The 81,893-nt window shown below is 71.5% G+C and carries 85 protein-coding genes, 1 tRNA gene and 1 pseudogene (1 of these 87 running past the window's edge); 44 read left to right on the top strand and 43 right to left on the bottom strand.

Translation table 11 applies throughout. From position 1 onward, the window contains the following. Positions 1–11: 11 nt before the first annotated feature. The 5 genes from D3273_RS08995 to D3273_RS08985 all read right to left on the bottom strand — a co-directional run bounded on the left by D3273_RS08995 (position 12) and on the right by D3273_RS08985 (position 2,455). On the bottom strand, positions 12–485 hold the full coding sequence (locus D3273_RS08995; RefSeq protein WP_129225619.1) for a hypothetical protein: 474 nt from the start codon (positions 483–485) through the stop codon (positions 12–14). Then, positions 479–628 (bottom strand): hypothetical protein, encoded by a 150-nt coding sequence (locus D3273_RS28165; protein ID WP_165359428.1) that lies wholly within the window; start codon positions 626–628, stop codon positions 479–481. Before D3273_RS28165 ends, D3273_RS08995 begins: the two co-directional genes overlap by 7 nt. An 83-nt stretch (positions 629–711) precedes the next feature. Then, a complete protein-coding gene (locus tag D3273_RS29930) occupies positions 712–1,074 on the bottom strand; it encodes a DUF6984 family protein (protein ID WP_428977763.1) in 363 nt (120 codons plus the stop codon). Beyond that, positions 1,046–1,969, bottom strand: coding sequence for an anti-CBASS protein Acb1 family protein (locus D3273_RS08990; protein ID WP_129225618.1), 924 nt, complete (start codon positions 1,967–1,969; stop codon positions 1,046–1,048). The genes D3273_RS29930 and D3273_RS08990 overlap by 29 nt, the downstream gene beginning before the upstream one ends. A 216-nt stretch (positions 1,970–2,185) precedes the next feature. Next, on the bottom strand, positions 2,186–2,455 hold the full coding sequence (locus tag D3273_RS08985; RefSeq protein ID WP_129225616.1) for a hypothetical protein: 270 nt from the start codon (positions 2,453–2,455) through the stop codon (positions 2,186–2,188). Positions 2,456–2,798: 343 nt separating this feature from the next. On the opposite strand from D3273_RS08985, the gene D3273_RS08980 reads away from it, so the two are divergent. Next, positions 2,799–3,161, top strand: a complete 363-nt coding sequence (locus D3273_RS08980; RefSeq protein WP_207210747.1) for a DUF2934 domain-containing protein — start codon at positions 2,799–2,801, stop codon at positions 3,159–3,161. A 199-nt stretch (positions 3,162–3,360) separates the two neighbouring features. Here D3273_RS08980 and D3273_RS08975 read toward each other — a convergent pair whose 3' ends face one another. The 12 genes from D3273_RS08975 to D3273_RS08925 all read right to left on the bottom strand — a co-directional run bounded on the left by D3273_RS08975 (position 3,361) and on the right by D3273_RS08925 (position 13,525). Further along, entirely contained in the window at positions 3,361–4,353 is a 993-nt protein-coding gene (locus D3273_RS08975) for a PBSX family phage terminase large subunit (protein WP_342634263.1), read from the bottom strand. A 21-nt stretch (positions 4,354–4,374) separates the two neighbouring features. After that, positions 4,375–4,578, bottom strand: coding sequence for a hypothetical protein (locus D3273_RS28755; protein WP_207210745.1), 204 nt, complete (start codon positions 4,576–4,578; stop codon positions 4,375–4,377). A 138-nt stretch (positions 4,579–4,716) separates the two neighbouring features. Continuing rightward, entirely contained in the window at positions 4,717–5,103 is a 387-nt protein-coding gene (locus D3273_RS29925) for an anti-CBASS protein Acb1 family protein (protein WP_129225612.1), read from the bottom strand. A gap of 782 nt (positions 5,104–5,885) precedes the next feature. After that, the gene (locus D3273_RS28750) at positions 5,886–6,131 is read right to left on the bottom strand and encodes a hypothetical protein (RefSeq protein ID WP_129225610.1); all 246 of its coding nucleotides are present in this window, start codon (positions 6,129–6,131) and stop codon (positions 5,886–5,888) included. A 302-nt stretch (positions 6,132–6,433) separates the two neighbouring features. Continuing rightward, positions 6,434–7,177, bottom strand: a complete 744-nt coding sequence (locus D3273_RS08960) for a colicin E5-related ribonuclease (RefSeq protein ID WP_129225608.1) — start codon at positions 7,175–7,177, stop codon at positions 6,434–6,436. Between the two features lie 394 nt (positions 7,178–7,571). Beyond that, complete coding sequence (locus D3273_RS08955) at positions 7,572–8,180, bottom strand: sulfite oxidase-like oxidoreductase (protein ID WP_129225607.1); 609 nt, start codon at positions 8,178–8,180, stop codon at positions 7,572–7,574. Positions 8,181–8,198: 18 nt separating this feature from the next. Further along, positions 8,199–9,158 (bottom strand): bifunctional Delta(1)-pyrroline-2-carboxylate/Delta(1)-piperideine-2-carboxylate reductase, encoded by a 960-nt coding sequence (gene lhpI / locus D3273_RS08950; protein ID WP_129225605.1) that lies wholly within the window; start codon positions 9,156–9,158, stop codon positions 8,199–8,201. 7 nt (positions 9,159–9,165) lie between these two features. Further along, the gene (locus D3273_RS08945; protein WP_129225604.1) at positions 9,166–9,555 is read right to left on the bottom strand and encodes a lipopolysaccharide assembly protein LapA domain-containing protein; all 390 of its coding nucleotides are present in this window, start codon (positions 9,553–9,555) and stop codon (positions 9,166–9,168) included. An 87-nt stretch (positions 9,556–9,642) separates the two neighbouring features. Then, entirely contained in the window at positions 9,643–9,969 is a 327-nt protein-coding gene (locus tag D3273_RS08940) for an integration host factor subunit beta (protein WP_129225641.1), read from the bottom strand. 55 nt (positions 9,970–10,024) lie between these two features. Beyond that, entirely contained in the window at positions 10,025–11,008 is a 984-nt protein-coding gene (gene sppA, locus D3273_RS08935; RefSeq protein ID WP_129225602.1) for a signal peptide peptidase SppA, read from the bottom strand. Between the two features lie 115 nt (positions 11,009–11,123). Next, the gene (locus tag D3273_RS08930) at positions 11,124–12,407 is read right to left on the bottom strand and encodes an Hsp70 family protein (protein WP_129225600.1); all 1,284 of its coding nucleotides are present in this window, start codon (positions 12,405–12,407) and stop codon (positions 11,124–11,126) included. A gap of 140 nt (positions 12,408–12,547) precedes the next feature. Then, positions 12,548–13,525 carry a S1C family serine protease gene (locus D3273_RS08925; protein WP_245501074.1) on the bottom strand — a complete coding sequence of 326 codons (978 nt, stop codon included), beginning with the start codon at positions 13,523–13,525 and terminating at the stop codon, positions 12,548–12,550. Between the two features lie 387 nt (positions 13,526–13,912). Here D3273_RS08925 and D3273_RS08920 point away from each other — a divergent pair, with 387 nt between their 5' ends. Together D3273_RS08920 and D3273_RS08915 are read left to right on the top strand one after the other, a co-directional pair. Continuing rightward, positions 13,913–15,664 carry a DEAD/DEAH box helicase gene (locus D3273_RS08920; protein ID WP_129225596.1) on the top strand — a complete coding sequence of 584 codons (1,752 nt, stop codon included), beginning with the start codon at positions 13,913–13,915 and terminating at the stop codon, positions 15,662–15,664. 185 nt (positions 15,665–15,849) lie between these two features. Next, a complete protein-coding gene (locus tag D3273_RS08915) occupies positions 15,850–16,137 on the top strand; it encodes a con-10 family general stress protein (protein WP_245501073.1) in 288 nt (95 codons plus the stop codon). Here the strand turns inward: D3273_RS08915 and D3273_RS08910 are convergent. The 3 genes from D3273_RS08910 to D3273_RS08900 all read right to left on the bottom strand — a co-directional run bounded on the left by D3273_RS08910 (position 16,131) and on the right by D3273_RS08900 (position 19,362). Next, entirely contained in the window at positions 16,131–17,213 is a 1,083-nt protein-coding gene (locus D3273_RS08910) for an NAD(P)-dependent oxidoreductase (RefSeq protein ID WP_129225595.1), read from the bottom strand. The two genes, D3273_RS08915 and D3273_RS08910, sit on opposite strands and share 7 nt — an antisense overlap. Positions 17,214–17,277: 64 nt before the next feature. Then, entirely contained in the window at positions 17,278–19,020 is a 1,743-nt protein-coding gene (gene ggt, locus D3273_RS08905) for a gamma-glutamyltransferase (RefSeq protein WP_129225593.1), read from the bottom strand. Positions 19,021–19,095: 75 nt separating this feature from the next. Beyond that, positions 19,096–19,362: a hypothetical protein gene (locus D3273_RS08900; protein WP_129225591.1), complete on the bottom strand. Its 267-nt coding sequence runs from the start codon at positions 19,360–19,362 to the stop codon at positions 19,096–19,098. Between the two features lie 136 nt (positions 19,363–19,498). Here D3273_RS08900 and D3273_RS08895 point away from each other — a divergent pair, with 136 nt between their 5' ends. Beyond that, the gene (locus D3273_RS08895) at positions 19,499–20,080 is read left to right on the top strand and encodes a YqaA family protein (protein WP_129225589.1); all 582 of its coding nucleotides are present in this window, start codon (positions 19,499–19,501) and stop codon (positions 20,078–20,080) included. Between the two features lie 57 nt (positions 20,081–20,137). Here D3273_RS08895 and D3273_RS08890 read toward each other — a convergent pair whose 3' ends face one another. The 3 genes from D3273_RS08890 to D3273_RS08880 form a co-directional block, all read right to left on the bottom strand. Further along, positions 20,138–21,214 carry a hypothetical protein gene (locus D3273_RS08890; protein ID WP_129225588.1) on the bottom strand — a complete coding sequence of 359 codons (1,077 nt, stop codon included), beginning with the start codon at positions 21,212–21,214 and terminating at the stop codon, positions 20,138–20,140. A gap of 182 nt (positions 21,215–21,396) precedes the next feature. Next, positions 21,397–23,130, bottom strand: a complete 1,734-nt coding sequence (gene rpsA, locus D3273_RS08885) for a 30S ribosomal protein S1 (protein ID WP_129225586.1) — start codon at positions 23,128–23,130, stop codon at positions 21,397–21,399. A gap of 1,238 nt (positions 23,131–24,368) precedes the next feature. Then, positions 24,369–24,806 carry a DoxX family protein gene (locus D3273_RS08880; RefSeq protein ID WP_129225584.1) on the bottom strand — a complete coding sequence of 146 codons (438 nt, stop codon included), beginning with the start codon at positions 24,804–24,806 and terminating at the stop codon, positions 24,369–24,371. 86 nt (positions 24,807–24,892) lie between these two features. Here D3273_RS08880 and D3273_RS08875 point away from each other — a divergent pair, with 86 nt between their 5' ends. The 9 genes from D3273_RS08875 to D3273_RS08835 all read left to right on the top strand — a co-directional run bounded on the left by D3273_RS08875 (position 24,893) and on the right by D3273_RS08835 (position 33,409). Continuing rightward, positions 24,893–25,720: an urease accessory protein UreD gene (locus D3273_RS08875; protein WP_129225582.1), complete on the top strand. Its 828-nt coding sequence runs from the start codon at positions 24,893–24,895 to the stop codon at positions 25,718–25,720. A gap of 13 nt (positions 25,721–25,733) precedes the next feature. Continuing rightward, complete coding sequence (locus tag D3273_RS08870; protein ID WP_129225580.1) at positions 25,734–26,354, top strand: urease subunit gamma; 621 nt, start codon at positions 25,734–25,736, stop codon at positions 26,352–26,354. Positions 26,355–26,678: 324 nt separating this feature from the next. Beyond that, positions 26,679–27,287, top strand: a complete 609-nt coding sequence (locus D3273_RS08865; protein WP_129225578.1) for an SspB family protein — start codon at positions 26,679–26,681, stop codon at positions 27,285–27,287. 8 nt (positions 27,288–27,295) lie between these two features. After that, positions 27,296–27,520 (top strand): DUF4169 family protein, encoded by a 225-nt coding sequence (locus tag D3273_RS08860; RefSeq protein WP_129225576.1) that lies wholly within the window; start codon positions 27,296–27,298, stop codon positions 27,518–27,520. Then, positions 27,504–27,746 (top strand): ribbon-helix-helix domain-containing protein, encoded by a 243-nt coding sequence (locus D3273_RS08855; protein ID WP_129225574.1) that lies wholly within the window; start codon positions 27,504–27,506, stop codon positions 27,744–27,746. Before D3273_RS08860 ends, D3273_RS08855 begins: the two co-directional genes overlap by 17 nt. A gap of 109 nt (positions 27,747–27,855) precedes the next feature. Beyond that, entirely contained in the window at positions 27,856–28,857 is a 1,002-nt protein-coding gene (locus D3273_RS08850; protein ID WP_129225572.1) for a BMP family lipoprotein, read from the top strand. A 4-nt stretch (positions 28,858–28,861) separates the two neighbouring features. After that, entirely contained in the window at positions 28,862–30,283 is a 1,422-nt protein-coding gene (locus tag D3273_RS08845) for a protein adenylyltransferase SelO family protein (protein ID WP_129225570.1), read from the top strand. After that, positions 30,273–31,901, top strand: a complete 1,629-nt coding sequence (locus D3273_RS08840) for an ABC transporter ATP-binding protein (RefSeq protein ID WP_129225568.1) — start codon at positions 30,273–30,275, stop codon at positions 31,899–31,901. The genes D3273_RS08845 and D3273_RS08840 overlap by 11 nt, the downstream gene beginning before the upstream one ends. Positions 31,902–32,002: 101 nt before the next feature. After that, positions 32,003–33,409, top strand: coding sequence for an SEL1-like repeat protein (locus tag D3273_RS08835; protein ID WP_129225566.1), 1,407 nt, complete (start codon positions 32,003–32,005; stop codon positions 33,407–33,409). 48 nt (positions 33,410–33,457) lie between these two features. Here D3273_RS08835 and D3273_RS08830 read toward each other — a convergent pair whose 3' ends face one another. Then, positions 33,458–33,784, bottom strand: a complete 327-nt coding sequence (locus tag D3273_RS08830) for a hypothetical protein (protein ID WP_129225564.1) — start codon at positions 33,782–33,784, stop codon at positions 33,458–33,460. A gap of 219 nt (positions 33,785–34,003) precedes the next feature. Here D3273_RS08830 and D3273_RS08825 point away from each other — a divergent pair, with 219 nt between their 5' ends. The 8 genes and pseudogenes from D3273_RS08825 (at position 34,004) to nudC (ending at position 41,808) form a co-directional block, all read left to right on the top strand. Further along, positions 34,004–34,432: a VOC family protein gene (locus tag D3273_RS08825; RefSeq protein WP_129225562.1), complete on the top strand. Its 429-nt coding sequence runs from the start codon at positions 34,004–34,006 to the stop codon at positions 34,430–34,432. A gap of 73 nt (positions 34,433–34,505) precedes the next feature. Next, positions 34,506–35,618, top strand: a complete 1,113-nt coding sequence (locus tag D3273_RS08820) for an ABC transporter permease (RefSeq protein ID WP_245501072.1) — start codon at positions 34,506–34,508, stop codon at positions 35,616–35,618. Then, positions 35,618–36,595, top strand: coding sequence for an ABC transporter permease (locus tag D3273_RS08815; RefSeq protein WP_129225558.1), 978 nt, complete (start codon positions 35,618–35,620; stop codon positions 36,593–36,595). The genes D3273_RS08820 and D3273_RS08815 overlap by 1 nt, the downstream gene beginning before the upstream one ends. Before the next feature lie 136 nt (positions 36,596–36,731). Next, a pseudogene (cdd, locus tag D3273_RS08810) lies at positions 36,732–37,124 on the top strand (cytidine deaminase); the annotation flags it as partial. A 131-nt stretch (positions 37,125–37,255) separates the two neighbouring features. Continuing rightward, positions 37,256–38,071: a purine-nucleoside phosphorylase gene (locus D3273_RS08805; protein WP_207210744.1), complete on the top strand. Its 816-nt coding sequence runs from the start codon at positions 37,256–37,258 to the stop codon at positions 38,069–38,071. After that, positions 38,064–39,428: a thymidine phosphorylase gene (gene deoA, locus D3273_RS08800; protein ID WP_129225554.1), complete on the top strand. Its 1,365-nt coding sequence runs from the start codon at positions 38,064–38,066 to the stop codon at positions 39,426–39,428. Before D3273_RS08805 ends, deoA begins: the two co-directional genes overlap by 8 nt. Then, a complete protein-coding gene (locus D3273_RS08795) occupies positions 39,428–40,390 on the top strand; it encodes a 2-hydroxyacid dehydrogenase (protein WP_129225552.1) in 963 nt (320 codons plus the stop codon). The genes deoA and D3273_RS08795 overlap by 1 nt, the downstream gene beginning before the upstream one ends. Next, on the top strand, positions 40,387–41,808 hold the full coding sequence (gene nudC, locus D3273_RS08790) for an NAD(+) diphosphatase (protein ID WP_129225550.1): 1,422 nt from the start codon (positions 40,387–40,389) through the stop codon (positions 41,806–41,808). Before D3273_RS08795 ends, nudC begins: the two co-directional genes overlap by 4 nt. Positions 41,809–41,891: 83 nt before the next feature. Here nudC and ruvA read toward each other — a convergent pair whose 3' ends face one another. The 7 genes from ruvA to D3273_RS08755 form a co-directional block, all read right to left on the bottom strand. Further along, entirely contained in the window at positions 41,892–42,500 is a 609-nt protein-coding gene (ruvA, locus tag D3273_RS08785) for a Holliday junction branch migration protein RuvA (RefSeq protein ID WP_129225548.1), read from the bottom strand. Continuing rightward, positions 42,497–43,033 carry a crossover junction endodeoxyribonuclease RuvC gene (gene ruvC / locus D3273_RS08780; RefSeq protein WP_129225547.1) on the bottom strand — a complete coding sequence of 179 codons (537 nt, stop codon included), beginning with the start codon at positions 43,031–43,033 and terminating at the stop codon, positions 42,497–42,499. The genes ruvA and ruvC overlap by 4 nt, the downstream gene beginning before the upstream one ends. Positions 43,034–43,036: 3 nt before the next feature. Beyond that, complete coding sequence (locus D3273_RS08775; protein ID WP_129225545.1) at positions 43,037–43,783, bottom strand: YebC/PmpR family DNA-binding transcriptional regulator; 747 nt, start codon at positions 43,781–43,783, stop codon at positions 43,037–43,039. 137 nt (positions 43,784–43,920) lie between these two features. Beyond that, positions 43,921–44,769, bottom strand: a complete 849-nt coding sequence (locus D3273_RS08770) for a class I SAM-dependent methyltransferase (protein WP_245501071.1) — start codon at positions 44,767–44,769, stop codon at positions 43,921–43,923. Positions 44,770–44,916: 147 nt separating this feature from the next. Then, the gene (gene dnaJ, locus D3273_RS08765) at positions 44,917–46,056 is read right to left on the bottom strand and encodes a molecular chaperone DnaJ (protein WP_129225543.1); all 1,140 of its coding nucleotides are present in this window, start codon (positions 46,054–46,056) and stop codon (positions 44,917–44,919) included. A 281-nt stretch (positions 46,057–46,337) separates the two neighbouring features. After that, on the bottom strand, positions 46,338–48,254 hold the full coding sequence (gene dnaK, locus D3273_RS08760; protein ID WP_129225541.1) for a molecular chaperone DnaK: 1,917 nt from the start codon (positions 48,252–48,254) through the stop codon (positions 46,338–46,340). A 302-nt stretch (positions 48,255–48,556) separates the two neighbouring features. Beyond that, positions 48,557–49,501 carry a helix-turn-helix domain-containing protein gene (locus tag D3273_RS08755; RefSeq protein ID WP_165359427.1) on the bottom strand — a complete coding sequence of 315 codons (945 nt, stop codon included), beginning with the start codon at positions 49,499–49,501 and terminating at the stop codon, positions 48,557–48,559. A gap of 872 nt (positions 49,502–50,373) precedes the next feature. Here D3273_RS08755 and D3273_RS08750 point away from each other — a divergent pair. The 3 genes from D3273_RS08750 to D3273_RS08740 all read left to right on the top strand — a co-directional run bounded on the left by D3273_RS08750 (position 50,374) and on the right by D3273_RS08740 (position 52,352). Continuing rightward, positions 50,374–51,246 (top strand): S-methyl-5'-thioadenosine phosphorylase, encoded by an 873-nt coding sequence (locus tag D3273_RS08750; RefSeq protein ID WP_129225537.1) that lies wholly within the window; start codon positions 50,374–50,376, stop codon positions 51,244–51,246. A 129-nt stretch (positions 51,247–51,375) separates the two neighbouring features. Continuing rightward, complete coding sequence (locus D3273_RS08745) at positions 51,376–51,909, top strand: adenine phosphoribosyltransferase (protein ID WP_129225535.1); 534 nt, start codon at positions 51,376–51,378, stop codon at positions 51,907–51,909. Between the two features lie 2 nt (positions 51,910–51,911). Beyond that, entirely contained in the window at positions 51,912–52,352 is a 441-nt protein-coding gene (locus D3273_RS08740) for a GNAT family N-acetyltransferase (protein WP_129225533.1), read from the top strand. Positions 52,353–52,407: 55 nt separating this feature from the next. On the opposite strand, the gene D3273_RS08735 is transcribed toward D3273_RS08740, so the two are convergent. The 3 genes from D3273_RS08735 to D3273_RS08725 form a co-directional block, all read right to left on the bottom strand. Beyond that, positions 52,408–52,887 carry a MaoC family dehydratase gene (locus D3273_RS08735; protein WP_129225531.1) on the bottom strand — a complete coding sequence of 160 codons (480 nt, stop codon included), beginning with the start codon at positions 52,885–52,887 and terminating at the stop codon, positions 52,408–52,410. Continuing rightward, positions 52,884–53,348 carry a hotdog family protein gene (locus D3273_RS08730; protein WP_129225529.1) on the bottom strand — a complete coding sequence of 155 codons (465 nt, stop codon included), beginning with the start codon at positions 53,346–53,348 and terminating at the stop codon, positions 52,884–52,886. The genes D3273_RS08735 and D3273_RS08730 overlap by 4 nt, the downstream gene beginning before the upstream one ends. 61 nt (positions 53,349–53,409) lie before the next feature. After that, a complete protein-coding gene (locus tag D3273_RS08725) occupies positions 53,410–55,278 on the bottom strand; it encodes an AI-2E family transporter (protein ID WP_129225527.1) in 1,869 nt (622 codons plus the stop codon). 171 nt (positions 55,279–55,449) lie between these two features. Here D3273_RS08725 and D3273_RS08720 point away from each other — a divergent pair, with 171 nt between their 5' ends. After that, positions 55,450–55,767, top strand: coding sequence for a ribbon-helix-helix domain-containing protein (locus D3273_RS08720; RefSeq protein ID WP_129225525.1), 318 nt, complete (start codon positions 55,450–55,452; stop codon positions 55,765–55,767). Positions 55,768–55,794: 27 nt separating this feature from the next. Here D3273_RS08720 and D3273_RS08715 read toward each other — a convergent pair whose 3' ends face one another. Continuing rightward, positions 55,795–56,652: a hypothetical protein gene (locus D3273_RS08715; RefSeq protein ID WP_129225523.1), complete on the bottom strand. Its 858-nt coding sequence runs from the start codon at positions 56,650–56,652 to the stop codon at positions 55,795–55,797. Positions 56,653–56,685: 33 nt separating this feature from the next. On the opposite strand from D3273_RS08715, the gene D3273_RS08710 reads away from it, so the two are divergent. The 4 genes from D3273_RS08710 (at position 56,686) to D3273_RS08695 (ending at position 59,668) form a co-directional block, all read left to right on the top strand. Beyond that, a tRNA-Arg gene (locus tag D3273_RS08710) sits at positions 56,686–56,762 on the top strand. A gap of 283 nt (positions 56,763–57,045) precedes the next feature. After that, positions 57,046–57,573, top strand: coding sequence for an HAD domain-containing protein (locus tag D3273_RS08705; RefSeq protein ID WP_129225522.1), 528 nt, complete (start codon positions 57,046–57,048; stop codon positions 57,571–57,573). A 235-nt stretch (positions 57,574–57,808) separates the two neighbouring features. After that, complete coding sequence (locus tag D3273_RS08700; protein WP_129225520.1) at positions 57,809–58,546, top strand: hypothetical protein; 738 nt, start codon at positions 57,809–57,811, stop codon at positions 58,544–58,546. Between the two features lie 357 nt (positions 58,547–58,903). Next, entirely contained in the window at positions 58,904–59,668 is a 765-nt protein-coding gene (locus tag D3273_RS08695) for an alpha/beta fold hydrolase (RefSeq protein WP_129225518.1), read from the top strand. A gap of 131 nt (positions 59,669–59,799) precedes the next feature. Here D3273_RS08695 and D3273_RS08690 read toward each other — a convergent pair whose 3' ends face one another. Both D3273_RS08690 and D3273_RS08685 read right to left on the bottom strand, forming a co-directional pair. Further along, positions 59,800–60,957 carry a DNA topoisomerase IB gene (locus D3273_RS08690; protein ID WP_129225516.1) on the bottom strand — a complete coding sequence of 386 codons (1,158 nt, stop codon included), beginning with the start codon at positions 60,955–60,957 and terminating at the stop codon, positions 59,800–59,802. A gap of 86 nt (positions 60,958–61,043) precedes the next feature. Further along, on the bottom strand, positions 61,044–61,817 hold the full coding sequence (locus D3273_RS08685) for a methyltransferase domain-containing protein (protein ID WP_129225514.1): 774 nt from the start codon (positions 61,815–61,817) through the stop codon (positions 61,044–61,046). Between the two features lie 77 nt (positions 61,818–61,894). Here D3273_RS08685 and D3273_RS08680 point away from each other — a divergent pair, with 77 nt between their 5' ends. After that, positions 61,895–62,212 carry a porin gene (locus tag D3273_RS08680; RefSeq protein ID WP_129225512.1) on the top strand — a complete coding sequence of 106 codons (318 nt, stop codon included), beginning with the start codon at positions 61,895–61,897 and terminating at the stop codon, positions 62,210–62,212. 148 nt (positions 62,213–62,360) lie between these two features. Here the strand turns inward: D3273_RS08680 and D3273_RS08675 are convergent, their stop codons facing one another. After that, positions 62,361–63,905 carry a fumarate hydratase gene (locus D3273_RS08675; RefSeq protein WP_129225510.1) on the bottom strand — a complete coding sequence of 515 codons (1,545 nt, stop codon included), beginning with the start codon at positions 63,903–63,905 and terminating at the stop codon, positions 62,361–62,363. Positions 63,906–64,107: 202 nt separating this feature from the next. Here D3273_RS08675 and D3273_RS08670 point away from each other — a divergent pair, with 202 nt between their 5' ends. Next, positions 64,108–65,253: a CaiB/BaiF CoA transferase family protein gene (locus D3273_RS08670; protein WP_129225508.1), complete on the top strand. Its 1,146-nt coding sequence runs from the start codon at positions 64,108–64,110 to the stop codon at positions 65,251–65,253. Between the two features lie 474 nt (positions 65,254–65,727). Here D3273_RS08670 and D3273_RS08665 read toward each other — a convergent pair whose 3' ends face one another. Beyond that, entirely contained in the window at positions 65,728–66,570 is an 843-nt protein-coding gene (locus D3273_RS08665; protein ID WP_129225506.1) for an SDR family oxidoreductase, read from the bottom strand. Between the two features lie 100 nt (positions 66,571–66,670). Between D3273_RS08665 and D3273_RS08660 the strand changes: the two genes are divergently transcribed. The 3 genes from D3273_RS08660 (at position 66,671) to D3273_RS08655 (ending at position 68,611) form a co-directional block, all read left to right on the top strand. Beyond that, on the top strand, positions 66,671–67,036 hold the full coding sequence (locus tag D3273_RS08660; protein WP_129225505.1) for a winged helix-turn-helix transcriptional regulator: 366 nt from the start codon (positions 66,671–66,673) through the stop codon (positions 67,034–67,036). 272 nt (positions 67,037–67,308) lie between these two features. Continuing rightward, entirely contained in the window at positions 67,309–67,467 is a 159-nt protein-coding gene (locus D3273_RS28745) for a hypothetical protein (protein ID WP_207210743.1), read from the top strand. Between the two features lie 199 nt (positions 67,468–67,666). Further along, on the top strand, positions 67,667–68,611 hold the full coding sequence (locus tag D3273_RS08655) for a LysR family transcriptional regulator (protein ID WP_207210742.1): 945 nt from the start codon (positions 67,667–67,669) through the stop codon (positions 68,609–68,611). 190 nt (positions 68,612–68,801) lie between these two features. On the opposite strand, the gene D3273_RS08650 is transcribed toward D3273_RS08655, so the two are convergent. Next, a complete protein-coding gene (locus D3273_RS08650; RefSeq protein WP_129225501.1) occupies positions 68,802–69,167 on the bottom strand; it encodes a hypothetical protein in 366 nt (121 codons plus the stop codon). Positions 69,168–69,563: 396 nt separating this feature from the next. On the opposite strand from D3273_RS08650, the gene D3273_RS08645 reads away from it, so the two are divergent. Next, positions 69,564–71,027 (top strand): aldehyde dehydrogenase family protein, encoded by a 1,464-nt coding sequence (locus tag D3273_RS08645; protein ID WP_129225500.1) that lies wholly within the window; start codon positions 69,564–69,566, stop codon positions 71,025–71,027. Between the two features lie 42 nt (positions 71,028–71,069). On the opposite strand, the gene D3273_RS08640 is transcribed toward D3273_RS08645, so the two are convergent. Both D3273_RS08640 and D3273_RS08635 read right to left on the bottom strand, forming a co-directional pair. Further along, positions 71,070–71,447 carry an HI0074 family nucleotidyltransferase substrate-binding subunit gene (locus D3273_RS08640; protein WP_207210741.1) on the bottom strand — a complete coding sequence of 126 codons (378 nt, stop codon included), beginning with the start codon at positions 71,445–71,447 and terminating at the stop codon, positions 71,070–71,072. A gap of 13 nt (positions 71,448–71,460) precedes the next feature. Further along, the gene (locus D3273_RS08635; protein ID WP_129225496.1) at positions 71,461–71,757 is read right to left on the bottom strand and encodes a nucleotidyltransferase domain-containing protein; all 297 of its coding nucleotides are present in this window, start codon (positions 71,755–71,757) and stop codon (positions 71,461–71,463) included. 205 nt (positions 71,758–71,962) lie between these two features. Between D3273_RS08635 and D3273_RS08630 the strand changes: the two genes are divergently transcribed. The 9 genes from D3273_RS08630 (at position 71,963) to D3273_RS08590 (ending at position 81,683) form a co-directional block, all read left to right on the top strand. After that, positions 71,963–73,168: an iron-containing alcohol dehydrogenase gene (locus D3273_RS08630; RefSeq protein ID WP_129225494.1), complete on the top strand. Its 1,206-nt coding sequence runs from the start codon at positions 71,963–71,965 to the stop codon at positions 73,166–73,168. 52 nt (positions 73,169–73,220) lie between these two features. After that, positions 73,221–74,135 carry a glutathione S-transferase family protein gene (locus tag D3273_RS08625; RefSeq protein WP_165359426.1) on the top strand — a complete coding sequence of 305 codons (915 nt, stop codon included), beginning with the start codon at positions 73,221–73,223 and terminating at the stop codon, positions 74,133–74,135. A 9-nt stretch (positions 74,136–74,144) separates the two neighbouring features. After that, a complete protein-coding gene (locus tag D3273_RS08620; protein ID WP_129225490.1) occupies positions 74,145–74,747 on the top strand; it encodes a glutathione S-transferase family protein in 603 nt (200 codons plus the stop codon). A gap of 53 nt (positions 74,748–74,800) precedes the next feature. Continuing rightward, positions 74,801–75,220: an ester cyclase gene (locus tag D3273_RS08615; protein ID WP_129225488.1), complete on the top strand. Its 420-nt coding sequence runs from the start codon at positions 74,801–74,803 to the stop codon at positions 75,218–75,220. A 20-nt stretch (positions 75,221–75,240) separates the two neighbouring features. Then, positions 75,241–75,990, top strand: coding sequence for a glucose 1-dehydrogenase (locus tag D3273_RS08610; protein WP_129225486.1), 750 nt, complete (start codon positions 75,241–75,243; stop codon positions 75,988–75,990). A gap of 97 nt (positions 75,991–76,087) precedes the next feature. Beyond that, on the top strand, positions 76,088–77,488 hold the full coding sequence (locus tag D3273_RS08605) for an MmgE/PrpD family protein (protein ID WP_129225484.1): 1,401 nt from the start codon (positions 76,088–76,090) through the stop codon (positions 77,486–77,488). Between the two features lie 139 nt (positions 77,489–77,627). Next, positions 77,628–78,794 carry an acyl-CoA dehydrogenase family protein gene (locus D3273_RS08600; RefSeq protein ID WP_129225482.1) on the top strand — a complete coding sequence of 389 codons (1,167 nt, stop codon included), beginning with the start codon at positions 77,628–77,630 and terminating at the stop codon, positions 78,792–78,794. Next, complete coding sequence (locus tag D3273_RS08595; RefSeq protein WP_129225480.1) at positions 78,794–79,636, top strand: HTD2 family dehydratase; 843 nt, start codon at positions 78,794–78,796, stop codon at positions 79,634–79,636. Before D3273_RS08600 ends, D3273_RS08595 begins: the two co-directional genes overlap by 1 nt. Before the next feature lie 979 nt (positions 79,637–80,615). Further along, positions 80,616–81,683, top strand: coding sequence for a M42 family metallopeptidase (locus D3273_RS08590; RefSeq protein ID WP_129225478.1), 1,068 nt, complete (start codon positions 80,616–80,618; stop codon positions 81,681–81,683). 145 nt (positions 81,684–81,828) lie between these two features. Here the strand turns inward: D3273_RS08590 and D3273_RS08585 are convergent, their stop codons facing one another. Then, positions 81,829–81,893 carry the 3' portion of a hypothetical protein gene (locus tag D3273_RS08585; RefSeq protein WP_129225476.1) on the bottom strand. It continues 352 nt past the right edge of the window, so 65 of the gene's 417 nt are visible here — the last part of the coding sequence; its start codon lies beyond the right edge, outside the window; its stop codon occupies positions 81,829–81,831.

Below are 81,893 nucleotides of genomic sequence, written 5' to 3'. Positions count from 1 at the left end.
TGCCATCCGCCTCACGCTGCGAGGCCAGCCAATCGCCGTGCCGGCCTGAACGGCAGCACGACCTCGTGAGCAATTACTGTGAAAGGGACGACCGTGCCACCTGCACTCAGGTATTCGAAGTCGCGCTGTGCTGCCTGGATTCCATCAGGTCGTCGTCGGATATACGGCGACGTGCCTTCTTCACCGATCAGCTTACCATTCGGCCTGAGAAAAGTGCATACCCGCTCGACGTAGGCGTCCCTCACAGCTCCTTCGAGGCTCTCGACCTCCGCTTCGGTCGTCGCCGCGCCGGGCGCCCTCAGGACCCTGAACGCATCGTTGTCGGGATCGATCTGCTTGAGCGTCTCCCAGGCGGCGGCGAAGCGCTGGCTCCGCATCATCTCGTCGGGCTGGAGGTTGGCGGGCTCGGCCAGCTCCTCCGAACGGCGGTTCACCTCCTCGGGAGGCTCCTCCGCGGCCTCCGCCGTCCCGATCGGTGTCAGCACGCCGAGCACCTCTCGCCGTCGCCGAGCAGCAGCAGCAGCAGCAGCAGGTTATTGATCGAATTCATCGCCGCCCCATAGGCGAAGCGGGCGGAGGGCTGCGCGGTCGTGTCGGCCGATTTCGGGTGTTCGGAACTTTTCGGCACCGTTGCGATGTCAACCGTCGCCTCGTAAAGGAGGATGAGGTCGCCAAAAGCTCGAAGTGATCTACTTTTCGGAAGGATCGACCCTATGGGTCATCCCTTCCCAATCTTTGACCTTCTGGGTAGGTTAATAGAGGTGAGAAATCGATTTTCCAGAAATCAAGTTCGAAAAGATTTCCATCACTATCCAAATTCAATGTGATGCTCACAGGAATACCATCGACATCTATGTATGTCAGTCGAGCTAACTCCGATCCGAAAACCCGCCCCGTCGAGGAACCAGTTTGGAATCGGACCCCTCCCATCCCCCCATCGTCCGCATCCACCACCTTCAGTTTGTCCAAATTCGGAGCGATGGACGATCCAAGTGCCGTTTTAATGAGAGCCTTCTCTTCGGGCCGGAGGTATCTTGCTCTGTCGTCATTTCGAGGTGGTGATGCGTCCGACATTGATGTCCCCGTTTGGAAGCTTGAAGGCGTTGTATTCGAGCTTTTGTCCATCGACGATGACGCTACCCTGAATAAGCCCATCTTGCAGCGTACCTAAATTCGATATTAAATGATTTCGTATCGCTTCTTCAACCCGCACGCGATCGAGTCCGAGATCGTCGGTATGCCTGTACGCGTGGAAGGTTTGATTTGGGTTTGCTCCAAAGCGTATAGCGCTCCGCGGCGGGGGCACTGCCGTCCCTGGCATCGGTGGCTTTGCAGCAGGCGCGACCGGTCCCCCCGATGCACCGGCGGCCGGTGGTGTCACGCCGGGCTTCCCACTGCCCGGCATCATAGGGATGCGGAGGATGCCATTCGGGTCGGGACCGAAGCGAAAAAACCTCTGCGGGTCTTCGCGTGCCTTGAGTTTCTCCTCCAGTTCTTCTTTCTCTTCCTCCGGAGTAGGATCGGGATCTTCATTGATGTGGTGCGCAACGGGGACGAACGAACCTGCTGATGAAGAGCCGCCTTCGGCCGTCCATCGTCCGTCGGGCGCGCGCGGCTGGGCGGGATTAAACCCGGGGCGGACCGGGAAGGCATCGGCTGTGACCTGATCGCCGGCCGTCCCGTCTTCCGCGAACACCGTCGCGGCATTCGGGTAGGTCCTGTCCGCGATCAGCTGCGCCTCGACAAGCTTCGCCGTCACCTCCGCGGGCCACAGCTTCAGCCCCGCGTAGACCTGCGTCGCCTGCGCCCGGCTGAGCGCCAGCGCCGCCTTCGCCGGCTCGTCGAGCTGCCACAGCGGCCGGAACGCGAAGGACAGCGCACCCTCGTCGATCCCCTCCGACCGGCAGATCAGCGGGTCGAGCCGCTCCAGTTGCGGTCGCAGGTCGAGCTCCTGCCGCGCCGCGATCATGTGTTGGACAGGCTGTCGCGAACGCCCGCACCGAACGAGAACGACATGCGCGGACCTCACTGATGGGAGAGACGTGCGACGGCGGCCCGCCGCTCAGGAGCGGCAGGGGCGGTCGGCCCGGGGATGTTCAGGGCTGGGGAGCCCTGGGCTTCCCCTCATCCGTCATGGCTTCGGGATGACACCTTCCCGGCGAGCGGGAGAAGGTTGTTGCCCCGGTCAGGCCTTGTCGGCCGGCCCCACGAAGCGCACCGTGATGCCGGCCACGCCCTCGTCGGCCTCGGCGGCGTGTTTCAGGTCGCCGTAGCCGCGGTCGATCAGGGCGTTGATGGCCGACACGCGCGCCGCTTCGCTCGTCGCCTCGTGGGCCAGGCGGGCGAGTTCGCGGATGGCATCGGGGACGTGGGCGCGGATGGCGGCGCGGACTGCCGCCGTGGCGGCGTCGGGCGAGGCGTCCGGCTCGCGCCGGCGGGTCGGCTTCCTCGCCATCGCGCCGTCCCTCCGGGCCAAAAAAAGGCCCGGGAAGCGAAGCGCCCCGGGCCGAACCGCAGATCTGCAGTGAAGCGATATAGACCAGATCAGGCGCCCAAAGTCAAGAACGAATCAAGAACAAAACCAGGGGTGGGCGGCGACGTCAGCCTCGCGCCAGCCCCGGGCGGCACTGATGAGGGGCGGCGGGCCGGAGCGAACCCTCGAAGACCATCGTCGAAGCGGTGGCGCCCGATGTCCGCGAGCCATCCCGGAGGCCCCCCGCGTCACCCGCAAGGGCGGCAGGCTCCCGGGATCCCCCCCATCACGGCCCGCGCGACGGGCCCATCCCGGAGTCCGATCCATGACCGCCACCGTTTCGAACCACGCCGACATCGCGCTGCGCGCTTACTTCATCTGGGACGGCGAGGGCCGCCCGCACGGTCGCCACCAGGACCATTGGTTCGCCGCCGAGGCGCTCGAAGCCCGCGCTCCGGAGGCCGTCGTGGCCGCGCCGGCGCCGGCGGCCGTTGTCGCCAAGGCTCCCGCGAAGGCTCCCGCGGCCCGGAAAGCCGCGGCTCCGAAGAAGGCCGCGGCCCCGAAGGCACCCGCCCCGGCCAAGGTGGCGGCCCCGAAGGCGCCCGCCGAAACCGTGGTGGCCGCCGCCGCCCTCGCGGCCCCGCGCGCCGCGCGGAGCACCGCCAAGGGCGCGCGCCGCGCCCATTGAGCAAGGCGCGCTCGCCGGGCGCGCCCTCCTCACCATCGCCCGCTTCAACGCCGCCGCGGATCGTCCGCGGCGGCGTTTGCCGTTCGCGCGCCCCGTCATGCGCCGTCCGTTCGATGGCTTCGCCATGCGGAAGGCATCCGCGCTCGATCGACGCGCGAGGCCACGATCCGTGCCCCGACCCCTTCGTCCGGATCGCGCGTCACACGAGGTCGAGCAGCCGGTACCCCGACCGCCGCACGCCCTCCAGCGCGTAGCGCAGCGCATCGATGACGTGGTTGTTGCGGTCCTCCAGCACCGGCAGGATGTCGCCCGTGAGCGGGTCGGTGCGGTAGGAATAGAGCGTCAGCTCGTCGATGGCGTGCCGGCAGTCCGGGTGGACCACGATGTCGTGCCCCTGCAGGAAGGCCACGCCCTCCTCGACCGAGCCCTTGCCCTTCTTGGCCGGGCGGATGCGGAACCCCTCGCGGCGCAGGTGGTCGATGAGTTCGGGCCGGGAACTGTCGGCCGTGACGGGCCAGGCGCCCGCCCCGTGCGTGCCCTCGACGCCGCGCAGCAGCGCGCCCGTCTCGCCGATGGGGCAGCCGACCCGGTAGGCTTCGCGATCGATGTAGATGGTGCCGTCGAACAGGAAGCAGCGCACCAGCACGGTCGGGTCGGCGGCGAAGCCCCAGTCGGCGCCGTAATAGGGCCGCGCCCGCTCCGGCACGGCGAGGCTGTCGATGCGCCAACGGCGGAACACGCGCGTCTCGGCGTGCAACTGGTAGGCGCCCTCCCATACGTGGGCGTATTTCTCGGGGTCGCGGGCGCGGTCCCACAGGCGCTCGGCGTCGAGCACGGCCGGGAACCACGGGTTGTCGGCGTAGCTCACCTCGGCCACGACCGCGTCGGGGTGGGGCGGGCCGCGGCGGAACAGGGCGTCGACGGGGTCGTTGGGGTGGCGCGGGTTCCAGGTGAACCAGAGTTCGGAGCCCGCCTTGCGGATGGTCGGCACCAGGATGTCGAGCGAGCGCTGCGACACCGAGGCCGCCTCCTCGACCCAGGCGATGTCGACCCCCTCCATCGACTTGATCGACTCCGGGTTCGAGCGCAGCCCCGCGAACAGGAACAGCGAGCCGTTGCGGCCGCGGATGGCTTCGGCGGTCGAGCGGTAGCGCCGCTCGAGGCCCAGGGCGGCGATGCGGTCGTCGAGCAGGCGCTTCGAGCTGTCGCGGATCTAGCGCTGGATCTCGCGGGCCGCGAGGATGCGCAGCGGGCGCTCGGCCGCCATCAGCACGAGGGCGGTGGCGACGGAATGGGATTTGCCGGAGCCGCGACCGCCGTAGAAGGCCTTGTAGCGCGAGGGGGTGAAGAGCGGGCGGAAGGCGCGCGGGAGGGCGATGTCGACGGAGGGGAGCGGCGGACGGGTGCGGGGCGCCATGCTGGATGCGATGCCCCGCGGTTTCGCTGGTGATACCAGCGGTTAAATGTTTTGACCGCTGGAAAGCGCGAATGCGCGCCGCCGCTCATGCGGCGTGACCCGGCGAAAATGTGTCGGCATTTTCGACGGCTGGATGACTCATTCCTGTAGGCGAAGCGGGCGGAGAGCTGCTCGGTGGTCTCGGCCGAACTCAGGTGCTCGGAGAGGTTCGGCACCGTGACCACGTCGACCTTCGCCTCGTGCAGCAGGCTCGTCGCCCCGGCCAGCACAGCGCCGCGGCGTGGACGGCGTCGTACAGGGACTGCAGGACGGAGTCCGACCACAGCGCGCCCGCCGCGCCCGGTCGGGCAGCGGGTTGCCGAGGAAGCGCACCACGCGCGACGGGTGCAGTTCCAGCGGGGCGAGGCCGGGCGAGGACAGCGTGTAGCTCTTCGGCTCGCCACACCACGGGCTCAGCGGGTTCAGATCGAGTTCGCTCACGCCGAGCTGCCAACGGCTGGCCGCGTGGAGGTCGGCAAGGCCCATTTTACCTCACCGCAATGATGTCAACCATATCCTTCGTGGGAGGCCTTCTTCGTCCAGATCTGTATAGTTTTCGATCAGAATTCGCACATCATCCTTTGCTAATTTTGCGATAATGAACTCATCGATGCTCGGTAGGCGCTGCACCTCGTCACCAAAGAGGGCGCTCCAGATGATGCCTTCGCATCTCTCCCGATTTCAGTCTAAGCGATATTTCTTCGTTTGCTTCGACCCTTTTCTGAGTATCGGACAACCAGTTTGAAAGCCTGCCCACATCGTTTGTCTCAAGATTCTGAAGAGCGGCGTAGTGTCGAAGAGCAACGCGGCCGATCGATTGTCCGTCTATCACGATTATATCTCCGAGACAATGGCAGTAATCTACTTCAAATCTTGCTACTTTCAAAATATCAGCGATGGAAATGCAATCACTTCATAACCGAAGATTGATCTTAATTCTCATTGCCCTATTTTCAGATTGATATATTTGCACTTCAGCTTCACAGATTGCCAATGATCTCGCCATCATAGATGATATCGCCTGTATCGGTGTCGAACGGGCATGTGTCGCTCGCCGACAGGCCATGAGCGTATTTGGCGGCGTGGAGGGCATCTGACGCGTCGTTCTCCTCCAGTTTGAGTCGTTTACAGGCATGCCGGAAGTTCTTCGTCGTAGCGGTGATCTTCTCCGTGGCACCAGCTTCAGCACTTGCGGTACCAGCAGCCTTGCCACAGCGGCCGGAACGCGAAAATCAGCGCCCTCGGGTCGATCCCCTCCGACCGGCAGATCAGCCGGTCGAGACGCTCCAGCTGCGGACGCAGGTCGAGGTCGGGTCCCATGCCGATGCATCGGCATGGGTGCCCCTTTCTGCCGCGCCGCGATCATGCCGGGCACTGTCCCGGACGTCGCTCTCGCCCGCCGCCACCTGCAGGAAGGTGCGCGCCATCTCGGGCAGGCCCGCGAAGTCGACCGACTGCCGCGTCACGGGAATGTCCGCCGCCCCCGCCGCCACCTGCAGGAACGTCCGCACCATCTCGGGCAGGCCGCCGAAGTCGACGCTCTGTCATGTTTATTTTCGCAATCACATCATTGCTGAACACGCCCCATGCCTAAGAGTCGATTTCAGACCGCAATCTTCGCGCCATAAATACATCTCCAGCGCTCGTAACCGTTGATACTACAAGCACGATACTGCCGGGCAGGAACTGCCACGTCTCGATGTCGGGGTCGTAATCCGGTGTGGGGAGCACCTCATAAAAATCACCGCCAACGTTTATGCCCGTGGTGGGTCGTGAGACATCTGTCCCCTCATCGAGGAGCGGGATGTAGATCATTTTAGTAGTGCCCAAAATCGTCTCCTCCGACTTGGATGACCTGCCCGGTTGTGTCGTCGATGATCACCGAACGCCCGGTTTCCGGGTGAACATACCTCGTGGCGCCATTGAGCGGATTGATTCGGTTCGGAGCCGAAAATCGTTGACCGTGCTTGATTGCTTCCTCGACCTGCTCCGGTGTCCACTCTCTATTGTTGAACTGATTAAGCCATTTCTGGGCGGATTGAGGACCGGCGAAGCCGCGTGTGACTCTCGCCAGATCCTGCAAGGTCAGCTTGGGAGATTGAACAGGTGGCAGTGGGGATGGTGATGTTTGACGAGGCGGAGCAGGAGAGATTTGCGGCGTGAGTTCCGGTTCTGATAACGGCGCAGGTCCATCGCTCCCTTCCGGCCACCATCGGCGGAGAAATCCTCCCGCGGCAGCGAGCGCTCCCAGGATTCTTGCCAGCGCGCGGACCGGGCCTTTGGACGAGGCGAGATCCACCGGCGTGCCATCGGGCGCGTGCGGACCCTGGCCGGCAGCGCCGGACGGATCGGCCGGCGTGTTCGGGACCGGCAACGGGCCGGCGAGCTGCTGACCTTGGGCAGGCGAGGCGGTGCGCAGTGCCGAACCGACCAGAGCGCCGGTCCCGCTCTCCGCCCCTGTCGTCCACCGGCCACGCCAGTCGCGCGGCTCATCCCCTTCCGGCAGGAACCCGCCACTCGCGCGAGGGACCCCGCCGACCTCGCGGGCGTCATTGACCACCTCAGCTTGCTCCGCAAAGCCTCGCGAAGGGAGGAAGGGACGCGCGATGGCGGCCCGCAGCTCGGGGGAGCGGCAGGGGCGGTCAGGCGCGGAAAGTCGAGAGATGCGAAGGGAGCGGGGCGCTTCCCCCCATCCGGCGCTTTGCGCCACCCTTCGACAAGCTCAGGGCAGGCCCTTCTCCCGCAAGCGGGAGAAGGGTAGAGCCGCCGTCAGGGCCGAGCGGTCAAAAGAAAGGCCCGAAAGCGAAGCGCCCCCGGGCCGAACCGCAACTCTGCAGTGAACCTATCTCAACCAGATCAGGCGCCCAAAGTCAAGAACGAAAGCAGAACATCGATGATGCCAGGGCTCCGCCCTGAAACCCGCCAAAGGGCCGGAAGCCCTTTGGAATCCCGGTTCAGTCGCCGCGGAAACGCTGCTCGCGCCACGGGTCGCCGCGCATGTGGTAGCCGCTCTCTTCCCAGAAGCCGGGCTCGTCCGCCTCGGTGAAACGCAGCGCGCGCAGCCACTTGGCGCTCTTCCAGAAGTAGAGGTGGGGCACCAGCAGCCGCGCCGGGCCGCCATGGTCGGGGGTGATCGGCTGCCCGGCGTAGCGCGTGGCGATCATCGCCCTGCCGCCGAGGAGGTCCGCCGCCGGCACGTTGGTGGAATAATCGTCGAAGGAGACCGCCAGCGCGTAGGGCGTCGGCGGCTCGCCATGCGTCGCGTCGGCCAGGAGGTCGTCCACCGTCACGCCCTCCCACAACGTATCGAACTTCGACCAGGTCGTGACGCAATGGATGTCGCCGCGCCACTTGGTCTTGGGCAATGCGTCGAACTGGTCCCAGCTCCAGCTCTTCACCGGCCGGGCGCGGTCGTAGAGCACGAAGCGCCAGCGCAGCAGATCGATGCGCGGCGTGGGCCCGATCTGCAGGATCGGGAAGTCCTTCACCTCGTGCTGGCCCGGCGGCAGGCGCGCCCGAGCCTCGGCGGGCGGGGGCCGTCCCGTGAAACCGCGCGTCGCCATGACCGTCCCTCCGATGCCTCAGGCCGCCGACAGCGCGTCCCACACCGCGACGGCCGCGGCGAGGTCCGCCACCGCGGTGCCGACCGCCTTGAACAGCGTGATCTCGCCCGCGCCCCCGCGCCCGGGATGCGCGCCCCGGCACAGGGCCGCGAGGTCGGCCAGCACGTCCGCCTCCCGCAGCACGCCGCCGCGGATCGCCGCCGCCACGTCGCCGCCCTCCGTCAGCGCCGCCGGCGTGTCGATGAAGACGCGGGCGCGGAGCAGCGCCGCGTCGTCGGCCTCGCGCATCGCCATCGTGAAGGCCCCGACGAGGTCGACGTGCTGGCCGGGGGCGAGCCAGTCGCCGCGGATCAGCGGCGCGGTCGACAGCGTGGCGCAGCAGACGGTGTCGGCGGCCCGCACGGCGGCTTCGAGACCGGTCACCGCCTCGGCCGGCAGTCCCTCGGCGCGGAGGGCGGCGGCGAGGCGCTCGGCCCCGGCCGGGCGGTGGTTCCACACCGCGATGTGGGACGGCGGCCGCACGGCCGCGTGGGCGCGCGCCAGGAAGGGTGCCAGCGCGCCGGCGCCGACCATCAGCAGCCGCGACGCGTCCGGCCGCGCCAGCAGGTCGGCGGCGAGGGCCGACACCGCGGCGGTGCGGCGGTGCGTCAGCCGCGTGCCGTCGATGACGGCCAGCGGCGCCCCGGTCTCGCCCGATTGCAGCACGTAGGCCCCCATCACGGCGGGCAGGCCGAGGGCGCCGTTGCCGGGGAACACGTCGACGATCTTGGTACCCACGTAGGCGCCGGGGCCGGGCGCGCCGGCGCTCCAGGCCGGCATCAGCAGATGGACGGCGCCCGCGCCGCCCTCCGGGCCGACGTGGTGGTGGTGGCGGGTCGGCGCCACGAAGGACCCGGACGCCAGGGCGCGGCGCAGCGCCTCGACGAGGCTCCGCTCGTCGAGCGCGCGGTCGATCTCGTCGGCGGTGACGAGCCTCACGGCGGGGTCAGTGGGCGTCGTGCAGTTCGAGCGCCGGCAGCGGGCCGGAAGACGCGCCGGCGAGGCGGGCGGCTTCGCGGTTCTGGCGGGACTGGATGTCGAGCTCTGTGCGCAGGCGGGCGTTCTCGACGCGGGCGTCGCGGGCTTCCGCGGTGGCGCGGCGCGCGGCCGAGCGATAGCGGCCCTGACCGAGCCAGCTCGCCACGCCGCCGATCACCACCCCGCAGGTGAGCAGGAAGAAGACCAGCAGGAACAGCGGCGCCGCCAGGACGAAGACCGGGTCGCCGGACGAGAAGGGATCGAAGGAGATGGACACGACCTGACGGTTGGCGACCGCGAAGGCGATCGCCAGGATCGCGACCGGCACCAGCACCAGGGCCTTCAGAAAGGTCTTCACATCCGTCTCCTTCGGGGCGGGCCCCCGTCGCTGCGGAGGGGTTTCGCACGATCCGCCGCCGGGGTCACGCCCCGCGGGCGGGCGCGCTCACGCGCGCAGGCGCTTCAGCGGCTCCTCGGCCTCGGCATCGGCTTCGCCGGGGTTCAGCCGCTCGCGCATCTCCTTGCCGGTCTTGAAGAAGGGCACGGCCTTCTCGACGACCTCGACGTGGTCGCCGGTGCGGGGGTTGCGGCCGAGGCGGGCGTCGCGGCGCTTCACCGAGAAGGCCCCGAAGCCGCGCAGCTCCACCCGGTCGCCGCGCACCAGGGCATCGGTGATGCCGTTGAGCACGGCGTTGACCACCTTCTCGATGTCGCGCTGGTACAGGTGCGGGTTCTTTTCGGCGATCCGCTGGACGAGTTCCGACTTGATCACCTGCGCCCCCACACAAGCGCCGTGCGGGATGTCGGCCGGCGTGCCCGGGAACCCTTCACTGGCCTGAGGCACCCTGCCAAACCGCCGTGAGACCGTCAAGGCGAGGCCGGTCGGCGGCTTCGCCGAGCGCCGCGGCCACGCGGCCCACCGTCGGGAAGCCGAGGGCGTCGGCGGCGGAAGCGGCCGAGGTCAGCAGCCCGAGCACGCCGCCGCGGCGCTTGGGCTCGTAGTCGCGCACCGGCAGGCCATGGGCGACGTGGCGGTCCGTTTCGAGCCAACGCACCGCGTCCTCCTCCGACCCGAGCTCGTCGACGAGCTTCAGCGGCACGCCCTGGCGCCCGGTGAAGACGCGGCCGTCGTCGACGGCGGCGAGTTCGGCGTCCGTCATGGAGCGGCGCGACTTCACCAGTCCCTTGAACCAGTCGAAGCTGTCGGACACCAGCGCCGCCAGGGCGGCGCGGGCCGCGTCGCTGGTGGGCTCGAGGCCGTTCGGCGCGGCCTTGAGGGGCGCGGACTTCACCTCCTCGACCCTGACGCCGATCTTGTCGAGCAGGCCCGACACGTTGGGAAACTGGAACAGCACCCCGATGGAGCCGACGAGCGAGTTGCCGTAAGCCACGATGTGGTCGGCGCCCAGCGCCGCGATATAGGCGCCCGAGGCCGCCAACGTGTCCACCGTGGCGACGACGGGCTTCTTCGCCGCGACCTTGCGGATGGCGTCGTAGACGCGCTCGGAGCCCACGGTCGTGCCGCCGGGGCTCTCGATCTGCAGCACCAGGGCCTTGGCGGCGTCGGTCGTCTCGACGTCGTGCAGCAGGCGCAGCGTGGTGTCGTCGCCGGTGATCAGGCCGCCGATCTTCACCCGGGCGACGTGGGGGACGACGCGCGTGGCGAGCACGGCGCCGCCGTCGCGCGCGAACAGGGCCACGACGGCCAGCACCGCCACGGCGGCGGCGAGGACGCGCCAGAAGGTGAGCTTGCGGCGGATGCGCCGGCGGTCGACGAGGTAGTCGGCAGCGGAGCCGGGGGTCATCGACATGGCAGGATCAGCTCCGCGCGGGATGGATGCCGAGGCTTAGCGGGGCCCCGGGGGCCGCGCAAGCGAGCGGGCCGCCCCTCGGCGGGACGGCGTGGGCCCGCCCACGGGCGTCTGCTCAGGCCGCCCGCCCCAGCGCCCGGTCGGCCGCGTAGAGCGCCAGCCCCGACGCCACCGACTGCAGCGGGTGGGCGGCGTGGAGCCGCCCTTCCCCGAAGCGATCCACGAAGAGCCGCCGCACAGCCGGCACCTGCGAGGTGCCGCCGGTGGTGAACACGGCGTCGATGTCGCCGTGCGCCAGGCCGGCGCGCCGCAGCGTGTCGTCGGCGGCTTCCCCCATGCGGGCGAGGTCGGGGGCGATCAGCCGCTCGAACTCGGCGCGCGTCACGTCCGCGCTCAAGCGGATGCCGGAGCTGTCGAAATCGAGCCGGGTCGCTTCGGCCTCGGACAGGCGGATCTTCACGGCGCTGATCGCCTGGTAGAGCTCGAAGCCGAGGTCGAGGTCGACGAAGTCGATCAGCCGCTCGATGGCGTCCGGGTCGTCGCTGGCGGCCCGGAGCTTGCGCAGCTCCGCCATGGTGGCCGGCGCCTTCAACCAGGACAGCTGGTGCCACTGGCTGAAGGCCGCGTGGATGTAGGCCGGGATGGGCAGCAGCTTGTCGAAGGAGCGGTAATGCGAGCCCTTGCCGAGCTGCGGCGCCACGTAGCGGTCGATCAGGCGGTAATCGAACGTGTCGCCGGCGAGGCCGACGCCGCCGTGGGCCAGCGCTTCGGCGCCCTGCCGCCCGTCGCCGCGGCGGAAGCGGATCACCGAGAAGTCGGAGGTGCCGCCGCCGAAGTCGGCCACCAGCACGGTCTGGTCGCGGTCGAGGTTGCGGGCGTACCAATAGGCGGCGCCGAGCGGCTCGTAGGCGAGGTCGACCGCGCCGAAGCCCGCCTGCGCGAAGGCGGCGCCGAGCCGGCCCACCGCCAGTCCCTCGTCGGGATTGTCGCCGGCGAAGACCACCGGGCGCCCCGCCACCACGCCGGCCGTGCCGGCCAGCAGCGCGTCGCGCTCGGGGGCGAGGTGGCCGAGGAACGTCGCCACCAGGTCCTCGATGGTGAAGCGCTTGCCGTAGAGCCGCGTTTCCGTGAAGGCGCGGCTGCCGAGGTAGGTCTTGATGGACTGCACGAAGCGGCCGTTGCCGGAGCCCGACAGGGCGTGCTCCAGCGCCTGGGGTCCTCCCGCGGTGTGGACCACGGCGCGCGGCGCGCGGCCCTCGCTCCAGAAGGCCAGCGCGGTGCGGAAAACGCCGACGTCGCCCGATGCGGACGGCCAGGACAGGCTCCGCACGGTGCCGTCCTCCTCCACCACCGCGACCGCGCTGTTGGTCGTGCCGAAATCGATGCCGACGGCCCGCATGGCTTCAGGTCTCACAAACGGAACCGGCCCCCGGGGCGGGACGCGCCGACGGGGGCCGGGATGGATCGGGGGGCTTCCCCTACAGGATCCGGACGGCCGGGGCCAGCGGGTCGGGCGACCCCGGCGGCCGGCCAAGCCGTTCAGTGCAGGCGCGGCTGCTTCAGGAACTGGCGTCGGTCGGCCGCGGTGATGCGCAGGTCGAAAACGTCGCCCTCGCGTTCCAGCGTCAGCGGCACCTCGACGCCGGGACCGCCGAGCGCCCACATGGAGCGGTAGAAATCGGCGAGGTTGGCGATGTCCATGCCGCCCGCGACCTTGACGATGTCGCCCTTGCGCAGCCCGGCGCGGTCCGCCGGCCCCTTGTCGGCCACGCCGACGATGACGACGCTCTTGTCGATCTCGTGGGCATAGACGCCGAGCCACGGCCGCGCGGCGTTGCCGGACCGGCCGGCCAGGAGGTCGTCGTAGATCGGCACCAGGAGCTCGCTCGGCACCACCATGTTGAGCGCCTTCACGCGGCCGCCGTTGACCTGGTGCTGGAGCTGCAGCGAGCCGATGCCGAGCAGGTCGCCCGACGCCCCGATCAGCGCAGCGCCGCCCCAGTTCGGGTGGCCCGGCGCCGTGAAGATCGCTTCCTCGATGAGGTATTCCCAGTAGCCGGCGAATTCCTGGCGCGCCACGATCTCGGCAGCCACCGAATGGCGGCGCCCGCCCGCCCCCGCCAGGATCACGCTTTCGCCGACGCCCGCGTGGCGGCTGTCGCCGAGCTTCAAGGCCGGCAGGCCGAGCGGCTCCAGCGCCTGGACGAGCCCGAAGCCGGTCGACCCGTCGTAGCCGAGCACATGGCCCGGCACCACGCGCCCGCGGTGCGTTTCGAGCAGCACCTCCTCGGCCTCGGTGATGAGGTAGCCGATGGTCACCACCACGCCGTCCTCGCGGATCACCACGCCGTTGCCGCCGCGCTCGACGCCCAGCGTTTCCGCCGTGTAGGCGTCGCTCGCCACGCGCGCGCTCAGGCTCACCACGGATGACAGGGCGCGGTCGAGGTCGAAGCCGTAGTCGGCGGCCTTGGGCTGCGCGCGGGGGGAAACTTCCCAGTCGTCGTACTCGTCGCTCACCGCATCTGTCTCCCGGGCTGGCCTTTCGAAGCCGGCACGTGTCGGCCGCAGCATGACACGCGTCAGATTTCAGCACGCGCCCCGCCCTTCGCAAGTGTCGCGCCGGGCGAACGCGGAGCCGCGGAGCCGCAGCCCCGCCGTTCCGGGCTAGGATCTGGCGCCCCGCGGCAGCCATGACATGGGGGCGCGGGAGGTATCGGCGGCTTTATTCCGGCGCGGGAGGGCTCGCCGATTGCTTCGGCGTGCCCTAAGGACCATGTCTTCGACAAGGCGCAGCGCCCGGGATGGGCCGAAGCGTCGCAGGGCCGCCCCCGCCGCGGCCCGTTTTCCCCGGCGCCCCGGCCGCATCGCCGGCGCTCTTCCCTCGATCAAGGCACGAAACAAAGCTTGGCTTTTCCCCCGACCGCCCCCTCCCTCGCGCGCGCGCTGGCCGAACGCGACTACCAGGATCCCACCCCCGTCCAGTCCGCCGTGCTCGAAGCCGAAGGCGGGCGCGACCTGCTCGTGTCGGCCCAGACCGGCTCCGGCAAGACCGTGGCCTTCGGCCTCGCCATCGCGCCGACCCTGATGGGCGACGCCGACGCCATGCCGCCGGCCGCCGCCCCCCTGGCGCTGATCGTGGCGCCGACGCGCGAGCTGGCGCTGCAGGTGGAGCGCGAGCTCGCCTGGCTTTACAAGCCGACGGGCGCCCGCATCGTGTCCTGCGTGGGCGGAATGGACGCGCGCCGCGAAGCCCGCGCGCTGTCGTTCGGCGTGCATATCGTGGTGGGCACGCCCGGCCGCCTGCGCGACCATCTCGAGCGCCGCAACCTCGACCCGTCGGCGCTCCGCGCCGTGGTGCTCGACGAGGCGGACGAGATGCTGGACCTCGGCTTCCGCGACGACCTCGAGTTCATCCTGCAGACCACCCCGGAGGAGCGCCGCACGCTGCTGTTCTCCGCCACCCTGCCCAAGGGGATCGTGACGCTGGCGCAGCGCTACCAGAACGACGCGCTGCGCATCGCCGTGGCGGGCGGGTCGCGCGGCCACACCGACATCGAATACCGGGCGGTGCGGATCGTGCCGCGCGAGGTCGAGCACGCCGTGGTCAACCTGCTCCGCTTCTACGAGCCGCCGAGCGCGCTCGTCTTCGCCAACACGCGCGAAACGGTGCGCCACCTGCAGTCGGCGCTGCTGGAGCGCGGCTTCTCGACGGTGTCGCTGTCGGGCGAGCTCAGCCAGAACGAACGCAACCACGCCCTGCAAGCGTTGCGCGACGGCCGCGCCCGGGTCTGCGTCGCCACCGACGTCGCGGCGCGCGGCATCGACCTGCCGGGCCTCGCGCTCGTGATCCATGCCGACCTGCCCAACGACGCCGAAACCCTGCAGCACCGTTCGGGCCGCACGGGCCGCGCCGGCCGCAAGGGCGTCAGCGTCCTGCTCGTGCCGCCGGCCCGCCGCCGCCGCGCGGAAGGGTTGCTCGCGGTCGCGAAGGCCGAGGCCGTGTGGGCCGCGCCGCCGTCCGCCGACGAGATCCGCAAGCTCGACCAGGAGCGCATGGCGGGAGACCCTCTCCTCGCCGAGGAGCCCAGCGAGGACGACCTCGCCATGGCGAAGACGCTTCTGGAGCAGCGCTCGGCCGAGGAGGTCGCCGCCGCGCTGGTGCGCGTGTACCGCTCGCGCCTGCCCGCACCGGAAGACGTGACGGACCCCGGCTCGCAGCCCCAGCGCAAGCCGCGCGCCGACTACGAGGCCGCCCCGCGCGACCGCGACTGGGCGCGGGGCAACGACGGCGGCCAGGGCGGCGGCCATTCCGGCGGCCAGGGCTCGTCGGGCGGCGGTTCCTGGTTCCGGATGAACATCGGGCGGCGCAACAACGCCGACCCGCGCTGGCTGTTGCCGATGCTGTGCCGCCGCGGCGGCGTCGGCAAGGGCGACATCGGCGCCATCCGCATCTTCGACCGCGAAACCAAGTTCGAGGTGCGCGACACCGCGGCGCGCCAGTTCGAGGATGCCATCCGCAAGGGCGAGAACGCCGAGCCGCGCATCGAGCCGGCTTCCGAAGCGCCGCCGCGGCGTCCGCGCTACGAGGACGGGCCGGGGCGGGGCGACGCGCCGGCCGCGGGCCGGCCCCGCCGTCCGCGCCAAGCCGAGGCCTAAGGGAAGAGGGCGGATCCAGGACCGTGCAGTGCAGCATCGGCAATGGCTCCGCCCAAGCTTTCGCCCCGCCCAATACTGTGGAACGTGGCGCGCTGGAATGAAGCAGGGCCCCGGCTTCGCAGGAACTCGCGTCTTCGCGCGGCGTTCAACGACTCAAGACATCATCCAACGTCAGCGAGTCGGCCATGCCCGAGGAACAACAATCGGTGACGCGCTCGACCCGCGGGTTCGCGTCGATGGACCTGGAAAAGCGGCGGGCCATCGCGCGAAAGGGTGGCGAGAGCGTGCCCAACGAGAAGCGTAGCTTCTCCCAGAACCACGAACTCGCCTCGCAGGCCGGCCGCAAAGGCGGCCAAAGCGTCGATCCCGAGAAGCGCAGCTTTTCGCAGAACCACGGACTCGCCGCCCAGGCGGGCCGCAAAGGCGGCCACGCGTCCCACGGCGGCACGCGCACCCTGAAGGCCGATCATTGATCCTGCGCGGCGCCCGGTCCGGGCGCCGCGCAGCCGTGGGGACAGGTCGGGCAGCGTAGGCCGGCCACCCGCTCGAGCGTGGCGGACGAGCCGTCGAGGACGGCGTCGCGGCCTTGCCAATGGTCGCAGGTGCCCGGGTCGCCGGGCCCCACCCAGGCCACCGTGCGCCCGTCGTCGGCGAGGGCGCGCGCGGTGGCCTTCCGCGTTTCAACGTCGTGGGGCGCAGGGATGCGGCGCGCTTCCCGGCGCCCGAGGCTGAGCACGCCCGGCGCCACGCCCGGCTCGTGCAGGATGACGTCGGCGGATTGCAGCGCCCGCACGGCGCCGAGCGTCACCTGGGCAGCCGGGCCCGGCCCGGCGCCCACCAGGATCACCCGGCCGCCGCCGGCCGCCTCGGTCGCGGTCGCGGCCTCCATGCAGAGCAGGCGGTCCTCCTCGCGCGGGGCGCGGTCGCCGCCCTCCAGCGCCATGTCGGCGAAGAGCTCCCAAAAGCGGCGGCGGGCCGCGAAGCCGAGCTTCAGGGCCTGCAGCGGCTCGCGCCAAACCTTCGCGGCCACCGCCCAAGCCCCGATCTCCGCCGGCAGCAGCGCCTCGATGCGGGCGCGCAAGGCCTGCCCGAAGACCGGGGCGGCGCCGTCGGTCGAGATGCCGATGACCAGCGGCGAGCGCGCCACGATGGTGCCGAACTGGAACTCGCAGAGCGGCGGCACGTCGATGACGTTGACCGGCACCCCCGCGGCCTGCGCGGCGGCGCGGAAGGGCTCGCCCTCGTCGCCCTCGAAGGCCCCGATGGCGATGGCGGCCCCGTCGAGGTCCTCGGGGGTCCAGTCGCGGCGGTGCAGCGCGATGCGGTCCGGCATGGCGGCGGCCAGCGCGTCCATCTCGGGACAGGGTTCGGCCGCCACGACGATCACCTGCGCGCCCGCGGCGGCGACGAGCTCCGCCTTCCACACGGCCGGCGGCGTGCCGCCCGCCACGAGGACGCGGCGGCCGCCGAGCTTGAGGAAGACGGGCAGCGTGGCCAGGGGCTCGATGTTGCCGGGCGGCTTGGGGGCGCGGCGGCGCGGTTCGGACATGGGTCAGGGTCGCTGTCGTTGAAGCGGGTTTCCGACGGGCTCGGCCGTCGGGCACCTGCTTTTGTCAGAATCCGGCCGCCGACCCCACGGGGTCGCGGTCGTCGTCGGCGCCGTAGAGCCGATAGGGCTTCGGCGGCTTGGCCAGGAACGGGAGCGCGAGGTCGTCCTTGGCGCCGGACGCGCCGAAGACGTCCGTGGTGATGCCGGCGGCCTGTCCCCAGGGAGCCTTGTCCTTGAACGCGTAGCCCTGGCCTTCGAGCATGCGCCGCGTGTCGGGCGACAGCGCGAAGGGCTCGACCTCGACCACGTCCGGCATCCACTGCATGTGGAAGCGCGGCGCGTCGATGGCTTCCGCCACCGTCATGCCGTGGTCGACCACGTTGACGATGGCTTCCAGCGTGATGGTGATGATGCGCGAGCCGCCGGGACTGCCGATCACCATGGCGAGCCTGCCGTCCCTGGTGACGATCGTCGGGCTCATGGACGAGATCGGCGTCTTGCCCGGCGCAACCGCATTGGCGTCGCTGCCGACGAGGCCGAACTGGTTCGAGGCGCCGGATTTCGCCGCGAAGTCGTCCATCTCGTTGTTCATCAGCACGCCGGTGCCGCCGGCGACGCGGCGCAGCCCGAACCACGAGTTCAGCGTGTAGGTGACCGACACGGCGTTGCCGGCGGCGTCGGCGATCGAATATTGGGTGGTCTGCCGCCCTTCGGCCCCGGCCTGCGGGGGCCCGTCGAGGGAGGTCGAGGGCGTCGCCTTCGCGGGGTCGATGCCGGCGCGGAGCTTCGCCGCATAGGCCTTGTCGAGCAGGCGCGTGACGTCGTTCGTCACGAAGGCCGGGTCGCCGAGGCCCTGGCGGTCGTGGTAGGCGCGCCTCATGGCCTCCACCATGGCGTGGACCTCCGCGGCCGAGTGGTACCCCATCGCGCCGAGGTCGTAGCCTTCGAGGATCTGCAGGATCTCGCAGATCGCGACGCCGCCGGCGCTGGGCGGGGGGGCGGATTGGACGTCGTAGCCGCGGTAGGAGCAGCGCACGGGCTCGAGTTCCCGCACCTTGTAGCCCGCCATGTCCTCCCTGGTGATGATGCCGCCGCCGGCCCGGCTCGCGTCCGCGATGGCCTGCCCGACGGCGCCCCGGTAGAAAGCGTCCGCGCCGCCGGCCGAGACGGCTTCGAGGGTCGCGGCGAGGTTCTTCTGCACCAGCCGTTCGCCCACCGCGTAGGGCTTGCCGTCGTGGGTGAAGACGGCCGCGGTGGCGGGGTCGCCGGCGAAGTCGGGCGCCGCGAGCTGCAGCAGGCTCGTGTCGGCCGGCGCCAGCACGAAGCCGTCGCGGGCGAGGGCGATGGCGGGGGCGAGGAGGTCGGGGCGGGATCTCGTCCCGTAATGCTCGCGCGCCCATTCGAGGCCCGCCACGGTGCCGGGCACGCCGACGGCGAGCCAGGTGTCGGTGGAGCGGCCCTTCACGACGTTGCCCGCCGCGTCCTGGAACATGGTGGGCGTGGCGGCGCCGGGCGCCTTCTCGCGCATGTCGACGAAGGCCGTGCGGCCGTCGGCGAAGCGGATGTTCATGAAGCCGCCGCCGCCGAGATTGCCGGCGGCCGGGAACACGACCGCCAGCGCGTAGCCCACCGCCACCGCGGCGTCGACGACGTTGCCGCCGCCCTTCAGCACGTCGGCGCCGACCTCGGAAGCGAGGTGCTGCGCCGTCACCACCATGCCGCCGTCGGCCCCCACGGGCGCGGGTGCGGCCGCCTGGGCCGATGTCGAGGCGAGCAGCGCCAGGGCGGAAGCGAGGGATCGGCGCATGGACGGTGTCTCGAAGCCGCGGGGGGACGGCGCCAGCCTAGCCGACGCGGTCCCGCCGTCCAAGGCGCGCCGCCGTCAGCAGCTGCTCGGGTAGTCCCGGCATTTAATGCGCTGCTCGTTTTCGAGCTCGATCGCCCCGTCGCTGCCCGCCGGGTAGCAGCCGAAGCTGCCATCCGGCCCGCGGACGTAGTTGCCGAAGCCGTATTCGTTGACGTGGTAGCAGGGGTCTTCCCCCTGCGCCCGGGCTCGCCCGAGTTGGTCATAGGGCGGGGCACTCGCCGCCGAGGCGCAGGCAGAGCCCGCGGCGATACCGACGGCGGCGAGCAGGATGCGGATCTTCATGGGATGAACCTTCGACGCTTGTGGACGCACGCCCGTCCCAGGACATGGGGGCCCCGCCCCGCGGCGCCCAGGCGGCACGGTGTCGCCGCACCGGCACCGGATGGACTTCGCCGGTCCCCTCCTCTAAGCGGACAGGATGTTCAAGAGCCTGTACCGCTGGACCCTCGCTTTGTCGGCGAGCCGCCACGCCCCGCTGGCGCTGGGCGCCGTGGCCTTCGCGGAAAGCTCCTTCTTCCCCATCCCGCCGGATCTTCTGCTCGTGCCGATGTCGCTGGCGCAGCCGAGGCGCGCCTGGACCTACGCGTCCATCTGCACCGTGGCGTCCGTTCTGGGCGGCATGCTCGGCTACGCCATCGGGGCGCTGCTCTACGACACCGTGGGGCAGTGGCTGATCGCCACCTATCATTATGCCGACAAGATGGACGCGCTGCGGGCCGCCTACGCGCAGTGGGGCTGGCTGCTGATCCTCATCAAGGGCTTGACGCCGATCCCCTACAAGCTCGTCACCATCGTGAGCGGGCTGCTGGGCTACAACTTCGCGCTGTTCGTTCTGCTGTCCGTGATCACCCGGGGAGCGCGGTTCTTCATCCTGGCCGGGCTGCTGAACCGATTCGGAGACCCGATCCGCGGCGCCCTGGAGCGCCACTTCGCCGCGATCCTGGTCGGCTTCCTGCTCCTGGTCGCGGTCGGCTTCTACGTCGCCACCCACGTGATCTGACACGCGTCCGACCGGGCGGCGCGAGCCTGCATCGCCGTCGCGGAGCCGTCGCGGGCGTCAGGGTTCCGCGGGGTCGCGCGGCTTGAAGCCGATGGTGCCGGCCCGCGCGTCGTAGAGCACCTCGTAGCTGAGATAGGGGAGCGTGCCGGCGGAGATCGCGGGCCCCTGCCCGCGCGGCGGATGCAGCGTGACCCGCGTGGCCGGTCCCTGCCCCGATGTGAAGGGGATCGCCACCGGCCCCCCGGTCCCGCCGATCTCGAAGCTGGCGCTGCGGCCCGCGCCCCACGGCTTCGGCCCCCGGGCGGCGGGGCTGGCCACTGACAGGCCGGGCGCCCCCGTGTCGAGCAGGGTGCGGCCGCAATAACGCTCATCCTTGCCGCGCCCGACCAGGCAGCCCGGCAGGGCCGCGTCGGCCCAACCGGGCGGTTCGTCGCCGGCCGTGCCGGGCTGGGGATCGAGCTTCAGCAGGGTGAAGCCGGCGCGGTCCCGGTCGTCGGGATCGATGATGAGGTGGCCCGGCTCGGCGCTGCCCGGGCGCGGCAGCACGAGGATCCAGCTCCGGTCCCCCGCCAGCGAGAGCGGGTTCGGCGCGCCGTCGACCCCGCCGGGGGCCCGCCGCAGCGACAGGCCGAGGATGGCGGGGAAGCCCTGGCCAGGGTAGCCGTCCCCGGCGATCAGATAGTCGGCGGCGCTGACCTTGGAAGCGGGGCAGTCCGGCTTCTCCTCGACGCAATCGACCCGGTCGATGCGCTGGAACAGCACGGGAGCATCGGTGCGGACGGGCCCGACGCCGAGCGTGGCGCGGGCCAGGATGCCGTCGAAGCGCGCGCCTCCGCCGAACGGATAGCGGCGATGGATGTCCGTCGCCTCGTATTGGCCGGGGGACAGGGCGGAGGCGAGAACGCGCAGGCCGAAGGAGCCCGTGTCGAGCGCGGCCTCGATCGGCGGCCCGTTACCCACCGTCACCGGCACGGAATAGCGCGGGTCGCCGTCGGGCAGCACCGTTTGGTGCACCGGCACGTCGGCCCGCTCGGCCGCCCGGCCCGCGCCGGCTCCGGCCAGCAGCGCCGCGGCACCGAGCCCGACCGCACGCAGGATGCCCGCGGCCGTGATGTCGTCGATCGTCCGTCTCATCGCTGCATCCTGCCCGAACAGGCCGGCAGTTTCGAGGCGGTTCCCCCCCGGGGTCCGGGAAAACGGCTCCGCCCTTCGAGGCGAAGCCTGCCACCATCGTCGCCGAGCCCGCCCCAGACGCGGAAAGGCCCGCGCGGTGTCCCGCGCGGGCCTTTCCCCATCGGATCGGAGGGAGAAGAAGCTTACTTCTTCTCGCCCTCGGTGCGGGCGCGGAGCGCCGCGCCCAGGATGTCGCCCAGCGACGCGCCGGAATCGGCGGAGCCGAAGGTCGCGATGGCTTCTTTCTCCTCGGCCATCTCCAGCGCCTTGATGGACACCGACACCTTGCGGGCCTTGCGGTCGAACAGGGTGATGCGGGCGTCCACCTTCTCGCCGACGGCGAAGCGCTCGGCGCGCTGGTCGGTGCGGTCGCGGGCGAGGTCGGACCGCTTGATGAAGGCGGTCAGGTCGGTGCCGACGATCGTGACGTCGATGCCGCCTTCCTTCACGTCCGTGACTTCGCAGGTGACGATCGCGTTCTTGCGGAGGTCGCCGGCGCCGCCTTCCTCACCGACCTTGGACACGAAGGGGTCCCCGGCCAGCTGCTTGATGCCGAGCGAGATGCGCTCCTTCTCGACGTCCACGTCGAGGACCTGCGCCTTGACGACGTCGCCCTTCTTGTAGTCGTCGATGACCTGCTCGCCCGGGCGGTTCCAGTCGAGGTCGCTGAGGTGGACCATGCCGTCCACGTCGCCGTCGAGGCCGATGAACAGGCCGAACTCGGTCTTGTTCTTGACCTCGCCCTCGACCTCGGTGCCGACGGGGAAGCGCTCCGCGAAGGACTCCCAGGGGTTCGACAGCGTCTGCTTGAGGCCCAGCGAGATGCGGCGCTTGACGGCGTCGACCTCGAGCACCTGCACCTCGACTTCCTGGCTCGTCGCCACGATCTTGCCGGGGTGGACGTTCTTCTTGGTCCAGGACATCTCGGACACGTGGATCAGGCCCTCGATCCCCGGCTCCAGCTCCACGAAGGCGCCGTAGTCGGTGATGTTGGTCACGCGGCCGTTGAGCTTCATCTCGATCGGGTACTTGGCCTCGATGCCCTGCCACGGATCGTCGAGCAGCTGCTTCATGCCGAGCGAGATGCGGTGCGTCTCGTGGTTGATCTTGATGATCTTGACGCGCACCGTCTGGCCGATGGTCAGGACCTCGGTCGGGTGGTTGACGCGGCGCCACGCGATGTCGGTGACGTGCAGCAGGCCGTCGATGCCGCCGAGGTCCACGAACGCGCCGTAGTCCGTGATGTTCTTCACGGTGCCGTCGATGACCTGGCCCTCTTCGAGGTTGGCCACGATCTCGTGGCGCTGCTCGGCGCGGGACTCTTCCAGCACGGTGCGGCGCGACACGACGATGTTGCCGCGGCGGCGGTCCATCTTCAGGATCTGGAACGGCTGCGGCACGCCCATCAGCGGGGCCACGTCGCGCACCGGGCGGATGTCCACCTGGGAGCGCGGCAGGAACGCCATGGCGCCGTCGAGGTCGACCGTGAAGCCGCCCTTCACCTGGTTGAAGATGATGCCTTCCACCTTCTCCTGGCGCTCGAAGGCCTTCTCCAGCTTGACCCAGCTTTCCTCGCGGCGGGCCTTGTCGCGCGAGATCACGGCCTCGCCGAGCGCGTTCTCGATGCGCTCCAGGTAGACCTCGACCTCGTCGCCGACGCCGGGCAGCTCGTCGCGCCCGTTGTTGGTGAACTCCTTCATGGCGACGCGGCCCTCGGTCTTCAGACCGAGGTCGATCACCGCCACGTCCTTCTCGATGGCGACGATGATCCCCTTGACCACCGTGCCTTCGAAGGCCTCGTTCTTGCCGTAGCTCTCGTCGAGCAGAGCGGCGAAATCATCGCGCGAAGGCGAACCGTAGGAAGCGACTGCGGACATTCATTCTCCTGGAGCCCGGGGAAACCCGGGCGGCGCCGGCGGTTGGCGTTATGGGGCGCTGTCTCGGCATCGGCGGTCCGCCCGAGGGGACCGACCGCCGCGAAGGGCGGGCCGGCGCATTGGGCCGATGCGGGACAGCGGTACTCTAGATATGGGTGTTCGGCCCCTCCGCTCCAAGCATGGAGCGGAGGGGCTGATACAACCGGAGCGGGGAATAGCAGGTCGGCCGGAAGGCGGCAAGGAGGATCGACGGCCCGGAAGGTGTTGTTTATTCGTTCCCGACGTCGGGCGCCCGATCTGGTGCCGATCGCCGGGCTGCGGGGTTGCGGCCCGGCCCGGGGCGCTTCGCCTTCGGGCCTTCTCATGCGCGACGCCTGACGCGCCTCCCTTCTCCCGCCCGCAGGAGAAGAGCCTGCCCTGGGCTTGGGACAGGGTGTTCGTGCGAAGCGGGGCCGGATGAGGGAAGCGCCACGCTTCCCGCCCCCGAACGACCCTGAGCCGGCCGCCCCGGCCGCTCCCCCGAGCGGCGGGCCGATGTCGCCCGGATCGAGGCGGCCGAGTGCCGTCCGGGCCTGCGCGGGGCGCTGCAGCGCGCCATGGTGCAGGGCCGGCCCTACGACGGGGCGCCTCCCGACCGTCCGATCTGCGGGTCGGAGGAGATCGACCCGAACGCCGCGGCCGTATTCGCGGCAGTTCGCGAGCGCATCGCGGACGCGACTTCCGCGACGGAAAAGCTCGAGCTCGCGGCATGTGCAGGTCCTGCTGCGACCACTGGCCTCCGACATCTCTTGGTTCGGAAGGATGCCCACGAGCTTTCCATCTACACCGTGAAACATACAGGGCCATACGATGCGGCGCCTTGCCTAGAATGCAGCAGAAATGAAATCATTCCATACGAATTGCTAAAATGTATTTTGACGACAAAAATTACAATTCTGATCGATACTCGTCGAGCAGACCAAAAAATACGTACTTTACACCGAAGGATGATGCACGTCCCTCGTGCAGAAGGTGTGATTATTGCTTACTCATCGCAGATCATGAAGGACCTTGCGTCAAAAATAATCGCCTTAGTTTCCATATATTCGCGAGATATCACACCATACGCTCGGCAGATCATGAATACGATGAGAGGGCAGGACCGAATCCTGCCCCAGACACCGACTCCTGCCCCAGACACGGAAATCATCGATGCTGGCTCGCAGGTCACGAAAGGGAAGCCGCAGCGGATCATCCTGTCAGCGTCGAGACGTCTTCACGCGGCCACTGCCGAACGGCCAATCCACCACGCCCCCCGCCCACAGCGCCCACCACACGAACACGGGCTGAAAGGCCAGCCGCGGCCCGTGGTACCACCAGGACGACGGGATGGGCGGCAGGTTCACGTTGTCGACCGCGTGCTTGATGTTGGCGGGGAACACACAGACCGCATAGGCGGCGAAGGCCCAGCCGGCCGCCCGGCGCAGGCGCGGCGTCAGCAGCGCGACCGAGCCGGCGAGTTCGCACGCGCCCGTCGCCAGCACCATGTGGCGCGGGTCCGGCACCCAATCCGGCATGATCGGCAGGAAGGCGTCGGGCGACCGCACGTGGACCACGCCGATCCCGGCATAGACGGCCGCCAGCGCGATGCGGGCCGCGGCGCGGGCCTTGGGGTGGGACGGGGCGTCGGGGGACATGGCGGGGTCTCGCGGGCGGATGTCGGTCAACGGGGGGCGGCGCGCAGGGTTGCGCGGCGCCGCGCGAAGGTCGACACCGCGGCCCCATGACCGATGCTTCCCCCTCGAACCGCGCCCGCGGCACCCTCGCGGCCGGCTTTCGCCGCGTCGGCACCCGCACCGAGGTGGTCGGCCCGCACGAGGCCGGCGGCTACCGGCTGCGCCTGCCCCGCACGCACGGCGGCCCCTGCGAGGCCGTGATCGTCAACACCGGAGGCGGAATGGCGGGCGGCGACCGCGCCGACTTCTCCTTCGCGGCCGAGGCCGGCGCCGCCGTCACGCTCACCACCACGGCGGCCGAGAAGGTGTACCGCGGCGCGGAGGCCGGAGGGGCCGAGGCCGAGACCCGCGTCGGCGTCGCCCTCGCGGTCGGCCCCGGCGCCGCGCTCGACTGGCTGCCGCAGGAAACGATCCTCTTCGACGGGGCGCGCCTCCGCCGGCGCCTCGACGTCGAGGTGGAGGAGGACGCCGACCTCCTGATGGCCGAGATGCTGGTCTTCGGCCGGCTCGGCATGGGCGAGCGCATGGGCTCGGGCCGGGTGCGCGACCGCTGGCGGGTGCGGCGCGGCGGGCGGCTCGCCCTGGCCGAGGACCTCGACATCGGCGGCGACGTCGCGGGCCTGCTCGACCGGCCGGCGCTGGGCGGCGGCGCCCGCGCCTGCGCCACCGTGGTGTGGGCGTCGCGCCGCGCCGGGGACGGGCTCGACGCCGCCCGCGCGGCGCTGGACGTCGCCGATGTGGCGGGCGGCGCCAGCGCGTGGAACGGCCTGCTGGTCGCCCGCGCCCTGTCGCCCTCGCCACGGGCGCTGCGCACCGCTATCGTCGACCTGTTGTCCGGACTGCGGGGGCGCGCCCTGCCCCGCCTCTGGGCCTGACGGGACGAGCCGCATGAACCTCACGCCGCGGGAGAAGGACAAGCTGCTGGTCGCCCTCGCCGCCCAGGTGGCCCGGCGGCGGCTGGAGCGCGGCGTGAAGCTGAACCACCCCGAAGCGGTGGCGCTCATCACCGACGCCGTGGTCGAGGGCGCGCGCGACGGGCGCAGCGTCGCCGCGCTGATGCGGGCCGGCACCGAGGTCCTGCGCGCCGATCAGGTGATGGAGGGCGTGGCCTCGATGATCCACGACATCCAGGTCGAGGCCACCTTCCCGGACGGCACCAAGCTCGTGACGGTGCACCACCCCATCCGCGGCGCCGACGACGCGCTGATCCCCGGCGAAGCCCTGCCGGCCGCGGGCGACATCACGATGAACGAGGGGCGGGACACGCTGACGCTGGAGGTGGTGAACGCGGGCGACCGGCCGATCCAGGTGGGCTCGCACTACCATTTCTTCGAAACCAACCCGGGCCTGAAGTTCGACCGGCCCCGCACGCGCGGCTTCCGGCTCGACATCCCGGCCGGCACCGCGGTGCGGTTCGAGCCGGGGCAGAGCCGCGAAGTGCGGCTCGTGGCGCTCGCCGGCGCCCGCGAAGTGTACGGGTTCCGCGGCGAGGTGATGGGGCGTCTCTGAGGCTCCCCCCACTCCACCCGCGCGGGGGGACCTCCCGCCCCCGATGAGCGGCCGCGGGCGCCGGGCCGCGCCCAGTCTGGACTTCGGCCGGCCGCCCCCTTATCATCCCGCCATGGCGTCCGGGCCGCGCGATGCGCGCCGGCGAAGGATCGGTGGCGGAGGCGCCCCCGGTCGTGCCGTCGTTTCGACACCGGCCGCCATGCCCGTCGCCTGACCATGTCGCATCTGCGGCCCGTCCGGCACGACGCTCACGCTTTCGGGCGGTTCGGGCGCGCCGGCATCGGCGGCGGCCGCCCCGTCCCGCATGCCCACCGGTGGAACACGATGGCCGACCTGATCCGTTACGACCTGCTCGTCCAGGACGCTCTGCGGGGGGTCGTGCGCCAGGTCCTGACCGACGTGGCCCGCAACGGGCTGCAGGGCGAGCACCACTTCTTCATCACCTTCAAGACCGTGACGCCCGGCCTGCGCCTGTCGAGCCGGATGCGCGAACGCTATCCGGACGAGATGACGGTGATCCTCCAGCACCAGTTCTGGGGCCTGACCGTGACGGAGGCCGGCTTCGAGGTGGGCCTGTCGTTCAACAACATGCCGGAACGGCTGTTCGTGCCCTTCGTCGCCATCACGATGTTCCAGGACCCGTCCGTCACCTTCGGGCTGAAGTTCGACACCAAGGACGCGGGATCGCCGGCCGACGCGCCGCAGAAGCCGGCCCTGGCCGAGGCCCCCAAGGGCCCCCGGGCCCTGGCCACCGTCGACGCGCACCTGCCGCCCCGCTTCGGGGATGCGCAGCCCAGGCCGGACGACAAGAGCAAGGACAAGCCGAAGCCCGTGCTGGCCAAGGTGCCGGACGAGGACGAGGACGCCGGCGGCGAAGCCGCCTCGGGGGGGCCGAAGGTCGTCTCCATCGACGCGTTCCGCAAGAAGCCCTGACGCGGCCCGTGGGCGACCTCGTCAACCTCCGCCGGTTCCGCAAGGGGCGCGACCGCGCCGGGCGGGCGGAGGACGCGGCCCGCAACCGCGCCGCCTTCGGCCGCACGCGCGAGGAGCGCGACGCGTCGGCCGACGAGGCGGCGCGGGCGGCGGCGCGGCTCGACGGCCACCGCCGCGACGCGCCGCCCGACGACACCGGGTGCGGAGCGCCCCAGGGTGGCCCCGCCCGCTGACGGCGGAACGGTCGTCGGCAAGCGGTCGCTGACCGTCGCCGGCCACCGCACCAGCATCTCGCTCGAGGACGCCTTCTGGTCGGGCCTGCGCGACATCGCGGCGGCGCGGGCCTCGACGGTCGCCGGCCTCGTGGCCGAGATCGACCGGGGGCGGGGCGCCGCCAACCTGTCGTCGGCGATCCGGGTCTTCGTGCTCGACCATTTCCGAAGCCGCGCCCCGCTTTGAGAGGATAGGCGCCCGGCGCCCTCGGGGGACGTCTTCCCGCCCGGCACGCGCCGTGCCATGCTCCGCCCCCGAGGGTGCCCGAGGGGCGCCGCGGGCGGGGATCGGCACGATGGCTCAGGGCGGGATTGCGGCATTGTTGGCGGGCGCGGGCCTCCTGATCGCGGGCGCGGCGCAGGCCGCCGACACCAAGCCGGCCCTGATCTACGACATGGGCGGCAAGTTCGACAAAAGCTTCAACGAGGGCGCGTTGCACGGCGCCGAAGCCTTCAAGCAGGCGACCGGCGTCGCCTTCCGCGACTTCGAGATCCAGAACGACGCCCAGCGCGAACAGGCGATGCGCAAGTTCGCCAAGGACGGGTTCAACCCCGTCGTGGCGATCGGCTTCAGCCAGGCCAGCGCGCTGGAGAAGGTCGCGGCCGAGTTCCCCGACACGCGCTTCACCATCGTCGACGCCGTGGTGGACAAGCCCAATGTCCAGTCGGTGCTGTTCAAGGAGGGCGAAGGCTCGTTCCTGGTCGGCCTGCTCGGCGCCATGGCGTCTAAGACCGGCAAGGTCGGTTTCGTGGGCGGCATGGACATACCGCTGATCCACAAGTTCTCCTGCGGCTACGCGCAGGGCGCGAAATATGCCAACCCGAAGGTCGAGGTGCTGCAGAACATGACCGGCACCACGGCCGATGCGTGGCACGACCCCGTGAAGGGCGGCGAACTCGCCAAATCGCAGATCGACCGCGGCGCCGACGTGATCTACCACGCGGCCGGCGCCACCGGGAACGGCGTGCTCCAGGCGGCGGCCGACGCCGGCAAGCTCGGCATCGGCGTCGATTCGAACCAGGACGGCCTGTTCCCCGGCCACGTCCTCACCTCCATGCTGAAGCGCGTCGACGTGGCCGTGAAGGACAGCTTCACCGCTTCCAAGGACGGCACCTGGAAGCCGGGCATCACGGTGCTGGGCTTGAAGCAGGACGGCGTCGGCTATGCCGAGGACCAGTACAACAAGGCGCTGCTGACGCCCGCGATGATCAAGGCCGCCCAGGCGGCGGCGGCCGACATCGAATCGGGCAAGCTCGTGGTCCACGACTACATGGCGGACAACAAGTGCCCGGATTGATCGGGTGAGCCTGTCCCCCGATTTCCGGCCCTCGACGCGGCATCTCGCGCTGGGGGACGCCTTCTTCGACCCGGTGGCGCCCGCCGACTTCCCGCGGACCGACATCCGCTATCGCAACGACCGCTGGGCGGCGCGCGTCGGCCTGGCGTCGCTCGACGACGCCGAATGGGCGCGCCACTTCGGCCGCTTCGCCCCCCTGCCCGGCACCCTGCCGGGGCCGATCGCGCTGCGCTACCACGGCCACCAGTTCGGCCACTACAACCCGGACCTCGGCGACGGCCGCGGGTTCCTGTTCGCCCAGATGCACGACCTCGCCGACGGGCGGCTGCTCGACCTCGGCACCAAGGGCAGCGGCACGACGCCCTGGTCGCGCGCTGGGGACGGGCGGTTGACGCTGAACGGCGGCATCCGCGAGGTGCTGGCCACCGCGCTGCTGGAAGCCATGGGGGTGAACACCTCGAAGAGCTTCAGCCTGATCGAGACCGGCGAGGACCTGGAGCGCGGCGACGAACCGTCGCCGACGCGCTCCGCCGTGCTGGTGCGGCTGTCGCATTCCCACATCCGCATCGGCTCGTTCCAGCGCCTGCGCTACCTGGAGGAAGCGGCCAACATCCAACGGCTGCTCGACCACGCGGTCGACGCCTATCGGCCGGACGCGCGGCGGGACACGCCGGCCGCGACCGCGGTCGCGTTCCTGGAAGGGGTGTGCCGAGACGTGGCCCGCACCGGCGCGCAATGGATGGCGGCCGGCTTCGTCCACGGCGTGCTCAACACCGACAACATCAACGTGACGGGGGAGTCCTTCGACTACGGGCCGTGGCGCTTCCTGCCGACCTACGACCCGGCCTTCACGGCGGCCTATTTCGACCACGCCGGCCGCTACGCCTATGGGCGGCAGCCGACCGTGCTGCTGTGGAACCTGACGCGCCTGGCCGAATGCCTGCTCGAGGTGGCGCCCCAGGCGGAGCTGGAAGCCACGCTCGGCGGCTTCGCCCCGGCGTTCCGCGCCGCCTTCGTGGAGGAAACGCTGCGGCGGCTGGGCCTGCGGGCCTCGGCCGACCCCGAAGCGGACAAGCGGCTCGTCGAGATGTTCTGGACCTTCCTGGAGGCGTCCGGCGCGCCCTTCGAACAGGCCTTGTTCGATCACCGCGGCGGGCGCCTGTCGGCGGGCCGGGCGGCCCGAGGCCCCGGCGCGGCCTTCTACGCCGGCGAAGCCTACGGGGTGCTGCGGGCCGCGATGGACGCGGCCGAGCCCGACGGCGACGCGGGGCTGGACCACGCCTATTTCGCGAAGGGAGAACCCTGCACGCTGCTCCACCCGGAGGTCGAGGCGATCCTGGCCGCGGTGAACAGGGACGACGACTGGTCGCTGTTCCGTGCCAAGCTCGACGAGATCGAGGCGATGCGGGTGGCCTATGGGGCGTGAGCCGCGGACGCCCTTCTCCCACGAGCGGGAAACGGGGACGGCCCCCGCCCTCGACCTCGTCGGCATCTCGAAGAGCTTCGGCCCCGTGCGGGCCAACCGCGACGTCAACCTGTCCGTGGCCGCCGGCACCATCCACGGCATCGTGGGCGAGAACGGCGCCGGCAAGTCGACGCTGATGTCGATCGTCTACGGCTTCTACGAGGCCGACGCCGGCGAGATCCGCGTGAAAGGAACACCCGTCCGCATCGCGTCCTCGAAGGACTCGATCCGGCACGGCATCGGCATGGTCCACCAGCACTTCATGCTGGTCGACACGCTGAGCGTGCTCGACAACGTGATGCTCGGCGCCGAAGGCGGCGCGCTTCTGCGCAGCGGCGCCCGCGCGACCCGGGCCCGCATGGCCGAGCTCGCCCGCGACTACGGCCTCGCCGTCGACCCCGACGCGCTCGTGGGCCGGCTCGGCGTCGGGCTGCAGCAGCGCGTCGAGATCGTCAAGGCGCTGCTGCGCGGCGCCGCCGTGCTGATCCTCGACGAGCCCACCGCCGTGCTCACCCCCGCGGAAGCCGACGGGCTCTTCGTCCTGCTGCGCAAGCTCAAGGCGCAGGGCGTGACCGTGGTGCTGATCACCCACAAGCTGCGCGAGATCATGGCGGTGACGGACCGCGTGTCGGTGATGCGCCGCGGCACGGTCGTCGAAACGGTCGACACCGCCGCCACCACGCCGGCCGCGCTCGCCGACGCCATGGTGGGCCGCCGCGTGTCCCTCGCCGTGTCGCGCGCGCCCGCCGCCCCCGGGCCGCCGCGGCTCGAGGTCCGCAACCTGACCTGCTTCGGCGCCGGCGGCGTGAAGCTCGTCGACGACGTGTCCTTCACCCTGCGGGCGGGCGAGATCGCCGGCCTCGCCGGGATCGCCGGCAACGGCCAGTCCGAACTGCTCGAAGCGCTGGCCGGCATCCGGCCGCTCGGCTCCGGCGAAATCCTGATCGACGGCCGTGCCGTGCCGCCGGCCGGGCGCAACCCGGCGTCGCTCGGGCGGCTCGGCCTCGTCCATGTGCCGGAGGACCGGCACCGCATGGGGCTCGTCACCGCCTTCGAGGCGGCCGAAAGCGCGATCCTCGGCATCCATCGCGAGCCCCGCTTCGGCTTTGGCCCCTTTCTCCGCCGCCGCGCCGTGCTGGCCGACGCCGCGCGCAAGATGGCGGACTACGACGTGCGCCCCGCGGCGCCGCGGTTGAAGAGCGCCAATTTTTCCGGCGGCAACCAGCAGAAGATCGTGCTCGCCCGCGAACTGGAGCGCGGCCCGAAGGTGGTGCTCTGCGGCCAGCCGACCCGCGGCGTCGACATCGGCGCCATCGCGTTCATCCACCGCCGCCTCGTGGCGCTGCGCGACGCCGGGGTCGCGGTGCTGGTCGTGTCGGTGGAACTCGACGAGGTGCTGGCGCTCGGCGACCTGATCCTCGTCATGTGCGGCGGCCGCCTCACGGGCACGCGCCGCCCGCCGCGGGACGCCGCGGGCGACCCCGCCTTCGTGGGCGAGATCGGGCTGATGATGGCGGGGGTGGAGGACGAGCGCTTCGCCGCATCTCCGTCGGGAGGTCTGGCGAAACACACGATATGATTGTAGGGTAGATCGCATATCAACCACCACCATGCCGGTGTGATGTGCGACGGCACGACATGAGACCTTTCATCCTGCGGACGTCCACCGCGGCCCTGACCGTGGGCCTGTTCCTGATCGCCGTCTGCCAGGCGAGAGCCTTCGAGAACGACGAGTGCAGCGACATCGTCACCACGTCGCAACACCGGCGCATCGACCTCAGGCCGGGCGAAACGCCGGAAATCGCGCACGTGCGCGCCATCGACGAGGTCGGCAGGCTCGCCGTCGCGGAGGTCATCGGCATAGCGATCGATTCGTCGCAGTCCGTGTCGTCGGACCTCAACAACGAGGCCGACACGCGGCACACGCGCGAGGTCGGTTCACCCGGCAGCGCCGAGACAGGGCTCGACCGAAGCGGGGTGAAACTCCGGCTCCAGGACGTCGCACAGTATAATTATCGAGGCCTCGTGCGCGTCAAACTGCTCAGCGAGGCCGTCGACGGACCGGCGGGCCACCAGAGCCTCGAACTCGCCGCCGAAGTGATGGTTTGCCGGCCGAAGCGGAAGGATCTCATGGTCGCGGATCGCCGGCCGCCACAGGTCGTCGACCCCGACAAGGCGAGCTGGTTCAGCCCGGTCACCGGGGAGCCTCAACTCTGGTATTGGGCCGGCCCCGGTGAAACCTTCACGTTCTTCGACAAGGCCGGCTTCGATCCGGGCACCGGCGATCCTCTGAAACGGGTGGACCGGCAGTTCCAGGGTTACTGGAGAGCCCTGATGGCCAAGCGCCGCAAGGATGCCCTCGACACGGCGGAACGGCAGCAGCGGGAGGCGGCCTTGTCGCAGGAGCGGGCAGCGGCGGCCAAGCAGGCCAGCGACCTTCGTGCGACGCAGGACGCGCAGCACATCCAGAGCTGCGACGCCGGCACAGCCAATTCGAACGACCCGCGAAAGCCCGCTTCGGTGACCGGGGCCGCGTGGGACACGCTCCGGTCGCGGGCGGCGACCGCCATTCCCGATTGCGAAGCCGCCATTCGTCTCCAGCCCGGAGAGATGCGCTTCCGCTACCAGCTTGCACGGGCCTACAGCGTCGACGACCCGAAACGGGCGCTGCTCCTGTTCAAGAGGCTTTGCGACGAGCGCTATCCCGCGGCCTACGACAACTACGGCTGGGGACTGCTCGACCGCCGCGTCGGTCGGAACGACTTCGCCGGTGCGACGCGGGCCTTCGAGGCGGGCGTCGCTGCTGGTGATTCGGATGCGATGGTGAGCCTCGCCGGCTTCATGCGGCGTGGGAGCTACAACGAGGCCGGGTCCGAGGACGCGCTGGCCCTGTACCGTCGCGCCGCCAAACTGGGCAACAGCGACGCCGTCACGGCCATCGAGCAGATGGAAGCCGAACAGGTTCGGACGGAAGCCACGAAGGCCAGCCAGGTCGAACAGATGCGGCAACAAGCGATCAGGCAGGAAGAGGCTGGACGGATGGTGCTCGGCATCGTGGGCGGCGCCATGAACAGGTTCAAGCGTTAGAACCGAACAGGGCGGGCGGCGGGGCGGATCGAGCGGGCGCGGCCCGACCTATCGCTGCCGCGCGCAGCCCTGTTCCGCCATCGTCTTCTGGATGCGGTCCGAGCTCAACAGGAAACCCTTGCTGATCTCGTCCGCGTTCTGTTTCGCGAGGTCGCCGCAGTTCTGTGCGACCGCGTTCGGGGCCGCTTGGGCGGCGGCCGCCCCGCCGTCCCTGTCCGTCGTCGAGACCGAGGGGGCCAGGGTGGACGATCGGACCTGTTCTTCGAGCCGGGACACGCGGTTTTCGAGCTTCGACAGGAAGACGATCGCGGCCACGATGCCGGTGAGGATGGTGACGGCCGAGCCCGTCGTTTGAATGTGATCTGACGTGGACATCGCGACCGTCTCGCTTCGAGGTGCAGCGTTACACGTTTTAGGCGATGTGGCGTTTTTCATCAATCGAAGGTTGGCGAGCGGGCGAGGGCCCCGCCCGCGTCCCGGGGTCCACCGCCGGGGACCGGCGTGCGGTGGGGCCCGACGCGGTTGACCTGAGCCCCGCCGGGCGACAGGCTCCGGTCCCGGGGCTCTTCTGCCTCGTGCGAGAGGCGATCGAGTTTGGACCAGCGTGTGACGATCGTGACGCTCGGCGTGGCCTCGGTGCCGGCCGCGCGGCGCTTCTACGAGAAGCTCGGGTGGACGGCGTCGAGCGCCAGCCAGGGCGACGAGGTGGCGTTCTTCCAGATGAACGGCGCCGCGCTGTCGCTCTTCGCGCGGGGGGCGCTGGCCGCCGACGCCGGGATCGCCGATTCGCAGCCGGGCTTCTCGGGGATCACGCTGGCCCAGAACCTCGACAGCCCCAAGGCGGTGGACGCCGCCTTCGCGAAAGCCGTCTCGGCCGGCGCGACGGCGCTGAAGAAGCCCGAGACGGCCTTCTGGGGCGGCTATTCGGGGTATTTCTCCGACCCCGACGGCCACATCTGGGAACTGGCCCACAATCCCTTCTTCCCGCTCGACGCCGACGGGAACCTGGCGTTGCCGGAATGACCGGGCGGCGACCCGCGCGGGGGCTCCCCTGAGCGCCGCCCGCCCCCTGCCCGCCTGGGCCGACGTGGTGCTGGTGCCGGTGCTGGCCGTGGTGGCGGCCTTCGGGGCCGGCGGCCTCGTGGTGGCGGCCATCGGGGTCGACCCGTGGAACGCCCTGCGCGAACTCGTGGGGGGCAGCCTCGGCTCGGGCGAAGGGCTCGGCTTCACGCTCTACTACGCCACCGACTTCATCTTCACCGGCCTCGCCGTGGCGCTGGCTTTCCAGGGCGGCCTCTTCAACATCGGCGCCGAAGGGCAGGCCTACGTGGGCGGGCTCGGCGCCGCCCTCGTGTGCCTCCACGGCGGCTTCCTCCCGCCCTGGATCCTCATCCCCGCCGCCGTGCTCGGCGCCGCCGTCTTCGGCGCCGCCTGGGCGGCCGTGCCCGGCGCCCTGCAGGCGAAGCGCGGGAGCCACATCGTCATCACGACGATCATGTTCAACTTCCTGGCCTCGACCCTGATGGCCTACCTGCTGGTGAACGTGCTGCGCCCGACAGGCGACATGCAGGCGGAATCGGCCGCATTCCCGCCGTCCGCCACCGTGCCGTCGATGAAGGCCGTGCTGGCCGGGCTGGGCATCGCCGCCCCGACGACGCCCTTGAACCTGTCCTTCGTCCTGGCGCTCGCCTGCGCGCTCGCCGTCTGGGTCTTCGTGTGGCGGACGCGCACCGGCTACGAGATCCGCACCGTGGGCCAGAACCCTTGGGCCGCCGTCTACGGCGGCATCTCGCCGGCGCGGGTCACCGTGCTCACCATGGCGCTGTCCGGCGCGCTCGCGGGCGGCGTCGCCGTCAACGAGATCACCGGCGTGCAGAACCGCCTGCTGCTCGACTTCACCTCCGGCTACGGCTTCGTCGGCATCGCGGTGGCGCTGATGGGGCGCGGGCACCCGCTCGGCGTCGTGCTGGCCTCCTTCCTGTTCGGCATGCTGTACCAGGGCGGCGCCGAACTCGCCTTCGACGAGCCCAAGATCACCCGCGACATGATCGTGGTGGTGCAGGGCCTCGTGGTGTTCTTCGCCGGCGCGCTGGAAGGGCTGTTCCGCCGCGGGCTCGCCCGCCTGTTCGCGGCGCGGCTCGGGCCCGGCGACAAGGGGGAAACGAGCCTGCCGGCCCGGGTCGCCGAGCCCGGCGGGGAGGTGCCCTGATGGAGGACGCCATCGCGTCGGCGGCGCTGATCCTGTCGTCGAGCCTGCGGCTGTCCGTGCCGCTGATCTTCGCCTGCCTGGCCGGCCTGTGGTCGGAGCGCGCCGGCATCTTCGACATCGGCCTCGAAGGCAAGATGCTCGTGGCGGCCTTCGCGTCGGCCGCAGCCGCTTCCGCGTCCGGCAACGCGTGGGTGGGGCTCGGCGCCGGCATCCTCGCCTCGCTGGCCTTCGCGCTGGCGCACGGCTTCGCCTCCATCGAGGCGCGCGGCAACCAGATCGTGTCGGGCGCGGCGGTCAACCTGCTGGCGGCCGGCCTCACCGCGACGGTCGGCAACGCGTGGTACGGCCAGGGCGGTCGCACCCCGCAGCTCACCGCGGCGGCGTCCCGGTTCGAGGGCATGGCCTGGCCCGGCGCCGGGGCGGCCGGCGCCGTCCCCGTGGTCGGCCCGATATACCGCGACCTCGTATCGGGCCACGACGTGCTGACCTACCTCGCCCTGCTGGCCGTGCCGCTGACCGCCTTCGCGCTGTACCGCACGCGCTTCGGCCTGCGCCTGCGCGCCACGGGCGAGAACCCCGCGGCTGTCGACACCGCCGGCGTGTCGGTGCGCGGCATCCGCTACAGCGGGGTGATCATCGCGGGCCTGCTCTGCGGCTTCGCCGGCACCTACCTGTCCGTCGGGCAGGCGGCGGGGTTCCTGACCGGCATGACGGCCGGAAAGGGCTTCATCGCGCTGGCGGCGCTGGTCTTCGCGAAGTGGCGTCCCTGGCCGGCGCTCGCCACCTGCCTTCTGTTCGGCTTCCTCGACGCCGCCGCGATCCGCCTGCAGGGCACGGCCGTGGCCGGCCTCGGCGAGATCCCGGTCCAGGCCATCCAGGCCCTGCCCTACATCCTCACGGTGGTGCTGCTGGCCGGCTTCATCGGGCGCGCCGTGCCGCCCAAGGCGGGCGGGATCCCCTATACGAAGGAGCGGTGACACCCGCGCCACCGGGGCGGCGGCGCGGGCGCCCGTCACGGCCGGGAAACCCCACACCCGTCTTGACCGGAGGCCCCCCCGCGGGTTTGATCCCCCGCCGTCCTCGCCGCCCCGCCGGCGCCCTCAAGGAGCCGCCATGGCCGCCATCGATGACCTGTTCGCGGCGGCCGCGGCGGCGCAGGCCAACGCCTACGCGCCCTATTCGCGCTTCAAGGTCGGCGCCGCCGTCCTGACGCCGTCGGGGCGGATCTTTCCGGGGTGCAACGTCGAGAACGCCGCCTATCCGCAGGGCTCCTGCGCCGAAGCCGGCGCCATCGCCGCGATGGCGCTGGCCGGCGAGCGCGCCATCGCGGCCGTGATGGTGGTGGGCGACGGCGACGCGCTGGTCACGCCCTGCGGCGGCTGCCGCCAGCGCATCCGCGAGTTCGCGGGGCCCGGCACGCCGATCCATGTCGCGGGGCCGGAAGGCCCGCGCCGCTCCTTCACCCTCGACGAGCTCCTGCCCGCGAGCTTCGGGCCCGACCACCTCCACCATCGCCCGCTCGGGCCGGGGCGGTCCGACGATGCCCGCGACCAACAGCTGCCCTGTCAACCGTCCGATCGGGCGCTTCCGCCCGATCGGACGGTGGCCACCGAAGCAACCGCCGGAGCCGCCCGCCCGTGACCGACGTCGACACCAACATCGCCCTCCTGGCCGAGCGCGGCATCGCCGGCCCGATCGAGACCGCCATCGTGCTCGGCACCGGCCTCGGCCCGGTGGCCGACGCGCTGGAGGGCGCCATCTCGGTCCCCTACGCCGACCTCGCCGGCTTCCCGGCGGCGGGCGTGTCGGGCCACGGCGGACGGCTCGTGGCCGGCACCTGGGAAGGCGCCCGCGTGGCGGTGCTGCAGGGGCGGGCGCATTATTACGAGACGGGCGACCCCGCCGCCATGCGGGTGCCGCTGGAGGTGCTGGCGCGGCTCGGCACCCGCCAGCTCATCCTGACCAATTCGGCGGGCTCGCTCCACGCCGACTGGTATCCGGGCTCGCTGGCGCTGATCTCCGACCACATCAACTTTTCGGGCCTGAACCCGCTCATCGGCACCGACGGCGACGCCCGGTTCGTCGGCCTCGCCGACGCCTACGACCGGCACCTGCGGATGCGGTTGAAGCGGGCCGCCGCGCAGGCCGGCACCGCGGCGCTGCGGGAAGGGGTGTACATGTGGTTCTCGGGGCCGTCCTTCGAGACCCCCGCGGAGGTGAAGGTCGCCAAGCTGCTGGGCGCCGACCTCGTCGGCATGTCGACCGTGCCCGAGGTGATCCTGGCGCGGCGGCTCGGCCTGCGCGTCGCCGGCCTGTCGCTCGTCACCAACTTCGCCACCGGGATCGGCGGCGGCAACCCGAGCCACACCGAAACCAAGGACACGGCGCTCGGCGGCTCGCTCGCCTTGAAGCGCCTGCTGCGCGCCTTCCTGCGGGCCCGCGACGATGCCTGACGGGTCGAGGCCCTCGGCCCTGCCGGGCGAGATCATCCGCCGCAAGCGCGACGGCGCCGCCCTGAGCGGGGCCGAGATCGAGCGCTTCGTGGCCGGCATCGTCAACGGGGCCGTGTCGGGCGAGCAGATGGCGGCCTTCGCCATGGCGGTCTTCTGCCGCGGCATGGATCGGGCCGAAACCGTGGCGCTCACCGAAAGCATGACGCTGTCGGGCGCCGTGCTCGACTGGCGGGCCTGCGGGCTCGATGGCCCCATCCTCGACAAGCACTCGACGGGCGGCATCGGCGACGACGTCAGCCTCGTGCTGGCTCCCGCGCTGGCGGCCTGCGGCGCCTTCGTGCCGATGATCTCCGGCCGGGGCCTCGGCCACACCGGCGGCACGCTCGACAAGCTCGAAGCCATCCCGGGCTTCCGCACCGGGATCGACGTCGCCGAGTTCCAGGAGATCGTGTGCGGCTGCGGCTGCGCCATCGTGGGCGCGGGCGACGACGTCGCCCCCGCCGACGCGCGGCTGTACGCGGTGCGCGACGTGACCGCGACGGTCGAATCCGTGCCGCTCATCACCGCGTCGATCCTGTCGAAGAAGCGCGCCGCCGGGCTCGATGCCCTCGTGATGGACGTGAAGACGGGATCGGGCGCCTTCATGGCCGGGCTCGACGACGCCCGCGTGCTGGCGCGCAGCCTGGTTTCCGTGGCCGAGGGTGCCGGCCTGCCCACGACGGCCCTGCTGACCGACATGGACCAGCCGCTCGCCGACGCCGCCGGCAACGCCGTGGAGGTGCGCCACGCCATATCGATCCTCACCGAGGGCCGCTTCGACCCGCGCGTCGAGGCCGTCGTGACGGCGCTCGGCGGCGAAGCCCTGGCGCTCGGCGGCCTCGCCGAGGACGGGTCCGACGGCGCGCGCCGCATCGCCGACGCGCTGCGCTCCGGCCGCGCCGCCGAGCGCTTCGCCGCCATGGTGCGGGCGCAGGGCGGCCCGTCCGACCTCCTGTCGCGGCCCGACCACTATCTTCCCCGGGCGCCGGTGTGCCGGGACGTGTTCGCGGACGGCCACGGGGTGCTCGAAGCCATCGACGCACGCCTCGTCGGCGTGGCGGTGGTGGGGCTCGGCGGCGGCCGCACCCGCCCCGGCGAAACTGTGGACCCGTCCGTCGGCTTCACCGGGCTGGCGCCGCTCGGCGCCACGGTGGGGCCCGGCGCGCGGCCGCTCGGCACCGTGCTGGCGCGCACCGGGCCGGCCGCCACGGTGGCGGCGGCGCTGCTGCGCCGCGCTTGCCGGGTCGGCGACGCCCCGCCCGTCCCGCGCGACCCCGTGATCGAGCGCATCGACGCGGCGTCGGCAGGGGTGAACTGATGGGGCGGGACGTGTTCCTCGTGGCGACGGACGGTTCCCGCGCCAAGGCCGAGCCGTGGCTCGCCGCCTTCGGGCGCCGCCTGCCCCACCTCGACGTGGTGGCGCTGGGCGACCCGTTCCCGCGCCCGTCCGTGCGCTACGCCGCCGCCTGGAAGCACCCGCACGGCGCCCTGGCGGACCTGCCGAACCTCGGCACGGTCTTCTCGCTCGGCGCCGGCGCCGACCACCTGGTCGCGGACCCGACGCTGCCGGCCGGGGTGAGGATCGCCCGTGTCGTCGACCCCGACCTCACGGCGCGGATGAGCGAATGGGTGCTGCTTCACGTGCTGGAGCATCACCGCCAGGCGCGGCGCTACCGGCGCCAGCAGGCGGAATCGCGGTGGGACGACGACGCCCGGCAGCCGGCGGCGCGGAGCGTGCGGGTCGGCGTCATGGGGCTCGGCGTGCTGGGCGTCGATGCCGCGACGAAGCTCAAGGCGGTCGGCTTCGACGTCGCGGGCTGGAGCCGTTCCCCGCGCGACGTGCCGGGGATCGCCTCCTTCGCCGGCCGGGACGGGCTCGGCGCCTTCCTGCGCCGCACCGACATCCTCGTGGTGGTGCTGCCGCTGACGCCCGACACGGCGGGCATCCTTGACGCCGCCCTGTTCGGGGCGCTCGCGCGGGACGGGCGGCTCGGCGGCCCGGTGCTGATCAACGCCGGCCGCGGCGGGCTTCAGCGCGAGGCCGACATCCTGCGGTGCCTCGACGACGGCACGCTCAAGGCGGCCACGCTCGACGTGTTCGAGCGCGAACCGCTGGAGCGGGCGTCGCCGCTGTGGCGCCATCCGAACGTGACGGTCACGCCCCACAACGCCGCCCTGTCCGACCGCGACGCCGTCGCCGACCTCATCGCCGGGCAGGTCCTCGCGCTGGAGCGCGGCGAGCCGCTGCGGCACGTCGTCGATCGGGAGCGTCGCTATTGAGGATCATCGGCCCCGAGGACTTCGCGCTCCACCCCCGCCTCGCCGCCGACACTCTGCCGGTCGGCGACCTGCCGCTGTGCCGCGTCCTGTTGATGGGCGACGCGCGCTTCCCCTGGCTGATCCTGGTGCCGCGCCGGCCCGGCCTGCGCGAGTTCGGCGACCTCCCCGCCGAAGAGCGCGCGGCCCTGATGGAGGAGATCTGCACCGCATCGCGCGCCCTCCAGGACGAGACGGGTGCCGAGAAGATGAACGTCGGCGCGCTCGGCAACGCGGTGGCGCAGTTGCACATCCACGTCGTGGCGCGCTCGTCCGGGGACGCGGCCTGGCCCGGCCCCGTGTGGGGCAGCGGCGCCGCCGAGCCTTACCGCTCGGGACTCGATGAGGCCCTGGCGGACCGCCTCGCGGCGGCCTTCGGCTTCCGCCGGGGCGGGCCAGCCGGTAGAACGCCGGAAACCGCAGCCTTCGCGAGATCCCTCATGACCCCGTCCGACTTCGCGAAGAGCGCCGCCACGCTCGGCTTCGCCCACAACGCCCTCGACCGCCTCGCCAACCGCCGCGACGACGACGCCTTCCAGGCCGAAACCGCGGCCTCGCCCGCGGCGCGGACGGTGGCGGTGATCGGCGACACCGTGGCGGTGAAGCGCGACGCCGGGGGCGCGATGGACCTGTGGTTCGGCTTCGACGCCGCGGCGGAGATCGGGCCCCTCGGGCAGCGGGTCTTCCTCGGGATCGACGCGCGCGGGCCGGCTTACGCCGTGCAGGTCGAAGCCGAGGGCGAGGACCCGCTGGCGGGCCGGGACGGGCTGGCGGCGTTCAACCTGCGGCAGGTCGCCGCCGACGGGAGCGTGGCGGCGACCGACCTCGGCGCCCTGGCAGAAGGCAAGTCCATGCTGTCCTGGCACGCGACGCACCGCTTCTGCGGGCGCTGCGGGTCCGAAACGGCGAGCTCGCCCAGCGGCTGGAAGCGCCTGTGCCCCGCCTGCGGCGCGCACCACTTCCCGCGCACCGACCCGGTGGTGATCATGCTCGCGGTCGACGGCGACCGCTGCCTGCTCGGCCGCCAGCCGCGCTTCCCCGCCGGCATGTATTCCTGCTTGGCGGGGTTCCTGGAACCCGGCGAAACGATCGAGGACGCGGTGCGGCGCGAGATCGGCGAGGAAGCCGGCATCGCCTGCGGGGCGGTCTCCTACCTCGGCTGCCAGCCCTGGCCGTTCCCGTCCTCGCTGATGATCGGCTGCGTGGCCGAGGCGGCCTCGACCGAGATCGCGATCGACCGGGAAGAACTGGAGGACGCGCGCTGGTTCAGCCGCGACGAGGTGCGCGCCATGCTGGACGGGCGGCACCCGGACGGGCTCACCTGCCCCATGCCGATGGCCATCGCGCACCACATCGTGCTGGCCTGGGTAGGGGAAGGATAGCGGTTCGCCATCCGCCGACGGCCCCCGAGCGGGTCCGGCGTCGAAGCGGGATGGGCTCCAGCCGTCGAGGCTCTCTCACCCGCCTACGTCGACAGCGCCTTCAGGCCCCCGCGGATCAGAGCCGCCGTCCCCGCCTCGGCGCCGAGCGACGCCACGGCCGCCCCCACGGCGGCCGCGGCCTGGGGGCGCCCGTAGCCGAGGTTGACCAGGGCCGACACGGCGTCCTCCACATTGCGCGGCAGCGGCGCGCCGGGCTCCGCGTCCGGCATGACGAGAGCGTCGGTGGCGCCGCCCGGCCCCTTGTCCTTCAGCTCCAGCACGATGCGCGCGGCGAGCTTCGGCCCGACCCCGGGCGCCCGCGCCACCGCGGTCCTGTCGCCGCCCGCCACCGCCAAGGCCAGGCCGGAGGTCGACAGCACGCCCAGGATGGCGAGCGCCACCTTGGCGCCGACCCCCTGCACGCCCTGCATCAGCCGGAACCAGTCCCGCTCGGCTTCGGTGGTGAAGCCGTACAGCCGGATCATGTCCTCGCGCACGTGGGTGTCGATGAGCAGCGACGCGGGCTCGCCGGGCTGCGGCAGGCTCGACAGCGTGCGCGGCGAGCAGTGGACGAGGTAGCCGACCCCGCCCACGTCCAGCACCATCGACTCCAGCCCGGCGCTGTCCACCGTGCCGCGCAGCTTGCCGATCATCGGGGGCGCGTCCCCGCCGCCACGGCGCGGATGATCGCCGCCTGCACGTTGGCGGGCCGGCGGTGGTTGGCGTGGGTGATGGCGACGGCGAGCGCGTCGGCGGCGTCGGGCGTCGCGGCGTGGCTCTTCGGCAGCAGCACCTTCAGCATGGCGGCTACCTGCGCCTTCTCGGCATGGCCGGTGCCGGTCACGGCCTTCTTGACGATGTTGTTGGGATATTCGGCGACGGGGAGGCCGGCCAACGCCGGCACCACCATGGCGATGCCGCGCGCCTGGCCGAGCTTCAGGGCGCCGCGCGGGTCGGAGTTGACGAAGGTTTCCTCCACCGCCGCCTCGTCGGGCCATTCCGCCTCGATCACCTGGCTGAGGCCCACGTGGAGCACGCGCAGGCGCTCGGACAGCGGCGCGTCCGCTTCCGTGTGGATGGCGCCGGACGCCACGTAGGCGAGCCGCGAGCCCTCGGCCGTGATGACGCCCCAGCCGGTGTGGCGCAGGCCCGGGTCGATGCCGAGGATGCGGACGGAGGTCGCCAAGTCTCAGGCGTTCATCTTGGCGACGAGCGCGTCCGACACCTCGAAGTTGGCGTAGACGTTCTGGACGTCGTCGTTGTCTTCCAGGGCGCCGACGAGCTTCAGGATCTTCTCGCCCGCCTCGTCGTCCACCGCGATCGAGGTCTGCGGGCGCCACACCAGCGCCGAACGGCGCGGCGCCCCCAGCTTGGCTTCGAGCGCCCGTTCGACGTCGCGCAGCGCTTCGAGGCTGGTCAGCACCTCGTAGCCCTCCTCGCCGCTCACGACATCGTCTGCGCCCGCCTCGATGGCGGCCTCCATGACGGCGTCCTCCGAGCCTGCGTCGGGGCCGTATTCGATGCGGCCGACGCGGTCGAACATGAACGCCACCGCGCCGGATTCGGCCAGCGCGCCGCCCGATTTGGTGAAGTAGGAGCGCACCTCGCCGGCGGTGCGGTTGCGGTTGTCGGTCAGCGCCTCGATGATGACGGCGACGCCGCCGGGCGCGTAGCCCTCGTAGCGCACCTCGTCGTAGTTCTCGGAATCGGCACCGGACGCCTTCTTGATGGCGCGGTCGATGTTGTCCTTGGGCATGTTCTCCTGGCGCGCCGCGATGACGGCGGAGCGCAGGCGGGCGTTCATGGCGGGGTCAGGCAGGCCCAGCTTGGCCGCCACGGTGATCTCGCGGGCCAGCTTGGAGAAGAGCTTGGAGCGGACGGCGTCCTGCTTGCCCTTCTTGTGCATGATGTTCTTGAACTGGCTGTGGCCGGCCATTCTCGGGTCTCGCGGGGCAGGCCCGGGGGGTGCGAGGCACCCGCGCCCGAGCGGGAATGAGGGACCCCGTCCTTACATCCGTTGAAGCGGGGAAGGAACCGGGTTTCCGCGGGACACGACCGTCACGCGTCCGCCCGTCAGTGCCGTCCGCGCGGCCGGTGGCGAGCCTTGGCGGGCACGGCCGCGGTCAGCGGCTCGTTGGGGCGGCCGTCGCGCCGCTTCGCCTTCAGGCCGTCCATCACGCGCTCGGCGTGGACCTTGATCTCGTCGCGCGCCTGCAGGGCCTTGAGGCGGATGCCGAGCTTCGGCCCGCCGTCCCGCAGCTTCAGCTTGAGCCGCGTCCCGTCGCGCATGCGGATCAGCGCCGGCGCTTCGGCGGCGCGATAAACCCACACGCGGGCCGGCGGCAGGTTGAACCACACGGGCGGGGACACTTCCGCCTCGAAACAGGGGTGGTCGCCCGACCGCAGCGGCATGGGCGACGCGATGCCGTAGGTGAACTGCACGAAGCTGCCCCCGGGCTGCAGCACCGCGAAGGCCTGTTCCAGCAGGGTCAGCCGGTGGCGCTCGGGCTGGTTGCGCAGCGGCAGGCTCGACACCACCGTGGCGGCCGGCGCGTCGAGCACCCCGTCGAGCGTGGCGGCGAGGTCGTAGGCGTCGCCCTGGATCACGGTGGCGCGCGGGTAGCGGCGCTGCAGCAGCTTGCAGAAATGCGGGTCGTATTCCACCAGCACCAGCCGCTCGGGCGCGATGCCGCGCGCGATCAAGGCGTCCGTGACAGGGCCGGTGCCGGGTCCGAGCTCGACGATGGGGCCCGGAAGCGCGGGGTCCACGGCGCGGGCCATGGCGCGGGCCAGGAACCGGCCGGAAGGCGACACCGCGCCCGTGCCCACCGGGTTCTCGAACCAGGTCTTGATGAAGCGGGCCTCGTCGGCCAGGCGCCCGTCCAGCGGCTTCTTGGGGCTGCCCCGGCGTTCAGCGCGCAATGTGACCCTCGGCCATGGTTACCACCCTGCACTCGGCAATGCGCCGGACCGGCTTCCGGTTCAGGCGCCGACGATCTGTGGTTCATCGAACGGTCACAATCAAGGCACGCGCGCCCGGAAGGCGGGGGCGCGGGCCCGCCCGCGCCGTCAGGTCGACAGATTGTCGAAGAAGTCGCGCATCTTGCCGAAGAACCCCGCCGCCTCGGGGTTGGTCTTCTGCGACGAGATCGCGTCGAACTCCTGCAGCAGCTCGCGTTGCCGCTTGGTCAGATTCTGCGGCGTTTCCACCACGGCCTGGATGTAGAGGTCGCCGACGTCGCGGGAGCGCAGCACCGGCATGCCCTTGTGGCGGATGCGGAACTGCTTGCCGGAGGGGGCCCCTTCCGGGATCTTCACCTTGGCGTCGGCCCCGTCGAGGGTCGGCACGTTGAACTCGCCGCCGAGCGCCGCCTGGACGAAGGAGATCGGCACGCGGCAGTGGAGATCGGCGCCGTCGCGCTGGAAGAAGGGATGCGGTTTCACGGACAGGAAGATGTAGAGGTCGCCCGCCGGTCCGCCCCGCAAGCCCGCCTCCCCTTCCCCGGCCAGGCGGATGCGCGTGCCGTCCTCGACGCCGGCCGGCACGTTGACGGACAGCGCGCGCTCGCGCGTCACCCGGCCGGTGCCGGCGCAGGCCGGGCACGGGTTGTCGATCACCTCGCCGCGGCCGCCGCAGGCCGGGCAGGTGCGCTCGATGGCGAAGAAGCCCTGCTGCGCCCGCACGCGGCCGTGGCCCGCACAGGTCGTGCAGGTGCGGGGCTTCGAACCGGGCTTGGCCCCGGTGCCGGTGCAATTGTCGCAAGCGACCGAGATCGGCATCTTCACCGTCGCGGTCTTGCCCTTGAAGGCGTCCTCGAGGCTGATCTCGAGGTTGTAGCGCAGGTCGGAGCCGCGTTCGCGCCCCCCGCCCCCGCCGGCGCGCCCGCGCGAGCGGCCCATCATGTCGCCGAACAGGTCGTCGAAGATGTCGGCCATGGAGGACGGGAAACCGTCCCCCGCCCCACCGCCGCCGCCCCCGCCCTGCTCGAAGGCGGCGTGGCCGAAGCGGTCGTAGGCGGCGCGCTTCTGGCCGTCGGACAGGACCTGATAGGCCTCGTTGACCTCCTTGAACTTCGCTTCCGCGTCCTTGTCGCCCGGGTTGCGGTCCGGGTGGCACTGCATGGCGGTCTTGCGGAAGGCGGATTTGAGCTCGGCGTCGGTCGCCGTCTTGGTCACGCCGAGGAGGTCGTAGAAATCGCGTTTGGCCATCGAAGGCGGATCCAGGTCATCAGGCCTCGCGAGCGCGCGGCGAGATCGGGAGAAAGGTCCAGCGGAGGGGACGGAAATCCGCGTTCAGCCTCAGGTGGCACGCGCGAGCGCGGGGAACAAGACGGGCCGCGGAACTCGCAGCGCGCCGTTGCACCCCGGATACGATTCCGGCCCGGGCGGAGCCGGGCCGGTGATCGCGATGGAGGCGGGAGCGGACCTTCCGCGCCGGGGCGCGGGGCCCGGCCCCGCCCCCGGCGACGGGCCGCGCCCCGCTTCGAACGTCAGGCGCGACGCTTCTTGTCGTCCTCGCCGACTTCCTTGAAGTCCGCGTCGATGACGTCGTCCTGCGCGCCGTCGGCATGCGGCTCGGCCCCGGCCTCGCCGCCGGCCGCCGCGCCGGCCTTGTACATGGCTTCACCCAGCTTCATCGAGGCCTGCATCAGGTCGTTGGTGCGGGCCTTGATGGCTTCCACGTCCTCGCCTTCCAGCGTGGGACGCAGCGCCGCCACGGCGCCTTCGACGGCCGAGCGGTCGGCCGACGACACCTTGTCGCCGTAGTCGGCCAGCGACTTCTCGGTCGAGTGGATCATCGCTTCGGCGCTGTTCCTGGCGTCGATCAGCTCGCGGCGCTTCTTGTCGTCGGCCGCGTGCAGCTCGGCATCCTTGACCATCTTGTCGATGTCGGCATCGCTGAGGCCGCCCGAGGCCTGGATGCGGATCTGCTGCTCCTTGTTGGTGGCCTTGTCCTTCGCCGTCACGTTGACGATGCCGTTGGCGTCGATGTCGAAGGTCACCTCGATCTGCGGCACGCCGCGCGGCGCCGACGGCAGGCCCACGAGGTCGAACTGGCCGAGGATCTTGTTGTCCGCCGCCATCTCGCGCTCGCCCTGGAACACCCGGATCGTCACGGCGGTCTGGTTGTCCTCGGCGGTGGAGAAGACTTGGCTCTTCTTCGTCGGGATCGTGGTGTTGCGCTCGATGAGCCGGGTGAACACGCCGCCCAGCGTCTCGATGCCCAGCGACAGCGGGGTCACGTCGAGCAGCAGCACGTCCTTGACGTCGCCCTGCAACACGCCCGCCTGGACGGCGGCGCCGATGGCGACGACCTCGTCCGGGTTGACGCCCTTGTGGGGCTCCTTGCCGAAGAACTGCTTCACGATCTCCTGGACCTTCGGCATGCGGGTCATGCCGCCGACCAGGACCACCTCGTCGATCTCGCCCGCCGACAGGCCGGCGTCCTTCAACGCCTTGCGGCAGGGCTCGACGGTGCGCTGGACGAGGTCGTCGACCAGGGCTTCGAGCTTGGCGCGCGTGAGCTTCAGCGTGAGGTGCTTCGGGCCCGACGCGTCCGCCGTGATGTAGGGCAGGTTGATCTCGGTCTGGGTCGCGGAGGACAGCTCGATCTTGGCCTTCTCGGCCGCCTCCTTCAGGCGCTGGAGGGCCAGCTTGTCCTTGCGGAGGTCGACGGTGTTCTCCTTGCGGAACTCGTCGGCGAGATATTCCACGATGCGGTTGTCGAAGTCCTCGCCGCCCAGGAACGTGTCGCCGTTGGTGGACTTCACCTCGAACACGCCGTCGCCGATCTCGAGCACCGATACGTCGAAGGTGCCGCCGCCGAGGTCGTAGACCGCGATGGTGCCGGCGGCGCGCTTGTCGAGGCCGTAGGCCAGGGCCGCGGCGGTCGGCTCGTTGATGATGCGCAGCACTTCGAGGCCGGCGATCTTGCCGGCGTCCTTGGTGGCCTGGCGCTGGGCGTCGTTGAAATAGGCCGGGACCGTGATGACGGCCTGAGTGACCGTGGAGCCCAGGAAGGCTTCCGCCGTCTCCTTCATCTTCTGCAGCGTGAAGGCGGAAATCTGCGAGGGCGAATATTGCTTGTCGCCCGACTGCACCCAGGCGTCGCCGTTGGGGGCGCGGGTGATCCGGTAGGGGACGAGGCCCATGTCCTTCTTGGTCATCGGGTCCTCGAACGGACGGCCGATGAGGCGCTTGATGGCGAAGAAGGTGCGCTCCGGGTTGGTGACGCCCTGGCGCTTGGCGGGCTGGCCGACGAGGCGCTCGCCGTCTTCCGCGAAGGCGACGATGGACGGCGTCGTGCGGGCGCCTTCCGCGTTCTCGATCACCTTGGGCGTCGACCCTTCCATCACGGCGACGCAGGAGTTGGTGGTGCCGAGGTCGATGCCGATAACTTTAGCCATTGGAATGATGTCCTTTCGTTCGCGGAACCGCCGGGTCCCGTAGCGACCCGGCTCGTGGGCGGAAGGGCCGGAGGGGCCTTCGCGCGCGGCCTGGCCGGGCCCGAAGGCCCTGCCGGCACTCGCGAAAGTCCCTCGAACGGCCCGCCTCCGCCCGGTCCCCGATTGCCATTTTCAGATTGTGTCGGCGCCTCCGCGGCGCAAGTTCGCGGCCGATATAGGGGCGCGAAAATCTGCGCGCAACTCGGGGCCGGGCCGGGAGCGCCGCCGGCGACGGGCTCCGGCGGCCGCCGCCGCGCGGGCGGTCAGCTCGGCCGGAGCGCCCGCGGCGACTCGCCGAAGCGGGCGCGGAAGGCGCGGCTGAAGCTGGAATAGTCGGTGAAGCCGCAGGCGAACGCGACCGCGTCCAGCTTCATGTGGCGGTACGCCGGCGACAGGATCTGCAGCCTCGCCCGGTCGAGCCGGGCGTCGCGGATCGCGGCCGCCACGCCGCCCCGGGCCGCGAAGGCTTTGTAGAGGCGCGTGCGCGACACGCCCAGCGCTCGCGCCAGGGTGGCGGCGTCGAGCGCCGGGTCGCCGAGGCCCGCCGCGATGAGCGGGCTCGCGAGGCCGAGGAGCGAATCCGGCGCCAGCCTTTCGCCGTCGTCGCCCTGCAGGGACAGGGTGCGGCCGACGAGGCCCGACAGCAGGTGCAGCACGCCGTCGAGGCCGACCGAGGCGTCGTCCGCCGACAGCGTCGGCAGCGCCGCGGCGTAGTCGGCGAGGTAGCGCGTGAACAGGGGCGCCAGAGGGCCGTCGGCCGGGATCCGCAGCCCGGCCAGCGCCTCGATGCGCCCGACACGCAGAAAGGCCGCGCGGGGAACGAAGAGGCGCAGCTCGCGGTAGTTTTCCGTCCCCGCCACCGTGAAAGGCCGGCCGGCGTCCTGGAAAACCACCTCGCCGGGTGCGATCGCGTCCAGCATCCGGCCGCCCTGATCCAGGGAGCCCCGCCCGCGCAGGAACACGAAGACGGTGGCGTGGTCGACGCCGTCGCGCTGGAGGTGCCGGCGGGTGCGTTGCACCGCGACGGGGCTGCTGGCCGTGTCGAACAGCGTGCCCTGGGGCATGCGGACGACGGTGCGGCGCGCCGCGAAGTCGTCACGCTCGATCGTGGTGGCGGCATCCCCGGAGAACAGCGCGCTGTGCCGCCACATGTCCCATCGCTGATCGGCGGGCAGGCCATCGGTGGTCTCGATCAGCGTGGCGACCATGAAACTCCCCGCAAGGCGGACCTGCCGGGAGCGGGACCGACCCGTCCCCGCCTTCCGAAGCTCCGCCCCAGACCTTGGAACGACCGACGACGTCCGTTCGCGCGATCGACCCAGCCCATCGCGATCCCCGGCGAAGTCTCGACGACATGGCGGCACCGGGCCGAGCGCGGCGGCCCGAAGCTCGCCGAGACCCCCGCCGCCACGCCAATGCCATAAACGACGGATCGGACGCCGAAACAAGTCGAGCGCAACGTCAAGATGAAGAAAGATAAGCAACAGAAGGTTGAACGAGGGCGAGTGCTGTCGGCGAGCGCCGGCGGGATGCCGCGACGGATGGTGTCGGGTGACGTGACGACGATCTCCCATTGCATCTCAGCCCGGCGTTTCCTGCGCGCCGCTGCGCCGAGATACGACGGCGACATCGAGTGTCATGGGTCGGACGTTTCTGTCTGCCCGCCGAGACGGCGAGGTCACGGGATCATCGTGGGAATCGCGGCGCGGGCTTCTCCGCCCAGGCCCGCAGGGATGAGCCATATCCGCGGCGCGGCCCGCGGCACCCGGGCCGGATCGGACGGCGCTCGGCAGGCCGGGCGGGCCGGGCGTTCCACGGCTCGACGTCCGCGACCGGGCGCGTCCGGACGACGTCGACGGGACATCATCGACGGGCTTCCCCGAAACCTCCGGGACCGCACTCCCCGCCCGCCCCGTTCGTCGCCTGTCCCCGAGGTTCCGGCAGGCGGTTCCGCCCCCGCGGGATCTGCCCTAAGCAGGCAGGCGTGGGTCGGCCCACGAATGTCTGCTGCTCCTGACAGGGACGGCGGGCAGGATGGCGGAGCCCCGCCCCCGGGCGGGGCGGCACACGGGGAAGCGGCATGGCGGCGTCAATGATCGGCATCATCGGCGGGTCGGGAGTCTACGACCTGCCCGGGCTCGAGGACGCGCGCGAGGAGCGGGTGTCGACCGCCTGGGGCGAGCCGTCGGACGCGCTGCGCTTCGGCCGCATCGGCGGGCGCGACGCCGTGTTCCTGCCCCGCCACGGGCGCGGCCACCGGCTGTCGCCGTCCGGCATCCCGTACCGCGCCAACATCGCGGCGTTGAAGAGCGTCGGCGTGACCGACCTCGTGTCCGTGTCGGCCTGCGGCTCGTTCCGCGCCGAGTTCTACCCCGGGCTGTTCGTGCTGGTGGACCAGTTCGTCGACCGCACGGCGGGACGCGCCTCGTCGTTCTTCGGCGACGGCTGCGTGGCCCATGTGTCGATGGCCCATCCCGTGGCGCCGCTGCTCGTGGCGCGCATCGCCGCCGCGGCGCGGGAAGAGGACATCGCCTTCGTCAAGGGCGGCACCTACGTGTGCATGGAAGGGCCGCAGTTCTCGTCCCGGGCGGAGTCGCTCGGCTACAAGGCGGCGGGCCACGACGTGATCGGCATGACGGCGATGCCCGAAGCCAAGCTCGCCCGCGAGGCCGAGATCTCCTACGCGACGATCGCCATGGTGACGGACTTCGACTGCTGGCACCCGGAGCACGACGAGGTCGACGTGGCCGCCGTCGTCAAGGTGGTGCGGGACAACGCCGGCAAGGCGGCGGCGCTGCTGGCGCGCCTGATCCGCGACTTCCCCGCCGAGCACGAGCCCTGCCCGGCCCGGTCCGACCGCGCGCTCGACGGCGCCATCATGACGGCGCCGGACGCGCGCGACGCGGCGCTGGTCGAGAAGCTGCGCGTCGTGGCGGGGCGGGTGCTGGGGTGAGGGACGATCGCGAAACCTCCCCGCCTCCGTGCGGGAGGTCCGGCCGGCGTCCCGGGTGACCCGCATGGACGCCACGCCCCGGCCCCTGTAGAGCCGGGGCGCCCCATCCCGGCGCGGCCCGAGGACCCGATGACTTCCGACCTTCGCGACTCCATCCGCTCCATCCCGGACTATCCCAAGCCCGGCATCATGTTCCGCGACATCACCACGCTTCTCGGCGACGCCCGCGCCTTCCGCCGCGCCATCGACGAGCTGGTGCAGCCCTGGGCCGGCACCAAGATCGACAAGGTGGCGGGGATGGAAGCGCGCGGCTTCATCCTGGGCGGCGCGGTGGCGCACCAGCTGTCCGCCGGCTTCGTGCCGATCCGCAAGAAGGGCAAGCTGCCCCACGCGACCGTGTCGATCGCCTATTCGCTGGAATACGGCATCGACGAGATGGAGATGCACGAGGACGCCATCGCGCCGGGCGAGCGCGTGATCTTGGTCGACGACCTCATCGCCACGGGCGGCACCGCCACCGGCGCGGTGAGCCTGTTGAAGCGCATCGGCGCCGCCGTCGAGGCGGCCTGCTTCGTGATCGACCTGCCCGACCTCGGCGGCGCCCAGAAGATCCGCGACCTCGGCGTGCCCGTCCGCACCCTGATGGAGTTCGCGGGACATTGACGATGTTCGCGTGGCGGTCCTTCGACGCTCTGGGGGCGCGCGAGCTCCACGACCTGTTGAGGCTGCGCGCCGACGCCTTCGTGGTCGAGCAGAACTGCGCCTTCGCCGAGATCGACGGGCGCGACCCCGACGCCCTGCACCTCCTGGCGCGACGGGCGGAGGGCGGCCCGCTCGCGGGAACGCTGCGGCTGTTCCCGCCCGACGCCGCGGGCCGGGCCGTCATCGGGCGGGTCGCGACCGCGCCGGCGGCGCGCGGCACGGGCCTCGGCCGCGCCCTGATGGCGGAAGGCATGGCGGAAGCGCGGCGGCGCTTCGGGCCCGCGCCCATCGCCATCGGGGCGCAGACGCGGCTGGAGCGCTTCTACGGGGGCCTCGGCTTCGCACGCACGAGCGAAGACTACATGGAGGACGGGATCCCGCATTGCGCCATGGAGGCGCGATGACGGGCAGGCCGTACGGACGGCGGCGGGCGCCGGCGAAGGCCCTCGGCCGCCGGCGTCAGGCCGCCCCCCGGCATTCCCAGAACACCGAGCCGTCGAACTCGCACACGGTGGCGCCGTCCTGGTTGACGCCGGTGTTGTGGTGGAACACCAGCCCCCAGCCCGCCGTCTGCGACGAATGCTTGGCGGTCAGCGTCGACGCATAGCTGATGGTGTCGCCGGGGTGGACGGGCTTGCGCCATTTCAGGCTGCGGAACCCCGGCGAGGGCCCCGGGCGGGACGCCGGCTCGCCCCGGGCCTGGAGCTCCGCCATCGTGGCCTGGCGATGGGTGACGTAGAGCTTCATCCAGACCGCCACGGTGTGCCAGCCGGAAGCCGTGAGCCGCCCGAAGGGCGTGCCAGCGGCGGCGGCCTCGTCGAGGTGGAAGGGCTGCGGGTCGTAGCGCCGGGCGAAGTCGACGATCTCCTCCGCCGTGAAGGTATGGCGGCCGAGGTCGAGCCTCGTCCCGATCACGAGATCCTCGAAGAAGTCGCTCACGCCTTGGTCTCCGTGCCGTCCCGCGGGGCGCCGGATCGGCGGCGCGCCACCATCACGGCATTCTCCTGTGTCATCACGCAGGCCCGGTCCTGGTTGCGCAGCGTGATCGCCAGCTGGACCAGACCCATCCCCGGCCGCGACGCCGACGGCCGCGCCCCCGCCACCGTCGCGCTGAAGTGCAGCGTGTCGCCGACCCGCACGGGACAGGGCCAGGCCACGGCCTCGATCCCGGGTCCGCCGAGGCCCGCCGTGCGGTGCAGAAAGGCCTCGAACAGCAGCCGCATGCCGAGCGCCGCCACGTGCCAGCCGGGCAGCGGCGGATGTGGCCCCCCGTCGCCGGGGCCGGCCGCGCCGGGGCCGAAGGCGGCGGCGTAGAAGGCCGCGTCCTCGGCCGCGACCGTCAGCTCCGCTTCGGCCAGGGCCGCGCCGGCGGTGAAGTCTTCGAAGTAAAGGTCGGGCATCGGGACGGGCGCTGCGGTGTCCCCGATCCAAGCGCCCGAACCGCGTCCCGGTTCCCGCGGCTCACGATCGGCTCACCGCGGGATCGCGCGCCCGAGCTTCGGCCTCCGCCGGGCGCCCGTCGCGGTTCGACGCCATCGCGGCGGCGCGCTCGACCGCTGCCGTCAGGGTCGAGACGGCGTCCCGCCCCTCCGCGGCGTCCGCGCTTCCGCGGCCGGCCGCCCCCGCGGCGCCCCCGTGCCGCCACCAGGCACCGACGAGCGAGGGCACGTCGGGACGGCGGCGATGGAGGCGGCGCAGCGCGAAGCGCAGGTGGGCGGCGCCGCCCCCGTCGAGGCAGGACAGGACGACGAGCCGCGCGTCGTCGAGCGGGAGCGCGGCGATCCGGGCCTTGCCGAGCGCCTCGTGAGGGGCAGCGACCGCGCCGAAGCCCCGCTTCGCCAGGAGCTGCGCCAGCGCGCCCGCGACGGCGTCGTCGAGCGGGCCGCGCGCCCCGATGCAGACCACCGCGCCCGGGCGCCGCCAATCGTCCGGGACCTCGTCCACCCCGCCGTCGGACGGCGGCGCGGCGTCGTGGTCGGACAGGTTCTCGACCACCTCGGCGGCCGAGCCCGCGATGCGCTCCTGGCGGCCATGGTCGAGCCGGCCGGCCGCGACGTCGTCCTGCGCGAGCAGGAGGCCGGGCAGCAGCACGTCGTCGTAATAGGCCCCGAGCGTGCCTTCCTTGAGCTGCCGCTCGGCGAGATCCGACGCCTCGACGGGGTCGTCGGCGAGGAGGCGCTGGTAGAACACCTCGTGGGGTTCCAGCGCGGGCCGGTCGCCCAGCATCACGTCCAGGAAGGCGAGCGGCTCGACGTGGCGGCCCAGGACCACGAGGCACACCGTGACGGGCGTCGACAGGACCAGGCCGACGGGCCCCCACAGGACGGTCCAGAACGTGGCGGCCACCACCACGGCCAACGGCGACAGGCCCGTGTTGTGGCCGTAAAGGGCGGGCTCGATCGCCTGGCTCACCACGGCTTCCACGCCGACGAACAGCGCCGCGGTCCAAAGCGCCGTGGACCAGCCCGGCGCGACGGCGGCCGCCAGGGCGATCGGCGCCGCGGCGGCGAGGGGCGGCCCCACGTAGGGCACGAAGCGCAGGCAGCCGAACACGACGCCCCACAACGGCGCGCTCGGCACGCCGATCAGCCACAGGCCGAAGCCCACCAGCAGGCCCGCCACGGTGTTGACGGCGAGCTGGGTCAGGAGATAGCGGCTGACCCGCCGGGCCGCATCGTCGATGGCGGCCGTGGAGCGGTGGAGGTCGCCGGCGCCGAACAGCCGGATCGCCCGGTTGCGCAGGTCCTCGCGGGCGAGGAGGATGAAGATCGCGTAGACGGCGACCAGCCCCGCCACGGCGAGCGGGTGCAGCGCCGGCTTCAGATAGCCCGCCAGCACCTCCAGCGGCATCTTCGGCGCCTGGGCGACCACGACCGGCACGGGCGCGCCCGCCGCCGAGCCGGCCGACGGGCGCCCGTCCGCTCCGGCCTGCAAGTGCTGGCCGAGGCTCGACAGGAAGTCCGAGAAGCGGGACATGTTCTGGCCCGACACCATGCCGCGCAGCGCCTCGACCTTGTCGAGCACGGTGGCCTGGTACTGCGGGATGGCGTCGGCGAGGCCGCGGAGCTGCATCGCCAGCAGCGTGCCGAGCGCCGCGATGACCAGGAAGGCCAGCGCGGTCATCAGCAGGACGGGCAGCACCCGGCCGAGGTGGCAGCGGCGCAGCAGCCGCACGCCCGGCGCCAGCACGAAGCTCAGCAGGATCGCCAGCGCGATCGGAACGAAGATCTCGGAGCCGACGGAAAGCCCGGCGATCACCAGGGCGGCCGACAGGAGGTAGCGCAGGCTGTCCCGGGGAGCATCGTCGAGCGACGGGACGATACGCGGCATGCGGCGGGGCTTTCCGGGGTCGGGCCGAGCACCCGACGTCGGGGCAGCTTCCCCTGGAGAACGCCCGGTGCGACACTCTGGTTCGGCGCGCGGCCCGGCGCGCGGTTCCGCTTGCCCCACCTCCCGCCTGGGTTAGAATCGCTCAAAACGACGAGACCGGGGAGGGACTCCATGTGCAGCCTGTTCGCCCACCAGCCGGAAGCCGACTACGAAGGCCAGACGCGGTCGCTCCGCATCGGCGGCCACGGCACGTCGATCCGGCTCGAAGCCGCTTTCTGGGCCGTGCTGGAGGAGATCGCGGAAGGCGAGGGGACGACGCTCGGCCGGTTCATCACCACGCTGCACGACGAGGTGCTGGCCCATCACGGCGAGGTGCGCAACTTCTCGTCCCTGCTGCGCTGCGCCTGCCTGGCCCACCTGTCCCGCGCGGCGGGGCGCCCCGTCGGGGACGGGCTCGCCCGGCCGCGCTTCCTGGTGGCGGCGGAATGACGGCTGCGGGGGGACCCGCCGCCGTTCTCATCTCCCGTCCGCGATCGACCCCGGCTCCAGGCTCTCGACCGCGTCCGGGTCGGTGATCCTCATCCGCGGCCCGAAGCGCGCGTCGAGGTCGCCGCGCAGGCGGACCGGCGTGCCCTCGTAGTCGCGCAGGTCCAGCCCCGCCCTGGCGAAAAGCTTGGCGTCCCGCCGCGACACCACGGCGACGAAGCCGCGCCGGTCCCGCCCGAGCGCCAGGTAGAGCGCGCCCCGGCCGTCGTGGACGCGGAGGATCCCCTGCACGATCGCCATCCCGCCCGCCTGGGCGGCGAGCCCATCCGCGTCGCCGGGCCCGAGCACCGCCGACCCCGGCCCGGCCCACAGCCCCGTGCCGTCCCGCCGCGCGTCCGCCTCGGCGGCGAGCCGCGCCGCCGCGCAGGCGTGCACCTCCGCTTGGGGGGCCGCCCGGGCGTGGCCGTCGCGCAGGAGCGCCATGCCGGCCTCGGCGGGCGGCGCGGCGCGGAACAGCAGCGCGGGGATGCGGCCCCAGCGGTCGGGCTCCCCCAGGACGCGGAGCGTGACGCCGCCGCGCGCCCAGGCGAGCAGGGCCGCGCGGGCGCCGCCCAGACGATCGGGGCTCCCCGGGGCGCCGCCGCCCCAGTCGAGGCCGGCCAGGCGCAGCACGCGCCCGTCCTCCAGGGCGACATCGCCCGCCTCGGACAGGGAGCGGAGCGCGACGGGCGCGTCACCGGGTGCGGGCTCGCAGGCGGCGGGCACCCGCGCGGGCGCCGCACGGGCCGGCGATGCCGCGCCGGCGAGGACCGACAGTGCGAGGACCGCCGAGGCGAAGGGGGCGAGGCCCGCCGGGCGGACGCGCGGCGGGCGGTGCGGACTTTCCATCGGACCGGATCTCGGCTAGTCAGGACGGCGTGCGGTTCCGTAGCTCAGCAGGATAGAGCAGCGGTTTCCTAAACCGAAGGTCAGGGGTTCGAATCCCTTCGGGACCGCCAACGCGTCGACGAGACTGCCGCCCGCCGCCCTGGGGGCGACCGGCGTGATGCGGAGGTGGCGGCTGCGGGCCGACACACCGTTCTCGACGTCACGGCCCACGATCGCCGGATGACGGCGCGGCTTCGGCCGGCCGTCGCCGATGGCGCGCGTTTCCCGAGGGCCTCGCTCCAGGAGCCGCGCCGGGGCCGGCATTGTGGCGGCCGATCCCTCGACGGCCGGGGCGGGGCGGGTTAGCCCTGTCGGGCCGGGACGGAATCGCGGTGCGGGGAAGGGATCGGGCCGTTGGACGACAGGGACGGGCGCGAGCCGCTGACGATCTACCTGGACATCGACGGGGTCGTGACCACGGCCGCGTTCCAACGCCGGGCGGGCCAGGACCGGATCGATCCGGCCAGCATGGCCGTCGTCGCCGCCCTCGTCAGGGATCTCGATGGGAGGATCGTCGTGTCGTCGACCTGGCGGGTCGACGATTGCAGGCCGACGCTGGTCGCGGCAGGGCTGCCGCCCGGCTGCTTCCACGCCGATTGGCGCACCGCCATCCCGCCGTCGAGCCGCGACCCCGACACCGGCGGCATGCTGGCGGCCGAGCGCGCCGGGCGGGGCGGCGAGATCGCCGAGCACGCGGCCCGCAACGGCATCGCCCGTTATCTCGTCCTCGACGACGTCGACGTCGGTGCGGGGCACGAGGGGCGGCACGTCCGGCCGGATCCTGAGGCGGGGCTCACCGAAGCGGACGGAGCCCTCGCACGCGATCTCGTGAGCCGCGGCGACGCGCTGCGCGGGGCGGCGCGGCGGGGCGCGGCCTCCTGAACGGCTGCTGGACCGATCCTTCGGCCCGATCGCGTCGGGGACCGTTGATTTCTTCTCAGTTCTGCCCCATTTCATGACAGCGCGGTGACGGAAACGTCCCGCCGCTCCCGACATCGACGGGTCCTTTCGGACCTCCGCCGGACGTGCCCGTCCGGTCGCCCCCGCGGCAGCGCCTTCGCGCGGCCCCGGGAGCGCGTCCCGTCGGGATTCGGTTCGGCGGGAAGGAGGGGCTGCGATGTTCGGAATGGGGAAGCACACGAAGACGGCGGGCCCCTCGCTCGCCTCGCTCGGCATCGTCGAAAGGTCGTCCGCCAAGGCCCATGCCGCCCTCGTGGCCGGGGGCTGGCCCGAGATCGGCTACGGCTACCACGGCAGCGTCCACGCGCATCCCGACCATCCGGACGTGGTGGTGCGCTTCGCCCGCAGGGCGGACGGCTTCGGCGACTATGCGGCCCTGCTGCGCAAGGGATTTTCCGGCTCCGACGGGCCGCACGCGCCGCGCGTCCACGACCTCCACGTCAGCCGCTGCGGCGCGCTGATGACGGTCGCGTCGCGCTTGGCGGAGCCGCCGCACGACGCGTGGTGGCTGCCCTTCGCGCATGCCGTCATCGCCGACCATCCGGGCGCCGACATGGACGAGGGCGTCCGCACCCGCTTCAAGGCGGCGTGGCCGGGCTACGAGCCCCTCGTCGACCATCCCGGCTTCGACGGCCTGCGGGAGGAGTTCAGGGCCGCGTGGCCCGGCTACGAGGCCTATGTGGCGGCGCTGCGGGCCTTGTCCCCGCGGGGCCTGGACCCGAACGTCGGCAACGTCCTCATGGCCCGGGACGGCAGCCCCGTGGTCAACGATCCCCTGTGCGACGACGGCGACGGGCTGTGGCGCTCGCCGCTGTCGCGCCGCCTGTCCCGGTGCCTCGACGCCCTGCGGGGGCTGCTCGGCGACGCGTGGCGCAGGGCACCCGCGACGGCCTGACGCTTCGGGACAGGATGCGCTCCGGGGGACCGGGGAACGCTTCCCCGGACGGTCCGAGGGCGACACCCGCGGGGGCGGACCATCGGACGGCGATGCTTCGGACAACGTCGGCAGATCTCCGGAAACGTCGATCGCGCCGCGCGTCGGCGATGTCCCGCACGGGCTGGAAATCACCCGTCCCGCCATGCGACAAGGCCGCACGACACGGCGCCCCGCCCGGCTCCGTCGCCGACGCGCGCGGCGGGACCGGGATGGCGCCGGCCCCGTGCCCCGGGACGGCGTGCCGGGCCGGGGCCCGACCTTCGCGGTGACGCCGCCGTCCTTCCCCTGCGGCCGCCGTGCCGGAAAGCCGAACCCATGACCGAGGCAGACCACCCCACCCTGTTCATGCTGCCGTTCCTGGCCGCCACCGGCCACCAATGGGCCGGCGTCGCGTCGCGGCTCACGGGCAGCGCCCGCTGCGTGACGATCGACCTGCCGGGGTTCGGCGATTCCCACGCGCAGAAGGGTTTCTCGGTCGCCGAGATGGCCGAAGCCGTGGCGGCGGTCGTGCGCGAGCACGCGCCGCGGCGCTGGGCCCTCGCCGGCCACAGCATGGGCGGCAAGGTGTCCTGCGCGGTGGCGCGGATGGCCGAGGACGGCGCGCCGGGCCTCGGCGGCCTCGAACGCGTGGTGCTGGTGGCCGGCTCGCCCCCCTGCCCCGAGCCGATGGACGAGGGCGGCCGGGCCGACATGCTGGGCTGGTTCGGCGGCGACGCGGAAGCGCGGCGCGCGACGGCGCGCCGCTACGTGGCCGGCAACGCCGCGGCGCCGCTCGACGCGGAGGTGCTGGAGCAGGCGGCCGGGGACGTGGCGCGCATGGACCGCGATGCCTGGGTGGCCTGGCTCGATCGCGGCAGCCGCGAGGACTGGGCGGAGCGGATCGGCGTGCTGCGGACGCCCGCCCTCATCCTCGCCGGGTCGGAGGACGCGGCGCTGGGCCCCGACGCGCAGGCCCGCCACATGGCGCCGCATTTCGCGGACCACAGGCTGGAGGTGCTGGCGGGCGCCGGCCACCTCCTGCCGCTGGAGCGGCCCGCCGAGGTGGCGCGCCTGATCGCCGAGCACATCGGGGTGCGCTGAGGCCGCCGGTCGAACGGCTCTGCGTTCCGCTCAGGGTTCGTCGATGCATCGAACTCGTGCCCGAATGCCCTCCGAGAACATGGGGGAATTTTCCCCCGGCTTCGGCCGAAAGGGCATCCATCCACGAACTCTCAGGCCGCGCGTTTCTTGCGCACCCGCTTCGCCACGGCCTTTTCCGCCTTCTTCTCCGCGAGGTCGTGGGCGATGCGGCGCTCCAGCAGGGTCAACACCGCCACCTCCTCGGGCTTCAGCTTCGGCAGGTCGCCGCGCAGCTCGGCGTCGACCTCCTCCTTGATCTCCAGGAGGAGGTCCCCGGACATGTACGAGTTCACCACCGCGGGGTGGACGTAGCACTTGCGGCAGATGGTGGGCGTGTTGCCGAGCCGGGCCGACACGCGCTCGATGGCGGCGCGGACGTTCTTCTTCGCCTTGGCCTCGGTGTCGATGGTGCCGAACTCGTGCAGCGCCAGCGCCGCCAGTACGGTGCCGGCCCAGGTGCGGAAGTCCTTGGCCGACACGTCGCGGCCGGTGATCTCGCGCAGGTATTCGTTGACGTCGTGGGACGACACGCCGTGGGTGTGGCCGTCGTGGTCGACGTATTGGAACAGGTGCTGGCCCGGCAGGTCGTGGCAGGCCTTGACGATGTTCGCCACCCGCCGGTCGTGGACCTTGAGGTTCCACATCTTGTTGCTCTTGCCCTTGAAGGCGAAGCGCAGGTCGGCGCCGTGCTGGTCGACGTGCCGGTCTTCGAGGGTGGTGAGCCCGTAGGACTGGTTGTGCTTGGCGTAGCCCTCGTTGCCGACGCGGATCAGCGTCGTTTCCAGGAGGTACACCACGGTCGCCAGCACCTTGGGCCGCGGCAGGCCCCGCATCGCCATATGCTTCTTGACGGTGGCGCGGATGGTGGGAAGCGCTTCCGCGAAGGCCGTCACGTGCTCGTATTTGGCGCTGTCGCGCACTTCGCGGAAGGCCGCGTGGTAGCGGTACTGCTTGCGGCCCTTGTCGTCGCGGCCCGTGGCCTGGATGTGGCCCTTGTCGGTCGGGCAGATCCACACGTCCGTGTAGGCCGGCGGCACGGCCAGCTTGTTGATGCGCTCGATCGTGGCGGCATCCTCGATCACGGCGCCGCCGGGCGCCCGGAAGGTCCAGCCCTCGCCGGCCTTTTCCCGCGTGATGCCGGGCTCGTGGTCGTCGTGGACGTAGACCAGCCCGGCGCTTTCGGCCGCGTCCTCGGCGTCGACCACCGGCTCGACGTCCCGCTCCTCGACGGCTTCGCTACTCTTCGACATGCTGGCACGCGTCTCCCCCGCAGGAAATGCGGGCCGCGACGGCCCCGTTCCGTCACGCGGTGACGCAGGCCGGGGCTTGGTGAATCTCAGCGATCGGGATCGCCGTCGCGGCGGAACGGCCCGTCCCGCCTGAAGGACCCCTGCAGCCGCGGCTCCAGCCGCGGCAGGGCGTGGCGCACGGGCGCGCGGGCGCGCAGCATCACCGGCCGGTACAGCTGCTTCGTGGCTTCCACGAGGTGCACCCCGGCGCCGGGCAGCGCCATCCGCTTGCCGGTGCGCTCGAAGAAAGGCGCGAGCTTGAGGAGGGAGCGGCGCTCGAAGGGCGGCACGTAGAGGGCTTCGCCGAAGCGCTCGGGCGAGAACAGCGTTTCGCGCAGCAGGGCCGCCAGCTGGCGCTTGGAAAAGGGCTGGCCGTAGCCGAAGGGCGTGGTGTCGACCCGCGCCCACATGCCCCGCCGGTTGCACGCCACGGCGATCATGCGTCCGCCGGGGCTCAGCACGCGCCACACCTCGGACAGCACTTCGCGCGGGTGTTCCGTCGGTTCCAGCATGTGCACCAGCAGCACGCGGTCGATCGAGCCGTCCGGCAGCGGCAGTTGCCCGCCTTCCACCATGGCGGTGGCGGACGTGCCGCCCGGCGGCCAATGCACGATCCCCTGCTCGGCCGGCATCAGGCCGATGACCCGCACGGCCTCGTCGCGGAACGGGTCGAGGTAGGGCGTGGCGTAGCCGAGGCCCGCCACCGCCAGCCCATGCGTGTCGTTCCACCAATGGCGGACGATGCGCGAGATCGCCCGCTGGGCGATGCGGCCGAGCGGCGCCGAATAGAAGGTGCGGAGGTCGACGACATCGATCGGCATGGCGCCCCCTTGTGCCACGCCGGAGGAAGGCGCGATAGGATCGCGCCGCCGCGGGCGTGGCGGCGGGAGGGTCGGCGATGGATTCGGGAGCACGGCACGCGCTGGCGGCGGCGGTCCTCCTCGCCTCGGCCGGCGGGGCGTCGGCGGCGCCCTGCGGGGCGGGCGAGCTCGCCCTGCCCGGCACGGCGACCTGCCTGCGGCTCGGCGGGGTCGTCCGCGCTGAAGCGCAGGCGGGGCGCGGGGCTGCCCCGATCGTGCCGGACGGCGGGCGGCGGCGCGATGCCGCGGCGAGCCGGGCCGGCGCGCGCGTCGACCTCGACATCCGGGCGCCCACCGCCTACGGGCCGCTCAGGGGCTATGTGGCGATCGGGACGGGCGGCCTCGGGCGGCGGTGAGCGCCGGGACACGTCCCGCACGGTCGTGCGGGGCCCGACCCCACGGGAGGCCGGCCCAGGCCCGTCGCCTTCCCGTCCGAGGCCGTCGTCGCGGCGGGATCCGGGTCGTCCCACCGGGTAAGACCCCGACGGGCGAGAGCCGGCCGGGTCACGCTTCGGCGAGCGCCGGCACCCGCACGACCGGCGGCCGGCGCCAAAGCGACGGGCCGGTCTGGTGGATGGAAGTGCCCTGCCCGTCGACCGCCACCGTGACGGGCATGTCCTCGACCTCGAACTCGTGGATCGCTTCCATGCCGAGGTCGGCGAAGGCGAGCACGCGCGCCGACCTGATCGCCTTGGACACGAGGTAGGCGGCCCCGCCGACCGCGATGAGATAGGCGGCGCCGTGGCGCGCGATGGAGCGCACCGTATCGGGCCCGCGCTCCGCCTTGCCGATCATCACCAGCAGCCCCGTGCGTTCCAGCAGCGCGTCGGTGAAGCCGTCCATGCGGGTGGAGGTGGTGGGGCCGGCGGGGCCGACGGCCTCGTCGCGCACGGCGTCGACCGGGCCGACGTAGTAGATGGCGCGGTCACGCAGGTCCACCGGCAGCGGCTCGCCGCGCGCCATCAGGTCCGCCATCCGCTTGTGGGCGGCGTCGCGGCCGGTCAGCATGCGGCCGTTGAGCAGCAGCGTTTCCCCCGCCCGCCAGGTCGCCACCTCGGCCCGCGTCAGCCTGTCGAGGTCGACGCGGCGCGGCGCGGCGGCCCCCGCCTGCGCGTCGAGGACGGGCCACAGCGACAGGTCGGGCGGGGCGAATGCGGCGGGGCCGGAGCCGTCCAGCGTGAAGGTAACGTAGCGGTCGGCCGCGCATTGCGGGATCAGCCCCACGGGCTTCGAGGCCGCGTGGCACGGGAAGGTCCGGACCTTGACGTCCACCACCGTGGTGAGCCCGCCGAGCCCCTGCGCGCCGATGCCCAGCGCGTTGACGCGGTCGTAGACCTCGAGCCGCAGCTCTTCCGCGGGGTTCGACGGCCCGCGGCGGATGAGGTCCGGCATGTCGATCTTCTCGAGCAGGACCTCCTTCGCCATCACCATGCTCTTTTCCACCGAGCCCCCCACCCCGATGCCGAGCAGCCCCGGCGGGCACCAGCCCGCGCCGAGCGTTTCCACGGTGTTCACCACCCAGTCCGCCACCGAGGCGGCGGGCGCGAGGTTGGTGTAGCGGGCCTTGTTCTCCGAGCCGCCGCCCTTGGCCGCCACGGTGATCGACACCGTGTCGCCCGCCACCATCTCGACGTGGACCACCGCGGGGGTGTTGTCGCCGGTGTTGCGGCGGCCGCCGAGCGGATCGCGCACGATGGACGCGCGCAGCGGGTTGTCGGGGTTCAGGTAGGCGCGGCGCACGCCCTCGTCGACGAGCTCCTGCAGGGGCCGGGCACCGGCGAAGCGCGCCCCCATGCCGACCTTGACGAAGGCGTTGACGGTGCCGGTGTCCTGGCAGATCGGCCGGCGCCCGAAGGCGGACAGGCGCGAGTTGGCGAGGATCTGGCCGATGGCGTCCCGGGCGGCGGGGCTTTCTTCCCGCGCATAGGCGTCGGCCAGCGCCGCCACGAAGCTCGGCGGGTGGTAGACGGCGATGTATTGCAGGGCGTCGGCCACGCTGGCGACGACGTCCTCCTCGCGGATCGGCCCGCGCGCGCTTCCCTCCGGCATGACGTCCCTTCCCCCTTCGCCGCGGCCCCACCGCCGGTGTTTCGCGGCAGACCCCCGCGGCGTGACGCATCGCTGACCGGATGGACCATCCGCCCGGGGCGGACCAATAGCGTCCAGCTATGACGTCGCGACGCAAACGCTATGTGGCGACGCCGCCGCACCGGCACGATAAGCACACCGCGGACACGATGGAGGAAGCGTCATGGCGGGTGATCTCGACGGGCTCGTCGTGGTGTCGATCGAGCAGGCGGTGGCGGCCCCCTACCTCACCAGCCGCCTCGCCGACGCGGGCGCCCGCGTCGTCAAGGTGGAGCGGCCAGAGGGCGACTTCGCCCGCGGCTACGACCACCTCGTGCACGGCGAGAGCGCCTATTTCGTGTGGCTGAACCGCGGCAAGGAATCGATCTGCCTCGACCTCCGCCAAACGCCCGACTGCGCCCTCCTGGAGCGCATGGTGGCCGGCGCCGACGTCTTCGTGCAGAACCTCGCCCCCGGCGCCCTCGACCGGCTCGGCTTCGCGCCCGAGCGGCTGCGCGCCGACTATCCGCGCCTGATCACCGTATCGATCTCGGGCTACGGCGACGAGGGCCCCTTCCGCGACCTCAAAGCTTACGACCTGCTAGTCCAGGCCGAGACGGGCCTGAGCTCCATCACCGGCACGGCGGACGAGATGGCCCGCGTCGGCGTGTCGGTCTGCGACATCGCGGCCGGCATGACGGCCTTCCAGGCGGTGCTGCAGGCGCTGATCGGGCGCGGGATCACGGGCCGCGGCCGCCACGTCGCGGTGTCGCTGTTCCACGCGCTCGCCGACTGGATGAACGTGCCGTACCTGCAATACGTCTACGGGGGGAAGGTGCCGCCGCGCTCCGGCCTCAACCATCCCACCATCGCGCCCTACGGCGCCTACGCGTGCCGCGACGGCAAGGCCGTGCTGTTCTCGATCCAGAACGAGCGCGAATGGGTCAACCTGTGCCGCGACGTGCTGGAGCGGCCGGAGGTCGCCACCGACGAGCGCTTCTCGCTCAACGTCCGCCGCGTCGCCAACCGCGCGGCGCTCGACGAGGTGGTGGAAGGCGTGTTCCAGGCGCACGACCGCGACGCCGTGGTGGACCGGCTGGAGCGGGCGCGGATCGCCTACGGCCGCGTGTCCACCATGGACGATCTCGCCAAGCATCCGCAGAACCGCTTCGTCACGGTCGACACCCCGACCGGCCCGGCGAAGTACCTCGCCCCCGGCGCGCTGCACGACGGCACCTTGCCGGACTTCCGTCCCGTGCCGGCCCTCGGCCAGCATACGGAGGCGCTGCGGGCCGAGTTCGGCGGGGCCGCACGCGCTGTGGCCGAGTGAGGGCGCCGTCCGCCCAACAGTCCGGGGGTGGCTCGTGACCGGCCCGTGCAGGCTCCGAGCGGAGCCGAACCCGACGTCGAGCACGGATCGCGCGGCGGCGGCATCGCTCGTCGGGTCAAGTCCTCGGCGCAGCGGCGCTTTCGACCGCTTCCGACCCGACCAGGACCTTCTCCCCGCAGCTCGGTTCGCAGGGAAGCCGACCTTCACCGAAGGCCCGATCGGTCTCGTATCCTGAGATCACCGACGCAAAGGCCGTCGATGCCGGAGCCATGCGTTTCATGCAGTTTCGCATGGGTATACTCTGACGAGACGTAGTGTCTCGGCCGGGTGCCTTGTGATTTTGGAGACAGTAGCAGTTCCTCGGCTATCGTAGGTCCAGACCAACAGAAGATCACCTCCGATGGACCCGTGGCCGACCGCCAAGGCATGCAGCCTGCAAAACGAGGCCGAGCATAGCGCGGCCTCAGGCTGCGTTCAGATGGCGACGGCAACCGCGGCTGAAAGCGGCGATGTCGGTCGACCAAGCAGCTTCGAGAGCTGGCGGCCGTCATCGAACAGCGCGCCTTGCGAGGCCCCGACGTCCCAGCTCGCCAAAGCGTGGGCGAGCCAGTCCGGCACGCCGGCCTTAACCAGGATGCCGGCGTAGTCGGCTTCCGGCAGGTTCACGTAGGGGACGGTCTTGCCGGCCTGCCGGGAGATTTCTGCGGCCAGTTCGGCCAGCGTGTAAGCGTCGTCACCGGCCAGCTCGTAGACCTTGCCGTCATGCCCCTCGCCCGTCAGCACCGCCACGGCGGCATCGGCATAGTCGCTGCGCGGTGCCGACGAGATGCGACCGTCCCCGGCGCTACCGGGGAAGGCGTCGTGCGCCAAGGCAGGCGGGATCGATGCCGTGTAGTTCTCGGTATACCAGCCATTGCGCAGGATGGTGTGGGTGAGGCCCGAGGCCTTGAGATCGGCTTCCGTCGTGCGGTGTTCGTCGGCCAGATCGAGCGGCGACACGTCCGCGTGCAGCAGGCTCGTGTAGACGATCCGCTTCACCCCGGCTGCCTTGGCCGCCTCGATGACGTTGCGGTGCTGCGTCGCCCGCTGGCCGACCTCGCTCGAGGAGATGAGCAGGAGCGTATCGACGCCCGCCAGGGCGGCCGATAGGCTCGCCGGCTGCGAGTAGTCGAAGGCGTAGATCGCGATGCCGAGATCGGTCGCCTTCTCAGGCGAGCGCACCAAGCCGACGATCTCGCTCGTTGGTACCTTGGCCTTGAGGCGATCGACAACGAGGCGGCCGAGCTGGCCGGTGGCTCCGGTGACAGCAATTTTCATGATGACCCTCAGTGGTTTCTGATAGGTACTAGCTGCACGAGCATATGCTTGGTGTAAAGAAGGCACCATAATCACACTTGGTTACCTGCAGGAAACCGCCATGACTACCTGGAACGCTTATGTGTCCGCCTGTCCGACACGCCTCGTCCTGGATCGTATCGCCGACAAATGGGCAGTGCTGCTGCTAGGCCTGTTGGCCAAGGGACCGATGCGCTTCAACCAGCTTCGGCGCGAGGTCGAGGGGATTTCACAGAAGATGCTATCGCAAAGCCTCAAGAGCCTGGAGCGGGACGGCTTGATCAGCCGCAAGGCGACGCCTACCGTGCCCGTGACGGTTGAGTACAGCATCACCCTCTTGGGCGAGACGCTATCCGCGACCGTGGACCCCCTGCGGCTTTGGGCTGAAAGTCACATCGAGCAGGTTCTTACGGCACAGCAGCATTACGATGCAGGAGCCTCGACTTAGGTCCGAGGGCGTAGAGTGGCGTACATGCGCCGACCATCAACCCGTCCATCACCTTTCTAAGTTATCGCATAGGTATGATCATCCAGGACAGCGTTTTGAGACACTCTTCCGTGATCTCATCCGCATCGGCCATCGAGTTCCGAGACACGGACAGTCGGGGCCGCGAGCCAGACGAGGTGTCCGCGCCGGGTCTCCAGCCGCGGATGCTCCGTCGCATCGATCCGGTCTGTCGACACGCTCCATTCGGATCCTTGTCGAGGACGATCGCCGTCGTGAACGTCCATCGCGGGATGGAAGCGTTTCGCGACGAGTCCTGCGATGCCGCCGCCCCGCGTCCCTTCAGCCGTCCTGCGTGGACCCTTGCAGCCGACCGGCAGATCAACCCCGTCTCGGGCGAGCAGGGAGTCCCGTTCTGCCGGATCGCGCCGTGAAACCGCCGTTCCGCCCGTCCCTCCGGTCCAGGCCGCCCAGAGACAGCCCCGGTCTTCCCGGCCTCGGGCTCGTCGTCGACCTCGACGCCATGCGGCACGCCGCCGGCCGCAGCGGCCCGCTTTGGCCCTGGCGTGCCCGCCGCTGCCTGCTATCCTGCCCCGCGTCGGGCGATCACGGCCGCGGCTCGGGGGGACGGGCGTGGACCTGCGGCAGCTTCGCTACTTCGTCGCCATCGTCCAATGCGGCTCGATCTCGCGGGCGTCGCTGCAGTTGAACATCGCCCAGCCGGCGCTCAGCCTGCACATCCGCAACATGGAGGCGGACCTCGGCCTGCCGCTGCTGTTCCGCACCCCGCAGGGCGTGCAGCCCACCGAGGCCGGGGCGATCCTGCTGCGCAACGCCCGGCTCATCATCGAACAGTTCGAGGTGGCGCAGAGGGAGATCCGCGGCAGCGCCGCCGAGCCCTCGGGCGAGGTGCGGCTCGGCCTGCCGTCCTCCATCAGCCCGCTGCTCGGCGTGCCGCTGGTGCTGGCGGCGCGGGAACGCTTCCCCAAGGTGACGCTGCGCATCGCGGAAGCCATGAGCGGCTACGTGCTCGACTGGCTGCGCCAGGGCCGCGTCGACCTCGGGCTGCTCTACGGCCTGCCGGAGGACCGCGACCTCCGCGCCAACGCCCTCCTGGTCGAAACGCTGGTGGTGTTCGGCGCGCCCGAGCCGCCCGACGGCCTGAGACACCCCGAGGGCGGGACCCTGCCCTTCGCCGAACTGGCCGCGCTGCCCCTCATCCTGCCGAGCCCCGGCCATGGGCTGCGCGACCTGCTCGACGCCGCGGCGGCGGCCCGCGGCGTGCGGCTCGCGACCGCGATCGACATCGACGCCTACGGGGCGATCAAGCAGCTCGTCGGGCGGCGCCTCGGCTATTCGATCCTGCCCGGCCACGCGGTGCGGCACGAGGTGGAGGACGGCCGGCTCCGCGCCTGGACGGTGGACCCGCCGCTGACCCGCATGGTGGCGCTGGTCCAGCCCGCGGACCGGCCGCCGACCGGCGCCGCGAAGGCCGTGGAGGGCCTGTGCCGCGCCACCCTGCGCGACCTCGTGCAGTCGGGCGACTGGCACATGGCGCGGATGCGCAACAGCGAGTGAGGCGGGCCCCTCCGAACAGGCGCGGCCCCGCCCCCGGAGCGCCGGCGCATCGACGATCGAGAGGACCCTTCGCTTCGATATCGCGGATCTTCGCGACGGCCCTGGTCGTGGGCCGGCGAGATCCGGGACAGCCTTCGACGCGCCACGTTCGAGGCCTGCGCCATCCTTGCGAGCGAGCGGGGACCGGCGGTCAGGGGATGGAGCCGTTCAGATGCCATATCGTGCCGGAATCCATGCTTTGGTTCAGGGTTCCGATGGCGGCATTGGCAACGCCGACCTGGTTCTGGTGGTTGGTTTCGTGTTGGGCGGTATTGGACACCAGCAGTGCGGACACGGTGCCGCCCCCGATCTGGACCTGCAGGTTGGCATCGCCGGCGGCAGTCCTGCCCTGCATGTCGAGGCGGGCCACGCCACTGGTGTGCAAGGTTCCCGCCCCTCGGCCGATGTCGGCGTAGTCGAGCATGGCCATCACGTTCTGACAGTCCGCCCTTTGCGCCGTGTTGGGGATGACGATGCCCGGAATGACGCGACCCGTGTTCACCCTGTGAAGCGGCATGACTTCGACTCCCCGGTTGCGGTCGACTGGCGCGCGACCTCCCGCTAAGATTGCATGTTTCGAAATGAAAGCAACCATCGATTGGAAATATCGGCACGGAACCGGGTCGGTGCGACGTTCGTCCCCCGGCTCGGCGGGCTCGGGAGCCGATGCGGCCGCCCGGCTTCCGGCGCGGCGGCGTGGCTCGCGGACTCGTGCTGGCGGGGAGCGGACGCTTGCGGGTAGGATGGCCGGCCCCCGGGGGCGCTTCGGCCGGCACGCCTCGGCTCGTCGCCGCCGTCTCCCATCGCCGGGGCGTATGAGGGGAAGAGCGGAATCGTCTTGGCATCGGCGCGCCCGGCACCCCATCTCGCATGAAACGGTCGCGCGGGGCCCCGCGCGAAGGGAGGACTCGACATGAACGTGCATTCGTCGTCCATCATCGCCGCGCAGGGCGTGTTCATCGGCAACCGCTGGGCGCCGGCCGCGTCCGGCCAAACGCTGCAGACGATGGCGCCGGCCGAAGGCGTGCCCTTCGCCGAGATCGCCGCGGGCGACAAGCCGGACGTGGACCGCGCCGTGAAGGCCGCCCAGGGCGCGCTGGCCGGGGCCTGGGGCCGCATGTCCGCCACCGAGCGCGGCCGCCTGCTCACCAGGCTCGCCTATGCGGTGCAGGACCACGCCGAGGAACTCGCCAAGCTCGAAGCGCGCGACACCGGCAAGCCGATGAAGCAGGCCCGCAACGACATGGTCGCGCTGGCCCGCTACTTCGAATATTACGGCGGGGCCGCCGACAAGGTGCACGGCGACACCATCCCGTTCATGCCCGGCTACTTCGTCACCACCGAGCACGTGGCGCATGGCGTGGTCGGCCACATCATCCCGTGGAACTACCCGGCGCAGATGTTCGGCCGCACGGTCGCGCCCGCCCTCGCCATGGGCAACGCGTCGGTGGTGAAGCCCGCCGAGGACGCCTGCCTGACGCCGCTGCGCATCGCCGAACTCGCCGCCGAGGTCGGCTTCCCCGAAGGCGCCATCAACATCGTGCCCGGCCTCGGGGAAGCGGCCGGCGCGGCGCTGTCGTCGCATCCCGAGCTCGATTTCATCTCCTTCACGGGCTCGCCCGAGGTCGGCACGCTGATCCAGTCGGCCGCGGCGCGCAACCACATCGGCTGCACGATGGAACTCGGCGGCAAGTCGCCCCACGTCCTCTTCGCCGACGCCGACCTCGACGTGGCGATCCCCGTCATCGCCAACACGATGGTGCAGAACGCCGGCCAGACCTGCTCGGCGGGCTCGCGCCTGCTGGTCGAGAAGGGGATCTACGACGAGGCCACGGCCCGCCTGGCCGAAAAGTTCGCCGCCCTTCGCGCCGGCACCCCGGAGATGGACCTCGACCTCGGACCCGTCATCAACGCCACGCAGAAGAAGCGCATCCAGCGCTTCTTCGACCGCGCCGAGGAGGACGGCGTGCCGGTGCTGTCGCGCGGGCAGGTCGCGGACGGCGTGCCGGAGGGCGCCTTCTTCGTCGAGCCCCGCGTCTACGGCGACGTGCCGCGCGGCAACGACCTCGCCGCGAAGGAGATCTTCGGGCCGGTGCTGTCCGTGCAGCGCTTCGACGACGAGGCGGACGCGGTCAAGCTCGCCAACGACACGGACTACGGGCTGATGGCCGCCGTCTGGTCCCACGACGGCAACCGGGCGCTGCGCGTGTCCCGCGGCATCCGCGCCGGCCAGGTCTACATCAACAGCTTCGGCGCCGGCGGCGGCATCGAGCTGCCCTTCGGCGGCATGAAGAAGTCCGGCCACGGCCGCGAGAAGGGTTTTGCGGCGCTGCACGACATGTCGACGCTGCGCACGACGATCTTCAAGCACGGGTGATCGAGGGCCTGCGCCGTTCTCGCCCGCGAGAACGGCGCATCGTCATTCCGCTCGGGCGTATCGCGCTTTCAGGAAGTCGAGCGTCGACCGGATCTTCGGTGTGAGCACCGCGATGTCGGCGTAATTCTTCGCGACGAGCTCGTCTGCCGGGGAGGCGTGAGACGTCGTGTTGCGGTGGTCGAGCATGTCGAGCCACGTCGCTTCCTCGTGCAGCCACCCGACGCGGAACGCTTCCTTGAGACTGTCGCGTGGCGTCTTCGGCGACAGCCCCTCGAACTCCAGGGCGCGCTTCAACGTCTTCCACATCAGCTCGGCGACGATCTCGAAACGGTGGATCGTGCCTTCGAAGACCAGTTCCTGATCGATCGGCAACGTCAGCGCTTTTTCCAGGTTGACGACGGCTTTATCGAGGTTCGCCAAGCTGTCCCCCAGCTTACGAGCGCTCATAGATCGTTCTCCCCTGCGCCATCACCTGCGACCGTAGCGCCGTCGGCATGTCTTCGATGCGCGTCACCGAGATCTTGAACAGCGTCCGCGTCGTCGAAACGGCGTCCCGCAACCGCGCCACGCCGGGTGCGTCGAGGTCGGGCGCCGAGATGGCGAGGTCGATGTCGGACCGCTCGTCCTCGTCGCCAACGGCGCGCGAGCCGAACAGCACGATGCTGCGCACGGCCGGCACCGCCTTGATGAGGTCGAGCGCGGCTCCCGCGCTGTCGGGGATGCGGGCCATCGATGGGGCGATCCTGTTCCGGTTTCGAGCCTGCCCGCGACGCTACACGGACGCCGGCCCGGAGGGGACTCCCGTCATCGCCACCCGATACCGCCCCGCGATCCCGTCCCCCGCAAATCCCTATTGGCCCCGCCCACCCGCCCGCCGTACACGCCCGTCAAACAGACGCGGCCCGGTCGAGGCTGCCGCAGGGAGGGGACGCCCCGTGATCTCCAACTACTACATGCCGACCCGCATCGTGGCGGGCTCGGGGTCGCTCGCCACGGTCGGCCGGCTCGCGCGCGACCTCGGCATGACGCGGGCCCTGGTGGTGTCCGACCCCGTCATCTCGGCGCAAGGCTTCCACGCCGACGCCCTGGCGGCGCTGGGCGAGGCCGGCATCGCGACGGCGCGCTTCGACGAGTGCGGCATCGACGCCCGCTGTTCCCACATCGACGACCAGGGCGAGCGCGTCCGGCGCGACGGCATCGACGGCGTGATCTGCATCGGCGGCGGCTCGGTGATGTGCACCGGCAAGGGCATCGCCATCGTGGCCACCAACCGCAAGCCGATGGCGGAGTGCACGGGCGTCGGCAACTTCGACAAGCGCGCCCTGTCGATGATCATGGTGCCGACCACCGCGGGCTCGGGCTCGGAAGTGTCGCAATGGACCATCGTCAAGGACGAGGCGCGCCACCTGAAGCTGCTGGGCGGAGGCCCCCTCTCCTTCCCCGATGCCGCCATCCTCGATGCCGTGACGCTGCGCTCCCTGCCCATGCGGGTCGCCGCCCTGCCGGCCGTCGACGCCCTGACGCATGCCGTCGAGGCCTACCTGTCCGCCATCGGCTCGCCCCTCACCGATGCGATCGCGATCGGCGCCGTGCGGCTGCAGTTCGGTTCGCTGCGCGCGTCCATCAACTCGGACGACGAGCGGGCGCGCGAGGACAACCTCGTCGCCTCCTGCATGGCCAACGTGGCCTGCGGCAACGCCCGGCTCGGCCACGGCCACGCCCTGTCGCTGCCGCTCGAAGGGCATCTCGACCTGCCCCACCCCTACGGCGTCGGCGTGCTGCTGCCCGAGGTGACGGCCTTCAACCTCGCCGTGCTCCCCGCCAAGGTGAAGCCGCTGGCGGAAGCGCTGGAGGTCGAGACCCTGGGCCTGAGCCGCGGCGAAACCATCGCGGCCTGCGCCGAGGCCATCCGCGACCTTTACGCCGACATCGCCTTCCCGACCCGGTTCACGCCCGAGCAGCTGCCCGCCGGCCGCGTGCGCGAGATGGCGGAGCGCGCCGTGCCGGGGCTCTACGCCGGCATCGCGGCGCGGGACTACGACCACACGACCGCGCGGGACGCGACCGTCATCGCCTGCCCGTCGGCCCGCAAGATGACGGTGCTGCAGGCGCAGGAGATGTTCGAGCGCTGCCTCGCGTGACACCATGCCCGGCCAGGCGCGCCACAAGCGCCGGCCCCCGGAGGAACCGCCCGTGCCCGACCTGATCCTGCACCATTACGACCTGTCGCCCTTCGCCGAGAAGGTGCGGCTCGCCTTCGGGTTGAAGGGGCTGGCCTGGCGTTCGGTCGACATCCCGGTCTGGCCGCCCCGGCCCGACACCGTGCCGCTGACGGCCGGCTACCGGCGCGTGCCCGTGCTGCAGGTCGGCGCGGACGTCTACTGCGACACGCTGCTGATCCTGCGCGAGGTCGACCGCCGCTTTTCTTCCCCCGGCCTGTTCCCGGGCGGGAGCCGGGCGCTGGCGGCGGGGCTGAGTTCGTGGTGGGACGTCGGCACCTTCCTGCCCGCCGCCAAGCTGGTCACCTCCATCATCGGCGACCACCTCCCGGAAGCCTTCCTGGAGGACCGCATCGCCTTCATGGGCGAGGACTTCAGCCGCTCGGCCTCCTTGAAGGAGCTGCCGCGGAACCGCCAGCGCGTCGCGGCGCAGATGACCGCCTTGTCCGAGATGCTCGGCGACGGCCGCCGCTTCCTGCTCGGCGACGCGCCCTCGGCCGCCGACCTCACCGCCTACCACACGCTGTGGTTCGTGCGGAAGAACGGCGGCGCCGAGGCCGAGGCGCTGCTGCCCTTCGCGCCGCTGCTCCCCTGGATGGAGCGGATCGCCGCGCTGGGCCACGGCACCCGCGCCGACATGGCGCCGGCCGAAGCCTTGGAGGTGGCGCGCTCGGCCGAGCCGGAGCCCGTCGGCGCCTTCGCGGACGACGCCTCCGGGCTCGAGGCCGGCGCCGCCGTGTCGATCCTGTCCGACGGGGGCAACGACCCCATCCGCGGCACGCTGGCCCATGCCGACGCGGACGAGATCGTCATCCGCCACGAGGGCCCGCGCACCGGGGCGGTCCACGTCCACTTCCCCCGCCTCGGCTACAGCGCCGTGGCGGCGTGAGACCCGCGCATGAAGATCCTGTCCAACAGCACCAGCCCCTTCGCCCGCGTGGCCCGCATCGCCCTCATCGAGAAGGGCGTGTCGGCGGAAGGCCTGCGCATGATGAACCCGTGGGGCGAGGATGCCGAGATGGCGCGCCTCAACCCCGCGTCGCGCGTGCCGACGCTGGAGCTCCCCTCCGGCGTGCCGCTGACCGAAAGCCTGCTCATCCTGCTGTGGCTCGAGAAGACGAGGCCCGAGCCCTCGCTGCTCGGCTCCGGGGCGGACCTCGACGGCATCATGTCGAAGGCCGGCCTCGCCATGGGGGTGATCGAGGCCATGGCCAACCTCGTCACCGGCCGCATGCAGATCGACCCGGGCTTCGAGGGCGCCAAGGTGGGCCGGAAGCGCGTCGGTACCGTGGTGGAAGGCTTCCGTCGCCTCGAGGCCGACCCGCCCGCCTATGCGGGCGGCGTGCCCGACATCGCCGTCCTGGCGACGGTCGTGGCCGTCGACTACCTGCCCCTGCGCTTCCCGGACCACCCCTGGGTCGAGCCCATCCCGAAGCTCCAGGCCCTGCGCGACGCCGTATCGGACCGCCCCGCCTACGCGGACACCAAGCCCTACGTGTGAGCGGGGCGCCCTCCGTCCCGGGACCGACGACACATCAGGAGAGGACCACGCCCATGGGCGACCGCGACGCCGACAAGCAGCTCTGCCGCGATTACTTCGACGCCTTCCGCCGCGCCGACGAGGCCTGGTGGGCGGCCCATGTTTCGCCCGACTTCGTCCGCCACGACCCGGGCCTGCCCTTCGCCGTGCGCGGCCCCGCCGGCCTGCGGCAGCTCGCCGACGCCCTGCTCCCCGGCATCCCCGACATGGAACTCCCCATCGAGGACGTCGTTGCGGAAGACGGCAAGGTGCTGGTGCGGTTGCGCGTCGTCGGCACCCACGGCGGCGACCTGATGGGCATCCCGGCCACGGGCCGCCGCATCGACATCGCCGTCATGGACCTGTTCCATGTCCGCGACGGCATGCTGGTCGAGCATTGGGCCCTGCTCGACGGCCTGACCATGCTGAAGCAGCTCGGCGTCACGGCGATCTGAGCGACAAGGGGAGGACGACCATGCGTCTCGCAGGCAAGACCGCGCTGGTGACGGGGGCAGCCTCGGGCTTCGGCGCCGAGATCGCGCGGGTCTTCGCGCGCGAAGGCGCGAAGGTGCTGATCCTCGACCTCGACGGGCCGGGCGCCGAAGCGGTGGCGGCCGGGATCGGCCCCGCGGCCCGCGCCGTCGCGGGCGACGTGACCCGCCGCGCCGACGTCGACCGCGCGCTCGACGCCGCGGCCGAACTCGACGGCGGCGCCTTCGACGTCGTCGTCAACAACGCCGGCTGGACGCACCGCAACAAGCCGCTGCTGGAGGTGACGGAGGACGAGTTCGACCGCGTCTACGCCATCAACGTGAAGTCGATCTTCCACATGGTGTCGGCCGCGGTGCCGCGCATGAAGGGGCGCGGCGGCGCGATGATCAACGTCGGCTCGACGGCGGGCATCCGGCCGCGCCCCGGCCTCACCTGGTACAATTCCACCAAGGGCGCCGTGAACCTGCTCACCCGGTCGCTCGCCGTCGAACTCGCGCCCGAGCGCATCCGCGTGAACTGCATCGCGCCGGTGATGGGCGCGACGGGGCTGCTGGAATCCTTCATGGGCATGCCGGACACGCCGGAGAACCGCGCGCGCTTCATCGCCGGCATCCCGCTCGGGCGCCTGAGCGAGCCGAAGGACATCGCCAATGCGGCGCTCTACCTGGCGTCGGACGAGGCCGAGTTCATCACCGGCGTGATCCTCGAGGTCGACGGCGGCCGCACGATCTAGCCCGTTTCGGCGGGCCCCGGCCCTTCGCGGGGCCCGGGGCAGCGCCCCGACCCCGCCGAAGGGCGAGCCGTTTGGATTCCAGGACCCGGAGGCCGGCATGGGCGTCACCGCAGAACTCTCCGCCTTCGTGGCCGGCCTCCGCGCCGACGCCCTGCCCCCGGCCGTCGTGGAGCGCACGCGCCTGCTCGTGCTCGACCTGGTCGGCAACGCCGTGCGGGCGCGCCACGACGCCGAAAGCACGCCCAGCCTGCTCCGCGCCGTCGAAGCGCTCGGTCTCGCGTCCGGCCCGGCGCGCGTCTTCGCCGACCCGCGCGGCTACGCCCCCGCCGGCGCCGCGCTGGTCAACGCCGTGCTGGGCCATTCGCTCGATTTCGACGACACCCACGCCGAAGCGGTCCTCCACCCCGGCGCCCCGGTGATCCCCGCCGCGCTGGCCGCCGCCGAGATGGCGGGCGCGTCCGGCGCGGACGCCCTGGCCGGCATCGTGGCGGGATACGAGGTCGCGCTGCGGCTGGCGCTCGCCCTGCCGGCCGGCGCCCATTACGACCGCGGCTTCCACCCCTCCGCCACCTGCGGGGCCTTCGGGGCGGCGGCGGCCGCGGCGCGGGTGTTCGGGCTCGACGCCGCCGGCGTCGCGTCCGCGCTCGGCATCGCGCTCAGCCAAGCGGCGGGCTCGCTGCAGTTCCTCGCCAACGGCGCCTGGACCAAGCGCTTCCAGGTCGGCTGGGCCGGCTTCGCGGGGCTGACGGCCGCCACGCTGGCGCGCGAAGGCTTCAAGGGCGCCGCCGAGCCGGTGGAAGGCCGCCACGGCTTCCTGCGCTCCTACGCGCCCGACCCCGATCCCGGGCGCGTGTGCGGCGACCTCGGCTCCGCCTTCGAGCTGATGGCGACCGGCGTGAAGCCCTACCCGTCCTGCCGCTGGGGCCATGCCGGGATCGATGCCGCCCTGGCGCTGCGGGCGGAGCTGGGCCTGCGGCCGGACGAGATCGAGTCCGCCGTGCTCGGCGTGTCGCGCGCCGGCGCGCTGCTGGTGGGCGAGCCCGCCGCCCGCAAGGCCGATCCGCGCAACGTCGTGGACGGCCAGTTCTCCGGCCCGTTCGTGATTGCGGTGGCGCTGTCTACCGGCCGCATGGACTGGGACAGCTACCGCCTGCTCGACGATCCCGCGATCCGCGCGTTGCTGCCGCGCGTGACCGTGGAGGTCGACCCCGAGGCCGAGGCGGAGTTCCCCGCCAACATGGCGGGCAAGCTGACGCTGCGGGCGCGCGGCGGCGTCTTCACGCGCATGGTGGCGGTGCCGCGCGGCGAGCCCGCGAACTTCCCCGACGCGGCGGCCTTCCGGGCGAAATTCGCCGGGCTGACCCGCGCCGTGCTGGGCGAAGCCGCCGCCGACGTCCTCGCCGCCGACGTGCTGCGCCTCGACGCCCTGCCGGAGGCCGCGATCCTGCTGCGCGGCGCGCCGGAGCCGCGCGGCGCGCAGAAGCGCGCGGCAGCGTGAAACACATCGGCGTTCCACCCTGTTTCCCACGTCGACCCCTTCGTCCCGAGCGGCGCGCTCCTGCGCCCTTCGATACGGGCTCTGCGGACCCTGCCCGGGATGAGGGAAGTGGGTGTGTCCCCCTGTCGAGACCCGGCCCATGACCCACGACACCCCGTCCGTCCCCTATGCCGACATCCGCGAGGAGGTGGCCAAGCTCTGCTCGGCCTTCCCGGGCGACTATTGGCGCAAGCTCGACGGCACCCGCGGCTACCCGACCGCGTTTGTGACCGCCCTGACGGAATCCGGCTACCTCGCGGCGCTGATCCCCGAGGACTACGGCGGGGCCGGCCTGCCGCTGTCGGGCGCCGCCGCCATCCTCGAGGAGGTGCAGCGCCAGGGCTGCAACGCCGCCGCCTGCCACGCGCAGATGTACGTGATGGGCACGGTGCTGCGCCACGGGAGCGAGGCGCAGAAGCGCCGGTACCTGCCGGAGATCGCGGCCGGGCGGCTGCGCCTGCAGGCCTTCGGCGTGACGGAGCCGACGTCGGGCACCGACACCACGGCGCTGCGCACCACGGCGCGGCGCGTCGGCGACAAGTACGTCGTCAACGGCCAGAAGATCTGGACCAGCCGGGCCGAGCATTCCGACCTGATGCTGCTCCTCGCCCGGACCACGCCGCGCGACCAGGTGGCGAAGAAGACGGACGGCCTGTCGGTCTTCATCGTCGACATGCGGGAAGCGCTGGGCCGCGGCCTGACGATCAAGCCCATCCGCACGATGATGAACCACAATTCCTGCGAGGTGTTCTTCGACGACATGGAGGTGCCGGCCGAAAACCTCGTCGGCGAGGAGGGCCGCGGCTTCCGCTACATCCTGTCCGGCATGAACGCCGAGCGCATCCTCATCGCGGCCGAATGCATCGGCGACGCCAAATGGTTCGTCGACAAGGCCAGCGCCTATGCGAGGGACCGCACGGTGTTCGGCCGGCCGATCGGCCAGAACCAGGGCGTCCAGTTCCCCATCGCCAAGGCCTACGCCGAGATGCGCGCCGCGGAACTGATGGTCCGCGAGGCGCTCAGGCTCTACGAGGCCGGCGCCAACCCGGGCGCCGAGGCCAACATGGCCAAGATGCTGGCGGCGGACGCCTCCTTCGCGGCCGCCAACGCCTGCATCCAGACGTTCGGCGGCTTCGGCTTCGCGGAAGAATACGACGTCGAGCGCAAGTTCCGCGAAACGCGCCTCTACCAGGTGGCGCCGATCTCGACCAACCTCATCCTGAGCTACATCGCCGAGCACGTGCTCGGCCTGCCGAGGTCGTATTGATGGACATCGACCACCTGCGCGGCTGGATCGGCCGCACCCACGAGGCGGAGGACCTCGTCACGCCGCGGCTCGTCGCGCAGTTCGGCGCCACGTTCGCGCCGGACGTCTTCGCCGTGCCGGAGGGCGATGCGCCGGTCGGGTTGCACTGGTGCCTGGCGCCGCCCGCCGAGCCGATGGCGGAGCTCGCCGCCGACGGCCACGCCGCCAAGGGCGGTTTCCTGCCGCCCATCCCCCTGCCCCGCCGCATGTGGGCCGGCGGCGCCGTCGAGACCCTGGCGCCGCTCCGCCTCGGCGACCCCGTGGTGCGCCGCTCGACCGTCGAGGACGTGTCGCTGAAGCACGGCCGCTCGGGACCGCTGGTCTTCGTCGCGGTGCGGCACGAGGTGTCGACCCCGCGCGGCCTCGCGCTGCGGGAGCGCCACGACATCGTGTACCGCGACGCGCCCGCCCCCGGCGCGGCCCCGCCGCCCGCGCCGGCGCCCGCCGAGCCCCGCGCCGCCGACCTCGCCTGGGCGGTCGAGGGCTCGCCCGTCCTGCTGTTCCGCTATTCGGCGCTGACCTTCAACGGCCACCGCATCCACTACGACCTGCCCTACGTCACGGGTGTCGAGGGCTATGCCGGGCTCCTGGTCCACGGCCCCATCCAGGCGACGCTGTGCTTCAACCTCGCCGCCGCGCTGCTCGGCCGAGTGCCGCGGCACTATGCGTTCCGCAACGTCATGCCGCTCGTCGCCGGGCCGGTCTTCCGGGTGGCGGGTGTGCGGGGCGCGGACGGCGCGGTGCGGTGCTGGACCGAGGGGGCCGACGGACGGGCCAGGATGGAGGCCGAGGCGAGCGTGTGAGGCGGGGCCTCGGCGGCCCCGAGGGACGGCTTGCCACGTGGATATCGCTCGAGCCGCGACAAGCCTGTAATCCGACGACGAGCAGCGCACGGTTCAATTTAAGTGGTCTGTTTTAGAAAATCTGTTTTGGATGGTGGGTCCTGAGATGCAAAATGAACCGTAAGAGCGGTCTGTTTGGAGCATATGCATGAGAGACCGATGCGAAGCGGAGTCCCTATACACTCATGATGATGAAAGAGGCTTAAGGAGCTATGCTAGACGCGGTAGCTCGGTCTGAGAGCATGCGTGACAGGGGTGGAGGCGGAGATGCATGGTGCCTTTCGTTGGTCCGCTCGCATCTTGCTCATAATTGTGGTTGCCGGATTTTCGAGCGTAGCCACTACATTCTATTTGAGTTTCAGACCTTATCCGACGGTCCCGCTCACCAATGATTTGGCTCCAGGTCAAAAAGGAACATGGAGCGAGGTTAGCGCGAGTTTCGATAATCGATTGAAGGCGCATTTTCCGATTGGATCATCAGAGAGTGCGATGGCAAACGAGCTTCGCAAAGAAGGGTTCACTCGCGACGACTGGATATCCTCCTCTGATAGTGAGCATGAAGCCGTTCGGCGCGAAGACAATTGGGTTTGCAACCAAGCTGCTCACGTCTATTGGCGAGCGGACGCATCGGGTATCCTGAGTGCCGTACGTGGAGTCTATCGGTCAGAGGGGTGTTTGTAGGATAACCTATCGCGTTCTTCAATCTCTGCGCGATAGTTCGTTTTGAGTGTACCCTAATCAGACCGACGGATGCGCGCTTCAGCATCCATCCCTCGCAGGGTCGCATCATCGCCATCGGGTTTCCTTCTCCCGAAAGCCGCCAGGCCGATTTTTCCCTTCTGCGCATCGGAGGTGAGCGCGCTTCTATCACGCCACTCCGGGCGGGCGCCGCCGGCCCGCCGCCTTGACGCCGCCACACCTCCCCCGCCACCTTCATCCCATGAGACAGCAATCCCTCGACTTCCTGCGCCGCATCGCCGACGCCCCCTCGCCCAGCGGCTACGAGCAGCCGGCGGCCCGCATCTACCGCGCCTACACGGAGCCCTTCGCCGACCGCGTCACCACGGACGTGCACGGCTCCGTGTCGGCGGTGCTGAACCCCGGCGCGTCCGTGCGGATCATGCTGGCCGGCCACATGGACGAGCTCGGCTTCATCGTCCACCACATCGACGACCAGGGGCAGCTCCACTTCCGCACCATCGGCGGCCACGACAGCGCGGTGGCGATCGGCCAGCGGCTGTGGGTCTACGGGCGCGAGCGCATCGCCGGCGTCATCGGCCGCACCGCCATCCACCTCCAGAACGAGGAGGAGCGCAAGAAGAAACCCGAGATCAAGGACATGTGGATCGACATCGGCGCCGCCACCCGCGCCGAGGCCGAGGCCGCCGTCAGCCTGGGCGACGTCGCCACCTACCAGTGCGAGTTCCAGCCGCTGATGAACGACCGCGCCACGGCGCGCGGCTTCGACAACAAGATGGGCACCTTCGTGGTCGCCGAAGCGCTGCGGCTGTTGAAGGAGGACGGCGGCCTCCACCCGGACGTGGGCGTCTACGCGGTCGCGACCGTGCAGGAGGAGATCGGGCTGCGCGGCGCCCGCACGGCGGCCTACGGCATCGCGGCCCAGACCGGCCTCGCCGTCGACGTCAACCACGCCACCGACTACCCCGGCGTCAACAAGGTGCTGCACGGGCATCTGGAGGTCGGCAAGGGCCCCAGCGTGTCGCGCGGCCCCAACACCAACCCCGTCACCTTCGAGCTGATCACCGCGGCGGCGCGCGAAGCCGGCATCGCCTACCAGGTCAGCGTCAGCGCGGCCGGCACCGGCACGGACGCCAACGCCATGCAGCTCAACCGGGCCGGCATGGCGACGGGCCTGCTCGGCGTGCCGCTGCGCTACATGCACACGCCCGTCGAGTTGCTCAGCCTGAAGGACGTCGAGGACTGCGCCCGGCTGATGGCCGGCTATTGCCGCCAGGTGAAGCCCGACACGGACTTCACGCCGCGCTGACGACGGGCGCTCGCCTGCTCCCGCCGTCGTTTCGGGTCGCCGCTCCGCTCCGCCCGGGACGGCGGTCGAGCGGGCGCAGCCGCGTCGAGAACCCTCGTGGAGCTCCGCCCCACGACGCCCCGCCATAGGCCGTGGGCCTCCGGCCTCACCGCACCGCGTAGAACTTGCGCCGCATGCTGTCCGCGATCGCGCGGAAGCGCGCGTCGCGCT

The sequence above is a fragment of the Lichenibacterium minor genome, from assembly GCF_004137685.1.
Taxonomy (GTDB): Bacteria; Pseudomonadota; Alphaproteobacteria; order Rhizobiales; family Beijerinckiaceae; genus Lichenihabitans; species Lichenihabitans minor.
Note: the sequence above shows the minus strand (reverse complement) of the source record. Positions and strands in the feature narration are given on the sequence as shown.

Coding starts and splice junctions, on each gene's coding strand:
- D3273_RS08595 (WP_129225480.1), top strand. CDS start 78,794: ATGGACATCGACCACCTGCGCGGCTGGATCGGCCGCACCCACGAGGCG.
- D3273_RS08675 (WP_129225510.1), bottom strand. CDS start 63,905: ATGCCGGAGGGAAGCGCGCGCGGGCCGATCCGCGAGGAGGACGTCGTC.
- D3273_RS08915 (WP_245501073.1), top strand. CDS start 15,850: ATGCCCGAGGAACAACAATCGGTGACGCGCTCGACCCGCGGGTTCGCG.
- D3273_RS08635 (WP_129225496.1), bottom strand. CDS start 71,757: ATGGCCCGCATCCCCGACAGCGCGGGAGCCGCGCTCGACCTCATCAAG.
- D3273_RS08645 (WP_129225500.1), top strand. CDS start 69,564: ATGAACGTGCATTCGTCGTCCATCATCGCCGCGCAGGGCGTGTTCATC.
- ruvA (WP_129225548.1), bottom strand. CDS start 42,500: ATGATCGGCAAGCTGCGCGGCACGGTGGACAGCGCCGGGCTGGAGTCG.
- D3273_RS08700 (WP_129225520.1), top strand. CDS start 57,809: ATGTTCGGAATGGGGAAGCACACGAAGACGGCGGGCCCCTCGCTCGCC.
- D3273_RS08840 (WP_129225568.1), top strand. CDS start 30,273: ATGGGGCGTGAGCCGCGGACGCCCTTCTCCCACGAGCGGGAAACGGGG.
- D3273_RS28750 (WP_129225610.1), bottom strand. CDS start 6,131: ATGGTGCGGACGTTCCTGCAGGTGGCGGCGGGGGCGGCGGACATTCCC.
- D3273_RS08725 (WP_129225527.1), bottom strand. CDS start 55,278: ATGCCGCGTATCGTCCCGTCGCTCGACGATGCTCCCCGGGACAGCCTG.
- rpsA (WP_129225586.1), bottom strand. CDS start 23,130: ATGTCCGCAGTCGCTTCCTACGGTTCGCCTTCGCGCGATGATTTCGCC.
- D3273_RS08680 (WP_129225512.1), top strand. CDS start 61,895: ATGGATTCGGGAGCACGGCACGCGCTGGCGGCGGCGGTCCTCCTCGCC.
- sppA (WP_129225602.1), bottom strand. CDS start 11,008: ATGTCGATGACCCCCGGCTCCGCTGCCGACTACCTCGTCGACCGCCGG.
- D3273_RS08715 (WP_129225523.1), bottom strand. CDS start 56,652: ATGGAAAGTCCGCACCGCCCGCCGCGCGTCCGCCCGGCGGGCCTCGCC.
- D3273_RS08600 (WP_129225482.1), top strand. CDS start 77,628: ATGACCCACGACACCCCGTCCGTCCCCTATGCCGACATCCGCGAGGAG.
- D3273_RS08670 (WP_129225508.1), top strand. CDS start 64,108: ATGGCGGGTGATCTCGACGGGCTCGTCGTGGTGTCGATCGAGCAGGCG.
- dnaJ (WP_129225543.1), bottom strand. CDS start 46,056: ATGGCCAAACGCGATTTCTACGACCTCCTCGGCGTGACCAAGACGGCG.
- D3273_RS08720 (WP_129225525.1), top strand. CDS start 55,450: ATGTGCAGCCTGTTCGCCCACCAGCCGGAAGCCGACTACGAAGGCCAG.
- D3273_RS08910 (WP_129225595.1), bottom strand. CDS start 17,213: ATGTCCGAACCGCGCCGCCGCGCCCCCAAGCCGCCCGGCAACATCGAG.
- D3273_RS08690 (WP_129225516.1), bottom strand. CDS start 60,957: ATGTCGAAGAGTAGCGAAGCCGTCGAGGAGCGGGACGTCGAGCCGGTG.
- ggt (WP_129225593.1), bottom strand. CDS start 19,020: ATGCGCCGATCCCTCGCTTCCGCCCTGGCGCTGCTCGCCTCGACATCG.
- D3273_RS08830 (WP_129225564.1), bottom strand. CDS start 33,784: ATGTCCACGTCAGATCACATTCAAACGACGGGCTCGGCCGTCACCATC.
- D3273_RS08660 (WP_129225505.1), top strand. CDS start 66,671: ATGACTACCTGGAACGCTTATGTGTCCGCCTGTCCGACACGCCTCGTC.
- D3273_RS08875 (WP_129225582.1), top strand. CDS start 24,893: ATGACCGATGCTTCCCCCTCGAACCGCGCCCGCGGCACCCTCGCGGCC.
- D3273_RS08665 (WP_129225506.1), bottom strand. CDS start 66,570: ATGAAAATTGCTGTCACCGGAGCCACCGGCCAGCTCGGCCGCCTCGTT.
- D3273_RS08880 (WP_129225584.1), bottom strand. CDS start 24,806: ATGTCCCCCGACGCCCCGTCCCACCCCAAGGCCCGCGCCGCGGCCCGC.
- D3273_RS08990 (WP_129225618.1), bottom strand. CDS start 1,969: ATGATCGCGGCGCGGCAGGAGCTCGACCTGCGACCGCAACTGGAGCGG.
- D3273_RS29925 (WP_129225612.1), bottom strand. CDS start 5,103: ATGGGCCTTGCCGACCTCCACGCGGCCAGCCGTTGGCAGCTCGGCGTG.
- D3273_RS08980 (WP_207210747.1), top strand. CDS start 2,799: ATGACCGCCACCGTTTCGAACCACGCCGACATCGCGCTGCGCGCTTAC.
- D3273_RS08755 (WP_165359427.1), bottom strand. CDS start 49,501: ATGGTCGCCACGCTGATCGAGACCACCGATGGCCTGCCCGCCGATCAG.
- D3273_RS08870 (WP_129225580.1), top strand. CDS start 25,734: ATGAACCTCACGCCGCGGGAGAAGGACAAGCTGCTGGTCGCCCTCGCC.
- D3273_RS08815 (WP_129225558.1), top strand. CDS start 35,618: ATGGAGGACGCCATCGCGTCGGCGGCGCTGATCCTGTCGTCGAGCCTG.
- deoA (WP_129225554.1), top strand. CDS start 38,064: ATGCCTGACGGGTCGAGGCCCTCGGCCCTGCCGGGCGAGATCATCCGC.
- D3273_RS08890 (WP_129225588.1), bottom strand. CDS start 21,214: ATGAGACGGACGATCGACGACATCACGGCCGCGGGCATCCTGCGTGCG.
- D3273_RS08685 (WP_129225514.1), bottom strand. CDS start 61,817: ATGCCGATCGATGTCGTCGACCTCCGCACCTTCTATTCGGCGCCGCTC.
- D3273_RS08590 (WP_129225478.1), top strand. CDS start 80,616: ATGAGACAGCAATCCCTCGACTTCCTGCGCCGCATCGCCGACGCCCCC.
- D3273_RS08985 (WP_129225616.1), bottom strand. CDS start 2,455: ATGGCGAGGAAGCCGACCCGCCGGCGCGAGCCGGACGCCTCGCCCGAC.
- D3273_RS08695 (WP_129225518.1), top strand. CDS start 58,904: ATGACCGAGGCAGACCACCCCACCCTGTTCATGCTGCCGTTCCTGGCC.
- D3273_RS08740 (WP_129225533.1), top strand. CDS start 51,912: ATGTTCGCGTGGCGGTCCTTCGACGCTCTGGGGGCGCGCGAGCTCCAC.
- D3273_RS28755 (WP_207210745.1), bottom strand. CDS start 4,578: ATGGCGCCCCGCACCCGTCCGCCGCTCCCCTCCGTCGACATCGCCCTC.
- D3273_RS08895 (WP_129225589.1), top strand. CDS start 19,499: ATGTTCAAGAGCCTGTACCGCTGGACCCTCGCTTTGTCGGCGAGCCGC.
- D3273_RS08610 (WP_129225486.1), top strand. CDS start 75,241: ATGCGTCTCGCAGGCAAGACCGCGCTGGTGACGGGGGCAGCCTCGGGC.
- D3273_RS08615 (WP_129225488.1), top strand. CDS start 74,801: ATGGGCGACCGCGACGCCGACAAGCAGCTCTGCCGCGATTACTTCGAC.
- D3273_RS08650 (WP_129225501.1), bottom strand. CDS start 69,167: ATGCCGCTTCACAGGGTGAACACGGGTCGCGTCATTCCGGGCATCGTC.
- D3273_RS08750 (WP_129225537.1), top strand. CDS start 50,374: ATGGCGGCGTCAATGATCGGCATCATCGGCGGGTCGGGAGTCTACGAC.
- D3273_RS08775 (WP_129225545.1), bottom strand. CDS start 43,783: ATGGCCGGCCACAGCCAGTTCAAGAACATCATGCACAAGAAGGGCAAG.
- D3273_RS08850 (WP_129225572.1), top strand. CDS start 27,856: ATGGCTCAGGGCGGGATTGCGGCATTGTTGGCGGGCGCGGGCCTCCTG.
- D3273_RS08795 (WP_129225552.1), top strand. CDS start 39,428: ATGGGGCGGGACGTGTTCCTCGTGGCGACGGACGGTTCCCGCGCCAAG.
- D3273_RS29930 (WP_428977763.1), bottom strand. CDS start 1,074: ATGTCGGACGCATCACCACCTCGAAATGACGACAGAGCAAGATACCTC.
- D3273_RS08730 (WP_129225529.1), bottom strand. CDS start 53,348: ATGCCCGACCTTTACTTCGAAGACTTCACCGCCGGCGCGGCCCTGGCC.
- D3273_RS08865 (WP_129225578.1), top strand. CDS start 26,679: ATGGCCGACCTGATCCGTTACGACCTGCTCGTCCAGGACGCTCTGCGG.
- D3273_RS08620 (WP_129225490.1), top strand. CDS start 74,145: ATGAAGATCCTGTCCAACAGCACCAGCCCCTTCGCCCGCGTGGCCCGC.
- D3273_RS08605 (WP_129225484.1), top strand. CDS start 76,088: ATGGGCGTCACCGCAGAACTCTCCGCCTTCGTGGCCGGCCTCCGCGCC.
- D3273_RS08900 (WP_129225591.1), bottom strand. CDS start 19,362: ATGAAGATCCGCATCCTGCTCGCCGCCGTCGGTATCGCCGCGGGCTCT.
- dnaK (WP_129225541.1), bottom strand. CDS start 48,254: ATGGCTAAAGTTATCGGCATCGACCTCGGCACCACCAACTCCTGCGTC.
- D3273_RS08955 (WP_129225607.1), bottom strand. CDS start 8,180: ATGGCGACGCGCGGTTTCACGGGACGGCCCCCGCCCGCCGAGGCTCGG.
- D3273_RS08745 (WP_129225535.1), top strand. CDS start 51,376: ATGACTTCCGACCTTCGCGACTCCATCCGCTCCATCCCGGACTATCCC.
- D3273_RS08930 (WP_129225600.1), bottom strand. CDS start 12,407: ATGCGGGCCGTCGGCATCGATTTCGGCACGACCAACAGCGCGGTCGCG.